The sequence below is a fragment of the Marinomonas sp. NPDC078689 genome, assembly GCF_044542435.1.
In the GTDB taxonomy this organism is placed as follows: Bacteria; Pseudomonadota; Gammaproteobacteria; order Pseudomonadales; family Marinomonadaceae; genus Marinomonas; species Marinomonas arenicola.
The window spans coordinates 1-115343 of record NZ_JBITUJ010000002.1; the positions used below are offsets into that span (position 1 = coordinate 1).

A 115343-nucleotide genomic window follows, 5' to 3' on the forward strand; every position below is an offset into this window, starting at 1 on the left:
CCCACTGTTTAGTAAGTGGTGGGTGTGGAGAGGTTCGAACTCCCGACATTCGCCTTGTAAGGGCGACGCTCTCCCAACTGAGCTACACACCCGACATAATTCAAATCGTTACCAAATTTATGGTGCCGCCACCAAGAGTCGAACTCGGGACCCTCTGATTACAAGTCAGATGCTCTACCAACTGAGCTATAGCGGCTTAACGCTGAATCAATTTTCTATACGACTCAATAAAGAGAAGTGGTGCCGCCACCAAGAGTCGAACTCGGGACCCTCTGATTACAAGTCAGATGCTCTACCAACTGAGCTATAGCGGCATAACCATTTACCACGACGCAGTTTACTTTTACTTTCATCTTCTATTAGAAGATGGTGCCGCCACCAAGAGTCGAACTCGGGACCCTCTGATTACAAGTCAGATGCTCTACCAACTGAGCTATAGCGGCTTTAATAAAAGCAAAATCTATTTTTTATTCATTCCCTCTAAAAGAAGAAAAGAACTTTGACCAAAATATGGTGCCGCCACCAAGAGTCGAACTCGGGACCCTCTGATTACAAGTCAGATGCTCTACCAACTGAGCTATAGCGGCATTTCTCAATTTTTGGTCGGGACGGCAGGATTTGAACCTGCGACCACTAGCACCCCATGCTAGTGCGCTACCAGGCTGCGCTACGCCCCGATGCAGGCAGCAACACTGTCGCTGTCAGCGGGTGCGTATATTACTATAACGAATTGAAAAGGGAAGGGTTTTATAAACTTTTTTTCAATTTAATCAAAACTATTGGTTACTGGCAAAATATTGCTTACCTATTGATCTAAATGTACTTATAACCAAAACCTTCAGCCAGCCATCAGGCAAAGCCACCTACCTTCTATTCACCATTATACACTGTCTGTTCGCTGACGCGTTCGCCAAGCCCATCCAGTGCGCTCATTGGAACTCCTCCCCTTCCCTACCAAGCAAGACACTAAAAACAAAAAAGCCACCCCGAGGGATGGCTTTTTGAAAGAACCAAGCAATGCTTTTATAAGTGCGATAACAAGAGCACTTACTCTTGCATGTAGTTCTCAACCTTCGACTTAAGCTTTTGCCCTGGTCGAAAGGTAACAACGGTTCGAGCAGTAATAGGAATCTCTTCACCCGTTTTAGGGTTACGACCTGGCCGTTGACTCTTCTCGCGAACTTCAAAGTTACCAAAACCTGATAACTTCACTTGCTGTCTCTCAACAAGAGATTCTCGGATCACATCAAAAAAACCTTCTACAAGATCTTTTGCGTCCTTTTTAGCAAGACCTACAGAATCTACTAAATTTTCGGCCAAATCCGCTTTTGTCAACGATGCCATAAGATTACCCCCTTACAACGGCCCCTAACTTCTCAGCTAATGCCGCAACAATTGTTTCGACAGAATTGTTTACTTCTTCATCACTAAGAGTGTGGGAAGGATGCTGCCACGTCAAGCCCAAAGCGACACTTTTTTTCGTCTCATCAATACCTTGGCCTTGATAGACGTCAAAAACAAGCACCTCTTTAAAGGCATCTCCCGCGAATTCAGAAATGACTTTTTCCAAGTCAGCAACCGGCACCGAACGATCTACCAGCAAGGCCAAATCACGGCGCACTTCAGGGAATTTTGAAATTGCCTTGTATTCTGGCAACTTCGCATCGATCACAGCCGCTAGCGCAATATCAAAGACATACAAAGGCTGATTGGCCCCTAATGTTTTTGATAGCTGAGGGTGCAACTCACCCAAGATACCGACAAACTCGCCATCTACAAATACATCAGCAGAACGACCAGGATGCAAGAACTCACACTGAGAACGCTCATACGTAGGCTGACGACCATCATTCAAGTCAAACAAAGCATCCACATGCGCCTTAAGGTCATAGAAATCGACCTTATCGCTATTATGGTACCAAGCTTCAGAATCACGACTACCGGCAATCAATCCTGAGATTTGTTGCTGCTGATCCAATTCATCCAAAGCATCGACCGTACCAATAAAACGGCGACCCGTTTCAAACAATCGCACGCGAGACTGCTGACGATTCTGGTTATGCAAGTACGCCTTCACCAAACCTGGGATCAAACTCGGACGCATCACACCCATGTCCGCAGAAATAGGATTAGCCAATGGCACCGGCTCGATGTCCGGCAAGAATTGCTTACTTAGCACAGGATCAATAAAGCTGTAAGTAATCGCCTCTTGATAGCCATGAGCAACCAACACAGAGCGCAACGCTTGAATAGGTGTTTTACTTTCAGATTGAGGTGTGAAATTCACCGCAGCCTGAGGCATAGAAGAAGGCAAATTGTCGTAGCCGTAGATACGCGCCACTTCTTCGATCAAATCCGCTTCGATGGCAATATCAAAACGATGGGACGGTGCTTTCGTTGTCCAAGCTTCATCCGTCACTTCAAGCATCTCAAGACCAAGACGGGTAAGGATATCCGTCACTAGGTCTTTGTCGATTGAAACAGCCAAGTATTGATCTAGCTTCTTACGACGCAAAGTAACCACAGCCGCTTCAGGCAAAGACGCTGGCGCCACTTCTCGAACAATAGGACCCACTTGTCCACCGGCAATTTCAAGCACTAACGCGGTAGCACGCTCAATCGCCTTCTCTTGCAATGTCGCATCGACACCACGTTCAAAACGATGAGAGGAATCAGTATGCAAGCCATAAGAACGCGCCTTACCAGCCAGCGCGATAGGCGCAAAGAAAGCACTCTCAAGGAAAACGTCTTGTGTATCGACATTCACCCCAGAACCTTCGCCACCCATTACGCCAGCAATGGCCAACGGCGCCTTGTCATCCGCAATAACCATAGTGTCTTCACGAAGAGACACTTCTTGGCCATCCAACAAGACTATTTTTTCGCCAGCCGTCGCCATACGAACAACAACCGATCCAGACAAGTTGGCCAAATCGAATGCGTGCATTGGCTGACCCAGCTCAAGCATCACATAGTTCGTAATATCAACAATAGGGTCGATTGAGCGAATTCCGCTACGACGCAGCTTCTCTGTCATCCATAAAGGGGTTTCTGCGCCAACATTAACGCCGCGAATAACACGCCCCAAATAACGAGGACAAGCGTCAACCGCTTCCACTCGAACAGGGAATGTGTCATCAATTGAAACGTCTGCAGCAGTAACAACCACTGGAGTAAGGTCCACTTTATTCAACACACCCACTTCACGAGCCAAGCCCGCTAAGCTCAAACAGTCACTGCGGTTTGGCGTTAGATCCACATCTATAATCTGATCATCTAACCCCAAGAAAGCACGAAAGTCTTCGCCGGTCGGAGCCGCAGATGGCAACTCCATAATGCCGTCATTGTCATCGCTCACACCCAATTCAGAGGCAGAGCACAACATACCAAAAGACTCAACTTGGCGAAGTTTGGCTTTCTTGATTTTAAAATCCGCACCTAAGACAGCGCCAATTTTCGCAAACGGAATCTTGATGCCTGCACGCGCGTTTGGCGCACCACAAACAACCTGAAACTGTTCAGCACCATCAGACACTTGACACACTTGCAGCTTATCCGCATTTGGGTGTGGTTCAGCACTGATAATTTCACCCACAACCACGCCTGAAAACTCAGCCGCAACAGGCAAAACCTCATCTACTTCAAGGCCAGCTAGGGTTATTTGAGCCACCAAATCATCGCTACTGATGCTTGGATTGACCCACTCTCTTAGCCAATTCTCACTAATTTTCATAAAAACATCCTAGGTCGACTGGTTACTTAAACTGCTTAAGGAAACGTAAATCGTTCTCAAAAAACATACGAAGGTCGTCTACTTTGTAGCGCAACATAGCAAAGCGCTCTACGCCCATGCCAAATGCAAACCCTGTGTATTTTTCGGAATCGATGCCCGACATCTCAAGCACTTTAGGGTGAACCATGCCACAACCCAATACTTCCAACCAAGACTCTTCGCCTTTGCTGTTGGTACGCATGATATCCACTTCAATCGAAGGTTCAGTAAATGGGAAGTAACTAGGACGAAAACGCACTTTAAGATCGTCTTCGAAGAAGACATTCAAAAACTGCTGCAAAATACCTTTCAAGTCGGCAAAGGAGATATTCTCATCAATCAACAAACCTTCGACCTGATGAAACATCGGCGTATGCGTCTGATCTGAATCACAACGATACACACGACCAGGACAAATAATACGAATTGGCGGCTGAGAGGTCTCCATGGTGCGCACTTGCACTGGAGAAGTATGCGTTCTCAATACCGTTGTCGGATTAAAATAGAAGGTATCCTGCATCGCTCGCGCCGGATGGTGCGCAGGAATATTTAACGCTTCAAAGTTGTGGTAATCGTCTTCAATTTCTGGCCCAGCGGCCACATCAAAGCCAATCCCACGGAAAAAGTTTTCAATACGCTCCATTGTGCGTGTTACTGGATGCAGACCACCAATTTCCTGGCCTTTCCCTGACAATGAGATATCGATTGTTTCGGTTGCTAATTTTGCATCCAGAGCCGCTTTGGCAAGCTTACTTTTGCGTTCAGTGATTTTTTCCTGAACCTGGCCTTTGGCTTCATTTACCAACTGCCCAAATTTTGGTCGATCTTCTGCAGAAACGTTACCTAACTGTTTCAGCAAAGCGGTCAAAGCCCCTTTCTTTCCTAGGTAATGCACACGCACATCATCCAAGGCGGACTCGGTTTCAGACGCTGCTACTGCGTTTAACGCATCAGCAAGAATCTGTTTTAGATTCTCCATTTACATACTCCAAAAAATAAAATAGGGGAAGAGCGTTAGCTCTTCCCCTATTAAAGACTGCATTGGGTCATTTTTTCTATTAAGACAGGATCTTTCAAGATCAAATCACCCTAAGGCTACGTCAGAAATTAAGCCAAGCTAGCTTTCGCTTTTTCAACGATTGCAGCAAAAACTTCTTTCTCGTACACAGCTAGATCAGCCAATACTTTACGGTCGATTTCGATTGCTGCTTTTTTCAAGCCAGCAATGAAACGGCTGTAAGACAAACCGTTGATACGTGCAGCGGCGTTAATACGAGCAATCCACAATGCGCGGAATTGACGCTTCCGTTGACGACGGTCACGGTATGCATATTGACCAGCTTTGATAACTGCTTGTTTAGCTACACGAAATACACGGCTACGTGCACCGTAGTAACCTTTAGCTTGCTTTAAAATCTTCTTGTGACGGCGACGAGCCTGAACACCACGTTTTACGCGAGGCATAATATAAACCCTTTACTAAAAAAATAAATTAACTTAAAAAAACTCTACAATTAAATGTAAGGCAACATGCGAACAATAAGAGCTTTATCGCTTTGTGCGATTTGGCTCAAAGCGCGCAGGTGACGTTTACGCTTAGTAGACTTTTTAGTCAAAATATGACTAGTGTGGGACTGCTTATGTTTAAAACCATTCGCGGTACGTTTGAAGCGCTTAGCTGCGCCACTGTGTGACTTAATTTTGGACATGATAAAACCACTCTCGCATTCGTTAATGTTATCGTAATTTCTTAATAACCTAAGTTATTTAAAATTACTTCTTCTTTTTGGGGCCTAGCACCATAGTCAATTGACGACCTTCCATTTTCGCAGCTTGTTCCACTACACCATAATCGTCTAAGTCTTGAGCGACTCGATTCATAAGTTGCATGCCAAGCTCCTGATGGGCCATTTCACGACCGCGGTATCGTAGTGATACTTTGGCCTTATCCCCGCCTTCAAGGAAACGTATCAGGTTGCGGAGTTTTACCTGATAATCCCCTTCCTCCGTCCCTGGACGGAATTTCATTTCTTTTACTTGAATCTGCTTCGCATTTTTCTTTTGAGCGGCTTTTGCTTTCTTCGCTTCAAAGATATGCTTACCGTAGTCCATGATTTTACAAACAATGGGATCTGAATCAGCAATTTGAACTAGATCAAGCGTTGCTTCTTGAGCCGCCTTTAGCGCCTCTTCAAGAGAGACCACGCCAACTTGTTCACCGTCAGCGGCGATTAAACGCACTTCAGTGGCTCGAATGTTTTCGTTGATTAGAGGACGCTGCTTGCTCGCATTACGTCCACGATTCATATTACCTTTTATAACTATTTCTCCATTTCTTGTTTACGGCTACGGTGAGCAACTTCTGTTTGAAGCAGATCTTCAAAATCAGAGATACTCATCACCCCAAGATCTTCGCCGGTACGAGTTCGGACAGCAACTTGTTGCTGCTCCACTTCTTTGTCCCCAACTACGATCATATAAGGCACGCGTTGAAGAGTATGCTCGCGAATTTTAAACCCGATCTTCTCGTTTCTCAAGTCAAGTTTTGCTCTAAAGCCGTTTGAATTTAATCTTTTTTCCAAATCAGAACAATAATCTGCCTGACGATCTGTAATATTCATGATAACAACTTGTTCAGGCGCAAGCCAGACCGGAAAGGCACCTTCTGTCTCTTCGATCAAAATACCGATAAATCGCTCCAACGAACCAACAATGGCACGGTGTAACATAACCGGTGTTTGGCGAGAACCATCCTCTGACACATATTGTGCGTTTAAACGAGTCGGCATCGAGAAATCGACCTGGATAGTACCACACTGCCAAACACGACCAATCGCATCTTTCAGAGAGAACTCAATCTTAGGACCATAGAAAGCCCCTTCACCAGGCAACTCTTCCCAATCCAACTCAGCAGCATTCAATGCGTCTGACAAGGCTTTTTCCGCTTTATCCCACACTTCATCAGAGCCAACACGCTGCTCAGGACGAGTAGATAAACGGTAAATAATCTGATCAAAACCAAAGTCTGCATACACTTCGTGCAACAGATCAATAAATTCGGATACTTCTTGCTGAATCTGACCTTCCGTAACAAAAATATGGCCATCATCTTGAACAAAGTTTCGCACTCGCATAATACCGTGCAATGCACCAGAAGGTTCATTACGGTGACAAGAGCCGAACTCAGCCATACGGAAAGGCAGGTCGCGATAACTCTTCAGGCCTTGATTATAAACCTGAATATGACACGGACAGTTCATTGGCTTCACAGCGTAATCACGGTTCTCTGAATGAGTCGTAAACATGTTTTCATGATACTTACCCCAATGCCCAGACTTCTCCCAAAGCACACGGTCAACAATCTGAGGGGTTTTAACCTCTTGATAATTGTTTTCACGCTGCTTGTTACGCATGTACTGCTCAACCGTTTGGTACAAGCTCCAGCCTTTTGGATGCCAGAACACCATACCTGGCGCTTCTTCTTGCACATGAAACAGATCCAGCTTTTTGCCCAACTTACGATGGTCACGCTTCTCTGCTTCTTCAATGCGCGTCAAGTACGCCTTCAATTCTTTTTTATCATTCCATGCTGTGCCATAAATACGCTGCAGCATTTCATTATTAGAATCACCACGCCAATAGGCACCTGCCAACTTCATTAATTTAAAGTGGCGTAATACGCGAGTATTCGGAACGTGAGGACCACGACACATATCGACGTATTCTTCATGGTAATACAAGCCAACACTTTCTACTGAGTCATCCAATCCATCAATCAAAGATGTTTTATAAGACTCACCACGCGCTTCAAATTCAGCACGCGCTTCTGCAATCGGCGTCATTTTCTTAACAACGTCATAATCGGTTTTTACCAACTCAGTCATGCGCTTTTCAATAGCAGCCATGTCTTCTGGGGTAAAGGAACGTTCGTATGCGATGTCGTAATAAAACCCTTCATCAATAACCGGGCCAATCGCCATTTTTGCCGTTGGGAACAATTGCTTTACAGCGTGCCCAACCAAATGCGCAAATGAGTGACGAATGATTTCGACCCCTTCAGGGTCCTTACCGGTTACGATGCTGATGTCTGAGTCGTCAGAGATCAGTTCGCAAGCGTCTACTAAAGTACCGTTAATACGGCCAGCAACGGTTGCTTTTGCAAGACCTGGCCCGATATCTTCAGCCACTTGCATGATAGTAACTGGGTTAGAAAAAGTACGTTGACTGCCGTCAGGCAAAGTAATTACAGGCATTTTTTTCTCCTATTGGAGTCAGTGGTGCTCCATACCAAAGAGCACATGTCAATTTAAGCCGCTTAAAATAGCATTTTTGCAAGTATCTTGCGAACGCTAATTTGACCATATCCCACGGCAAAAGCCGAAACAAAACCCAATAAAAGAGAATGCTGGAAAATCAAGGCTTTTTTCTTAGTTTTAGCCATAGACATTCTCCCTGTGCGAGGTAAAATTACCCTCCGTTTCGCAACACACTTTGATATCTGAAAGGCCTTATGGATCTTAACTATCTTGACGACTACTGCATTGAGACTACTCAATCAGAACCTGATCTTCTCATTGAATTGGTCGATAAAACCTATTCGGACATGGGATACCCAAATAAGTTGTCTGGTAAAATCATTGGCCGCACCTTGAAGATTCTTGCCACGATCAAGCAACCTAAACGCGTTTTAGAAATCGGTATGTTTACCGGTTACTCTGCTTTATCCATCGCTGAAGGCATGCCTGATGACGGCGAGATTATCTGCTGTGAAACCAACCCTAGAGCAATTGAATTTGCTCAATCCTTTTTCGATCGTAGCCCCCATGGACACAAAATCAAACCGATTTTTGGTCCTGCGCTGGAGACGATTCAAAACCTTGAAGGTCTTTTCGACCTCGTCTTTATCGACGCTGATAAACGCAATTACCTGAATTATTACCAAGCTGTTGTACCGCTAGTAAGTAAGGGTGGCTTAATCATCATTGACAACTCTTTATGGCAAGGACGAGTTCTTGATCCTAAAGAGAACAGCGATCTCGCTGTCAATGAGCTTAACCGTGTGATTGCACAAGACAGTCGAGTTGAGAATGTTCATCTCAATGTCCGCGACGGACTGAATCTCGTCGTAAAACACTAAACTCTATTTTTCTATAAACCCGATTTACTTTTGGGCAACCAGAAGTAAGTCGGGTTTATGTGCTATTCAAAAGATACTAAGTAAGAGGCAGCGATTTTGGTCGTTTTTAAAATCACAAATAATATCACTGGCAAACATTATATTGGCACTTCTTTCAATAGCGGTTTCCAACGCTTTGAGCAATACGTAGAAGCAGCAAATGAAGGTTTGGATTTTCCACTGTATGACGATATCCGAGAGCACGATTTAAGCGCCTTTGCGGTTGAAGAACTCTTCGAAACAGATGACAAACAAGAGCTTTACGAACTAGAAAAAGACTATGTTTCCATCTACAACGGAGAAAGCCTAAGAGGCTACAAGATAGGCCAAACAACGGCAAAAGCCGCTGGATTAAGCTTTGGCAAAAAGGCCATGTTTGACGCGAATGGCGTCTCTACTGCCGAGCAGCCGAAGAAAACTCGAAAGGCCGCCGCAAAAAAGTCAATTGAGCTACCAATTAAAAAAGAAGCTGCTCCGAAGCCGACGGCCAGCTCCTTTTTTGGTGAGCTCATTGGCGAAGATCGCTTAGACTCTCCTGCATCGACCGTGAAAGCAGCAGACCCAACAAAACCTTCCGACATCACGAAAGTCGAACGCCCGAAAAGCAAAGCCAGCATTCAACGAATGCTTCGCGAAGCAGAAAAAACGGCGAAAAAAGAACGTGAAGATAAGCTAAAAGCACAGCAACAAGCAGAAGCTGAAGAAATGGCGTTGATCATGGCGAAAATTGATATCACATCAAAAACCGCAACATCGTCTTTCCGTCGCCGTAAAGGCTAAGCTTGATCATCAGAGCACAACGACTCTGATACAAAAGATCGTTACACTAAAAAGCCCAGTGAATCTTCATTCACTGGGCTTTTTTATTGCGAAATGAACGCAAACAATAGACCGCCTCGATGTTAAGCGCGCGCTTTTTTCAAGGTGTCAGATATCATAAACGCCAATTCTAAAGACTGATCCGCATTTAGACGTGGGTCACAATGGGTATGGTAACGATCAGCCAGATCCGCTTCCGTCACTTGAAAAGCACCACCGACGCACTCAGTAACATTCTGACCTGTCATTTCAAAATGCACACCACCGGCATAACTACCTTCAGCGTTGTGCACTTGGAAAAACTGCTGAACTTCACGCAACACATGATCTACGTGGCGGGTTTTATAACCCGAACTCGCTTTCACTGTATTACCGTGCATTGGGTCACTGCTCCAAACCACTTGCTTGCCTTCTTTTTGAATGGCGCGAATCAGTTTAGGCATGCCCTCTTCAACCTTATCAGCCCCCATACGGACGATGATATTCAAACGGCCTGGGTCATTATTAGGGTTCAAGGCATCGCATAGGCGCAACAGATCTTCTGGGTCCATCGTAGGCCCCGCCTTCACACCGATTGGATTGTTTACGCCGCGTAAGAACTCGACATGTGCCCCATCCAACTGACGGGTACGATCACCAATCCACAACATGTGAGCAGAACAGTCATACCAGTCGCCCGTTAGACTGTCTTTACGCGTCAATGCTTGTTCGTAAGGCAATAACAAGGCTTCATGAGAAGTATAAAACTCCGTTTCCTGAAGCTGAGTCAGTCCACCACCGACACCGCACGCTTCCATAAACTGCATCGCATCGTCAATTTTGTCAGCAATGCCTTGAAAACGCTCGCCCGCTGGGCTGGCTTTCAAGAAATCTAGATTCCATTGATGCACTTGATTCAAGTCGGCAAAACCACCTTGAGAGAAGGCGCGCAATAGATTCATAGTTGCGGCACTTTGATTATACACTTGCACCAAACGCTCTGGGTCTGGCACACGCGCCGCTTCAGTGAACTCAATACCGTTAATAATATCGCCGCGGTAACTTGGCAACTCAACACCATTAATGGTTTCATTGCCGGCAGAACGGGGCTTAGCAAATTGCCCAGCCATTCTTCCCACTTTGACAATTGGGCATTTTCCGGCGTAGGTCAAAACCACCGCCATCTGCAACATCACTTTGAATGTGTCGCGAATATTATCAGCATGAAATTCAGCAAAACTTTCTGCGCAATCTCCGCCCTGCAATAAAAAAGACTCGCCTTTTGCCACTTTAGATAACGCGGATCTTAATTGACGCGCTTCACCAGCAAACACCAAAGGAGGCATTTTACCCAGCGCACCTTCGACACGAGCCAAGTGCTCTGCACTTGGGTAAACAGGCTGCTGCAACGCAGTTTTTTCTCTCCAGCTGGCTGGATTCCATTGATTCATAACTTCTAAAACCTTCTTATTAATCATTACTCTGGCGTCGATCTAACGCGCGACGACCCAGAGAATTTCTGCATCTTTACTAGACGTGGATACAACGGTGTGACCCATACTGGCATCATAATACACACTGTCTCCCTCTTTTAATTCAATTGGTTCATAGAGCTCAGAGAAAAAATTAATCTTCCCCTCTAGCACCAATAAAAATTCTTCCCCATCATGACGCACCCACTCCTTGAACTCATCAAAACTCCTTGCCCGTACCTTGGTTTTAAAAGGCACCATTTTCTTTCGGCTGATCGAGAAGTTTAACAATTCATGCTCGTAAGTCGCCGTCGGGTGAGGCTCCCCCTTACCCTTGCGAGTAATGTCACGGCGCCCCGCAATGGAGTGCTCGCTGGCCTCGACAAAAAGCTGCGGCAGATCCATCCCCAGCCCTTTAATCAATTTTTGAACGATGGTGAAACTTGGTGACACTTGATCGTTCTCAATTTTAGAAAGAGTTGAACGGGCTATCCCTGTCCTTTTACTGACTTCCTCTAACGTCCACCCTTTGGTTAAGCGAATTTCCTTTACCCGCTTACCCAATTCCAAGGGTTCAACAAAGCGATCAGGTTCTGATGCTGTAGCAGTTTCTAAAGACGGTCGACTTACCATAATTCACCTATCTCATTCTAAGTCCCAAAAGTTTACTAAAAGAAACTCCGTTAACCTATGGTCTACACAGCTTCTATTGCAATAAAAACGAAAAATGCCCGCTAATGACGGGCATTTTTTGATTTTTATCAGTCGACCTTTGTCTATTGGCGTTTTTTACTCTTGATAAACCACCTGATTACGACCAGCTCCTTTTGCCTCATACAAACAGACATCGGCTTTTTTATAGATGGATTCTCTGGAATCCGTCTTGATATCAAACGCGACACAACCGACACTAATCGAGGTCTTAATTTCTATACCGTTATAGATAAATGGCTTTTCTGCGATCAACTGTCGATACCTTTCGCAGGCATCTTTTGCCTTCTTACCAACGCAATTAAAAATAACCACACCAAACTCTTCACCACCCACTCGTCCCAAAGCATCATCAGAACGCAACCCTTGAGACACCCGTTTCACCACTTCAGCCAAGACAAAGTCACCGGCATCGTGTCCATAATTGTCATTAACTCGCTTAAAATGATCTAAATCGAACAAGGCAAAAGAAAAAACAGACTCAAACCTCTTCGAACGCGCCACTTCCCGGTCCAGTACAGCTTCAAGCGCTCTACGATTTAAGATCCCAGTCAGATGATCCGTAGATGCTTGCGCCTCCAGCACATTATTAGCCAAAATAAGACGATGCCGCATATCAGCAATACGTTGCATTGCCAGCATTTTGGCAGACAGTACCTTCTGGTGAATTGGCTTAATCAAATAGTCGTCGCCTCCAGCACGAATCCCTTCATCAATATCTTCCGCTTCCGCGCTGGCGCTTAAGAAAATAATAGGCACCCACTCAAGGTTTCGAGATTCTTGGATGCTGCGGATTTTGCTCACCGCTTCAAACCCGCCCATTTCAGGCATTTGCACATCCATGAGGATGAGATCAAGCTCATTGGCGTCTTTGATGTACTGGATAATGGCCTGTTCTCCATTCACAGCCTCAATAACATCGTGCTCTAATTTAGACAAATACATTTTCAGTAAAAGTCGATCCGTATTAGTGTCGTCAACAATGAGTATTTTCATAAAACCTTATCGTTCTTTATTGAGCGCCTCAGAAAATAGCGTGTACTCTTTGATTAATAGCGTGATTAACGCACACACTTCTTGAACCTCTTCTTGCTTAGCAGCCTTCTCTATACGTTCTGCAAGTGCTGAAAGGTCACGCCCACCCAAGTTTTGGGAAATGGATTTCATACTGTGCGCGGCTCTAGCGATCGCCGTTAAATCCACACTTTCTTCACTGGCATTTTTTAGTGTCTCTATAATGCCCTCGGCATCAGAAAAGAAAGCTTGGAACAGTATTTCTAAATCCGCCCCTAATACTAACTTTAACTCATCCAATACAGCTTGATCCAATACCACCTTATCAGTGCCTATACCTTCTTCATTCTTATCGCTTTCGTGACTCAATTTTACGTCTCTACTAGATTCTTGCTGATGGAAATATTGTTTAAATAGTCGTACTAGGTCGCCCTTTTTAAAGGGTTTCGCAATGAGCCCATCCCCACCAGCACGCTCGACATCCGCTAACCTTTCGGCGTGAGCATCCGCTGTCAGTGCAAAAATGGGCGTACTACGATTAAGAGGGTCATTTTTTTCTATATGACGAATCGCTCTCATGGCCGTCAATCCATCCATAACGGGCATGTGCAGGTCCATCAAAATCAAATCTGGACGATGCTTTTGCCATTGTTGAACAGCAATTTCACCGTTTACCGCTTCGAGAATCTCAAAACCCATTTTCTCAATGAGGCCTCGCGCAACGGCGATATTAGCCTGCATGTCTTCAACGATTAGCACGCAACCAGAAAATTGCGGAAAGTCTTTTTCAGTATACAATGACGCTCTTTCACTCGAGGAGAAATACGACACCGGCTTGGCCAACACCTGGCTATTCAGCGCTGCATCCACGCCCAGTGACAACGAATGACTGTCTACCGGCTTGGTTAAACAGACATTCACACCCGCTTTTTGCAAAGAATCTTGCTTCAAGCGTCCTGAGGAAGAGGCCATGATAATAGCTGGCGCATAATCATTACCGCTTTGCTCGCGAATAAGGGCGCTCAAGGCCAATCCGTCTAACTCTGGCATTTGGTAATCCAAGATAATCAGATCGTACGGTTGCTTCTTAGCAGCCGACATTATCCGTTTATATCCCTCAACTGAGCTTAGCTCCTGATCACATTGAATACCAAGCTCTGACAGCTGATTAGACAAAATCATCAGGTTAATTTCATTGTCATCCACAATCAGTGCTTTCGCATGCTGCCATTGTGACAAATCCACACTTTCCGAAGGCTGTTTTAAATAACTCTCCACCAACGTAAGAGACACAGTAAAGGAAGAACCAACCCCTTCTTCGCTTTGCAGCATAATACTACCACCCATCAACTCCACCAGTTGCTTAGTGATCGCCAACCCTAACCCAGTGCCGCCAAATTTGCGTGTTGTTGATGAGTCTTCTTGCGTAAACGCTTTAAATAATGACGCTTGAGCACCTTTAGCGATACCAACACCTGAATCCGTTACTTTGATCGATAGATTGGCACGCCCCAGCTCACCCAGCGCCGACGCCACCGCCACAACGACTTGCCCTGTGTGAGTAAATTTAATGGCATTGCTGACCAGATTGATCAGCACCTGCTTGATCCTAAACGCGTCCCCGATGAAGTTGGTAGGCGTATAACTTGGGTATTCCACCAACAGGTCTAAGCCTTTCTTTTCGGCACTAACCATCAACAGGCGCACCACATCATAAAGCGTTTTCTCTAGATCAAAATCAACCGACTCAATCGCCAGCTGACCGGCTTCTATTTTTGAGAAATCGAGTATTTCGTTGATCAGCTCAAGTAAGCTTTCTCCAGATTCTTGGAGGATACCCAATTGGGAGGCTTGTTCAGTACTTAACGGCGAGAGTGAAAGCAACTCAGCCATCCCCAAAACACCATTAAGCGGGGTTCGAATCTCATGGCTCATGGTGGCTAAAAAGTCACTTTTGGCTTTATTTGCTAACTCAGCTTCATTACTGGCCTTGCGCAGAATCGCCTCGGTTTCAATCTGGGAAGTAATGTCTAAATTCACACCGATTAATTTCGGTGAGTGCCCTTCTCGGCCACATTCCAATACTCCGTTTGCTTTCAAATGACGAACCTGTCCATCCAAACGAACAATGCGAAAATCCGTATCAAAGCGCTCGCCACCCTGAATAAAAGTCTCTATTTTGTCATTGAGCGCCGCCACATCATCTGGGTGAATGCACTTTTTCCAGACTTGGTATGGATCACTCACCTCTTCTTTTTCCACCCCAAAAAGGCGATACATCCAATCATCCCAAACCAGTTCATTGGTGCTCAAATCCCACTCCCACACCCCTATCGACGCGGCATCAGAAGCCATAGAAAAGCGCTGATTGGCTCTTTGTCTCTCTTTTTCATCTTGCAATCGGCTTGTTATATCCGTCATATGCCCGATGTAACCTTCAATTTCTCCTTGCTTACCTTTAATCATGCTGCCCGCGGTCTCGCAATAAAATACGCGCCCGCATTTATTTACATAAGCCACACGCTCTAGTGGGTTTACCTTGACATCCGTGTCACTGTAATAGGCGTCCCCGATGCGTGAATATTCCTCTTCACAGGCATATAACATGGCGGTATTTTGGCCGACTATCTCGTCTGCAGAATAACCAAATAACACACAAAAAGCGGGATTTACCATGACCACTTCGCGGTGTTTATTGACCAAGGCAATGGCCGAGGGAGCATCAACGAACAAGGATTCAAACAGCCTTTTCTGCTCTAGCATTTCTTGCTCAACAGCAAGCTGCTGGGTACGATCTTGAAAAGTGATCACCGCGCCCTGCACCAGACCATTAATATCTCTCATCGCCACGCAGTTATACTCAGCAATAAACAACCCATTTTTGCCCCATAAAGGCTCAGCCAAAGACTGACTGCTTTCGCCTGTCAGTACGGTTCTACTGACTGGACATTCTAACAAAGGATAAGGCGTACCATCTGCCTGAGAATGATGCAGCAAAGGATGATGATACTGACCTAATAATTCTTCCAATTGATAGCCTGTTATATGGCAAGCCGCTTGGTTGGCAAAAATAATCTGGCCATCTGAATTTATACCAAGAAAACCATCGTGCGCAGAATTAAGCAGCAAGTGTTGCTGCTGCTCTGACGCTTGCAGTTTTTCCAGTGTATTGTGTCGTGTTATTTCATTACCAACCCATTGAGCCAGCAATTTCATGAGCTCTATGTCGTCTTCACTAAAGCGCTCTTCTTTTGGGTGTGGACTGGAGAAATTGAGCGTCCCCCAACTTTCCCCATCAATCTTAATCAATGCGCCTATGTAGGCTTCTAAACCAAAATTTTGATAACAAGGGTGATCTTTAATAGTGCTTTTAGAGGTGTGGTGAAAATAGGTAGGCTCACCATTATTTAAGGTGTGCACACAATAGGTCTGTCCTAAGTCAAATGCCATACCAGGTGACAATTCATTATCAGGAGAAACACAGTACTTAACGGTATAAGTGTTGTCATGGATCTTACTAATAATCCCTAATGGCAAACCATACTGAGACACACCCACCGCCAAAATACTCTGCAGCTTATCTTCTAGCGCCGTTGTTGAATTTGCTGTGATCTGATGGAGATTGCGAAGAGTCTGCAAGGTTTTCTGCTGAGGCGTGACATTTTGCGCAACGACATACAAGCCAACCTGCCTTCCTTGGTGATGCTTTGGCGTACACACCACCTCGAGAATCTTTGCAACCTCACCATCGCGATGCCTTAAGGTCAGTAAAAAGGTTGTTTTTTGGCCATTTAAAGCTGAGACAAGGGACTCTTTAGAGGTTTCATAGACAGCTTCACCAATCACCTCAGGTACCCGTTTGCCAATGACTTCATCCTGACTTAACTTAAAATCCTCCAAACATTTATCATTGGCAAAAGCAAAGCGCAGGTCGTTGTCTACAATGGCAATCATGCTGGTGTTTTTATTAACAAACTCAAACATGTCGTCGTGGGGAATAAGACGGGAAATGGCTTCTGCGTCGATCTTTTGCGACACAAGATGTTTAAGTGCCGCCTCAGCAAAACACAAGGATTGGCGCTGTTGCTCGGAAAAATGTGTGAACTCATGTTCACCAAATAAAATCAAATACGCAGGTTGCGAGGTGTCGGCATCAAGCCGTCTAACGATTAGGTTGCCTGATACTAAAATACCCTGCCAAAAGCTATCCTTGCTATCAGCAGCGTGGGTAAGGCTGGAAACGGACACATTAGACGATAAAGGAGCGCGTCGAAAAGACTGAACCAAGTGTGCCATCTTTGTATTCTGATCATCAAGCAGCACGCTATGATCAGAAAAAACGACCGCGGCCGATGTCATTTCCAAGAGGCGTGTCGCACTCTTTAACGCTGAAATCAATTCTATCATGTCATTCTAGGTCCCATCCTGATAAACAAATAATAGATTGATTTCATTACGCAAACAGATAAATTGCGTTTAAAAATGTAAGCTCATTGTTTAGGGCAACAACTTATCCAGCAAAACGCAATCTTTCGTGTCATTTCGACTTGCTTTCACTTTATCCAAAATCTTCTGAGCGACTTCTTTTTGTCTTTCTGGCACATATTTAGACTCCACTGTTTCCTGAGTCGTCTTCAAGTAGACGTCCAATTTAGGCGTACAGTAATCGTCAAAAGCAAACACACTAGAAGAACTCAAAGCCAAAACACCGCTAAACGCAATAAAGCCAAATCTTAAGAACATAAAGAACCACCTTATAAAAATCGATACAGCGTCCAATGATAGCGAAATGCACACTATTTAGAAGCGGTTATTTAACGAAAACCAAGGACATCTTGTCTGGCGGTCACTTTTTCCACTCTCTCAACGCTTTTATGCCTAAAAATATTGTGATATTTTTCACAATCAAGACGCACCAAAAAAGCGCCCCCTTCTCCGCTCATCAAAGCCAAATAAAGACTAACTAACTCGAATTAAAAGAGAAAAAAACAAAAAAACTCACTCATCTTATTAGTGCACGTTCAAAAATAATTCACCAAAAATGCGCACCTTCTTTTTTTCAAAAATAGTGATTGTAATGAAGAAAAAACGATGTAACATCCACATTCAAGTCATATTCCTGACCAATTGGTCACATTGTGATCATATTTTACCTTTATCGTGGAGAGAACGATGCGCGAACTACTTTTAGGGCTAGGCATGGCGGCGGCAGCCTCTACTGCTTTGGCAGCAGACTATTCTGATGATATTCATAAGAACGATTACTCTTGGCGCCAATTCAATCTCATGTACGCATTTGATGAATTACCAGATACCAGTGGCAATGATCATGACTACCTAGAAATGGAGTTTGGCGGTCGCTCTGGCATCGTAGATTTATACGGATACATTGATGTCTTTAACTTAACGTCTAGTAAATCCAGCGATAAATACGGTAAAGACAAAATGTTCCTTAAGTTAGCGCCTCGCTTCTCTTTGGATGGCATGACAGGAAAAGACCTTTCTTTCGGACCTGTGAAAGAGCTTTACATTTCCACACTTTATAATGTTAATGGCGGCAGCAGTAACGATGTAAACAGCGCTTTTGTTGGTCTCGGTGCTGATGTAGAAGTTCCTTGGCTAGGCAAAGTCGGTATGAACCTTTACGGCTTGTACGATATGGCAGAACACAGACAAGATTGGAACGGCTATCAATTTTCGGCTAACTGGTTTAAACCCTTAACCACTTTTGAAAATGGTTCATTCCTAGCCTACCAAGGCTATATTGATTACCAATTCGGCCTAAGACCAGAGTACGCCTCGTCAAGCACTGGCCTTGCAAACTTTAACGGTCTTTACTGGCACTCTAAGCGTTACGCAGTAGGCTACGGTTTGAAATATTTCAATAATGTTTACGGCCTAGATAATGGCATATATAACCTAAAAACAACTGGCTTCGGACACTATGTCGCTGTGACATATAAGTTCTAAATATTGCCAGCGTTTTATCACCTCTTGCTGGCACAGCAAAAGTAAGAGGTGATAACCCCGTTTCTCGCTCGATATATACGCCATAAAAAAGCTTGCTAAGGCAGATCGCCCCAACAAGCTTTCTCATTTCATTTCACACGGCTACTTATTTATATAGCGCGCTCGTTATTATTCCTTAAACGCTCGTTCTCTAACTCGCTCTAAACGTTTTAGAATCGCATCCAAACGCTCAGGTTTCACCATAAACTCTTGGAAACCCTTCATGCCTTCTTGCGCCATACGCGGCGACGTATCACGGTCATAAAACTGTGCGGTTCCGGCGGCAGCATTCAGCATTTTCACACCATCATTTAAGAACACATTATCCGGTGCATGGGCTTTTTTGTTGGTTGGGATTTGCAACAGGGCAGCGTTCACTAACGTTTGATTATCAGCTCGCGCCATAAACTCTAGGAACTTACGAGCGTCTTTTTTGTTCGCGGCGCGAGCCGGAATGTGCACGGTATCCATTGGAGCGTCTTCTGCAACCGGTACCTTGGCATCAATAATGGGAAACTGGAAGAAACCAATTTTGCCATCCAGCTCTTTCGGGAAGTTCGGCGTAATAAAGTTGCCGATCAAATACATAGCCGCTTTACCGTTATACAAGAAAGGTTGCGCTTCTTGCCACGAATAAGACGCGTGATTTTTCAAGAAATATCCTGGCTTAACAAGCTGATCCCAATACTCAAACACTTTACGCACGCGCGCATCAGTATAAGGGATCTTACCGTCCATTAAATCCATATGAAATTTCAAACCATTGGTTCGTAAGTCTAAATAGTCGAACCAACCTGCGGCCGTCCATAAGTACTTTGTTCCTATGGTAATAGGCGTAATGTCATTCGCTTTTAGCTTTGCGTTCACCGCTAAGAACTCATCCCATGTTTTAGGTACTTGCAGATCTAACTTCGCAAAAATATCCTTACGGTAATACATGCCCCACTGATAATAGGTGTAAGGAATACCATACTGTTTATTATTAATCGTCATCGCGGACGTGGCAGAAGGCATCAATTCTTTTAGCCCTTCTTTTTCCCAGATGTCACTCACGTCTTCAAACATGCCACGATCAACAAAGGTTTTCATTCGATTGCCCGCATACCAGAAGACCACATCCGGTGGGCTGGTCGCTAGCCAATTACGAATCGCAGTTTTATAGCCTTCTTTATCGTAAAGATTATATTTCACCGAAATATCTGGATTCTCAGATTCGAATTTATGAATAATTTCCTCAAAGGCTTTTTTGGGCGCGGGATCAGCTTGATCGGAATTGATCACCAAGGTGCTAGCATGTGCGAGTGAAACCGCGGCACAAGCCAACGCCCCAATAAGTAACGACGGTAGTTTTTTCATTTGATAAGTCCTCTTTTTCTTTTTATTAATGACATCAACTGTCAATGATTAACTCTTAGCCGTCTGACGCTGCCAAATAGCAACGCTCGCGGATTGCAAGACATCATCCCCTAACACAAGCTCAGCATTATCAGGACGATAGAAAGCCGCCTGCGGCCCGTAATTGAAAACAAAAATCAGCTTGCCGCGCTCACGAATACGCACTCCAGCAGGCAAATATTCGGTGGCCAATCCGGCTTTTTCAGATAACTTTTCAAGGCACGTTTTTAACAAGGCCTTATCCAAGCAGGACGCTAGATAGAAATGCTTGTCAGCCCCCACTAAAACAGCCTTACCCGCTTCGTCTTTCAGCAAACAGGGTAATTGTGTCGAAATCTGCTCATGCCAATGGCGTAATTTGCCTTCTCCCCAACGGCCAAACACCGAGGGTTGAGTATGATCTGGCAAAGCATCCACTCGCTCTACCGTTAACGGCAATAGATGCGCTAATGGACCCGGTGCAAGATTCTCTGGAATTTGGTAACTGTCTGTTTTACTACCAGTACGAGGCCCTGCTAACAGCACCCCTTGATAGTTATTTAGTCGATCTTGCAGCGCATCAGAAATATGCGCTTGGGCAGGCAGCACTAATAGTTTATAAGTGTCTAAAGGGGCAGATGAAGAAACAATATCGACGGACAATCCCAACTCACGCAATGCTTCATACAGGCGATAACACCAGAAAAGATAACGATAAGCCCGGGATTGAGGCTGAATATCCAACGACCAACACGCATCGTAATCAAACATCAAAGCCACATGACCTGATTCTGGCAGCGCCATCAGTTCATCCGCGTCTAACCCTGTTACCAATGATAGTTGGCGTACTTCTTGAGCCACTTGAGCCGCTTCCGTGGCCGCTTCTGCTGCTTGTCCATCTGGGCGTAACAAGCCAGCATGCATTTGCTCCTGTCCAAAAGGCGCTTGACGCCAACGAAAATAGGAGACTAATTCAGCACCATGCGAAAACGCCTCCCATGTCCATAAACGCACCGCACCATCGGCAGGTGTTGGGTTATGTGGCGCCCAATTCACCGGACCTGGTTGTTGCTCCATGATCCACAAGCGCCCTTTTCCACAACCTCGATATAAATCATGATGAAATGCCCCAAAATCTGGGTGCCCCACGCGTAAATAGGTCTGCTTTTCTTCTTGTGAATAGATGGCTTCTTGATCTAAAAAGCCCAACGGATAAGTGTCCCAACTTGCCACATCCAGATCTTGACCAACTTTATGGTGATCAAAGGCGGTGAAAAAGCCCATGTAGTTGTGCACCAGATCTCGCCCTTTGGAATAGTGTCGAAGGATCTCTACCTGCAACTTATTAAACGCGACCACCTGATCAGAGCAACAACGTTGAAAATCCAAACGGTGGGAGGGATTGGCTTCTGTAACGGTTAAGTTTGGTAGCTCTATTTCGTCAAAAGAGCGATAGTCCATGCTCCAAAAGACATTCCCCCACGCCTGATTTAACGCATTAACTGAGCCATATTTGTCCTTTAGCCAAACACGAAATGCCGTCAAATCGGCCTCTGCGTAACTCAAAATGGTGTCGTGACAACCATATTCATTGTCTGTTTGCCAAGACGCGATCGCCGGATGCTGCCCATAACGCTGAGCCATTAAGGTCACAATACGGCGACACTCCTCACGATACTCAAGACTGGCAAAGGTGTAATGACGACGTGAGCCAAAATGACGAAAGCGCCCCTGCTCGTCTTTGGCCAACATAGATGGATGACGATCAACAAGCCATTTAGGGGGCGTCGCAGTCGGCGTGCCTAAAATGACTTTTAAACCCTGCGAGTGCAATATATCTAACGATTCATCCAGCCATTGCCAATGTAACTCGCCTGGCTCAGGCTCTATCGTACTCCAGCTAAATTCGCCAATACGGACATATTCAATGCCCATTTCTCGCATGGCCTGAGCGTCTTGCTGCCAGCGACTTTTAGGCCAATGCTCAGGGTAATAACACACACCTAACTTCATATAGCACTCCTGTGACTGACGTTTTGATCACCTCAGCCTCCTTGAAATATTGCTCAATCAGCGTAGAGACACCTTAGCCTTTTGTTGCCCCTAGTGTTAATCCCGCAATAAAATGTCGCTGCATCGCAAAAAACAGAATCACGGGCGGCAACGCAGCAATAATAGACCCTGCAGAAATCAACTGCCAAGACGCCATCCATTGGCCTTTCAAAGCACTGATCCCCGCGGTAATAGGACGCACTTCGTCACTTTGTACCAACACCAATGCCCAGAAATAATCGTTCCAGATAAAGGTGAAAATCAGCACCGCCAAGGCCGCTAAGGCCGGACGAACCAAAGGCAATACAATGTGTCGGAAAATTTGCCATTCACTGACCCCTTCAACCCGCGCCGCTTCGATTAGCTCATCAGGCAAACCAACAATAAAGTTACGCATAAATAAGGTACAGAATCCGGTTTGAAAAGCGATATGAAACAAAATCAAACCGCTCGCCGTATCGTATAACCCCATGTCTATGGTGAGGTTTCGCACCGGAATCATTAAGATTTGAAACGGCACAAAATTACCCGCAATAAAGGCGGCAAATAAACCAATACGCCCGCGGAATTTAAATTTTGCCAGCGCATAACCGGCTAGCGTTGAAAGCGACACCGCCCCAATTACTGCAGGCAAGGTTATGATCAAGGAGTTCAGCAAATACCGTAACATCGGTGTTTGAGTAAACACCAAGGTGTAGTTTTGCAAAAACATCCACTGCGTAGGGATGCCCCAATAGTTGCCTGCATTAAGGTCTGCTGTGGAGCGAGCTGAGGTCATCAATACCGCCAACAGCGGTAATAACCACAAAAACAAAGCAACCCAAATGGCGACGCGGTAACTGATGTTAAAAGGTAATGACTTTTTTTCTACTGGTGTTGGAAACATTAGGCTTTCTCACTCTTCAGCATGCGCCATAGGAAGTAGGCAATGTAAATATCCATAATCAAGAACAAGATGGTCGCAATGGCCGCGCCATACCCTGCCCGATAGTTGAAAATAGATTGCTCATACATGAAATACGCCAGCACACTGGAGCTACCAAATGGTCCACCTGAGGTCATGGTGGCCACCAAGTCGAAACTTCGTAATGCACCAATAACCGTCACGACAATGGCAATAAAGGTCGCTGGTTTTAATTGCGGAAGAATCACATGACGCAGCATTTTCCAGCCATGAGCACCGTCTAAGCGTGCGGCTTCAATCTGGTCTGGGCTCAAATTATTTAAGCCTGTGAGATACAAGATCATGCAGTAAGCTATTTGCGGCCACAACCCCGCCACAATGATGCCGAACGTTACCCAATGCTCGTCCGACAATACTGCAATCGGCTGAAAACCAAACAGCTCAATCGCCTTGTTAAATAAGCCAAAACTGGGGTCGTAGAACCAAGAAAAAACCAGACCAACGACCACTTGTGAGATAACAAAGGGGAAGAAAAACATGGCTTTAACAAAACGTATTCCCATCACTTTTTGGTTTAGGAACAACGCAAGTAATAAGCCAATAGGAGGGGCCAACATAAAGAAGATCAACCAATAAAGGTTATTGATTAATGCGGTCCAAAATTGTTCATCCGAAAACAACTCAAAATAATTACTTAATCCTACAAACGTCTTTTCACCTAATCCATCCCACTCAAAGAAACTTAACCAGATACTTTGAGCAATAGGGAAAATCACGTAGAGCGAAAACAAAATGACTGCCGGTGCGAGGAACAAAATTGGCATCCATTGTTGCTGTTTGCTATGCAATTTCTGCATCGCTAACCCACCTTTTTATTGTTATTAAATTACAGTTTGTCATACTTGACAGGCAAACATCCTCATAAAATAATGGAATAGCGTCATTATTTTTGCAACTGTTATTAAATAACAACGGTTTAGTATTTATAGTACAAAATGAACTTTACTCAGGCGAAGTTTACAAGCCATCATGATTAATATTAAGGTTGCCGCATTAGGGAAGCCTAATCATGAAAGTCTCCACCCGAATGGGGGCGATTGCCTCCGACAAGCATTAGGATAAATTTCATGGCAACAATAAAATTAAAAAACGTCATCAAACGCTTTAATGAGATTGAAACAATCCATGGCGTTAACCTAGAACTAGAAGACGGTGAATTTGTCGTTTTTGTTGGTCCTTCTGGCTGCGGTAAATCGACGCTATTGCGCTTAATTGCTGGCCTAGAAGACATCACAGACGGCACATTAGAGATCAATGGCCAAAACATGAACAGCGTCGCCCCCGCGGATCGTGGCGTGGCCATGGTGTTCCAGTCTTATGCGCTTTATCCGCATATGACGGTCGAAGAAAACATGAGTTTTGGCTTGCGTATGACCGGTGTGGACCCGGAAAAAATCAAAACTCAGGTGGCCAATGCGGCCAGCATTTTGCAATTAGAAAGTTTATTAGATCGCAAACCCAAACAACTCTCTGGTGGTCAGCGCCAACGTGTGGCCATCGGCCGCGCCATTGTGCGTCAACCAGACGTGTTTTTGTTTGATGAGCCATTGTCTAACCTTGACGCCGAACTTCGGGTTGATATGCGCATTCAAATCGCACAACTCCACAGTCGCTTAAAATCGTCAATGATCTACGTTACCCACGATCAAGTAGAAGCCATGACACTGGCGGACAAGATTGTCGTCTTACGCGCGGGCAATGTGGAACAAGTAGGCTCCCCATTAACGCTATACCACAACCCTGCCAATGAATTTGTCGCCGGCTTTATAGGCTCGCCTAGAATGAATTTTTTGGATGGCAAGGTACTGGCCATTGATGAAAAAAGCCTCGCGACCATCGATGTCGCAGGGCAACAAATTGCCCTCACCGTCGATGCCGACAAAGTCAGCGTCAATGAAAGCGTTAAACTGGGTTTACGCCCAGAACATGTGAAAGAAACCACAGAAAACAGCGATTTCTCTTTTACCGTTGAAGTGGATGTTGCTGAGCATTTAGGCGGCACCAGCTTCTTATATGGACAGTATAAAGGCCATAAATTAACCATAGAAGCCAGCGGCCAGAATCTCACACGAAACGGAGAATCCGTTACGGTCGGCGTTGCTAAAACAGATTGCTATTTATTCAATAGTAAAGGGGAAGCCTTAGTCAATCGCCCTATTCCGTCGCGCACTTAACGCCTAACTAGCAGCCATTGACTGATACAAAAATGCCCTCATTACGAGGGCATTTTTGCAGGTCATGTGTCATTCAACACACTGGGTAAGGCCTAAAATTCGCTTAAGAAGTTTTCCAAATAAGCATAACCTCGTTGCGCTACAACAGGGTTGTACAGGCTGCCGTGCTCTGGGTTATTCGCACTGGGCAGCATAAAAGAATGCACCGTGTTGCCAAAGTCCATAAATTGAAAATCAATGCCTAATCCTGTCCAGTACTGCTTGGCAGATTGAGCATCTGCATCGCTCACCATATGGTCATTATAGCCATTTAACACCATGATCTTCAGGTCACGATTAACCTGCTCTTCCGGCGCTCTATTAAAACTCATCAAACCATGGAAGCTCGCAGCGCCGACACTGTCTTTAAAGTACTGACCGGCTTCTAAGGCCAAACGACCACCCAAACAAAAGCCAATATGAACAATGGTTTTATTGCTCAGATTCGCCACTGACTCGTCTGTCAAAGTCCGTTGCAATTGATGAAGAGGTGTTTCATTTTCGAGTAACTTGCCCATTAAAGACAATTTATCTTCGGTGCTCTCTAAGACGCAATCTTGCCCATATAAATCCACAGCCGTCACTGAATAGCCAAATGACGCGACTTTGTCGGCAATCGATTTTTCGAAATCCGTCAAACCTGAAAACGTTGGCCAAATAACCACATGAATGGATTTACTTGCGGCATCCGTGGTGCCTACTTGGTAATGTTGGCGGCTAACATTGTCGATAAAAAGAGAGTGAAAAGTATCGCTCATAATAGGTCTCCTAACCTTAAATACCGTAGCTATTACGGCAATGTTCATTCTGTGAGCTTGAGTGTATCCAGCCAAGCAATTCAAAATCAACGTTGTTAGGCCGACTTTTGACAATGTCGCCTTTCTTGCTTATTTATCCAGACTATCGTCCATTTCTTTTAGGTTATTTTGCGCAATAGCACACTGCGCCACTGGACGCAGTGATGCTTTTAGTCATCCAACTTTTGATTGCTGCTGGAGTCGATCATCACAGCCAGCCACTTCATGCGCGGATTGGCTTCTAAGGCCAGTTTCACAATAATCGTCAGTGGTATCGACAACAACATCCCTACCGGACCAAACACCCACCCCCATAACAATAAGGATAAGAAAACCACCAGCGTTGAGAGTCCTAAGCCTTTGCCCATATAGCGCGGCTCAATCACATTGCCCACGAACAAATTGACCACCACAAAACCCAATGCGGTTAAACCAGCATAGAGGGGGCCGAGCTGAACAAATGCCAACAGCACGGCAGGCACGGCCGCAATAATAGAACCAATATTGGGTACGAAATTCAGCAAAAAGGCACACACGCCCCACAAGATGGGGAAATCCACACCTATGATCCATAACCACAATGCAATCACGACACCCGTTAGTAAGCTAACAGAGGTTTTGATCACCAAATAGCGGTTCACCGAATTAATAAAAGAACGGAAATGCTCTAACGACTGAGTCGCATCATTCAAGGCCAGCGACAGCTTCTTAGGCAGCTCAACCGCTTCAAATAAAATAAACACGACCGTCATAATCACCAACACGAAATTCGTCAATGCACTGCCTAACCCACTTAAGGCTTTTGCCACTAACTGCATCAAAGAAGACGGGTCCACATACCCTTTGATTTTGTCATAGGAAATATGAATGCCAATGTTGTTGAGGCTGGCCAGCAAACTGGACATTTCTTCCGCGAAACGCGATTTATAGGTCGGCAATTGCTTCGAAAGATCATCCAACGAGGACCCTACCAACGCGCCCATCATGCCTAGCCCAACCAACACCACCAACACCACCAGCACAATAGACAGCCAAGTGGGCACCTTTCTGCGGCGTAAACTGGCCATCAAGGGAGCGCATACGATGGCAATAAACACCGCCAGCATAAAAGGCACCACAATTTGGGAGGCGGCTTTCAACCCCGCGATAATAATCACAAACGCGGCTAAGCCAACTAACCAGTGCGTGCCTCTATGCTGTTCACTCATGTCAACTCCTTGATTAGTCTATCGGGTAGATGCTTTGTGCATAATCGGATAAATCTTGCAGCATTAGCTGTTTTGATGGAGGCAAATCTGGCGTTTGCGCAATGGCGTTCAAACGATCAAAGAAAGCCTCCATGTCAATCGAGCCACCACCGTCTTTGTCCAGCAATTTAAAGGCTCGGAATTCTTCCCATTCTTCACGCTGCTGCTCATTTAACTGATCCGGGTAATTACGCGCAATATAACGCATTAACATTTCCGGTAAACGACGATCATCAAATGACATTTCGAGTTCATTTAAGGCGGCAGGCGGCGTATTTCGAATGGTGTCCATCCGAGCTTTGTCTTCGCGCGAGAAGAAACCACCAGAATACAGCATCAAATCTGGGTCTTTAGGAATGCTGCGCTCTTCTTGCACAAACACCTGACTGATTTTTTCTGACAAGCCTGGGAAAGACTTTAACAAAGCGAGATTTTTCCGGCAGGCATCGCCATCCAATTCAAGACGCGCCACCACCTTTTCGTCTTTCAAGAAGGTTGCTGGTGCTACCGCTGGCGCCTTATTGTAATGAATGACTTTGAGCGGCAAGCGCGGAAGGTCACCCAATTCGTCTTGGCGAGTAAACACGCGGTGACGGATTTCCTCGACACTGAGGTCAATCAGAGGTTGTGCATCGCTCATTAGATCGAACACAATCACACCATTTTTATTGGTCGGATGCGGAGCAATAGGCGCAACAAACGCACTGTATTTTTTCACCTGACCGAACATGCCTGAGACATGCAAAAACGGCTTCATGCGAATCGGGTCGATAAATTGTTGTAACTCGTGTTTCTGACGCATTTTCAAATAATAATCGAACAACTTAGGGTGCGTCGTTTTAATCAGTTTGGCCACTTCGATGGTGCCGTACACATCGGACAAAGCATCGTGCGCTTGTTCATGGGCAATGTTATTGGCTTTGGTCAGTGCTTCGAGTTTCATCGATACCTGGCCGTCTTCGCCTATGGGCCATTCAATGCCTTCTGGGCGCATTGCGTAGGTCATGCGCACTAAATCAATAATGTCCCAGCGCGAGCAATTGTTTTGCCATTCACGAGCATAAGGATCGATAAAGTTACGATAAAAACCGTGACGTACAACTTCATCATCAAAACGAATGCTGTTGTACCCTAATGAACAGGTGCCAGGTAATGACAACTCTGCTTCTATGGCCGCCATAAACTCCGCTTCACAAAGCCCTTCTCGATTGGCTTCTTGCGGACTAATACCGGTTAATAGACACGCCTCTGGTTGCGGTAAAACATCCTCTGGAAGGCGGCAATAAAACATCATAGGTTCGCCGATCACGTTAAATTCAAGATCCGTGCGAATACCCGCAAACTGCATTGGCCTATCTCGTGCGGGGTCTGTTCCAGTGGTTTCAAAATCAAACCATAAAAATGAAGTGGGTCCCGATGAGGTCACAAATAATTCCTGTTAGCCATGAAAGAAACCCGTATTATACGCATCTTAATGACGATTTGGCGATGCGAGGAGCCGAACAATGGCAAACCAAATACCCTGCCCCTGTGGCACTGAAAAGAACTACCAAGACTGCTGCGCTGTCTATCACCAAAACCCAGGTTCAGCACCAACAGCTGAGGCCCTGATGCGCTCTCGTTTCAGCGCGTTTGCACGTAACGACATTGATTATATTCAACGCACCCAGCAGCTCGACAACGACACCAGTGAAGACGACACACAAGCGATACAAGAAGAAAACAGCACCACCTTGTGGACTCAATTAGACATTTTAGAAACCGAGCAAGGCCAAGCAAGCGACGACACTGGCAGCGTCACCTTTCGTGCCCGTTTTACAGAAGGTAAACACCAAGGGGAATTGACAGAAAAGTCACTCTTTAACAAAATAAATGGGCAATGGTTGTATGTTTCTGGCAGCCATGAAGTTCACTCAAGCCCGCAAAAAACCGCCCCCGTAGAAAGTCATAAAGTTGGCCGTAACGACCCTTGCTCTTGCGGCTCAGGTAAAAAATTCAAAAAATGTTGCGGATAAGTTTCGCCTAAGAAGGATTCGAAGAACGGGCAATTTCCATGAGAACTTGCCCGTTTTTTCTTTGCCAAAAGCAACGGCTGCCTTGGCAAAGCGCTGTTTGCTAAACACCTCTATTTACTAAAGACCACCAGATGATCCAGCTCAATATTGATGCCAATTTCTTGGCCAATCGCGTGATTATGATGGGAAGACGCGAAGCAATACACCACCAGTCCTGATGCCAATTTCACGCGATACAAGAAGTGTGAACCGCGAAACCACTTACTCATTACCAAGCCTTTAAATTCACTTGCGTCGTCGTGTATCACATCGTCTGGGCGAACCAATAAGTCGACCTGGGTGCCAATGGCGAGTTCGTCGCTCAAGACACCACGAATGCGACCAAGGTCTGAGTCTAAACAATCATGCCCACACACCACCGCAGAAAGAAAATCCCCTTGGCCGACAAATCTTGCAGTGAAACGGCTTTCAGGTCGATGGTAGATTTGATAAGGCGTGCCGTATTGGTGGATTTCGCCTGACTCCATTACCGCGATGGTATCGGCCATAGCAAAGGCTTCCATTTGATCATGGGTTACCAAAATCGCACTCATGCCTTCATGCTTGAGTATCTGGCGAATATCAGGCACCAGCTCTTCTCGTAATTTGGCATCCAAACCTGAAAACGGCTCATCCATTAATAGGAGCTTGGGCTTGGGAGCCATGGCTCTGGCGAGCGCCACACGCTGCTGCTGCCCACCCGACAAAGAATGTGGGTAGCGCATTTCGTAACCAACCAAACCAATCAGATCCAGCAGCTCAGCCACTCGATTGCTCACCACACGGCTGCTCATGCCCTTGAGGCCAAACGCAATGTTGTCAGCTATGGTAAGGTGCGGGAAAAGCGCAATGTCTTGAAACACCATGCCAATCTGACGCTGCTCTGGAGGCAGCAAATAGTCAACGCTGGAAATCACCTCGCCATTCAATGAAATGGCCCCAGACAAGACGGCTTCAAAGCCCGCAATAGCCCGTAACAAGGTGGATTTTCCGCAACCACTTGGCCCTAACAAACAGCCAATTTGTCCCGCGGTCAAATCAAACGACACATCATGCACTACCGCTTGCCCATGATACCCCACAGACAAGTCACGAATATTCAACTCTTGCAATGCTTTACCCGATGAAAAAGAACTCATGATGTTTCCTAAACTGCCCTTTCGCTAAGCTGGCTTTATAAAAAATACTCTAATTCAGTGTTTTCTTAATGATGTTTTGATATTGAACGATTTAACAACACCACCGGAATCAACCCCACCAAGACAATCATAATCGAGGCAGGAGCGGCGTCGACTAACCGCTCATCTGAGGCCAACTCGAATGCCCTGACGGCCAAGGTATTGAAATTAAAAGGCCGCAGAATTAACGTTGCTGGCAGCTCTTTTAACACATCAACAAACACAATTAATAACGCCGTCAACACAGACCCTTTAAGCAAAGGAAAATGCACACGTTTTAACACTTGCAGTGGGGTCAACCCCAATGAGCGCCCTGCCATGTCCATGCTGGGTTTGATTTTACCTAACCCACTTTGCACCGCACCAAGGGACACCGCCATGAAACGCACTGCGTAGGCAAACAATAAGGCGATAATGGTGCCAGAGAACACCAAGCCAATTTTATCGCCGCTGACGTCTTTCACAAGATTGATCAATCTATGGTCTAACCAAGCCAGAGGCACAATCACCCCAATCGCGATAATAGTGCCAGGCAAGGCATACCCTACGCCAGCACTGGCAACCGAGGTCGACACGCTCCGACTCGGGTGCAAACGCAAGGCATAAGACAACACCAACGCCAAGGCGACCACGATCAAGGCAGCCAAAAAGGCCAAGTAAAAAGAATGCCACGCCAATAGGAGAAAATCCCAGGTTAACGGCTCGGCCTCAAACACAGACCAGTAAAGCAACACGCCCGCGGGCAAGAGAAAACCAAACAACACAGGCAAACAGCAAAACACACAGGCCGCCACACCACGCCAGCCCGATAAAACAAGCTCTCGTTGGCTCGCTTTACGCAGACCGGACGCATGATAACGCAGCTTTCGCCGTGAATAGCGCTCAGTGAAAATCAGCACACACACAAACAGCAATAAAATGCCCGCCAGCTGAGACGCTCCCGCAAGATCACCAAAACCGTAAAACGTTCGCATGATGCCTGTCGTAAAGGTGGCCACGCCAAAATATTGCACCGTGCCATAATCAGCAAGCACTTCCATCATTGCCAAGGTCAAGCCTGCAATAATGGCGGGGCGCGCCAAGGGTAACGCCAAGCGAAAAAACGCCGAGACATTTGAATAGCCCAAGGTTCGACTCACCTCTAGCGTGTTGGCCGATTGCTCTAAGAACGCCGCCCGACTCATCAAATAGACATAGGGATAAAGCACCAGACTTAACATGATGACCGCACCACCTAGGGAGCGGATCTCAAAGAACCAGTACTCGCCGTACCCCAATCCACTTAAAGCGCGAATCGCCCCTTGCACAGGGCCGGCAAAATCCAGCAAACCAGTATAGGTGTAAGCAATGATGTAAGCCGGCATTGCTAACGGTAAGAGCAACGCCCAACCTAAAACAGAGGCGCCAGGAAAGCGGCACACACTGGTGAGCCATGCCACTGGTACACCAATGCACAGCACGCCAACCGCCACACCAATCATCAACAGTAAGGAGTTGCTGACATAATCAGCGAGTACCGTGTTCCATAAATGGGTCCACACACCACCACTACCAGCAAAGACATTGGCCACTACCACCAGCACGGGTAAGGCAAGAAGCAAGGCGATCCCTATGGCCGCCCACTTCAGCCACGCAAAAGGAGAATGCGAACGCACCACTCTCTGCTTAGACATCATAATCCGCTCACATCAAACCCACGGTAAAAAATTACTTCCAACCTGCTTCATCCATCAATTCAACAGCAAGACGGTTATTATCACCCAAAACGCTTAACGACAGTGCGTCTGCTTTAAAAGTGCCAAATGTCTGCAACACTTTAGGTGGCTCTATGCCCTTCACTACAGGGTATTCATTATTGACTTCTGCGTACCATTCTTGCGCTTCGTGGCCGCTTAAGAAGCGAATCAATTTTACCGCATTCTCTTTATGTTCCGCCGATGCTGTCACCCCAGCACCACTCACATTGACATGCGCACCACGCTGCCCTTGCGCTTGGTTAGGCCAGAAAATTGCCAGCGATTTAAACACCGCTTGATCTTTCGCTTTGTCGCTGTTGCCCATGCGCCCGAAATAATACGTATTGGCCAGCGTAATATCACACACACCGGCCGCAACGGCTTTAAGCAAATCCGTATCACCACCAAAAGGCGGTCGAGCGAAGTTCGCGACAAAGCCTTTTAGCCATTTTGACGTCGCTTCTTTGCCATCCGCATCTATCATAGACGCCACTAAAGATTGGTTATAAATATTGCTGGAAGAACGAGCACAAATCCGGCCTTTCCATTTTGCATCAGCCAGCCCTTCATAGGTTGAAAGTTCACTGGCATCGACTTTTTTCGGATTATAAAAAATCACTCGAGCACGTTGCGACAAACCAAACCAGTAATCGTCGCTGTCTTTCAAATTAGCGGGAATCGTTGCTTCTAACTCAGCGTCTTGGATAGGTTGCAACACGCCGGCTTGTTTCGCTCGATATAAGCGCCCAGCGTCCACTGTAATAAACAAATCCGCAGGGCTCGCTGACCCTTCCACCTGCAAACGACGCAATAACGCATCCGCAGAGCCAGTTACCAAGTTGACTTTAATGCCTGTGCCCGTGGTAAAACGCTCTAACATAGGTTTGATTAAGGCTTCTTTTCGAGCCGAGTAGACATTCACTTCTTCAGCAGCAGAAGCGACCATTGAACTGCCCAAAATCGAAGCCGCTAAGACCACATGAGACAAGCGAGCTTGCTGTGAAAAATATGAAACTTTAGACAATTGAAACGCCATATTTGACTCTCTTATTTTTTCTCAATAAATAAAACATTACCAACATACAGTCGATGACAAGGCACCGAAAGTCGATAATACTCAGATTAAAACTTACTTTGTCACGGCTCTATTGGCACAATTTATTCTGGTTTGGCCTGCGTTGTTTCTCTTACTTTCGCTTTACCTGCGTTAACCAAGGTGGTCTTAATTAAGCCTGCTTGTCGTCCATTAAGACCACGCCCTAAAAACAAGATGGGGGATAAATATTGGCCAAACACCCCCGCTTGATCGAGTGTCGATAAAGTACCATAACGCAGTTTTTGCTGATCACTACCAAATTGCAAACAACGAAACCAACGGTCCCACACCGCCAATACCACCCCAAAATTACAGTCATAATGTTCCACCGCAGCAGAATGATGTAACTGATGTTGAGCTGGGGAGATAAGCCAACGCTCTAGTGTTTTGCCATAACTGATCGGCACCGGAGAGTGTCTAAGGTTAGCGCCGCAAATATTGAACACATAGGTGGCAACAAAAACACCGCCTATCATTAATAAAGAAACCTGCCCTGGAAACAAGGTCACAAACAGCGCCACCAAACTTCCCTGCACCAACAAGGATCGACCGTAAAACAACATACCTTCCACTGGGTGCGTTCTTAATACCGTAAAGGGGGTTAACACCTTGGCACTGTGATGCACGCGATGAAAGGCCCACAGCCATGACCACCGATGCATTAACCAATGCAACCAAAAACGCGAGAAGTCATCCAATAAAAAATAACACAAGGAAAATAGCGCGATAACACTCCAATCCGGAATCGTCATCGCCAGCGGAGACAAGCCTACCTCTCGTAATTGAAACATCAGCCAAGTCACCACCCCAAGGGTAGTAATGACCTTAGGGAATAAGAGTGACAATATCAGTCGATTACCCAACCAAAGCGCATAATCCACTCGTGCCGACGGGTGCCACCAAAGCCGCCACGAAAACAAAGCGCTCAGTCGACGGGGTGCGCCCTTTCCATATCGAAATAGAAAGAGAACAAACGCAAAAAAGAGCGCCGATGCAAAATACAGAATCGACACTCTTTTACTCGGGTTGACTAAATCACTCACTGCCAACGACAGCTCATTGATCAGCCAACCACCATAGTCCACCGTCGTCATGACAAGACAGGCACTCTAACCATCATAGTGATCAGTCGTTTTCTGCACTAGGACCAGATTTTAGCTGTTCTAACACATCGTCCATACCGCCAGTACGATCATTCAATTTCGCAGTTAACGCAAAATGGCTGCTTAGCAGGTTTTGTACTTTCAGCATATTCAGTTTGTATTCTTGCATGGTCACAGATTCAGACTGAGTGAATTCCCCTTTGCTGTTGGCTGCAACAACTTGAGCGTTGCCAAATAACACTGGGCTAAAACCAATCAAACGATCCAATTGCGACTGGGTACGCCCTAGATCTCGGCCGGCAGCTTGCAGAGACAAAGCAAAGCCTTTTAGCTCGCCCCAATGTTTTACATAGTTACGGTACGCTTTTTTCACATCACCGTTCGACTCTTCAATAATGGCGATTTTTTCCAAATCCGCGTACACGCTACCAGCGTATTTGAAAGCGGCTTCAGCAATCACTTGCTGCCAAGCTACGCCGATGACTTTCGCATAGCCTTTTAACTCTTCACGTTGTGCCGCGCTAAGAACCTTGCCTTTGGCGTCTTGAATCACGCTTCGGCCATCGTAGAAGGCCTGCAAAATCGTATGGAAATAATCTGTCTTGCCACTGGCATCAATGCTGGCAGCATAGTAGGCATGCGCAAACGCCATTTCCGTTTTTAAGTCGACCACGCCATCTTTGTTAGCGTCCGCTTTAGCGAAATAGTCTGGGTTCAATTTTACAATCTGAACCACTTCTTTTGGGGTTAATTCTAAACCATTAATCGGCGCACCAAAGTACCCAAACGCTTCATCCCAAACATGCTCTTTGCCTGTATAAGGTGCGCCCTTGCTGTAAGGTTTATCGTTTGGTTTCACATCCGCTTCGAGTTTTTCATCAAGGTAATCGTTCACCGCTTTGTTATAAAACACCGCCCCCATGGCGAATTTAGAAATCAGCTGAGTGTAATCATAACCATTAACTGGGTCGTAGCCGCCCTTTGTGTTGGCCGCGTTAGTGACCATTTGCTGTAACACTTCTGGTCCAGTTAAATTGCCCGGCCAGCCTGTGATTGTGCCTGGGTAAGCGCTCGACTTAAGATCCTTGCCTTTTGATAACTCATCAATACTCGACTGCTTGATCGCAAAGCCTTTTTTACTGACCGGATCTAAAATGCTTAGGCCTTCTGCTTTACTTGAAAAATACGACTCCATTAGTGCCAAATCACCGCTTTTGGATGCTTTTTTAAGAGAGTTGTGCAAAGCATGACGTGCAATCTGGCCACCATAAGACACCGATGAGCTGGCGTCGCCTTGGTAATCAGGCAAAGACACAGCAAAGTCGTAAGTCTGTGCATGAAGCGACAATGCACTAGCGCCAATAAAAGCAGTGAGTAATGTTTTTTTCATAAGAGCTACCCTGTGATTTTAAAAAAGATAAGAACGGAATTTGTAATGCAAAAAACCAAAATCAATCGATATTCATTATCATTACCATTCTTTTACCCTCTTACTGACCTTACACTTTTCGATAAGTTCCAAAAAAGTGCAATTTTTTTGCATGGCTTGTACACATTCGATCAAAAGCGTTTAAAAAACGATGGGGATTTGAGACAAAAACAAAAAGGCCGCTTAAGTTATCCTTAAGCGGCCTTTCCTAGATAATGGGTATCGACCCTGTTATGGCACCGGGTGCCCCTGTGAGGCAATCCAAATTCTAAACCAATCATCGTCACTTAATAGCAACCTAGTGGCATCAACAGCGCGTTCAAGACGCTCTATTTTACCTGACCCCATCACAGGGCAAATACCCGAAGGGTGACGCAATAGCCAGGCAATCACCACCTGATCCATGGTCACATTACGGTTGTTCGCTATCGCTTGCAGCACACTTCTGATGCGCTCGGCTTTGTCGTCCTCGCCACTAAAGACAGCGCCGCCAGCAAACGGCGACCATGCCATTGGAGTAACGGCGTGTTGTTGCGCATGCTCTAACGTCCCATCTTTAAAGTGCTCTAGTGCCAGCGGCGAAAGCTCAACTTGGTTCACCACGAGAGGGGCATCAAGGCGCGACTGCAATAAATCAAACTGGGCCGCACTGAAGTTGGAAACACCAAAATGCTTTACTTTGCCAAGAGTGAAAAGGTGATCGAGCGTCTGCGCAACCTCATCGGCGTCCAACAAGGGGCTAGGACGATGCAATAATAAGGTATCAATATAGTCACATTGTAATGCCGCCAGTGACGCGTCGACACTTTCGATAATGTGCTTGCTGCGATAATCATAACGATGAAGGCCAATCTCTGGACGGCGTTCAGCCGGTAAAAGCACCCCACATTTGGTAACGATTTCCATCTTATCGCGCAACGCGGGCTTCAAGGCCAACGCCTCTCCAAACAGGCTTTCGCATTGATACTTACCATAAATGTCCGCATGATCGAATGTGGTCACGCCAAGGTCCAAGCAAGCTTCAATAAAGCCCAAGCGCTCGGCGGGTGACATACCCCATTCTAGACAACGCCAGAAGCCTTGAGCGATCCGAGATCCTTCAAATCCTAATGGGTGATATTGATGGCGCATAACAGGCTTTCCTTTCTTCTTATGGTGAACATCCTGCTATTCTAAGCCATCTCACTTTTACCGCAAATGATCTCCGCTTATTTACCAGTATCGATCACATACGACTGGCCGTCAGGGAATGGATATTCATCGCAATTCGGGGCACCACCAATGCGATCCACCACCAAAAAGTCCGATGTTTGCTCTAACGCCAATAGCGGATGATGCCAAGTACCTTGGTGATAATTCACCCCTTGCTGTCCACTTGCGTAGAATAATCGCAGCTGACTAAGGTCTGGCTTATCATTCTCTCCTGGAGGAGCAACCACGACAAAATAGGGACGCTCTTGTAACGGCATAAATGCTTGCGATCCTTTGGGGTGTCTTTCCAACATGGTAATCATCATAGGAAAGCGCCTAGCCTGGCCTCGAAACACACTGATGCCTGCGTGCACAGGACGGCTTCCCTGCGAGTCTTCTGCCTCTTCCATCATGGTCACCGTAGCCAGATCATGAAAACGCTGGGTCGTGCCCCCATTGATAAAAAAAGACGGCGCGGCATCGGTGGCTTCAATCACCTCGCCAAAAGGCGCAAACACTTGGGCATTTAATGGTTCAGGAATCAATCGCATCTCGCCCCCTTAGAGAACTGGCTTGCCAATCGCGCGGATACGACTGATGCCGCCATCCGGAAAGATATTAACGCGCAAATGAGTAATAGGCCCAACCTCCAACAACGCCTCTTTAAAAGAATGCTCTTGATCGGCTCCTAGCTTGGATTTTGGCAGCAACTCTTGCCAATACAAGCTTTGAGCCGCCAGAGTAGTGTCTGGCAAGTTACCCGCATCCGCGACTTGAATGGAGCAAGCGTCTGCAAAATTGCCTTTGAAAAAAGCCGTATCAATGATGATTTCTTCAATTTCACCACGATGCCCCAACGCCAATATTACCCAATCATTGCCAGGTTCTCGGCGACGACGCGTTTCCCAGCCATCCCCCATATTAATGCCTTTGCCTGGCAGATTCAGATTGTGCATAGAACCAAAATGTTCGTCGTTTGCGCAGATCGCATGACCACCGACTTCCATCGCTAAGAGGTCAAGTGATTGTGCGCCCAAGCCGCTCCACTCCACTTCTGGTTGACCGTATACTCGCAGCCGAGCCACACCACCATCAGGGTATATGTTGAGTCTAATATGGCTATACACCTGGTCACTCGCAATATCCACCAGCTGACGAGCATCCCCTTCTAACGCCACCGTATTGGTAATGGCCGTCCATTCTGTTGAGGCCGTTGGCACACCGTCACAATGACACGCTTCTAGCATAGCGGCAGGTGCGTAGTTGCCAGTAAAATGACGCGTGTCGATTTCTATTTTGTTTATGCGCCCTGGCACCGCCAATTGAACGACGCAATAATCGTAACCTTGTTCGCGTTTACGGCGAGTCTCCCAGCCGTCCATCCATTTCCCATTGTCATCGTATTTGCCTGCAATAAAAACAGGGTCACTGTCTTGTAGCATCCTTTCTTTTGGAGCAAAAAAATCGTCGTTTGCAAACAGGGCTTTGGCCCCTAATCGTTCTGAAGCCAGGTTAACCCCATACCAAACAGTGGCAGATTGAGACATGAACACTCCTTACAGTGGCACCTCAGAATGCAAATGCATCGTCGGCGAATCGTGGTTAAATCAATTTCTAGATAATACATTTGTTTCAGAATAATAAAAGATAAAACTTTTGACTCTTTTGAGCACGTAATCCGTGACTAACTTAGAGTAACCCCTTCCCTGTCGCCGCGTTTTCCTTCATTATTTGTCAATTCGCGAATTAAAATGACTCTAATAATGCAAGATCAATCGATAGAACAACGAATTAAGCTTATTTACGACCAGCTTTCGCCTACTCAGCAAAAGCTGGCGGCCTGCATTCTGAATCACCAAGGTGATATCGCAACGTATTCGGCCACCGAACTGGCTAAATTGGCTAACGTCTCTAAATCAGCGGTCACACGCTTGTTACAGCGTTTGGGATATAAGGATTTCACCGAGGTAAAAAAGCAGGTTCGTGCTGCTCGCCGTTGGGGAGCCCCAATAGCGGAAAAGCAGCCAGAAAACCGTCCTCTGTCGACACTTTTCCAAGACTATGTCACTTGTGATCAGAGCAATATTCGACGCACTTTAGAGTCCATCAATAGCCAAGACTATCAAACCGCCGTTCGTTGGATCAGCCGCGCTGAAAAAGTCTATATTATTGGCTATCGAAACAATCACGCATTGGGATTACACCTTCGCCAGCAACTTACCCAATGTCGTACTGGCGTACAGTTGTTGCCATTACCGGGTCAAACCTTGGGTGAAGAAGTCGCGGGATTTAGCAAGGACGACATCGTCATTATTATGGGCGTAAGACGACGCCCTTCTTGGTTGAAAAACCTAATGATTAGCCTGCGTAAAAAAGGCCAACGCTTGATTTACATCACCGATCATGCCGATGTAAATCCTCATGAAATTAGTGACTTACATTTTTCTTGCGTGGTTCGAGGCGTGTCCGCCTTTGATTCCTACGCCAGCGTCATGAACCTAATCAGCATGCTAGCCAGTAGTGTTTATCAAGACAGTTATGACAGCGCCAATGCGCGCATTCAAACCATCGAAGACACCTACCAAGCTCTTAATGAACTCGACATGGCCGCTCTCAATAATGGCGCCTTGATCGATGACTTTAGCGATAATGAATAAACAACGATGAGTCACTCGTCGTCATCAAACGAACATATGTAAACCTCTAACGGAATGTATAATGAACTCAATCACACTTGGCCCTCTTAAGCACGCCAATGGCGAAATCCAAATTCCAGGCTCAAAAAGCCTTTCAAATCGTATATTGTTGCTGGCAACACTTGCCAAAGGCACCACTAAAATCACCAACTTGCTAGACAGCGATGACATCAAACACATGCTAGCCAGCCTAAAACAATTAGGGGTGAAGTATTCTCTAGAAGACCAAGGCACTACTTGTATTTTGGAAGGTCTGGCTGGTCCTATCCAAGCCGATTTTGGCGATTTGTTTTTAGGCAATGCAGGCACCGCCATGCGCCCACTGACCGCTGCACTTTGCTTAGGACAAGGCGAATTTCACCTACACGGCGAACCTCGCATGCACGAGCGCCCTATTGGCGACCTAGTCGATGCACTACAAGCATTGGGTGTCGACATTCGCTATGAAGGTGAGAAAAACTACCCGCCACTTTGCATTAAAGCCTCTGGACTATCCGGTGGTGAAGTCTCTATTAAGGGCAACATTTCTAGCCAATTTTTGACCGCTATTTTGATGAGTGCACCACTCGCAAAAGGCGATTTGACGATTAATGTCGATGGCGAATTGGTGTCTAAACCTTACATCGACATCACCTTGCATGCGATGAAGCAGTTCGGCGTTGAAGTAGAAAACCAAAATTACCAAGCTTTCGTCGTAAAAGGCCAACAAACCTACCAAAGCCCTGGCGAAATCATGGTCGAAGGCGATGCCTCTTCGGCGTCATACTTCTTAGCGGCAGCGGCCATTGCAGGCGGAAAAATCAAGGTACACGGCGTGGGTTCAGACAGCGTTCAAGGGGATGTTAAATTTGCGGATGTACTCGCGCAAATGGGCGCAAAAATCACCTACGGCCCTACTTGGATTGAAGCAGAGCATCATGAGCTAAATGGCGTAGACTTAGACATGAACCACATTCCAGATGCGGCCATGACGATTGCCACTACCGCCTTGTTTGCTAAAGGCCCAACCACCATCCGTAACATTTATAACTGGCGAGTAAAAGAAACAGACCGTTTGTACGCCATGGCAACTGAACTGAAAAAGCTCGGCGCCGATGTGATCGAAGGGGAAGATTTTATTACAGTGACGCCTGTCGCTACCCTAAACCATGCGGCAATCGACACTTACAATGATCACCGCATTGCCATGTGTTTTTCACTGGTTGCGTTTTCCGACACGCCAGTCACCATCAATGACCCAGGTTGTACCTCAAAAACCTTCCCGACCTACTTTGAGTTATTCAACACAGTAGCCAGTTAACCGCAAGCCGCCCGCACCTTAGAAAGGCACGGGCGGCACGCTACTTTGGTTACAAGCAAGCAACGCCTACTTTTAGCTGTCTTAATTGGTTTCTGCTGCCGCTGCAATTTCATTGCGTAAGAAGGTCGCGGCTGGACCTATCGCTGTACTACGGCATTTTGCGATCACGGCGGCCACTCTGGGCATACGATCAGAAGAGTCCCAACGGGCCGGCTTTAGCTCAATTAATTCACCGCGCTCAATCTCGGCGGCCACCATCGGCCTTGGCATACTTCCCCAGCCAATACCCGCCATAATCAAGCTATAACGCAGGCGTGATTCATTTACGCGCCATTGATTCACTCCAACAATACCGAACGCAGGCGAGTCACGTGACGATTTAGGATTCGAAACAATAATCTGCAAATGGTCGCGCAATTCATCCCGTGGAATATTGGCTGGCAGCTGCGCTAATGGGTGCGTCGGAGCGACTACCGCAACCAGATCGATGTCTTTTATGACCTCATACTCTAACTCGGCTGGTAAGTTCTTATTGCCAAAAAACGCGCCTAAATCCGCTTCCCCATTGATTAACTGCTGCACCGCATCTTGAGCCCAAGCGGCGTTAATTCGTAACTGAACCTTTGGATAGGCGACTTTAAATTTCTCTAACGCAGGAGTCATCACAGACAGGGACAAAAAATTGTCCACCACCAAGGTAAGCTCAGCTTCTACACCTTGGGTCATGGTTTCCGTTTGCACTCGAAACTCGGCGAAATCTTCTAAAATTCGGCTAATTCTAGGCAACAATGCATAGCCAGCTTCCGTTAAAGAGACCCGATAGCTAGAACGATCAAAAAGCACCACGCCACTTTGCTCTTCTAATTTTTGCACCGTGTAAGTAATAGAAGACTGCACGCGATGTAGCTTTCGTGCCGCCGCCGCAAAGCTGCCCTCTTTCACCACTGTCATAAAAACAGAAAACTGATCCAATGTTATAGCGTTCATCTTATTCATATTAATTGAATGTCTTATTCGAAAATATCCGATTTTTTTAAATGTAACGCCTTCGTATACTAGCGCCCATTGATACCAACTGAACCCACTTTTAGAGAAAAAAACATGTCTAGTACAGCAATCACACCCAACAGGGTTTCAAAACCATTAAATGCCAGCATTTGGATCTTCCAATTATTGGGTGCCGGAGTCTTTATTATGGCCGGCGTCATGAAGACCATGACTCCTATCGACCAACTCTCGGCAATGATGCCTTGGACAGGACAATACCCTCTGGCATTTGTGCATTTTTTAGGTCTCGTTGATTTTGCCGGCGGCCTAGGACTGATATTGCCATCCCTTACGCGCATTGCGCCGCACCTCACCGTCATTGCTGCGGCCGCCTGCGTTCTGTTGCAATTGATCGCTATTTGTTTTCATTCATCGCGAGGAGAGTTCAACGTACTGCCGGTGAACGCCGTGTATATTTCATTGGCCTTGCTCGTGCTATGGGGACGAGGCAAAAAAGCGCCGATCACGCCGCGTAATGCATAACCATATTATGTTCAATAAAGGCTAAGGGATACAAGTGCTCTGCGCTCACTCTGTGATTTAGAACGTTTTGAGTGACGCGTAAGGCATGTTATCAGATTCAAAAACAGTAGAGCCAAGGGGCAGTTGGCTCTACTGTCTCTAAATACGCCATCTAGGCGTGTTTTTTAATCATGGTGCATGACATCAGGGTAATTGGCTTTTAAGCACTACTATGTGTTTCTGCAAGCCATCAATTTTATCCAACAACTCAAGGCTGAGCGCCACACCTGATAAGTTTAATTCAAGCTCATCCATGAGTCGCTGCGCACGCTGCAACCTTACCACCGCTTGCGTATTGAAGTACCAAACCGAGGCCGAAGCTTGTTCAACCGGCTCAACAATACCGTATTCGACCATTTCGACAACTATCTCTGTATGCGCACCACAACGTTCGCAAACCTCCTCTAAGCTAAACAATCTATGCTCGCTTGGCGAAGATTCAATTACCACTATCTCTGACTTAGACATAATCTACCTCTCGAAAACGTGGCGTGGGTTAAAGTCTGCTTCACACTCAGACAGTTTTAGATACAACGCCTCTGCTTCACTGCTGTGTGATGAAGGCAAACTGACTTGCAAGGTCACTATTTGATCACCCGCTTGCCCCCCTTCTTTACCAGCCAAGCCTTTGCCTTTAATGCGCAGCTTATTACCGCTGTTGGCGCCTTTGGGCACTTTCAATTTTACCTTGCCGCTTAGTGTAGGCACTTCAACGGACGAACCTAATGCCGCTTCCCAACAACTGACTGGTAACGTCAGCAGAATATTTCGGCCGTCTACTGCAAAATAAGGGTGAGGGGCAAATTCAATTTCCAGCAGCAAATCACCGGCTTTTCCTTCGCCAATGCCAGCTTCACCCTGCCCAGCCAAACGGATATGCTGACCTTGCATCACGCCAGCGGGAATTTTCACCTTTAAGGTTTTGTCGCGCGGCCTTAACACGCCGTTTGCATCAGGCTCAGTCACTCGCAACGATAACTGTCGCTGACACCCCTCAAAGGCCTCCTCTAGAAAAAGAGCGATTTTGTGGTGTATATCGCGCCCACGTTGATTCACCGAACGACGACTATTTGAATAATGGGTTGAGCCTCTGGCTTGTGCACCGAAAATTGAATCAAAAAAATCGCTAAAGTCACAACCAGCTTCTTGCCCAAAGCCTGCATGGTCACTACTCGCATTCTGCCAATCAGAGGACGCCCTAAACCCACCTTCGGCCTGATGTGTCGCCTGTTGACGCAACAGGTCATATTCAGCACGCTTTTCGCCGTCTTTTAATACCGTATAAGCTTCATTCACTTCTTTGAAATGCTGTTCAGCGTCTTTTTCTTTGCTGACATCGGGGTGATATTTTCTGGCCAGCTTACGGTAAGCGGCTTTGATGGCCGAAGCATCCGCTTGCTCAGATAAGCCTAAAACCTTGTAATAATCTTTAAACTCCATAACGTCTCACTTTCATCAAAAAGCACTCCTATTACGAACCTTAAGAAAGACATAAATTTGTCTAATCAAAACGCACTGATTAGCATACTCCTTTTCCATCGCCACACTGGCTAATATTCACACAAGTTTGATTTAAGTCGTCTTACTATGAAATCCAAGACCCCATACCTTTCTCTGTGAATAGCGAATGACAGTCACAGCAAAACACAAGCACCCAAGAATGCCGCTTATAAACAAAAAAAGCCTCAGTCTTTTACCTCTGAGGCTTTATTCTTATAGGCATCGTCTATCGGTGTTGAACCGCTTTTTACGCTAATAGCTAGCTTTCTTTCGGTGCTTTAGGTGCTTGCTTGCCATAATTTTCTAACGTGTCGATTTGCTTAGGCGTTAACAGTGCGTATAAATCAGCACGACTTTTAGCGTATTCAATGGTGAGTTTTTCGGTGATATTGCCACTTTCACTGGCCAATTTATCCACCTTTTTCATGTAGCCTTTATCATTGGGTGACAGGCTATTTAATTCATGGCGTTTTTCACTTAGCTTCATCTGCAACTGGCGAATGTCTTCACCGTCGGTCTTAAATAATTTGGCCACTTTCTTTTCTGTTGCGGCGTTCAAATGAAGTTTCTTTGCCATATCAGACGCCATGCTATCAGCAATCTGTTCGGTACTTGGTGCAGCGCTATGAGCTTTTGGTAATGGCGATTGTGTGTCTGCAAGAACGTTTGTCGCGGTAGCGGCCATAATCGCTGCACTTAAACCAATCACACTCAACATACCCACTTTTCTACGATTCATCATAATGCTTCCTTAAGCCCTTCTTTACTGATTTGTTGTCATCCATTATGGCGATAAATTCGCCAAACAATGCCAAAGAGCGAGGAATAAGATGCCAAACTTGTCATTAGACTGTAAATGAAAATCCGCAATAACTCGTCGCGTAGCCTTAATACCGACTGAGACTTGCTGATAGGCGAATACATACGCATTCAGATTCTGGCAAACAAATAGTCGAGTATCTTCTGCATCTGAATATGCACCGCATTTACTCGCTCCGTCATTTTTTGATCAATAGACGTTAGCAACGGCATATCAATCTCTGACATTTTTTGGATTTGTTGCGCTAGGGCATTAAGTTGATCTAATTCAGCCGCAATTCTCAGATAACTGTTTTGTGAGCGAAAATCAAACTCGTTATCACTGCCTGTGTAATACCAATCAGCAAATTGCGTTTGTTTAACATCCCTATTCAGCCCAGCAGAGTCACCTTTTAATACCGCTAACACATTCTCGGATTGCCATTGCGTCAGCTCAACAATCGCCGCTGATAAATGAGCAAATGCCATCGACTGATAAGCAGATTTTGTTAAGACAGACGTATCCTTGGCGGTATTAGAAAACGAGGTTGCCAATGCTGAACACGAATGATTGAGTGCTTGTGAGTTATGATGGAGGCCATTTATTTGTTGATAAACAAGATGAGTACGCTCGTCAATTCTCTGCACTAAAGAAGAAATGCTTTCACTAGATTGTCCTGCTTTATTGGCTAACGATCTGACCTCATCAGCCACTACGGCAAAACCTCGTCCATGTTCACCAGCCCGCGCGGCTTCAATCGCGGCATTCAGTGCCAGCAAATTGGTTTGTTCGAAGATGCCTTGAATCGTGTCTATAAAACCTTTTATCTCAATTGTAATGTCTTTTAAGGCACTCATCTCTTGTAAACTAAGTGCCGTTTTCGTCACCATATCGGACATATCTTGCGTAAGCTTGGCGATCTCCTGCTGATTCCTATTGATGTCCTCATTAGCACCCTCTGATGCACTCATGGGCTCAAATAAACGTCCGGTGATCTCATTGATAGCCACCAACACTGTCCCTAACGTGGCCTGTTTTTCACTGATAAAAGGAGAAAGATAAGCGCTCGCATGAGGCATTGCTCTCACTATTAATGCATTGTTTTCCAACTCATCTTTCAGTAATTTGTTTTGCACTTCCAATGCACTCTTCTCATTTTTCAGCGCCGTTAGTTCACCTTCCAATACCTGTAATCGTTTCTTTGAAAACAGCATAATCGTCCTTCTTTTCATGTGATGAGCAAAGACAAAGACACCAAAAGCCAGAGCAAACCACAGCCTCCTCTGACTTTTGGTTTGCACCTTTAAGTCATTTAGTCCATGTCGGCAGCAAATAAATCTCGCTTCATATAGAACTTCACCCAAAGTGCGGCAATTAAGCAAATTACACCCAACATGCCACCGGCAATGCTGTACACGGTTTGCGTCATTTCAGGGGATGGGGAATTATTTAAAGCCACATAGACCATGGCTGAAATGCCCACTATTTGAGGCAGTGGGTAAAACGGCGCTTTGTAAGGTCGCTGGTGTTTCGGCATGCGCATACGCAGTACGATCACGTCCACATGAGCAATAATATAAGCCAATAGATAACTGGTGGTTGCCGCAATCACTAAGACAATCAAGGAGTCGATGTCAAAAGCTAAGAAAGGAACACACGCCAGCAATGCCATCATGATGATCCCAACCCAAGGGGTATTAAAACGATTTGTGGCCTTTAACACAGGGAAAGCTTGCTTATCTTGTGCCATACCATGCAGCATCCGTGGCAGTGCAGCCAAGATAGTATTAATCGTACTGCACGTTGCTGCTAACCCCATGATGGTCGCAATAAATAACCCCGCCTTCCCAAATACCGCATTGGAGTAATCTAGATATGGAATGGGTGAGCCTAGCAACGTTTCAGTACTCAGATATAAGCTTGCGCCATAAATAAAAGTCGCAAAGATAGCAAAGATGGCAAACAACGACAGCTGCATGGCGCGTGGAATATTTGTTTGCGGTTTTTTTACATCTTTTATCATTGGACAAATATACTCAGCACCAACAAATAACCACATAGCCAAAGCAATCAGTCCAATAAAGCTGCCATCTGTGACCCCATCAAATCCCCAACTTACCTGAGTACCAGAAATCACCCCGTGAGGCTCATCCAATCCAGTAATGGCTACCAAGCCCAAAATAATCAGTGCACTCACCAAAATAAATGCCAGTACATTCTGCACCTTTGCAAACACATCAGCTCCGACCAGGTTCGTAATACTCAACACAACCAGAATCGCTAAAGGGATAACCTTTTCTGGAAACACGCCAGGCAGCAATTCACCGACCATGGCATCTACCAAGAACATTTCTACTGGTATTGCTAAACTTGCCACGACCACATAGCCAGCAAAAACAGCAACAATCGCAGGGAAATGCCCAATGGCCTTTTGCGTATAAGTAGCTAATGTTCCTTCTTGAGGAAACATCAGTGACAATTCAGCAAAGCTCATGGCGTTACACTGAGAAATAAGCAATGCGGCTAGCATAGCAAACAAGAAGGTCGTTCCACCTAACCCCACCCCCTGTAAACCAGAAATCATAGCCCCTTGAACAATCACCAAACCGATGCAGATGGACATCATGGTCAGTAGGCCTATTTTATTAGACTTAGCCGTTGCTAAAGCATGGCCATGGGGTAGGTTTACCGTTTGTGTCGCGCTAAGATCTCTCATAATAATGTTCCTCTTCAGTCAATAGACATTAACTATTTCAAAACCGATCAAATCGGTAAGGGGTTGGATCAATAAGTGGTGTTGCGTTTGAGACAATGTCCGCCGCGAGTTGCCCCGCTGCAGGCCCAGTGCCAAAGCCATGTCCTGAAAACCCTGTGGCGAGGGTGAGCCCAGGCAGTTGACTGACTCGATCAATAACCGGATTCGAATCCGGTGTTATGTCAATAAGACCTGCCCACGTTTCCGCTATCTCAGCCTGATTAAAGATGGGCCAAGCATTACGGAGATTGGTCATCGCTTCGTTATTAAGAGCTGGGTTAACCTTTGGGTCCATCGTACGAATCTGCTCAAACGGACTAATGCCATTGGCCTTCCAACGTCGTTTAAGAGATAGATCTTTAAAGAAGTAACGTCCTGCGGACACTCGTAAGAAGCTTCTTTGAGCGCGTAACTGCGCCAGGTAACGCCAACCAACCGTAAGATGGTCAAGCGTAATGGGGGCATCCAACGCGCCACGTTGAGTCACGATAAAACCGCCATCTTGATGTTTTCTAAAAGAGAAATCAGGCCCCCCTACGGCGATATCAGTAGGCCCTGTCATTGGCTTAGTTCGCATCACAGAACAAATAACAGGTAAAGTTGGCAGCGACACCCCGTGATTACCCAAAAAGCGGCGCGACCAAGCCCCACTGGCAAGCAACACTTGCTCGCAGCGTATTTCCCCTTTTTCAGTGATCACACCACTGACTTTCCCCGCGCTAGTCGACAACATACGAACCGCGCAATTCTGAACAATAATGGCGCCTTTCTCTATGGCCGCTTTGGCCATCATAGGCACGGCAATAGAAGGTTCCGCTCGGCCATCAGAGCCAGTGTAAATACCACCAACCCAGTTCCCTTTTCCGCCAGGCACACGCTGTTTAACTTGCTGAGAGCTCAACAAGGTGGAATCGAGATCAAACGATTGCACCGAATTGACCCAAGCTTCATGAAGCGCCATTTGCTCATCATCTTTTGCAAGAAACATAATCCCAGCTTGCTGGTAGCCCAAACTATGCCCTACACGTTGCGGCATCTCAGACCACAAACGATCTGCTGCCATGGCCAATGGAACATCCGCTGCATGGCGGCTAGTTTTGCGCACCCAACCTAAGTTTCTCGATGACTGCTCACCCGCTATATGCCCTTTCTCGATCAATACAACGGGGATATTTCGCTCTGCTAAAGTCAATGCTGCAGAGACACCTACAATGCCACCACCAATAATCACCACTTTCGTTTCCGTCGGCAGTTCATCCGTGGTGCTAAATCTATCAAGTGTTTTCGTCATACCCTTGTCCTGTCTAGCGCTGAAGTCTAAAGACCAAGCCGGTCCAACTTAACCTGATGTACGTGTACGATTAAGCCAACTGTATTTTTTCTATTGTCGCGGTTGCGGCACCACGGTAAGCGGTGACTTCTAATTCAACCTTATATTCGCTGGACCCTAATGGGGGTGAGGTAACCGTCGTCGCGGGATCAATTCCTCTGAATTTAGTGCCAATAAAGTCCATCACGGCCATGGTGTCCGCTGGGTTTTGGATAAACACTCGAGACATGACAACATCCGCTAGGCAAGAGCCCACAGCAGCTAAGGCTGTTTCAATGTTGTCAAACACTTGTTGAGTCTGTAACAGAAGGTCGTCTGCTATTTCTTTAGTATGAGGGTTTCGACCTGCGGTATTGGATACATAAATCCAATTATCGACCGCGACAATGCGGGAATAACTGGCCGCTTCTTCGAATTTAGATCCGGTTTTCACTTTCGTAATATGCGTCATTGGATTACCTGATTACACAGAAAAGAAACATGAAGAGCATAAGAATCAAGGCTTATGCCCTTCTGAGATTTGAGTGGACTAGCGAAGCTCTGGGGTATCCCAAAGATTCAGTTTCACGCCAATATTGTTCTCTACTGCATTACGGTAAATTTTAGTCGCCCAAGCCACGTCTTCCGTTGGTAATCCACCCACAGATAAAATAATAATTTCTTCTTCATTGTTACGGCCTGGGGCGGCACCTGCAGCAATGGCGCCTAGATCTTCTAGGCTATCCTTGTTCATCAGCCCTTCTTCAACCATGTCTAAAAAGCGGCAACCAATGATAGGAATGTACATATGGGAAGGCTTTGGAGCTTCTTCATACCATGCGTCGTATAACCCTGGATTATCCAGTACTTTGCGCACATCATCTTGTTCAAGCCCTGCGTCTAAACGGCAATAAGCTGGCATCGAAATGTACGCCCCTGTTTTAACCCATTCCCGTTTTACAATTGGGTAAGTCGATACATCCCCGGTTTCCCCTGAATTACAATAGGTCACGATATCAGAGTCCCGAACCACTTCTTCTAGGGTATCTACCACTTGAACATTGGTAATTTGTGGAAAGGTGACATTTACCCAAGTTAAAAAGTCATCCAAACTCTTCTGCCCACGCCCTTTCACTTTTAATGTATCAATCTGCGGACAAACCGCCATGAAGGCTGCTACAGAAGTTTTTCCCATCACTCCAGGGCCCAAAAGACCAATAACTTTTGAATCCTTACGTGCTAAATGACGCGCTCCCACTCCCGGTACGGCCCCAGTACGGTAAGCCGACAACAAATTAGCAGACATATGAGCTAACGGCGCACCAGTATCAACATCGTTTAGTGTCATCATTAAAATAGAACGTGGTAAACCTCTTTCACGATTCGCTATATTTGATCCGTACCATTTCACACCACAAGTTTGGTAGTCACCTCCTAGGTACGCAGGCATCGCCATCAAACGACGATCCGGAGTGTGATGTGGCATATTAGGAATGTCTGTTTTTTCAGGAAAAGTGACCATGGCGCCATGGGAATCATTGTTGGCACCCGCCATGCGATAATCCCCCTTATAAAGCAGCGCAAACATTTCCTCCATGGTATCAACACAAGTCGGCATGTCGGTTACGCCCGCCTTGATCATGTCTTGCTCGGAAAGATAAATGAAATCAATTTTTGTATTGTCAGACATAGCATCACCTAAATATAAGATTGAATTAAATTCTGCTAATTAAGAGTAATCTTTATAAAAACCTAATATTTAACAAAGAAACCCAGCAGGCATTTCGATATTAGTAATACGACTTTATTAGGTATTGTATTTTTGGGACATGCCTATTTATATTTTATAAAAATTATTTGGCACTTAATTTGCTAGGGTTCTTTATTGTTTTAAATAACGAGTGTGAGCCATGTCTACTCATTTATTGCTATCACATCTAAAAAGCATTCGCTCTAAACAGCCTTGGTTAGTGTTAAGTGCCGCTCAGAAGTTTTCATTGTGTCACTCGGACAATGCGTCTATTTCGCACTTTTATAGTTTTGAGGTTAGCGACCAAGAGGAATCGGTATTTGCCATACCAGATGGTTGCGTTGATATTCTGTTTGATTGCGACAGCAGCCACCCAAGTGCAGAAGTTTATGGCACTCCACTGGAAGCTACCTGTATCGATTTAGCCGCTGGGCATCGCTATTTTGGGGTGCGTTTTACAGCGGGTATGATGCCAGATTTTCTGGCCACTTCGGCGCAAGAACTGGTGAGCACAAAACAGACATTATTAGACATAAATCCTGATACAAATCAGTTATTTGAAGAAATAGTAAACACAGAAAACTTTGTTCAACAAGTCTCATACTTTGAGCAATTTTATGACTGTCAGATAGCAAGGAAATGCTCCGCAACCACCGCTCAGGTGATACAAAGTATTTATGCGAATAATGGCAATATAAAGATACAAGACATGGAAGCACTGACTGGCTATACAAGGCGCACAATACAGCGCTTGTTTGTTGATGATGTTGGTGTCACACCTAAGCTGTTTAGTCGCATCGTGCGCTGCCAATCCGCAGTCTACAATATCAATCACAGCGATAATATTGAGCTTTCCGATCTTGCTTTTAGCCTAGGTTTTAGTGACCAGTCACATTTCCAAAAAGAGTTTAAAAAGTTAGTTCATGCAACCCCTATGCTTTACCAAAGCAGCGTAAAACAAGAGAGCTACATTAATAGAATTCAATATATTTAACCAACAAATGTTCCAAAAAAGAGCACAAAAACAACAAAACACCAAAACAGTGCAGACGAAAACTTTTGAATTAAAATGATTTTCACAATCGGGTTTTGATTTTTTATATTATATAAACGCCATCTCTATTTTCTTTTTTATAAACCTCTTTCATACCTAATCATTTATTTTAAGCAAAAAAAAGCCCCAGCTTTTTACAACTGGGGCAACACTCAACGACTATCACAAAAGAACGCTTTACTCTTGCTTATCATCTAAAACCCGCATCATCTTCAGGTTTTAGACCATTACTCGTCATTCAACTTGCTCTAAGGGAGAGAACAAGCTTTCTGGGATGAGGTTATTATAAAACGCTTTTTTGTCAGTGTGTGTCAGAGGGTTGACACCTCTTAGTAAATCTTGTCAGGCCGCTGTCAGCAAAGTTTCTTTTTATTGCTTGAATCAGCACGGTTGGCCAATCAACAAAAAAGACCTGATGCGTTTTGCTCTAAAATGCAGCCATTAATACGACATTTCTAGCTCATAAATAGCATCGTTAAAGGTTTCCATTTTTTCTTGCATCACTTGCTGGGCATCTGCCAAGCCTTTGTTATAAAAGGTTGCTGCAAAATTATCTGTGATAAAGTCCAATAAGAACTCCGCCTCAAAGGCCCCAACTGACAGGTCGAACTCCTGCTCTAAATAGGCTTTTAGCTGGTCCGTCATTTTGACTTTATCGGCGCTATCTAACGTTAATTTGCTCATTATTCTTCTCCATTAAGCGTAATAACAAGCGAACGCTCGCCACCATAATCTCGATGTTCTCCCAAATAAACGCCTTGCCAGATTCCCATATTAAGAGCGCCGTTGCTGATTGGAATCTGTACACTGGCCCCGAGCAGACTAGTCTTTATGTGAGCGGGTAAATCGTCATCGCCTTCGTCATTGTGACGGTAATAGGACTCTCCTTCTCGCACGGTTCGGTTAAAATAATTTTCGAAGTCTTCGCGCACTGTGGCATCCGCGTTTTCATTGATGGTCAGCGAGGCCGAAGTATGCTGAATAAAGACATGACATACCCCTATTTTCATCCTTTTTAACTCTGGCATAGCGCGCACAATATCGTCCGTGATCAAATGAAAACCTCTTGGCTTGCTGGGCAGCCTAATTTCTTTTTGATACCACATAATTCCCCCATGATGACTCAAGACAAAAAAATAACCCCATAGGAATGTCGTCTGTGAGCATTCCGATGGGGTTATCTTATCTTCTCAAGTTTTCACGCCTCTTGCATGCCTCTGCTGGCATTAATTCCTTACGAGTGTGTATGACTAAGCGACGGGTCCCAGTCTTTCCAAATAACCTCACGTCCTTGTTGGCGAATCATTTTGGCAATCTCACCTACCGGGCGCTCATCACTGATTTCAAATTGCTCTAAGGCCTGTTGCGCGTCTTCGGCATACCCGCCAGGCTGCGTTTTGGATTCGGCACTCATCGTAGTGAAGCCCATCCGCACCGCATGATTTCGAAATTCAGCGGACTCACGCGTAGACAGGCTCATTTCTAAATCCGCATCAAACAAACGCCACGCCGCAATCAATTGCACCAGTTGACGATCAGAAATCACTGATTTAGGCACTATGCCGCCTTCGCAAGGACGAATGCGAGGAAACGCCACGCTAAAACGACTGCGCCAATAACGCTTTTGAAGGTGACGAAGATGCTTAGCCATCATGATGGAATCGGTACGCCAATCTTCTAAGCCCAGCAACACCCCTAAGCCGATTTTATGGATGCCGGCTTGTCCTATTCGATCTGGCGCGTCGAGACGATAATTAAAATCGGATTTATTGCCCCGTAGATGATGCTCTAAATACGTCTGCCGGCGATAAGTTTCCTGATAGACCAATACCGCATCCAAACCAATACCTTGCAGAGTTTTATACTCTTCAGCCTCTAATGGCTGAACCTCCATAGAAAGCTGACTAAAGTGCGGTTTAATCAATGGAATCATGCGTTCAAAGTAGGGCATGGATACCTTGTTCGTCTCGCCTGTGACCAACAAAATACTATCAAAGCCTTTGCCTTTTATGGCGGCGATTTCTTTTGCGAGCTGTCCTTCGTTTAAAGTCAGTCGCTTAATCGCATTGCTCATGGAAAAGCCACAATAAGTGCATTCGTTGGCACAGGTGTTAGACAAATACAAAGGAGCAAACAAACTCACCGTATTACCAAAACGCTGTTGTGTCAGCTGTTCTGACTTTGCCAGCATTTGCATCAAATAAGGCTCTGCGGCGGGGGAAATTAGCGCCGCAAAATCCTTGATATCGAGTCGTTTTTTGGCGAGTGCGGCTTTCACATCTTGCTCATTAATAGACTCATGCAATAACGCAGTTTGCTGCCACGATTGAGACGCCAGTACGGAACTAAATTGCCCTTCAACCTCGGGACTTTGTGGGCAGATATGAAGTCGTTTCACCGCGCTCATGACAAGCTACCAACAAAGTCCGTAAAAGGGCTCGACGCTTGCGCCTGCTGACGCTTTTCACCCAAGCCCGATTCATACGCCAAGCGCCCTGCCTCTACCGCCATTTTAAAGGCCAAACTCATTTGCGCCGGGTTCTGCGCCACCGCCATGGCCGTATTCACCAACACGGCATCGGCGCCCATTTCCAATGCCAACGCGGCATCCGATGGCGCGCCAATGCCCGCATCAACGATCACAGGTACCTGACTTTGCTCAATGATAATGTCCAGAAAAGGCTTACTCGCTAAGCCCATATTAGAGCCAATTGGCGACCCAAGTGGCATCACGCATTGACACCCCACTTCTTCCAATCGCTTGCACAACACAGGATCAGCGTGCACATAAGGCATCACCACAAAGCCTTGTTTCACAAGCTCTTCAGCCGCCGCCAATGTTTCTATCGCGTCCGGCATTAAATACCTTGGGTCAGGGTGAATTTCTAACTTGACCCAGTTTGTTTCCAGCGCTTCTCGTGCTAATTGTGCGGCAAACACCGCTTCTTTTGCCGTGCGAGCCCCTGAGGTATTAGGCAAAAGCTTAATACCATGCTGCTGTAACGGCTGCAGAATATTGTCACTTTGATGTTTCAAATCCATACGACGTAAAGACAAAGTCACCAGTTCACTACCACTGGCGTTAATCGACGCCATCATCGCATCGGCGCTGGCGTATTTGCCAGTGCCAGTAAATAAGCGCGATGAAAACTCATGACCTGCAATCATTAAAGATGACACATTAACCCCCTGCAATGGATTCAAAAATAAACACATTCATATCGCTTTCAAGCATGGTTGTTGCCCACACACTTTTAGGCACCACGGTTTGATCAATGGCCACTGCAATGCCTTGAGACGGCTTATCCAGTTGATGCAATAAATCCATTACCGTCTTTCCCAAAAAGGACAGTGGACTGTCGTTCACATAAAGCGTGATCTCGTTACTCATCAAAAGCCGCCTTTTCTGTTTGATACAAAGACAATAAGTCCCGTGTGGCTTGCACTGGGTTATCGGCTTTGGTGATCGCGGTCACCAAGGCCACACTGTCGACCCCTGTTTTTAACACGGGCGCCACACGTTCGGCATTAATGCCACCAATGGCCACCGTCGGATACACTCCTTTTAACAAGGAGGCATAGAAGCCTAAGCGTACAAGACCTTGCGGCTGCGACGGCATGTCCTTGGTTTGAGTAGGGAAAATATGACCCAAAGCAATGTAACTAGGGTGAATCTTCATCGCATTGGCAATTTCAAAATAACCATGAGTGCTGATGCCCAGCGCCAAGCCTGCTTGACTAATGGCACTCAAATCCGCCACCGCTAAGTCTTCTTGGCCAAGATGTATCCCAAAAGCGCCATGCTCAATGGCTTTTTGCCAGTAATCATTAATAAAGACCTGAGCCTGATAACGCTTACCCAGTGCCACAGCGCCTTTAATTTGGCTGTCTAACGTTGAAACGCTAGGGTCTTTGATTCGCAGCTGAGCTGTGGTCGCGCCATTTTCGAGCACCAATTCCAGCCAAGCGAGCGAATCTACCACCGGATACAAACCAAATTTCTGCATATCGATAGCAGTAAATGACAAATCACTCACGTCTGCGGACGCCACTGAACTGAGCGCTGTGATGCTGGGCAAATACTGAGTGTGTTTCGGCCAACCTGCACAGCCCTCGAGATCACTGGCCAAATAGGTCTGGCCCATAGTGATGGCATCCAAGGTGTCATAACCATGGGCTAAGAAGCAGGCCAACGAAAAGGTACGGGCGTCTTGTTGAGTTTGCGATAATTTCTGATGATGCGCCGCAAGGGAAAAACCGCACGATTTCTGGTTCGCTATCAAGCACAGCGCTCCGCTCTGCTCATCGCTCAAAAGCCAGCTGGCCTCAGAGACAGAAAGCCAAGGCTGCAACGCAGTGTTAATGTCCGTTACTGACCCTGTGTTAAGGCATTCTACCAAGCAATCAAGCTGACGCTTGGGCGCCACAATGAGATCTGTGTTGGTTATCAATTCCGTTAAAAAACGATGGCAATTCACATTGGCATTGACCTCAGCGTTCAACACCACACTAACCGACGGCAACAAAGCTTTGATTTGCTTAAGCCATTTAGCACAACACACCACCAACTCATTTGATGGTAATGAATGCAAATAAATAACATCTGGCATCGATTGATCAAGCAAGCTTTGCCATTGGTCATCAAACTGCGCAAACGAACAAGAGACGCTTGACGGCTCGGCTTGCCGATACGTGTCTATATGCTTTACAACACACTTTAAATGCTCAGCAACCGTGGCTGACAAGGCGCGCGAACAGGCCGTAGCCTGTCGCGCGCCAACTTGCCAAATAACCGGAAGTTGATTCATAGTCGTTCCTCGGCTTACGCCAATTTATCTGTCGTTAATTTATCTGTCGTTAAGTAAACATCACTGCCTAGTTCACGAAACTGTTCTGACATTTTTTGCATCCCTGTTTCTGCCTCATGCTCAGCCGCAACAGCCGCTTGATCTTCTAAGCCTTTTGCGTAATCACGCACTTCTTGAGTGATTTTCATTGAACAGAATTTCGGTCCGCACATCGAACAAAAATGCGCCACCTTGCCCGATGCCTGAGGCAAGGTTTCATCGTGATAAGCCCGCGCCGTGTCTGGGTCCAGAGCAAGGTTAAATTGATCTTCCCAGCGAAACTCAAAACGCGCCTTAGATAAGGCGTTGTCGCGCACTTGAGCACCTGGATGGCCTTTTGCTAAATCGGCTGCATGAGCCGCAATTTTGTAGGTGATCAAGCCTTCTTTGACGTCTTCTTTATTGGGCAAACCCAAATGTTCTTTTGGCGTCACGTAACACAGCATGGCACAGCCATACCAGCCAATTTGTGCGGCACCAATGCCCGACGTAATGTGATCATAGCCAGGGGCGATGTCTTGTGTCAGCGGACCTAAGGTATAAAATGGCGCCTCATGACAATGCTCTAATTGCTCCGTCATATTTTCTTTGATCAGTTGCATTGGCACATGCCCAGGGCCTTCGATCATCACTTGCACATCGTATTCCCAAGCCACTTTCGTCAACTCACCCAAAGTACGCAGTTCTGACATTTGGGCTTCATCGTTGGCGTCCATAATCGAGCCTGGGCGTAACCCATCGCCCAATGAAAGCGACACATCGTAGGCGGCACAAATTTCACAAATGTCGCGAAAACGTTCATACAAGAAGCTTTCTTGATGATGAGCCAAGCACCACTTCGCCATAATGGAGCCACCACGAGACACAATGCCCGTTAAGCGTTTGGCGGTCATTGGTACAAAACGCAACAGCACACCCGCGTGAATGGTGAAGTAATCCACCCCCTGCTCCGCTTGTTCGATCAAGGTGTCTTTGAATACTTCCCAATTTAGCGCTTCGGCAACGCCATTTACTTTTTCTAACGCTTGGTAAATCGGCACAGTACCGATCGGCACAGGCGAATTACGCAAGATCCACTCTCGGGTTTCATGAATGTTTTTACCGGTCGATAAATCCATCACGGTATCGGCGCCCCAACGGGTTGACCAGACCAATTTTTCGACTTCCTCTTCAATCGACGAGGTCACGGCTGAGTTACCAATGTTGGCGTTCACTTTCACCAAAAAGTTACGACCTATGATCATTGGCTCGCTTTCAGGGTGATTAATATTGGCGGGGATAATGGCGCGCCCAGCGGCGACTTCATCACGAACAAACTCAGGGGTAATGCGTGTTTGAATGTTTGCACCAAAACTTTGGCCGGGATGCTGCTTCAGCAACAATTCGCTTTTTATCGCGTCTAGATTTTGATTTTCACGCAGCGCAATGTATTCCATTTCTGGTGTCACAATGCCTTGTCTAGCGTAATGCATTTGAGTGACACACTTGCCTTTACGGGCTTTACGAACAGTTAGCAGGTTCTGAAAACGCAGGGACTCTAGAGCAATATCACTTAATCGTGCCTTAGCAAATTCTGACGACACCATGGGTAATTCATCCGTGTCGTCTCGACGTTCAATCCAAGGAGCGCGCATGGGAGCCAACCCTTGGTGGACATCAATATTGGCTTCAGGATCGGCGTAAGGGCCTGAGCAGTCATAAACGTAAATCGCTTCATTTGGCTCAAACGTTAAGTTGTCTGGGTCTGATCCGATCGGCGTATCTGTCAGATTGATTTTGCGCATAGGCACACGAATAGAGTCTTCTGAGCCGGTTAGGTAAATACGCTCAGAGGCAGGAAAAGGCCTTGCTTGCAATGACTCAATAAAAGATTTGGCGTCAAGGCGTGCTTGATCGCGTGTTTTTTTGGTGGTTTTTTGTGGTGTCGACATAAGCAGTTCCTACTAAGAAAAAAATAGAGAATTGCTTGTCTGGGGTGCTGTCTTACGAAACAAAAGCCCGTTATTTAGGCGTTTTATATCGCAAAAAAGATGAGTCCTGTGGATCTGTTTGAATGAGGAAAAATGACGCGACATCAATCGAACAAAATACACAGGAGTTCATTTGATGCAGATAAGAAAATGGAGACTTTCTTGTTTCCTACGCGGGTCTTAACCCGATCAGGTTCTGCGGATCCCGCACTAAATATGCGATCTCAGCCAAATGGCACTCCGACAAGTGCCAACGAGTATACTCAGTCTTAATCTAATGTAAACACTCAGTGCTCACATTAGATTCGACCAAACGATCAAGAAAAAATGCTACTCGCCTTGCATTTCCAAGGCCATTTTATAGAGGTGATTTTTCTTCTCTCCGGTTAATTTTGCCGCCATCGACGCGGCTTGTTTAACAGGTAAATCTTCCAAAAGAATGCCCAAGATACGCTTTGATTCGAGTTCTTTTTCGTCGCCGCTTTCTTGAATAAAGCTCAGCATGACAACAAACTCACCGCGCATCTGGTTTGCGTCGGCATCAAACATAGCAAGAATTTCTGCGGCTGTGCCCGACAAAAAGGTCTCGAACGTTTTGGTTACTTCACGGGCAAGGACCAATCTAGCATCATCCCCGTAAACATTTAAAACATCCTTAATTGAATCATAAATACGGTGCGTGGATTCATAAAAAACCACCGTACCAGTTTGTTTTTTCCATGACTCAAACAAGTCGCAGCGTGCTTTTGACTTTGCTGGGACAAACCCTGCAAAAAAGAACTGATCCGTTGGTAAGCCCGAAGCACACAAGGCAGAAATCAAAGCACAAGCACCAGGCACTGGTGTCACTGTTAAGCCGCGAGCACGCAAGAAACTGACAATGTGGTAACCCGGATCAGAAATAAGTGGCGTACCGGCATCCGATACTAGGGCAACATTCTTCCCCTCTTCCAACAAGCTAGCGACGTACTCAGACTTGTCTTTTTCATTATGATCGTGGATCGAAAAAAGTTTGGCTTCGATGCCAAAATGATTCAACAATCGACGGGTGTGACGAGTGTCTTCTGCCGCAATATAGTCTACATCGCGTAAAGTTTTTTCAGCTCTTATACTAAAATCATCAAGATTGCCTATTGGGGTTGCAACTATGTAGAGCGTCCCCCTCACATCATCTGAACTATGTGCTACCATATTGCCTCTTTTATCTGTCATTTTATGAGCTTATGAGCCTAATTAATCTTCGCATCATATCATTAACCGTCTGTACATTTCTGCTAAGTGCTTGTAGCTCGACGAATTTAAATAGATCGCAGGGCACTTTACCGCAATATACACCGCCAAGTAGTCAAGAAAGCACCGCGCCTGACAGCATCTACCATCCGTATCAAGCGCCAAAAGAATTGGTGACCGCGTACGACAACGCGCTGCAATTTTACAAAGACGGTGAGTATCAAAATGCTCACGATACCTTGGGTGAGAAAATACTCATTACGCCCTCTCGCATCCAATTTAAGGCGTCTTTATTAGCGTCTTTGATTGCCGCAAAACTGGACGATCCCATCAAGGCCATGGCGTTATTAACACAAGCCAGCCAACTGGATTCTGCCCAAGAGCCGAGCAATCAAATTCAGCTTAATGAAACCAAAGCCATCGTGTTGGAACACACAGGGCATTGGTCACAAGCCATTACACTCAGGCTTTCACTAGATGACTCTTTGACGGGTGATGACAAAGCGTATAACCAAGCCGCGTTGTGGGCCAGCATTCAAAACCTGACCGACACCCAAGTGCAAGGGCTCGAGCAAAGCTCGCAACCTAATCTAGAGGGTTGGCTCACGATCAGCAAAATATTGCGCAATCAAACCCTATCGATTGAACAACAACTCACTCAATTCCAACACTGGCAAGCACAATACCCAGAACACCCTGCGGCGCTTAATCCACCACTGGATTTTAAAGTGATCGCCAAGCTGGGTGAAATGGCGCCAAAGAAAATCGTCCTAATGTTGCCAATGAGCAACAAACTGGAACGTGCATCCCAAGCGATAATCGATGGTTTTTTCTCCGCCTATTACCATCAGAAAACCAAACGAGCTGATATTTCTATTATCGACACCGACAGCTACCCAAACATAGCTGATGCACTCGCGGCAGCAAACGCGCTGCATCCTGATGTGATTATTGGGCCTCTTAAAAAGAGCAAGGTCGCACGCCTTAGCCAATTAACATTGAGCCACCCTGTTATTGCGCTAAACCAACTGGGCACCAATGCTTATGTTAATAACCTCTTCCACTTCTCGTTAAGCTCCGAAGACGACATTCACGAACTGATCCATTTCGCGAAGCAAGCCGGAGCGAAAAAAGCCGCTATTTTGAGCACCCAAAGCACTTGGGCATTAAGACAAGCGGATGAATTTTTACAAGCGGCCAAGAAAGAAAACATTAGCGTTGCCGCTAACCTTTCTTATAAAAACGCCTCACGAGACCGTCAAAATACGGTACAAAAACTGTTACTGGTGAATGAGAGCAAGCGTCGCATCGCCCTCATTCAGCGCTGGACAGGGGAACAAGTGGACAGTGTTACAAGACCTAGGCAAGATTTAGACTATGTGTATTTTGTTGGCAAACTGAGCGATGCAAAACAAGTTCGCCCTTTGCTGGATTACTACTTTGCCAAAAGCATCCCTATGCTGGCCAGCAGTACGCTTAACGATACGCCACCAGAGCGCAATATAAATTTTAGCGACATTGAGCGCATCCTATTTACAGAAATCCCGGCCATCGCCCAAAAAAGCAGTCTACTTGATGAAGTCTCAACAGACCGAGATTCTAATATTCTGCGCCGTTTGTACGCGCTCGGAGCGGACGCCTATTTACTCGCTAACCGCTACCCTTTGTTTGTACAACTAAAAAGTACGCGACTTTCTGCTAATACAGGCATTATTACCATGGATAAAAATGGTATATTCCATAAACGACCTGAGATTATGACTTACCGAAAAGGAAATTTGGTTAATGCCGTCAGTACTCAATTTTTTCACAAGGAAGAAACGGAACTCCCCGAAGAATAACGGGGAGAAAGCCGAGCAAGCGGCTGAGCTTTATTTACAGCAGCAAGGATTGCGACTGATCGATAGGAATTTCCACAGTCGCATGGGAGAAATTGATCTCATTTTCCTAGACAATGATACCTATGTGTTCGTCGAGGTGCGCTTTCGCGCCAACGCATCGCATGGCAGCGCCGCAGAAAGTCTCAATCCGTCAAAGCTTAAAAAAGTCAGATTGACCGCGGACTACTGGTTACAACAAAACAATAAATCAACAAATGCCTGTCGTTTCGACGCCATATTGTTTGATCAAGAAATAGACACTCAACATTTAACTTGGCTTAAAGCAGTATTTTAACCATTATGGATTTTCAAGAAGCGATCTACACTCAATTTGCCCAAAGTTTTGAGGCTCAGCAACAAGCACTAGAAAGCTTGCCCCCTTATATAGAACACGCGGCTCGAGTCATTTTCTCAAGCGTCGCTTCTGGCGGTAAAGTAATTTGTGTGGGAAACAGCACAGGCTCACATTTGGCTCAGTATTTTAGTACTCTGATGTTAGATCGGATGGACAGAGAGCGCCCCGGCTTGCCAGCCATCAACCTAAGCGGCGATGGCGCCGCCCTACTCGCAATCACTCACAGCGACAGCTACCATGACGTTTTCTCTAAGCAGATAACCGCCATTGGCAACCCTGGTGATATTTTGTTTGTGATTGCCAATCGCGGTAACACCTCGCCCATCATTCAAGCCATCCAAGCGGCCCACGAGAGAAAAATGAACATTGTGGCGCTGACCAGCCCAGAAGCCAAAAACGTGTCTTCTTTGACCTCTCGTGACGACACAGAAATTAAAATCAACCTACTTGGCACCGCCCGTGTTCATGAATGCCAAATTACCGTTATCCACACCTTGATTGATTTACTCGAACGTCAACTGTTTGGTTACGACGAATAAATCACGCCTTTTTTTCAAACACAAAAACACCGCTAAAAAATACCAAAAAAAAGAGCCTCACGTGAAGCGCCCCATGTTGGTTATCCAACCACCAGGAGCGACTTCATGCGCAGGCTCTTCTTTTATCTGACATTGTCTTATTTCTGCGTTTAGTCGCGAATTCAGACTATTTGACCACTTTTAATGTGAACGCTTTCTTTTCAGGTTTCGGTGGCGTTGGCTCTGTTGGCCCTTCTGGAAACTCTTCGTCAGGAAACACAAAACCGTCGCCATTTTCTTTGGCGTAAAGGGCTAAGGCCGCCTTCATAGGAACATACACCTGCATAGGCTTACCACTAAAGCGCGCTTCAAAAGACACCGCGTCTTTGTCCATAATCAAATGACGCACGGCAGACATGCTGATATTCAATACAATCTGACCGTCTTGCACAAACTCTCTTGGTATTACAGCACCTTCGTGGTCTGCATCAACCAAAAGGTAAGGCGTCATATCATTGTCGGACACCCACTGATACGCCGCGTTCAGCAAATAAGATCTTTTAGGTAACATTACAACTCCCATGGTTCTCACCTTTATAAACAAGGCAAAACCGATATTCGATATTTTACTTTACGTCAAATTCGATCAGCGCCATAACAGTGCATAACCGATACTATCTTTTCGTTGTTCAGCAAACAATTTGTACAAAAAAGGAGCCATACAAGCTCCTTTTTCACATCAAATACCAGACAAATTAGTCTAGGCGCATTTCTTGTTCTGCTTCAGATAGGCTCTCTTTGAATGACTCACGAGAGAAAACCAAGTCCATATACTTATGCAGTGAAGCCGCTTGGTCTTTTGGAATGTCTACGCCCAACGCAGGCAAACGCCATAAGATAGGCGCAAGACAACAATCAACAATCGTAAACTCATCACTCATAAAGTAAGGTTTTTCTTCAAAAATTGGTGATACGCTGATTAAGCCTTCACGCAATTCTTTTTGTGCTTGCGCCACTGCTTCTTTGTCTTTACTAGAAAGAATCAAATCAACCAATTTCGCCCAGTCACGCTGAATGCGGTACATGTACAAACGGCTTTCTGCACGAGCAACAGGGTAAACAGGTAATAGAGGCGGATGAGGAAAACGCTCATCTAAATATTCCATCATTACGTTTGGCTCATAAAGAACCAAATCACGATCTACTAAGGCTGGCAATTCATTGTATGGATTCACATCAGCCAATTCATCTGGCTTATTGAATGGGTCCACATCAATGATGTCAACAGTAACGGCTTTTTCAGCCAGCACGATACGTACTCGATGACTGTAATGATCTTCGCCATCGGAGAAGAACGTCATTGAAGAGCGCTTAGCAATAACACCCATGTATAACCCCTATCTTAAAAACAACACAAGCCCAAAAGGGCAAACTAATAAAATGGCCAATCAACTCGTCTTGTTAAGACTCACTGACCAGTCGATAATTTTATGCAAGATCCCGCCAAAACTCTCGCTTTAGCAGATAAGCAAAAAGCACAAACAAACCAATAAAAAGCAGCACTTTCAATCCAAGAGACTCCCTGTCCGACCGCGAAGGGTCTGAAGTGTAAGCCAAAAAATTCGCGATATCATACGCCACTTTTTTAAACTCTTGATCTGTCAGTTGACCTTTTTTTATTCCATCAACAATACCACATTTTGAATCACTCAATAGAGTCGATAATGAATACTTGCCATTAAAGGCATTCGCTGCTTCCTCGCAGCGCAGCTGTCTCTCCCCCTGCAAATGTTCTAACACATTTGGCATCATGGAATCTGGAGAAACACTATTATTCACACCAAAAGGGCGCGTTTTATCCTGATAAAATCCCTGCAAGTAGCGATAAATCCAATCTGGACTATGGCGACTCGCGGCCAGCGATAAATCCGGCGGAACAACACCAAACCAAGCCTTAGCGTCCGATTTTGTCATTGTTGATGTAATTTGGTCGCCTATTCTAGCATATTTCGGCAATAAATTTTCGGCAAATAACGATTTAGGAATAGTTAAATCTTCTGCGACTCGACTATATCGTACATATTGCAATTGATGACAACCGGAACAATAGTTTGAATACAAAGCAAAACCGCGCTGTAAGGACGGGAGGTCACCGGCATCAGGGGTTATTTTATCCAAAGCCGCGGTTTCTGCTAGCGCCAAAGGCACACTTAATAAGAAACACAACGCTAAAATAACTTGTCGCCAGATAAGCTTCATTTACTGCACCCTTTCTGGAACAGGCAAGGTCGTTTCATAGCGAGAATACCAAGGCATTAACAAGAAGTAAGCAAAATACAGCACACTACACAACTGCGCGATGCCCGTCGAAAGCGCGCTAACAGGCAGACTCCCAACCAAACCCAAGAGCACAAAGCTGAGACAAAACAGCATCAAGAAAAGCTTACTTAATCGACCTTTATAACGAATGGATTTCACAGGGCTTTTGTCCAGCCATGGCAAAGCAAAAGGCACAACCACCGCAGACACCATAACCAAGGCCCCTAAAAATTTGGCATCTAAACCAAACAACGAAAAAGTCACTGCCCGCAACATGGCGTAAAAAGGAGTGAAATACCAGAGCGCAGCAATATGCTCAGGCGTCTGCAGCCGATTGGCAGGCTCCAAATTGGCCTTCTCTAAAAAGTAACCGCCCATAGTCGGAAAAAAGAACACCACAATACAAAACAAAAACAAGAACACACCGATGGCCAAAACCTCTTTGCTTACAAAGTACGGCGCAAAAGGAATCGTATCCAAAGGAACGCCGTTTTGGTCTCGGTGCTTCTTAATGTCTATGCCCGCAGGGTTATTGGACCCCACGTGTCGCAACATGGAAAGGTGCAAAAAAACCAACAACAAAAGCAACAACGGAAAGGCAATCACATGCAAAGCATAAAAACGCTTTAGCGTTACGCCAGAGACAAAATAATCCCCTCTGACCCACTCTTGCAAACTCGTGCCCACCACAGGAATACTGCCAAAAATAGAGGTAATCACTTGCGCGCCCCAATAAGACATTTGCCCCCATGGCAACAAATACCCCAGAAAACCCTCGATCATGATGACAAAATATAAAGTCATCCCGAACAACCAAACAAGCTCTCTCGGTTTTTGATAAGAGCCATACAACAAGCTGCGCAAAACATGAAAATACAACACAATAAACAGCGCTGAGGCGCCCGTGGTATGCAGGTAGCGAATCAACCAGCCATAAGGCAGGTCACGCATAATATATTGGATCGATGCAAACGCCTTCTCAGGTGAAGGCTCATAACTCATGGCCAACCAAATCCCAGTGAGCAACTGATTCGCCATCAAGACGAGAGCCAGCACCCCAAACACATACATAAGATTGAGGTTTTTAGGCACATGATATTCGGTGAAATGCTTCTTATACAAAGACTTAATAGGAAAGCGCTCGTCTAACCAATCCACCACACCACGCAATACCGCCATTAGGCCTTAACCTCACGGCTAACGCCAATTTCAATCACCGTGTCGGTTTTATAAAAATAAGGCGGCACTATTAAATTCGCTTGCGCAGGATAATGCTTGTACGCCCTTCCCGCCAAATCAAAACGAGAGCCATGACATGGACAAACAAAGCCGCCCTTCCACGATGCATCCAAATTTTTAGCGGCGCGGTCAGGGCGATACGTTGGTGAGCACCCTAGGTGCGTACAAATACCTATCAATACGGATATTTCAGGCTTGATCGAACGATAGGTATTTTGCGCATAGCTAGGTTGTTGATCTTTTTGCGAAGAGGGGTCCACCAGCTGAGCGGTTAAACTGGCTAAATCAGTGAGATTCTGCGGGGTTCGCTTCACGACCCAGACGGGCTGCCCTTGCCATTCAACGGTCATCTGCTGCCCTAACTCTAGCTTGCTAATATCCACTTGAAGCGGCGCCCCAGCGGCGCGACTCTGGCGACTGGGTTGCCAAGCCGCCACAAACGGCGTTGCAACGCCAACAGCACCCAGGGCACCTAGCGTACAGGTCGAGCCAATTAGAAACTGACGACGCCCTTTATTCACTTCATTTGCCACCAGCGCACTACTCCATCCTAAGCGAGAAACCGACCACATGCTAAGCAGTCCGTTTACTTACTCTTATAACAGGCCATTAAAAGCGGCTTTTTAATCGTTTTTTTCAGTCAAAAGCTCACAGAGTTAATCACATTCTATTCAATAAATGCGCTTAACTCTACGCCTTCTCATTTCTCTTTTTGATAAATTTAGAATAAAAAAAACGCCTGGTGCAAACACACCAAGCGTTTTGATAATCTGAAAACGAAAATTAACGTTTTGAGAACTGAGGACGACGACGTGCTTTGCGTAGACCCACTTTTTTACGTTCAACTTCACGAGAGTCACGAGTAACGAAACCGGCAGAACGTAGAGTGCGGCGTAGTGTTTCGTCGTATTGCATCAATGCGCGAGTGATACCATGGCGGATTGCACCAGCTTGACCAGAAATACCACCACCTTTAACAGTGATGTAAACGTCAAATTTTTCAGTAGCGTCAACAAGTTCAAGAGGCTGACGAACAACCATTTGAGCCGTTTCACGACCGAAGTACTGAGCAAGCGAGCGGTTGTTGATAACTAGGTTACCAGTACCGGCTTTAAGGAACACACGAGCGGTAGACGTTTTACGACGACCTGTACCGTAGTATTGAGTAGCTGACATAATGATCTTCCGTATTAAATGTTAAGGGCTTGAGGCTGTTGAGCAGCATGTGGATGCTCAGTACCAGCGTACACTTTCATTTTCTTGTGCATTGCGCGGCCCAAAGGACCTTTTGGCAACATACCTTTTACGGCGATTTCAAGAACGCGCTCAGGAGCGTGATCAATCAACTTCTCGAAATTCATAGAACGCAAGCCGCCTGGGTAACCAGTGTGGCGGTAGTATTGTTTCGCAGCTGCTTTGTTACCAGAAACGTGAACTTTCTCAGCATTGATAACAACGATGTAATCACCAGTGTCAACGTGCGGAGTGTATTCAGCTTTATGCTTACCGCGTAAACGGCGAGCAATTTCGGTAGCCAAACGGCCTAGAGTTTTGCCTTCAGCATCAACCACGAACCAGTCGCGGCGTACTTCAGCAGGTTTAGCTGTAAAAGTTTTCATCAAAAAACCCTTTCAATACGCGTGTTCAATGACACGCTATACCTATTATTATTGGTTATTAAAGCACTTTCGATTTTTAATAACGTACACTTACCTTCTAAAAAGGCGTGCGGAGTATATAACAGCACGCCTAAAGAATAAAGCCGTAAAGCACTTTTATGGGCGATGTTCTAGTGATAAATAGTCTTCAGATTGCATTTCCAGCAAACGGCTCACGGTACGATCGTACTCAAACGCCAAACGCGTACCAGTATAGATGTCTGGAATCGCAACGTCCGCAGTAATAATCACCTTCACATGACGGTCGTAAAACTCATCGATGAGGTTAATAAAACGGCGCGCCAAATCATCTCGACTGGCGTCCATCTGAGGCAAATTGGCGATCAAGACGGTCGTGTACAACTTAGCGATTTCGATGTAGTCCACCTGACTTCGAGGCCCGTCACATAAGGCCTTCACGTCAAACCACGCCATTGTTTCACAACTTTTCACGAAAGGAATTTGACGCCCTTCGATCTCCACAGCGCCGTTCTCTTCAATGTGCGAGGCATCTGAAATCAAACTCATAAAGCGAGCCGCCAGCACATCATCAGATTCAGCCGTCAGCGGGTAATGGTAAAGCTGAGCCTGCTTCAAGGTTCTCAAACGATAATCAACGCCACCGTCAACATTCAACACCTTGGTGTGCTTATTAACCAGGTCAATCGCAGGCAAGAAGCGCGCACGCTGCAAACCGTTTTTATACAAGCCATCTGGCTCAATATTGGACGTGGCCACCAAGGTGGTGCCATTTTTGAACAGCACTTCCAGCAGACCGGCCAAAATCATCGCATCGGTAATGTCCGTCACAAAAAACTCATCAAAACACAAGACTTGCGCCTTTTCAGAGATTTGCTTGCCCACTATTTCCAATGGATTCTTAACGTGCTCTAGCTTACGCATCTCCTGATGCACCATTTGCATAAAGCGGTGAAAGTGCAAACGCATTTTCTTCTCAGTCGGTAGACACTCAAAAAAAGTATCCATTAAATAGGTTTTACCGCGCCCTACTCCGCCCCAGAAGTACAAACCTGTTTCTACTTCAATCTCTTTCTTCTTACGAAAAAGACCAAACAACCCACCAGAAGGCACCTGATTTTGCTTCGCTACCAATCGATCAAACAAGTCCTGAAGTGCTTCTACTGCTTCTTCTTGCGCTGGGTCGTAATGAAAATCTTCTTTTTCTAAATCCTGTTTATATCGAGTAATAGGCGTCATCGTTGCTCTTTCGTCACAATTAAATTAATAAAGCGTATTCTATCAAATAGATACTTAAACAACACCTAGCAAGGTGTTATCGTGGAGAGGATTTCGGCTATAATAGCCTCTGATTTTTGGGAGCACATTATGAACTTGGAAGAATTCAACATTATTGTTTTTGTTACTGGCGCCATTGTCGGCTTCGCCATTGCCCTTGTATTAAGAAGCATTACCTCGAAAAGCACGGAGAAAGAATCTTCCTCTAGCTCGAATGCCATTACTATCAAGTCCCTGCAACAAGAACTGGATAAGAAACAAGTCATTATCGACAATTTCTTCTCAGACAGTAATGAACATTTATTAACGGCTGAAAAACGTCTAGCAGAGTTGAGAAAAAATCTATCTTCTGGTGCTAGCCAGTTAAGCCATATCGACATACCGGTTTCGATCAACCCTCAAAGCACGCCTGTAGCAGCAGAAGAGGACATCACTGAACCGCCTCGTGATTACGCTCTTAAAAACGACGCTGAGCAAGGCATGCTGAGTGAAGATTTTGGACTGAAGAACAAACCAGAGTCTCTCGAACCCACCAGAGCAATCTAACACACTACTCTCTATCCCACTAAAAAGAGGCTCATGATTAAGCCTCTTTTTTTTACTTTCTTTTCAGGCAACCCTAGGCTGGGTTATCGATATCAATGAATATCGCATCCATTCCGTATTCTTCTTGCAACAAGGTCGCTATTGCCTGCGCGCCAAAACGTTCCGTCGCATGATGCCCCGCTGCCACAAAATGTATGCCTAACTCGCGCGCTATGTGGATCGTTTGTTCAGACACTTCGCCGGTGATAAACACATCCGCACCCGCCAAATAAGCCTGCTCGATATAGCCTTGCGCACCACCAGTACACAGCGCTACCGTCTTAATCTCTTTGCTAGACACAGCCTCAAGCAAAACGTCTCGACCAACCGCCTTTTCCACCAACGCCTTAAAGGCTTGCGTTGTCATCGCTTGAGCCAGCTCACCGACAACCCCAATCGCCTCTTCCAACGGCAGACCCGCTTGCAATGAACGACGCTCGCCCTGCAACCCTAACGCGTCAGCCAACCCCGCATTGTTGCCATAAACAGGATGAGCATCCAGCGGCAAATGGTAGCCAAACAAGTTAATATCGTTTTTGATCAAAGCAGATAAACGACGGTACTTCATACCGGTAATTTCGGGCGCTTCGTTTTTCCAGAAATAGCCGTGATGAACAAAAATCGCATCCGCACCGTGCGCAACCGCCGCATCAATCAGCGCCTGACAAGCCGTCACTCCCGTCACCACACGCTCAATGTTACTTTTCCCTTCCACCTGAAGACCATTGGGCGCATAATCTTTAAATCTGTGCGGACTCAACGTACTATCTAATAACCGTTTAAATTCATTTCGCAGCAAAACAACCTCTATCTATGAATCAGAAAAATCAGTGGACACCACTTATTATCGCCATTCTTCTCGGCACTTGTATAGGGCTTGCAACCTTACTCATTCAAGAAAAAAAGAAAGTGGCAGAAAACAGTTACGCAGCCCCAGTTGAAAAAGCAGCACCCTCTGTCGTCAACATTTACACTCAAGTTTCACCCAAAAACACCCCACTGCAAGACAACCCACTCAACAACCCTACACACCCTCAAACCATCAATTTAGGTTCGGGTGTTATTGTCTCTGCAGATGGCTTTATTCTCACCAACCACCACGTCATTCAAAACGCTCAACGCATTGTGGTTGGCCTACATGATGATCGTCAAATTGAAGCGAAACTGATTGGCTCAGACCCATCGACAGATCTTGCCGTATTAAAAATAACCGTACCCAATCTGACGCCCATCAAGCTCGGCAGAAGCAGCTTAGTTTCCGTGGGCGATAAAACACTCGCCATCGGCAACCCCTTTGGCATAGGCCAAACGGTCACCTCTGGCATCATCAGTGCCAAAGGACGAAACAGCATTGGCCTTAACACCTATGAAAACTTTATCCAGACCGATGCCGCCATTAACCCAGGCAACTCCGGTGGCGCCCTGATCAACCTACAAGGTGAGCTTATCGGCATCAGCTCGGCCATCTACTCTAGCAGCGGCGGTTCTCAAGGAATTGGCTTTGCCACACCAGTTGATGATGCGGTTCAAGTGATGCGCGATTTGATAAAACGCGGTCGCGTTGTGCGCGCCTATTTGGGAATGGATGCGAAAAAAATCACCTCTACACTGGCTAAAAGCTTAGCTTTGCCGGTAGATCACGGATTAATTGTTAGCGAGATAACCAAGGAAAGCCCTGCCGACAAAGCAGGCATTCAGATCGGGGACATCATAGTCAAAATCAACAATGCGACGAGTGACAACCCATTTAAAACACGAAATTTAATTGCTTCAATGAAACCCGGAACGACCATCTCACTACTGGGATACAGAGGAAGACAATCGTACCAAGCCAACATAAAACTAGAAACTCAACCGACCATGCAAAGCATTGATTATTGAGCTAATTCCACTTTTTCTTTTAAACGCTGCAGGCTAATTTCAAAATTACGCCCCGCGATTTTATTTGCAAAAAAGGCCAAGTAAGGACTCAAAAAGCCCGTTCTTAACTGCCCTTCAATTTCCCAATCAACATTCGTTGTGGTGTCATCGCCGCTCACGTAAATCGTGTTATGAACAAGATCCACACCCGCTTTAGGCTTAACATCAAACGCAATGGTGTTTGTGGTAACCGTAGTAAAGGTCAAACTGCCTTTGTCTGCTGAATCATGGTAGGAAATCCCCACTTCATCACCCTGCTGAAAAAAACCCTTATGCAGGTTCACTTGACCACCACTAATAAACATCCAATCAGGTAACGAATCTCCACCCAACAAGGCATTAACAACCACATCGTGCGGCTTATTAACAATAATGCTGCGCTCTACTCGATAATCGGTCGGCAGAAAAAAGCCAAGCACAACAACCGCCAAGATCACTAAGGCCGAAACCCTAGTAATCTTCCGCAATTGGTACAAAGCCTTAGGGTGAGAAGACGACTTCTTACTCACCTTTTACCTCCGATGACTTTACTGCAGACGCATCCACATCGGCCAAAATACGATACTCTGCCGACATAGCGTGCGCTTCTAACGACTCACCACGCGCCAGAGGAGACGCTATTTTTGCCAGATCACTGGCACCTTGTGGCGAACAATTAATCAAGGAGCTGCGCTTTTGAAAATCATAAACACCCAGCGGAGAGGAGAAGCGCGCAGTGCCCGATGTCGGTAACACGTGGTTAGGCCCAGCACAATAATCACCCAATGCTTCTGGCGTATGACGCCCCATAAAAATGGCACCCGCATGGCGAATTTTTTCAGACCATTTCTCAGGTTCATCAATCGACAATTCAAGGTGCTCTGCCGCCACCACATTGGCAATGTCCATTGCCTCATCCAGGTCTTTTACATGGATGAAAGCCCCACGATTTTCTAAAGAGACTTTAATGATCGCTTGGCGACTCTGCGCTTCAATCAATCGCTCCATAGAGGCTTTAACGTCTTGAATGAATGCTTTATCTGGCGTAATCAAAATAGACTGTGCATCTTCATCGTGCTCAGCTTGCGAGAATAAATCCATCGCAATCCAATCCGGATCCGTCTTACCATCGCAAACCACTAGAATTTCCGATGGCCCTGCAATCATGTCGATACCAACCGCACCAAACACCATGCGCTTCGCCGTTGCCACAAAGATATTACCAGGCCCTACGATCTTATCGACCTTAGGCACAGTGTCCGTACCATAAGCCAACGCCGCGACCGCTTGCGCACCACCAATGGTAAACACGCGATCTACGCCTGCAATGTAAGCCGCCGCCAACACAATATCGTTCACCACACCATCAGGAGTAGGAACCACCATAATGATTTCACCCACGCCCGCGACTTTAGCCGGCATAACATTCATCAATACCGAAGACGGGTACGCGGCTTTACCACCAGGAACATACACACCCACACGATCCAAAGGCGTAACCTTCTGACCAAGCACAGTGCCGTCTGCTTCTTGATACTGCCAAGAAGGCTGCTTTTGGCGTTCATGATAGTCATGCACACGCTGAGCAGCCGCTTCAAGACTCGCCACCAGCTCATCACTCACTCTTAATTTGGCTTGCGCCATCTCTTCTCGTGAGATTTCTAACTCCGTTGCCGATTTAATCTCGCGACGATCAAAGCGATTGGTAAACTCAATAACCGCTTCATCGCCTCTTTTGCGCACCTGAGTCACTATGTTTGCAACACTTTCTTGCACAGCAACATCCGACACGGAGTCCCAAGCAAGCAAAGTCTCAAGTTCTGCTAAGAACCCTTCTGACTCTGTCGAAAACTCTCTAATATTTAATTTCAACTATTTGCCCTCGTTCTCTTCGACAGCCCCACGCAACATTTCGATGATGGGCTCAATTTGAGCATATTTAGTTTTGTAAGCCGCCTTGTTCACAACCAAACGCGTACTAATGTCTGCAATAAATTCTCTTGGCTCTAAGCCATTCGCTTTTAGCGTATTGCCAGTATCCACGATATCCACGATCAAATCTGCCAATCCCATGATAGGCGCCAATTCCATCGCACCGTACAGCTTGATGACATCGGCTTGGATACCCTGATCCGCAAAATAGGCTTTCGCCGTTTTGGTGAACTTAGACGCCACTTTCAAGCGACGCTTAGGAAGATCAGCCCCAACCACGCCCGCGGTCATCAATCGACATTTTGCGATTTTCAGATCCACCAATTCGTATAGGTTTTTTGTGGTCGCTTCCATTAATACGTCTTTACCAGCCACACCAAAGTCAGCCACACCATGCTCTACGTAGGTCGGTACATCCGTCGCTCGCAAAATCACTAGCTTTATGTGTTCATGGTTAGTATCAAAAATCAGCTTACGACTTTTATGAATGTCTTCCGCCGGAATAATATTGGCTTTTTCAAGCAGAGGTAATGTTTCACCTAAAATACGCCCTTTTGAAAGCGCAATTGTTAATGTGTTACTCATGCTAGTTTAATACCCGTGAAATTTTCGCACCTAACGCACCGAATTTTTCTTCGATACACTCATAACCACGGTCAATGTGGTAAATACGATCGATTTTAGTGTCACCATCAGCCACCAATGCTGAAAGCACCAAGCTTGCCGATGCACGAAGGTCCGTTGCCATCACAGGCGCACCTTTCAAAGATTCACAACCACGTACAATCGCCGTATTACCATTCACTTCAATGTCAGCGCCCATGCGCAACATTTCATCAACGTGCATAAAACGGTTTTCGAAAATGTTTTCAATCACTCGACCAACCCCTGTTGCCACCGAGTTCAGAGCAACAAATTGCGCTTGCATATCGGTTGGGAAAGCGGGGTAAGGCGCGGTACTGATGTTGACAGCAGTAGGACGACGGCCTTCCATGTCCACTTCAATCCAATCTTCACCACAAGTCACTTTGGCGCCCGCTTCTTCAAGCTTCGCCAGCACTGCTTCTAATGATTTAACGTCGGTATCAATAACTTTAACTTTGCCGCCAGTAATCGCCGCTGCCACCAAGAAAGTACCGGTTTCAATACGATCAGGCATCACAGGATAAGAGGTACCATGAAGTTCCTCGACACCTTCAATGGTAATTGTATCGGTACCATGACCTTCAATTTTGGCACCCATCGCAATCAAGCATTTTGCAAGGTCAACCACTTCAGGCTCTTTGGCCGCATTTTCAAGTACGGTTTGACCTTCAGCAAGCGTTGCAGCCATCAATAAATTTTCTGTGCCCGTAACCGTTACCTTGTCAAAGAAGATGCGCGCCCCTTTAAGGCGACCATCAACACTGGCAACAATATCACCACCCTCAACAGAAATAGTCGCGCCCATCGCTTCAAGGCCGCGCAGATGCAAATCAACAGGACGACTACCAATGGCACAACCACCAGGCAAAGACACAGTCGCTTTACCAAAATGGCTCACTAATGGGCCTAGCACTAGAATGGAAGCGCGCATGGTTTTCACCAAATCGTAAGGCGCCTCTGAGTTATTCAATGTAGACACATCCAATTGAACACTCATTTTCTCATCCACCACGACGCCACAACCCATTGAGCCAAGCAGCTCTAGCATGGTGGTAATATCATGAAGATGAGGTAAGTTTTTAATCGTAATTAACTCTTTCGTGAGCAAGGTCGCTGCTAAAATAGGCAGCGCCGCATTTTTTGCTCCTGAAGCACGCACAACACCCTGAAGTCTTGTACCACCGGTAATCAGTAGCTTATCCATATGTTTCGTCTCTTCTAATTTTTTATAGCGTGCTGAATTGTTCTGGGGTGTAGGTTTTCATTGTGACGGCATGAATCGCCCCGCTGGAAATCGCGTCTTGAAGATGTGAATAAACCAGTTGCTGCCTTTTAACAGTAGACATTCCTTCAAACTCGGAAGAAACAACAACGATTCGAAAATTACAGCCTTCACCTTCGGCAGTAACCTTGCAATCATTGATAGTAGATTCTAAAAGTGCTTTCACTTCACTCGCGTTCACAATCGCTCCAATATTAAATATTCATAGATTTCATTATTCTACCTTAGTCGAGTCAACTTCTTAACACCCATTCACTCAACTCACCGTAAAAAAAATGTCTGTTTTGTTATTCACGCCTCTTGTTTGCCACAATTCTGGCAAAAAAAATCCGAAGCGGATAAATCGGCTTCGGATTTCTGTACTTCAAACCCAATAATGGCTTAAGACTTTTTCTCTAAAGACTGTTTCCAAGCGTCGATCGCGGCATCAATTTTATTATGATTTTGCTGCATCATGACAGAAAATTGTTTTCTAAAAGTCAGCCCGAAGTTGATATTGTTAATCACTACGTTGCTTAGCTTCCAACTGTCATTGCCATAATCTTCCATAAAGAAACTAAGATTCAGCGGACTGCCATCGCCCATTTGAAAATCCACATCGACCTTCACTTCACGGCCTTCACGCTGTGGTCCCAATGGCAACACCTTGATTTTGTCAGGTTCCAACTCCAACAAAGAGCCACCGTAGGTTTTCAACAAGGTATCCTTGGTTACCGTCGCAAAACGCACACGCTGATCAGGGGTCGCTCTGCGGTAGTATTTCCCCATTACTTTTTTAGAAAAATCATCAAAATCAATGACTGGTGTTAAAATCTTATCGATTCTCTGAGCCAACAGTGGCGCGTTATTCGCCAACTCTGCTTTGTCTGCAATAATGTCTGTTCGGAACGAATCAACCACCCCTATCACAGTATCACGAGCCGCTTCTTGCCCCGCCCAAACAGAAGAGGAAATCAACGCCCCCACCATCATTATTACTTTCATTACTCTCGACATACTTGTTACCTTTATTTATCAGAACCACTTGTCTTATTAAATAGGAACTGACTAATCAGATTCTCTAATACAAGCGCGGATTGCGTATCGTGAATTTCATCGCCATTTTTCAGCATTTTATCATCAGCACCGATAGAAATGCCCAAGTACTTTTCGCCCAATAGACCACTGGTTAAAATGGCTATCGAACTGTCATCAGGAATATTATGCACATCGGACTCAATATTCATGGTGACTTTGGCCATGTATAGATTTTTGTCGTAAGTGATTGAGTCAACACTGCCCACAGTAACGCCCGCAATGGTGACTTTAGCGCGATCGCTCAAACCACCAATATCATCAAACCGAGCGACTACTTGATAAGTATCTTTCTTACTCGCAAACCCCAAACCACTCACTTGCACGGCAAGGTACACAAACGCCGCCAAGCCCAACACAATAAAACACCCAACTAATAATTCAGCGCGCTTACTTCTCATCCTAAAAATCTCCAAACATCGCAGCGGTTAACACAAAATCCAATGCCAAAACGGCCAATGAGCCCAACACGACCGTTCTCGTCGTCGCTTTACCAATGCCTTCCGATGTCGGAACACACTCATAGCCCTGATAAACAGCAATCCATGTAATGGCCACTGCAAACACCAACGCCTTTATCAAACCATTTACTATGTCCGTATCAAAATAAACAGACTGCTGCATCAGCGACCAAAAAGACCCGTCACTCACGCCCAGCCAACCAACAGACACCAACAAACCACCAATAATACCCGCAGCGGAAAACACCATGCTCAGCAAAGGAAGACACACCACACCCGCAATAAAACGTGGGGCAATAACGCGTCGTAATGGATCGACCCCCATCATTTCATAGCTAGACAATTGCTCGGTGGCTTTCATTAGACCAATTTCTGCTGTCAACGAAGAGCCAGCGCGCCCAGCAAATAAAAGCGCAGTCACAACCGGACCCAACTCCCTTAACAAAGACAAGGCAAGCAACTGCCCAACCGAATCCTCAGAGCCAAACTTGGCCAAAATACTGTAACCCTGAAGGGACAGCACCATGCCAATAAACGTGCCGGACACAATAATAATAACGAGCGACAACACACCCACTGAGTAAAGCTGGCGCACTAATAGATTGACCGCCTCACCAAATCGCACAGGAAGACGAAAGATACTTTGGAACAGAAAAATACCCGCTCGCCCTATCGCTTCTAGCCAATCAAAGAGCCAAGCTCCTAGAGAAATCAAACCTTTCATTGCGACACCCCTTGATCAGAACCAAGGTCCTCAGGATAATGAAATGGCACAGGCCCATCTGGCTCGCCATGCAAAAACTGCTTCACTTGCGCGTTATCTGACGCTCGAATTTCGTCCGGCGACCCTTCGGCAATGACAAAGCCACCCGCTAAAATACAAACATGATCTGCAATCGACAAAGACTCTTCCACATCATGAGACACCAATACAGACGTAATGCCGGTGGCATCATTTAACTTACGAATCAGCTCAACCAAAACACCTTTTGAAATAGGGTCTTGCCCTGCAAACGGCTCGTCAAACATCACCAACTCAGGGTCAAGCGCAATGGCCCGCGCCAAAGCCACCCTTCTTGCCATCCCTCCAGAAAGTTCAGAAGGCCTCAAGTAAGCGGCACCGCGCAAGCCCACACTATGCAGTTTTTCCAGTACGATTTTCTTTATTTCAACAGCACTAAGTTGCGTGTGCTCTTCCAGCGGAAACGCCACGTTTTCAAACACCGTCATATCACTAAACAAAGCGCCACTTTGGAACAGCATGCCTATTTTCTCTCGCACCTTATATAAAGCGGAGCGTGACAATGTGTGCACATCTTGGCCATCCACCATGATATTTCCACTATCCGGAGACAGTTGAGCGGCAATAAGTCGCAACAGGGTGGTTTTACCTGTTCCACTTGGCCCCATCACAGCCGTGATTTTTCCCCTAGGAATCGTTAAGGATACATCGTCATAGATCATCCTATTTCCTCTAGAGAAGCGAAGATTCTGCACTTTTATATACACATCTAGCACTGATTCACCTTCTAGTCCTTATTAAAGTATCGCCGGATAGTATCATCCGCCTTTCACAAAGAGAATCTTGACGCAGACAGATTCGAAATTGTTTCAAAGATCAAGTCTTGAATTTAACCCGTAAACCTCATTAAATGGGGGCTCATTTAATTTACGAGTAAATTCAAGGCTATGCTGCTGTTTTCCGCTGCTCTTATTGTGGGTTTGATCCTGCTAATCGTTAGTTCCGATAAATTCATCGAACACGCTGCACTTGTTGCTGAAAAACTGAACGTTAACCCAATGGTCATTGGTGTGACCTTAGTGGCTTTTGGCACTTCAGCCCCTGAAATGGTGGTGTCTGGCATTGCCGCTCTTGATAACGCACCAGAAATTGCCATTGGTAATGTGCTTGGCTCAAACATCGCCAACATTGCCCTCGTTTTTGGTGTCACATTACTCTTTTCCGCCATCCCAATCGCGAAGGGACTTGCCACCAAAGAAGTCCCCTTGGTCATCGCCATCACCTTACTCGCTGGCTGGCTTTTACATGACCACTATTTAAGCTTTTACGATGGCATTATTTTGCTGGTTGCGTTTGCGATTATGTTGTTTATTTTATTGCGCGGCAGCAAAAACCTAGAAGAACAATTAAAGGACGAATTACCCAGCGATGACGGCACCTCTACTGGGAAGTCACTGATCATCGCCTTGATCGGCTTGGCCGTCCTCATCGGCAGCTCAAAACTCTTGGTTTGGGGCGCAATCGGCATCGCGAAAGGGCTCGGCGTTAGCGAGCTAGTCATCGGGCTAACCATAGTTGCAGTTGGCACCAGCCTGCCAGAATTGGCGGCCTCCATTAGCAGTGTCCGTAAAGGCTTACACGACATAGCGATCGGCAACATCATCGGTTCCAATATTTTCAACCTAGCTACAGTACTGCCGCTGCCTGGCTTAATTGCCCCAGGCATGATCGATGCCAATGCCTCTGGCCGAGATTATTACTGGGTATTAGGCTTAACCCTTGCTTTGTCTTTGCTTATCTTTCTCTTTAGCAAATCCAAACACGTCAGCATCCCTCGCTGGGTAGGCTTCCCTCTCGTGGGGGCTTACGCTCTTTATTTAATTCTTGTTAGTACAGGAAGTGCCGCATAATGATTCAGTTAAACGCCAAAAACATCCTCATTGGCGCCGCTGTTATTGCACTGGTTTGTGGTGTTTTCTTTACCGACACACCACTCACTCGCTCACTTGTGCCGACTGAAAAGCTCAGCAGCACACCGGACTATTTCATCACCAATATCAACGCAAAAGAATACGATGAAACTGGCATGCTGCAAGAAACACTGACCGCCACACAGGCGCTACATTACAGTCAAAACTCTCGCACTTTACTAGACAATCCCACCGTAAGACGACACCAAAACGCTGGGCTCTGGCATGCCAAAGGAAAAAAAGGAATAATAGAGGATGGCAGTCATGATATCCTGTTAACCGATGACGCTGTTGCCGTTAAGCAGTCTGTAGATTCACCCGACATCATTCTTAACGCCGACAACATTCATTATTTAGACAGTAATCAGTCATTAACAAGCAGCGGTCACGCCACCTTGCATTCGACACAAGGCAAGACAACGGCAAAAACCATCGTTACTTACATTAATTCAGAAGAAGTCGTCATGACAGGATCCGTACGAGGACAGTATGAAACAACTCATTAATTTCAGCGCACTCTTGGCCAGCTTAATCATTAGCCAACAAGTCCTTGCTCTGCCTGATGACTTAAGTCAGCCACTAACAATACAGTCGAACGAAGCCTTTTTAGACCAAAAAACAGGTGAAGCGACCTACAAGGGCGATGTCTTTGTGAAACAGGGAACCATTGAGATACAAGCTCAATACCTGAAGGTCACAACCGACCCTAAAACTCGTAAATTCAGCAAACTGGTTGCCACAGGCGGACCGGCAAAATTCAGTCAGCAAATCGACTGGAGCGGCAATATGATGATCAGTCGAGGGGATAAAATAGACTATCAAGTCACCACGTCAAAATTGGAAATCTTTGGCAATGGCTACCTCAACAAGATGGACGACAAGATCACCGCCGATTACATCCTCTACCACATAGACACCGGCACCTTTAACGCCCAGAAAAAAGGCACAGGGCGCGTATCTATGACATTACAACCAGCAGACAACGAAAAAGAAGGCAAAAAGAAATAGATGGCCCTTTTAGAAGCAAAAAACCTGGCGAAGAGCTACAAAAAAAGACAAGTCGTTAAAGACGTCTCTCTTTCTGTAGAATCCGGTCAAGCCGTTGGCTTGCTCGGCCCAAATGGCGCAGGCAAAACGACCTGCTTCTATATGATAGTTGGCATGGTCGCGAATGACGCCGGCGGCATCTTCATCGACGGGCAAGACATCACCAAAAACGCCATGCATACGCGGGCGCAAAAAGGCATTGGCTACTTACCACAAGAAGCCTCTATTTTTAGAAAAATGTCCGTTGAAGACAATATTTACGCCATTTTAGAAACGCGCAAAGAGCTGTCAAAAGAACAAAAGAAAGAAAGACTAGAAGGCCTGTTAAACGAGTTTCATGTCACCCACATTCGCAGCAACTTAGGCATGGCACTCTCTGGCGGCGAACGTCGTCGCGTGGAAATAGCGCGTGCGCTTGCCATGAACCCCAAGTTCATCCTATTGGATGAACCTTTTGCTGGGGTTGACCCCATCTCGGTTGGCGACATTAAACTGATCATAAAACACCTGCAAGAAAGCGGCATTGGTGTTTTGATTACCGATCACAACGTACGCGAAACATTAGACATTTGCGACAAAGCCTATATCGTAGGCAATGGGAAAATAATCGCCTCAGGTGATGCTGATACCGTGATCAACAATGAGCAAGTAAAAAAGGTTTATTTAGGGGACGACTTCCGTCTATAGCCTCTTATCTTTGCAGCCGAAAGGGAGTAGTATGCATAACTCGTTCCAATTTCCTCTTATTAGAAGTGTTTCTTTATGAAGCAGTCTCTGCAATTAAAAATCGGTCAACAACTGACCATGACTCCCCAGCTGCAACAAGCCATTCGGTTGCTGCAGCTTTCTACGTTAGACCTGAAACAGGAAATCCATGAGTTTCTAGAATCCAATCCGCTTTTAGAAATTGATGATGAAGATTTTTCCCATTCAGAAGCGCCAACGAGAGAACAGGAAGAGGCAGCCAGTAAAAAAACCGAGGCGAACGCCAGTGAAGAAGCCCGCGTTGAGTCCGAGTGGACCGACAGTATTCCAGCAGAGCTCTCCATTGACAGCAATTGGGACGATACTTACCAAAATTCTGCCGCAGCAAGCGTCGGCTCCAGCAATAATTATGAAGGCGACAGTGACTACGAAAGTCGCAACGCCCCTGCTGAAAGCATTCAAGATCACTTGATCTGGCAACTTAACCTAACGCACATGTCAGATCGCGACATTGAAATCGCTTACGCCATCATTGAATGCGTGCAATCAGACGGCTATCTCAGTATTACGCCTGAAGATATTTGGGAATCGCTAACCAGCGAACTTGAAGATCTTGAGCTCGACGAAGTCATGGCAGTGCAACACAGACTACAACGCTTTGATCCTGCTGGCGCCTGTTCAACCGACTTACGCGATTGCCTATTAGTGCAATTAGAAGCCTTTCGCGACCACCCTCTTTATAAGAGTACCTACAACCTAGTCGATAACCATCTGGCTTTACTAGGCAACCGTGATTTTGCTCAATTAAGTCGCAAAACAAAGCTCAAAGAAGAGTCATTGAAGGAAGTGGTCGATCTGATTCAACAACTCAACCCACGACCAGGCTCTATTATTGATGCCGATGATACGGATTATGTTATTCCAGATGTCTCTGTCAAAAAGTGCAATGGGGTTTGGCAAGTTGAGCTAAATAACGACGCGTTACCGCCCGTCAAGATCAACGAAACTTATTCTGCGATGGCCGCAACAGCCTCCACCTCAGAAGACGTCACCTACATCAAAAACTCCTTGCAAGAAGCCAAGTGGTTTATGAAAAGCCTACAAAGCCGCAACGAGACCCTACTCAAAGTGGCCAGCTGTATCGTAAATCGCCAAATCGACTTCTTTGAACTTGGTGAAGAAGCCATGAAACCCATGGTACTTCACGATGTCGCGGAAGAAGTCGGCATGCACGAGTCCACCATTTCGCGTGTGACGACACAAAAGTACATGCACACACCAAAAGGTATTTTCGAGCTGAAGTACTTCTTCTCAAGCCACGTTAATACCGCTTCTGGTGGCGAATGCTCTTCGACAGCAATCAGAGCCATGATCAAAAAATTGGTGGTAGAAGAACCCGCCAAAAAGCCCTTGAGTGACAACAAGCTAGCCACTATTTTAGCGGACCAAGGCATACAAGTAGCACGACGAACTGTTGCAAAGTACCGTGAGGCAATGAACATTCCTCCTTCTAATGAACGAAAACGATTGATTTAATACGGACAACTACTTCTTATGCCATTAAAATCATTAATAAAAGCAGACCTTGTCTTTGCAAAACAAGACGTTGTGAGCAAAAAACGCATTCTTGAAAGCGTTGCCGATGTGGCTGCAAATCGTCTCCATTGTGACAAAGAAGCAATCTACGAAGCTTTACTTGGACGCGAAAAGCTAGGCAGCACCGGCATTGGTAATGGCATTGCCATTCCTCATTGTCGCCTAGAAAGCGCCAATCACACCGCTGTCGTTATTTTGTCGCTGCAATCTGCCATTGACTTTGATGCGGTCGACAGAAAACCAATCGATTTAGTTTTTGCGTTAATTGTGCCACCACAAGAATGTGACGCACACTTATCCACGCTGGCGGAAATTGCTGAACTGGCACAATCAGAAAAAGTGTTAAACACATTAAGAGAGGCCGAAACAAATGACGCCCTCTTTATTGCACTAGATTCATTACTATAAAGGAAAGAGTATGTTGGAAGAGTCTATCACCATCATTAACAAACTTGGCCTTCATGCGCGCGCAGCTGGCAAACTGGTAGAAACAACGTCTCGTTTCTCTTCTGACATCACCATTGAAAAAGATGGCCGCAACGTTGATGGTAAAAGCATCATGGCAATGATGATGTTGGCGGCTGGCAAAGGCACAGAGATCAAAATTAAAACCAACGGGGAAGATGAAGAGGAAGCCATCAAAGCGGTTATCACCTTGATCAATGATCGCTTCGGCGAAGACGAGTAAGGATCGCCATGCCAGAACAAACCACCTTAGCCCACCTTCAAACGGTCACCGACTCCCTTGAGTCCGGTGCCACCATGCAGATCCGTTATCTCCTTAACGGTGCACTACCTGCTCAAGATGTTGCCCGTTTACTGGAATCTTCCCCACCAAAAGAACGTAAATTACTTTGGGACCTAATCGATTCCAAAAATGAAGGGGATGTTCTTCAATACCTAAGCGAAGACATTGGCGTTCAATTCATGCGCAACATGAATACTGAGCGTCTCGTAGCCGTTTCCGAACACTTTGAAAGCGATGACCTTGCCGACCTTTTACAACACCTTCCAGAAACCGTTGTAAAAGAAGTACTGGCTTCCATGTCAAGCCAAGACAGGTTACGAGTAGAAGCCCTACTGAGCTACTCAGAAGACTCTGCTGGCGGCTTGATGAATACGGACACCATTACCATACGTCCGAACATCACAGTAGACATCGTTTTCCGCTACCTTCGTCGCCACAACAAACTTCCAGACATGACGGATAACCTACTGGTTGTTAGTCGCTCTGATCGACTGCTTGGCTCGCTGCCTCTCACCAAACTCTTGGTAGCCGATGTGAACGCCACCGTGCGCGACATCATGGAAACCGACAACACAGTGATAGACGCAGAAACGCCTGCCAGCGAAGTGGCACAACTGTTTGAAAAAATGGATCTGGTCTCGGCACCGGTTATTGACAGCAAAACCAGAAAATTATTAGGCCGCATCACCATTGATGACGTGGTCGATGTTATCCGCGATGAAGCGGAGCACTCCATGCTCAGCATGGCAGGCCTAGACGATGATGAAGACACCTTCTCCCCCATCTTAAAAACCACCAGACGACGCGCCGTTTGGCTAGGCATCAACCTAATTACCGCCTTCATTGCTTCCTATGTGATTGGGCTATTCCAGCACACACTTGATCAAGTGGTCGCGCTGGCCATTTTAATGCCCATCGTTGCCAGCATGGGCGGCATAGCAGGCTCTCAGGTACTTACCTTGGTTATTCGTGGTATCGCCTTAAATCAAATCGGTGCCACCAACACAAGATGGCTTTTAAACCGCGAATTGATCGTCGGTTTGCTAAATGGCATACTTTGGGCAACGGTTATTGCCGCTTTAACCGCACTTTGGTTTGACAACATAAAGATTGCCTATATCATTGCAAGCGCGACAATCATAAATCTCTTGTTTGCCGCCCTCACTGGCACGCTATTACCTATTTTCCTGAAGAAGCTAGGTATTGACCCTGCATTAGCCGCCAGTGTGATTTTGACAACTGTGACCGATGTTGTTGGCTTCTTAGCCTTCCTTGGTCTCGCCACTCTTTTTTTAGTATAGGTTCCCATGACAAACTTTGATCAATTTGATGACGACGAAGAAAACTTTAAAAGCAAAACGCAGATCAAGCGTGAAATGGAAGAACTCCAAGAGTTGGGCAAGAAATTATTAGGCCTCAGCAAAAATCAGCAAAAGAAAGTTGATATGTCTGAGACCCTACGAGATGCACTGGCCGAAGCGGATCGAATTAAACAGCGCGAAGCCATGAGAAGACACCTGCAATACATTGGCAAAGTCATGCGCACAGAAGATCATGAAGCCATTGCTCGTCGTGTTGCCCTGTTTGATACAACCTCTGCCGCTTACAACAAACTCTTCCATCAATTAGAGCTAAAACGCGATATCTTGATTGGAGAAAACAGCAAAGAAGCGCTGGCTGATTATTTACGCGAACACCCAGAAGTAGAAGACATACAGCAATTACGACAGCTGATTCGTCTATCTCAAAAAGAAGTGTCTCAGCAAGGTAACACCAGCAACAGAAAAAAACTGTTTCGCTTCTTGAGAGAAACAGAAGAGAGAAAATTAGGTTTAATGGAATAATATCCAGCCAAGAAATAACAACCTCATGCGCCTAACAGCCCATGAGGTTTTTTTTTGCCTTTTAAAGGCGACGATGCGACATGCAAGGCATTCTTTCTCGACACTCAATTAATGACGAATCATCAATCTCACAAACAAAATACCCTGGCGCTTCTTCTAAGTGAGATAAAGATTCACCGGTAGGAGAAAACAACACACTGTGACCATAAGTCTGTCGTGTTTCATTATGCCAACCACATTGGTTCACCCCTAACACAAAGCACTGGTTTTCTATCGCTCTGGCAGCCAACAGAGTATTCCAATGCGCCTTACCCGTTACATAAGTGAAGGCCGCAGGCACCAACAAGATCTCAGCGCCCGCCTTAGACAGAGCGCGATACAATTCCGGAAAACGAAGGTCGTAACAAATACTCAAACCCACTTTAAAGCCATCAACATCAATAATCTGTGTCTCGATATCACCAGGCTCAATAGACGCCGACTCCTTGTAAGCCCCAGCTTTGTCGTTGACCGCCACATCAAATAGATGAATTTTATCGTAGCGCTTTACCAATTCTCCATCAGGTGAAAACACCAAGCACGATTGACGCACTCGATTGTTCTCAACACAGTCACCATTCGGACGGCTGGCTGAGGGGTGTGAACCGACCACCAAATAAATGGAATTCTGAATAGCCAATTCTCGAACCGCGCTTAAAATCACCGCTTGCGCCTCAGAGTCGGCCAAACCACGCATGGCTTTTCCATCAAACAAAAAAACATTTTCCGGCAACACAACCAATCGAGCGCCATCTTGCGCGGCCAACCCAACCCATTTTTTCACCATTTCTAGGTTTGTAGACCAATCAGCCACACTGGTTAATTGGATAGCGGCAATACGAAGTGATTTCATTAGCGTTCCACTCTTTTCGCAGGTTTATGTTTAATTGGCGTAATAATCGGCTCATCGAAAGAACCCTGTACCTTATATTGAACACTGGTCACTTTTGAAATCTTGTCGCCAATCAGTTTATCCGTTAAGTACAAGATACCCGCCAGCTGAGGCGTTCCCCACAGTAAACCTGCCAATGGCAGAGAGCGAGTAATTGGTAAGGTCGCGGTCAACACCTCATCCAAGGTCTCATTTGCAATGTCTGCACTGCCTTCCACCGTCACTTCCGCGGTTGGCGACACTATGTGTAACGGTTTGGTTGTTTTCAATATTCCTTTGTTGATTTCGAAAGCCCCTTCAAAGCGGTCGTAGGTCAACCCTGGCTTATAGACATCTGAGAAATCGAGCGTCAAACGTCGTCTTAATGCCTCAACATTGAAAATACCAAATATTTTCATGAACCCCGGCAATTCATCAACCTGAGCAAAATTACCGTCTTTTGCATCAAAAACAATGCGCCCAGATAGAGACGGACGATCAAAATAAAATGGATTACCGTACCAATTCAGCGCAACATTGATTTTATAATTTTTCGATGTCACAAAGGCCTTATCGGAGAATTTACCCGTTAGCTCAGCCAAGTCTTTGCCGTTTACCGCCATGGTTAATGTCACGCTGGGGGCGTTTTTATCGTCGCGCCACACCAAATGACCATCAAATGTGCCTTTTTTCAAACCTGAAGAAAAAGGATCCACGCGCAGCTCATTGCCCTGCTGAATCACATTTAAGTTCCAATCACCGTATGGCGCTTGGTTAATATAAAGCTGATCAATGATCAAACGCATATTAGGGATTTGATTCGCATGAAACGGCGGCGCATCCGCCTCTTCTTTTGCTGAGGTCTTCTCTGTATTCCAATTCAAATAACCAAAATGGAAGCGCGGCTTACCCGCGTCATGGTCAAACTTAACGTTTAATTCATCCGAGCTGACCTGAAACTTCCCTTTTGCCTTATTAACGTCATAATTTAACTTAACATTGTGCAATGTATTCTGGTCATTGACCACCACCTGATCCACCAACAAATTCACTTGGCGCAACCAATCAGGCACTTTAAAACCCTCATTTGGCAGAGCATCCTTGGTCGTTTTGTTACTGACCGAAGTGCCTAACACCGCCTGCCACTGAGCCACATCAAAGGCGGCAAACTGCCCTTCAAAAGCCAAACCTGGCAGCATGTCTTTGGGCAATGCCTTATTGGAATTCAAATATAAGTCACCCCCATAAAGCGCCCCCGAACGAACCAACAAGCGCACTTTCGCTAAACCAGCAAGGCTGCCCTGCACAACGACATCCTGTTGATGCGCCATCACCTTTAAATCCAACGGCATGGCTTGCGTGGAGACCTTAGAAAAAGGCTTCGGAAAAGACGCCACCCCACCCTTGAGATCACTGTTAAGGTGCAAATCCACTTGCCCTTCTTGTGACTTATTAATCTCCAGCGTGCCTTGATAAGACACATCACCTGAGAGATTACTTAGCACCTGCTCAGGCCATTTCTGCCAGCTAGCCACCTGATGCAAATCAACGCCACCAGAAAGCTGCCCAAGTACACTAATGCGACCGTCGCTTTCTACCCCTGACGTGAGATCAAGATGGGAGTCTCCTGAAAAAGCGCGAACGTCAAAATGCGAATCCGTAATCCCTTTTTCGGTAGAGAAATGAAACTCTCCTTGCTTAACTTGTGTGTCTAGATTTACATCCCCAATGTAAATAGGGTTATCTTTAAACACCAAGGCCAATGTTGCTTTTGGTTGCAGCGTTTGATCATTCAATGGAACCGACACATCAAATTCAGCAGCGACATTGCCTTTGATGGTCCACGTTTTAAACGGCGCAAGAACACTGTCGTTCAATGGTGTAGTACGCAGCAAGTTCAAGGCTTCTGCTGCATCCCGATCGACTTTACCGGATACACTCAGCCAATCTGCCTTACCTTCTTTAATCGGCACGTTCACGGCAATATTAGACACCTTCACATCGGACAAAGAAGCAGAATGAACGTCAACATGCACTCCAGACTCATCCAGTAAAAACTGACCATTAAGCGACTTAGCAACAGGCCAGCCTTTGCTGTAATCTAATTGCGCATTACTGACATCCATTTTAAGACGCACGTCTGGAGTGGCCCCATCCGCCAATTCGGATTGAATAATAAGGTCAAGGTTATTCACTTCTCCTTGGTCAGAGAGCGCGCTGCCAATCCAATCCTTCAACTCTGTATTCAGTGCATTTTCTGGCAAATAGACAAGCCTATCTGCGATCGGGATATGCTGCCCTCGGATACTTAGAGACAACCAGTCTGGGGCATTTGGCCGAGACTCAAAACGAAATCCGCCATCGACATCCGCGCCATTTCGGTGAATTTTTAATCCGCGCCCACTCACCACCAAGGTGTTTTGAACCAACTGCCAATCCACCAACCCAGAAAGCCCGCTCACTTGCCACTTATCTGCATACAAGGTTGGAAACGCCAGCTCACCACGCTGTTGCTTAAACTGAATATAACCATCACCGTCAGTGAGGCTAAACACAGCGTTTAAATGATTAACCTCAGGTATGCCTTGATAACCCGCCACTGACGCCTGTTGTAAATTGCTTAAAAAGTGATAAGAAACAGCATCGCCTTTTTTACCTAAACGCAATGCCGCATTGGAGACCACCCCTTGTGGCGCCAACCCAGAAATCAACTTTGATACATGCCATTCTGGTTGCAAAAAATGCTTGGCAATGCGATGCGCTAAACCAAGATCCAATTGGTTAAACGACAGGTACGACTGATTCGAAGTCTTCAACCACTCATAAGAAAGATTGATTGGTGGGTAAACTTGACCCGCCTCATCTTTCAGCGCCAATTGATGAACATCGACAAATGCTCCGCCTCTTTTCTGGCTATATCGAACTCGAATAGACGGGGCGGATTCATAGGTTTCACCGTTATTGAAGCCCAACATCAAGCGCGATGCTTTCGCTTGCAGACTCAACCCATCTCCCACTCGATAATTTAGCCAAAGCTTGCCGGCAAAATCCGCATCAGACAAGCTTGCCGCCCAAGAAGAAGACTCTCCCCCAAAAGGAATAGAAATATTAGGCACATCTACGCTAGCGTCGACCTGATACGCGCCGAACACACCGAGCGACTGGTAAATTTTGGCATTAATATCAAATGGCGTGGCGTTACCATCGACATACACTGTCGACTTGATCCATGACGATTGCGTATGTTGAAAAATATAGGCGGAGGGAATCGAGACAGAATGATCACCATATTGCTGGCTGACCAGATCAACATTGGCATTTAACACAGAAAAACGTTGTTGCGCCGTTAGGTAGCCTAAAATACGCTCTACACCAATATCAGTCTTCACATCAGAGGAAGGCGCTGAGCCCTTTAAAGCCCATTGACCGGCACGCTCTTGCAAAGACAACGACGGCTTAACAAAACGCACATAAGTAAATTGAGGGGAGAAAGTAAGCAGGGATTTAATGGCGTCGATGCGCACTCGTATTTCAGCCACGCTCGCCGCAGGTGAGCCATTAACAGACATCACCAAGCCATTGATAGAGACAGTAGGGTCAACCCCTTCTAGGTGCCCGCCGATACTATCAAGCGTCACCTGATAGCCAGTTAAGTGACTTAAATTACTTTCTATTTGTGTGCGGTAATCATTCAAGCATGGCAACAGCAATTTAACAGACACAACCAGCACAGCAAGCAAGGCCGCCACACCGATAACGAACCAATATACGCCACAAACACATCCTTGCAGTTGCTTTTTCATCCTGAGCACCTACAACCTATTATCGAAGAACGACATCATATTGATCTTGTGTATAGATAGGGTCAACCTGAAAACGAATCGTCTTACCAATAAAGTCCTCCAATTCAGCCACTGCCACACTCTCTTCGTCCAAAAAGCGATCCACCACTGAACTGGCCGCCAATACCGTGTAAGTCTGAGAGTCATAAGCACGATCCGCTCTGAGTATTTCACGGAACACCTCATAACATACGGTTTCAGGCGTTTTGACCAAACCACTTCCCCGACAAGAACGACAAGGCTCACAAAGCGTTTGCCCCAAACTCTCTCGCGTTCGTTTTCGAGTCATTTCCACCAAACCAAGCTCGGACACTCCGGTAATCTTGGTTTTGGCATGGTCAGACTCTAAGGTTTTTTCGAGCATCCTCAGCACTTGGCGCTTATGCTCTTCGTCTTCCATGTCGATGAAGTCAATAATAATAATGCCACCCAGATTACGTAACCGTAACTGGCGACCAATTGAGGTCGCGGCCTCTAAATTGGTTTTATAGATGGTTTCTTCTAAATTACGACTGCCAACAAACGCCCCCGTATTCACATCGATGGTGGTCATGGATTCGGTCTGTTCGACAATAAGATAACCCCCCGATTTAAGCTGAACCTTACGATCTAGCGCCTTCTGAATTTCATCTTCGACACTGTATAAATCAAAGATTGGGCGTTCACCCGGATAGTATTCAATACGCTCCGTTAACTCAGGCATGAAATCTTCTGCAAAGGACCGCAATTTCGTAAAATTCTCGCGCGAATCTATGCGAATTTTCTCCGTCGTCAAACTCACCAAGTCACGCATGGTTCGTAAATGCAGAGGCAAATCTTCATAAATAACAGACGGCGCTTTGGCCACTTTAATGCGTCGTTTTACGGATTGCCACAGTCGTGTCAAAAACTTGATATCAGCCAATATCTCTTCTTCTCCAGCACGTTCAGCCGCTGTTCGAAGAATATACCCATTGGTTTCATCTGCGTCTTTTAACGCCTCAGAAATCAATGATTTCAAACGCTCACGCTCTTCTTCATTTTCTATTCTTTGGCTCACACCAACATGAGATTGATCTGGCATGTAAACAAGATAACGAGAAGGAATCGACAAATGGGTCGTTAAACGCGCGCCCTTAGTGCTAATGGGGTCTTTTGTCACCTGAACAACCAGCGACTGGCCTTCACGCAAATAATCGCCGATCTGGTCACTCGGATTGACCGCATCGCGATCGGCCACTTCAGAAACATGAATAAACGCCGCTCTTTCTAAGCCGATATCCACAAACGCCGCCTGCATACCGGGCAGCACTCGCACCACCTTACCCTGATAGATATTGCCTACGATGCCTTTTCGACTAGAGCGTTCGATATACACTTCTTGCAGCACGCCATTTTCGACAAGAGAAACTCGAATCTCCATCGGGGTGACATTGATTAATACATCTTCACTCATGGGACATTTCCTCTAGCGAATGAATACCAAATAAAGCAAGCAACTGAGAGGTCTCATAAAGCGGCAAACCAACAACAGCCGAATAAGAGCCTGAGACGGCGCGAACAAACACAGCGCCCAAGCCTTGAATAGCGTATGAGCCTGCTTTATCTTGAGGCTCGCCACTGCGCCAGTATTGAGCGATTTCAACGTCTGAGATGGCCCGAAAAGACACGTCACTCACGACATTCGTTAATTGCAAATGTTCACGCTTTGCATCATAAAGACAAACCGAGGTCATCACCTGATGATCGCGACCAGACAACAGCCTAAGCATCGCTTTTGACTCTTCAAAATCGGCCGGCTTACCGAGAATAACCCCGTCGACCACCACACTGGTGTCTGAAGCCAACACAATAAGAGACGACGTCGTCTTGTCTTGCGATAATTTGTCAGAAACCGCCAAGGCTTTTTCATGGGCCATGCGCTTTACATAAGCGGACGCATCCTCACCTTGGTAAGGCGTCTCATCAATGTCTGCTGGGCAAATGTCAAACTCTCTCACCAATTGCCCTAACAGTTCTTTTCTTCTTGGCGATGCCGAGGCCAAAACAAGCATAAATACGTCCTAATTAAACAATCTAACGAATAGCGTAAATACGACGCACACTACGCAATATTACAAATGACCAAGGCCATAGCAAGCCGGTCACAATCGCCGGCATAAAGATCATCAAGGTCGGCTCAGCATTCCCCAGGTAATGATCCACCCAGAAACCAACCAACTGATTGATACTGACGAGCAAACAAACAAAAATACCTTGCTGCCAACGGTGGTACATTCGTAAGCGCTTGTAAAAAATCGCACACGAGAAGGCAATCAGAACATAGGTTAAAGAATGCTGACCTATGATTCCACCTTGCAGCAAATCCACCATCAAACCTAAAAACCAAGCAACGCCCACACCAACACGAAATGGTAGCGCAATAACCCAGTATAAAATAACCAACAAAGCCCATTCAGGGCGATACCAAACCAAAGATTCAGGAAGCGGCATCGCCTCTAGCATTAGTGCGGCCAGCAAGGTCACAAAAAAGACAAAAAACGATTTCATTGACGCTCCGACTTAGGCTTTTCAATTAACATCACATGACGACTGCGCCCGAGCTGCGCAAGAGGCACCACATCCACGTCTGCGTAAGGTTTACCTGGCACATGTGTCACAGCGCGCACGACCCCTACAGGATAGCCGCTCGGAAACCGCTTACCTAAACCTGACGTAGTGAGAATATCGCCTTTTTTAATATCAGCAGAATGCGGCACACTCATCAGTTTCATATGTTTTAAATCCCCGACACCACGCAACACACTTCTAAAACCAGTACGAGACAACTGTACGGGTAAAAAGTGACTGGCGTCCGCAATCAATAACACACGACTGGTATAGGCTGAGGTTTCGACGACTTGACCAAGTACCCCAGTCGCATCCAAAACCGGTTGACCAACATAGGCGCCAGAAGAGAAGCCTTTATCAATTAGGATTTTATGGCTGTACGCATTCTGATCAAAACCAATAACCTCGGCCATTACAATCTTCTCATCGACTCGCTGAGAGGCGTCTAACAACTCTCGTAAGCGCACGTTTTCGGCTTGCAACGAATCCAGCTTTTGCAAGCGACTGCGTAAGATGAGTATTTCTTGGCTTAATGCCTGATTCTCATCCACCAAGCCTTCACGGCTCGCCAAATGATCACTGGTCCAATAGAGAATTTTTTGAGGGGTATTTACAACCACTTGTATCGGCGCAACAAGCCAGGTGAGATAAGGACGAATGGGGGCAAACAGAGAATAGCGGACATCCGCCACTATCATCGCGATTGATAAGATCACCAGCACAACAAAGCGTGTGCCGGATATCTTGCCATTAAAATAAAGCAAATTATTAATGGTGTAGCTCCTAGCTATTACTCATTTTCAGCAGTAAAAAGCTCTGAGGCATGTTTGTCCATCATTTCAAGCGCCATGCCGCCGCCTCGTGCAACACACGTCAACGGATCATCAGCAATAATCACAGGCAAACCTGTTTCTTCGCTAATCAAACGATCGATTTCACGAAGCAAAGCACCACCGCCAGTTAAGACGAGACCCGTTTCACCAATGTCAGCGGCTAATTCAGGTGGTGATTGCTCTAGCACCCCTTTAATGGCTTGCACTATTTGAGCCAGCGGCTCTTGCAAAGCGTCTAAAATTTCTGTGCTGCTTAACGTGAAAGAACGAGGAATACCCTCTGCTAAGTTGCGGCCGCGAACGTCTATCTGTAACTCTTCGCCAGTATGATACGCCATACCAATTTCTGTTTTAATTCGCTCCGCCGTCGCATCACCAATCAAACTGCCATATTGACGACGAACATAAGTTGTAATCGCCTCATCAAAACGGTCACCACCAACACGGATAGACTCAGAAGTCACAATACCGTTCAAAGAGATGATCGCAATTTCAGTTGTACCACCACCGATGTCAATCACCATAGAACCAGATGCTTCAGCAACCGGAAGACCCGCACCAATCGCTGCGGCCATTGGCTCTTCAATAATATACACTTCGCGAGCACCTGCACCCAAGGCAGACTCTTTAATAGCACGACGCTCTACTTGCGTTGACTTGCAAGGCACACATACTAGAACCCTAGGGCTTGGCTTAAGCATGCTATTTTCGTGAACTTTAGAAATAAAATACTGGAGCATTTTTTCGGTAACATGAAAGTCAGCGATAACACCGTCTTTCATTGGGCGAATTGCCGTTATATTACCAGGCGTACGCCCTAACATGCGCTTTGCATCCATGCCGACAGAAGCGACTGTTTTTTGATTGCCGTTATGACGAATAGCTACTACAGATGGCTCATCAAGAACGATACCACGGTCGCGAACGTAGATAAGGGTATTAGCTGTCCCTAGGTCAATCGACAAATCGCTAGAGAACATTCCCCTAATTTTTTTAAACATGTAATCCCACACCCTAATGAATACGATACGAACAGCGTCAAAATGTAACAATCGCTTACACATTCGGCAAGCCGATTCATCGCAAATATGCAAAAACTCTTTAGGTATTTCATTGTTTATACGAAAAATTTTGATTTCAACAAAAACGAAGGCCTTTTTCCCCCTAGCGCCTTTATAGCAAACTAACTAAGGGATACAATAGGAGCCATTTTCGACAATCAAGTATCAGGTGGAACATGTCCATAGACAAGCAAGACGTGCAAAAAATAGCACACTTGGCTCGCCTCGCCCTCACCGAGGAAGATGCCGTGCAGTACCAACATTCCCTATCCAGCGTATTATCACTGGTAGAGCAAATGCAATCGGTTGATACCGATGGCGTTGCCCCACTCTCTAATCCACTTGAAATGACACAGCGTTTACGCGAAGACGAAGTGACCGAGGTCAATCAACGCGATGCCTTTTTGGCCAACGCGCCACAAACAGAAGCCGGTCTTTTCCTAGTCCCACAAGTGATTGAATAACGAGAGCCAACCATGTTTGAACAAAGCATTGCCACCCTCGCGCAACAACTGCGCAACAAAGAGATTTCCAGCGTCGAATTGACTCGCCTATTTCTAGATCGCATTCAGGCACTCGACCCGCAATTGAACAGCTTTATCACCATCAGTGACGAACTTGCCCTACAACAAGCGAAAGCCGCTGACACCGCCATTGCAAACGGCAGTAGCAGCAGCCTTACCGGCATTCCGATTGCTCATAAAGATTTGTTTTGCACCCAAGGCGTTTTAACCACTTGTGGCTCCAAAATGCTGAACAACTTCATCCCACCTTACGAATCGACCGTCACCAGCCGCATTCAACAAGCGGGTGCTGTCATGCTAGGCAAAACCAACATGGACGAGTTCGCGATGGGCTCCTCTAATGAAAACAGCTTCTATGGCGCCGTTAAAAACCCATGGAACCTAAACAAGGTTCCTGGTGGCTCTTCTGGTGGCTCCGCCGCTGCGGTTGCTGCAGGCCTTGCCGTTGCGGCTACTGGCACAGACACTGGCGGCTCCATTCGCCAACCGGCTTCTTTTTGTGGCATCACTGGCCTTAAACCGACTTACGGTCGCGTTTCTCGCTTTGGCATGATCGCCTACGCCTCCAGCCTAGACCAAGGCGGCCCGATGGCAAAAAGCGCTGAAGATTGCGCCCACCTAATGCAAGCTATGGCGGGCTTTGACGACAAAGACTCAACCTCTTCTGAAACCCCTAAAGAAGACTACCTAGCCAACTTAAATGCGCCACTAGCGGGCCTTAAAATCGGCTTGCCAAAAGAATACTTTGGTGACGGCTTAGACGCCAAGGTCGCCGACACCATAATGGCCGCCGTAAAAGAATTCGAAAAGCTTGGCGCGACCGTGAAAGAAGTGTCCCTACCAAACCTTCAACTAAGCATTCCGTCTTACTACGTCATTGCGCCGTCTGAAGCGTCTTCCAACCTATCTCGCTTTGATGGCGTTCGCTTTGGCCATCGCTGTGACGATCCGAAAGACCTACTCGACATGTACACTCGCTCTCGCGCAGAAGGCTTTGGCACCGAAGTACAAAAACGCATCATGGTCGGTACCTATGCGCTTTCAGAAGGTTATTACGACGCTTACTACTTAAAAGCACAAAAAATCCGTCGCCTAATCAAAGAAGATTTCGTCAACGCACTCAATGAGGTTGATGTCATCATGGGACCTGTTGCACCGACTACCGCTTTCGATCTTGGCAGTAAAACAAACGACCCTGTGGCCATGTATCTGGAAGACATCTACACCCTTTCAGTGAACCTTGCCGGCATCCCTGCTATGTCTGTTCCAGCAGGCTTTGTCGACAACATGCCTGTTGGCCTACAAATCATGGGCAATTACTTTGCTGAAGCCAAGTTGCTGAACATAGCGCACCAGTATCAACAAAATACTGACTGGCACCTACAAACACCTACTATGGCAAAAGGAGCATAAGCATGAACTGGGAAGTTGTTATTGGCCTTGAGATTCATACTCAGCTCTCTACTAAATCAAAGTTATTTTCTGGTGCGGCAGTAGGGTTTGGCGCCGAGCCAAACACACAAACCACACTGGTTGACCTAGGCATGCCTGGCGCCTTACCTGTATTCAACAAAGAAGCGCTACGCATGGCCGTTATGTTTGGTCACGCAATCAATGCAGAAATCGGCATGACGTCCGTGTTTGCTCGCAAGAACTACTTCTACCCAGATTTGCCAAAAGGCTACCAAACTAGCCAAATGGACCATCCGATTGTTGGCAAGGGCTACCTAGACGTCACTCTAGAAGACGGCACCACAACCCGCGTGGGCATCACTCGCGCCCATCTTGAAGAAGACGCCGGCAAGTCTTTGCACGAAGACTTCCAAGGCATGACGGGCATCGATTTAAACCGCTCTAGCACACCGCTACTAGAGATCGTTTCAGAACCCGATATTCGCTCCGCAAAAGAAGCCGTTGCTTACGTTAAGATGATTCACTCCATCGTAACCTACCTTGGCATTTGTGACGGCAATATGGCGGAAGGCTCAATGCGCTGCGACATTAACCTATCGCTACGCCCAAAAGGTCAGGAAGAATACGGTACTCGCACCGAGATCAAAAACGTCAATTCTTTCCGCTTTATTGAAAAAGCCATCTACACCGAAATTGAACGTCAAGCAGACATTCTCGAAGATGGCGGCCGCATTATTCAGGAAACACGCCTTTACGATCCAGAGAAAAACGAAACTCGCAGCATGCGCTCTAAAGAAGACGCCAACGATTATCGCTACTTTCCCTGCCCTGACTTACTGCCTATCGTCTTGACCCAAGAGTACGTTGACCAGATAAAAGCCAACCTACCGGAACTACCAAGTCAAAAAGCAGAGCGCTTCCAGAGCGAGTACAACTTGAGCGACTATGACGCCCATGTTCTTTCCTCTTCACGCGCAATGGCGGATTACTTTGAAGCCGCCAACAAGGTCAACCAAGATCCTAAACTAACGGCCAACTGGGTGATGGGCGAGCTAAGCAAGCTACTCAACCAGTCCCAATTAGACATCGCCAATTCGCCAGTGGATGCCAACGCCTTTGGCGAGCTACTTGCTCGCATTAAAGACAACACTATTAACGGCAAAACAGCGAAAGACGTATTGCAAGCAATGTGGGACGGCGAAGGCTCTGCGGATGAGATTATCGATGCAAAAGGCCTGAAACAGGTAACTGACACTGGTGCAATCGAAAGCATGATCCAAACCATTTTGGACGCAAATGCCGCCCAAGTTGAACAGTATCGTGCCGCAGAACCCGACAAACAGAAGAAAATGATTGGCTTCTTTGTTGGCCAAGTCATGAAAGCCTCTCAAGGCAAGGCAAACCCAGGAATGGTCAACCCTATCCTTGCGAAAATGCTAAAAGGCTAACCCTGATAAGCACAAATAAAACGACCCTACATTCTCGTAGCGGTCGTTTTTTTTCATCCCTAGAAAACCCAAACAATCAGCAAGGCAAAAAAAAGCACCGTAATGACTTACGATGCTTTTTATACGCTTACTGCAGATCGCTAACAATTAACCTGCTAACAAAGCCTTCACAATGATCTGATTCGCTTCCGGAAAGTCATAATCAGCAAGCTCTGACACAGCAACCCAACACACTTCTTGACCTTCCTTCCCTGTCGCCTCACCCAAAAACTGAGACACGGTATAAAAAATCAATTCAACCTGCTTATCACCATAGTCATGAGCAACCGTTTGAAAGTGCTCCGCGTGCTGAACCTTGATACCACACTCTTCTAGCAACTCACGAGACAAAGCCTGCAAGGGAGTCTCATTCGGCTCACACTTGCCGCCTGGAAATTCCCATAAACCACCTTGATGCTGATCACGCTTACGCAAAGCAATAAACACCTGATCTTCCCGAAGGATAATCCCAGCCGCTACACGCACTAACATCAGGTTCGGTAATCCGCATTAATGGTCACGTATTCGTGAGAGAAATCCGTTGTCCACACCGTATCCGAAGAATCTCCGGCACCCAGATCAATTTGAATCTGAATTTCCTCTGGCGCCATGGCTTCTTGACCATGTTCTTCTAGATAATCTGGCGAACGACAGCCATCTCGCGCGATTTCAAAGCCGTTAATATGAAGCTGCACCTTATCAACATCCAATGCCTCAACACCAGCACGACCCACGACCGCTAAAATACGACCCCAATTTGGATCAGACGCGAACAACGCCGTTTTCACCAAAGGAGAGTGCGCCACTTCAAACGCCACTTTTGTCGCATCTGACTCAAGCTTAGCGCCCTGAACCTTAATAGTGACAAACTTGGTGGCACCTTCCCCATCACGCACGATGGCATGCGCCAACTCTTGCATAACTTCGGTAAAGGCCGCTAAAAAGGCTTGCGCCAAAGGCGAATTAATATCCGTAACGAGATCATTACCTGCCGCACCAGTCGCGACCGCAATACAAGAATCGTTAGTAGAAGTATCACTATCAACGGTAATACGGTTGAAGCTCTTATTCACCACAGACGATAACATCTGCTGAAGCAATGCTTTATCAAGGGCAATATCACTAAACACATAACCCAACATAGTCGCCATATTAGGGCGAATCATGCCAGCACCTTTAGAGATACCGGCAACCGTATAGCGACGTCCGTCAAACTCAAACGTCCTAACAGAACCTTTAGGCAAGGTGTCTGTCGTCATAATACCAAGACCCGCCGCCTTCCAATTACCCCCTTCAAGAGAAGACAAGGCTGTCGGCAGAGCCGCTAGGATTTTAGCAACAGGCAAAGGCTCACCAATGACACCGGTAGAAAAAGGCAAAACAGACTCTGCGGCCACACCAGCAGAGCGAGCAAGCTCCTGACACGTCAGCAAAGCATTTTCCATACCTTGCTTACCAGTACCCGCATTAGCGTTACCCGTATTTATTAACAAATATCGAATATCAGAGCCAAGCAAATGCTTTTGACAAACACGAACCGGCGCCGCACAAAAAGCATTTTGGGTGAAAACGCCTGCAACAACCGCCCCTTCACACAACTCAAAAACAACAAGGTCTTTTTTGTTTGGCTTTTTAATGCCCGCTTCAGCGAACCCAATCTTCACACCCTTAATTTCTGGGATATTGGGGAAATCCTGCAACCCTACCGCCATTTAACTACCCTCTACTAAACCAGACTGCCATGACATTGCTTGTATTTTTTACCAGACCCACAAGGACAAGGCTCATTACGCCCAACTTTAGGGTATTGTGCGCCATCTCCAGCAACACCATCATCAGAAAGTACCGATGTAGACTCGTGCTGCATGCTTAGCTGAGTTTTTTCTTCATGAAGTCGACGCGCTTCTTCGATTTTTTCAGATTCTTCAGGCGATTGAACCTTCACTCGCGTGACTATCTGGATCACTTCAAATTTGACCTGCTCCAGCAAATCTTGGAAAAGCTCAAACGCTTCTCGCTTATATTCTTGCTTTGGATTCTTCTGAGCATAACCACGTAAGTGAATACCCTGACGAAGCATGTCCATTGTTTGCAAATGCTCTTTCCAAAGCGTATCCAATACTTGCAGCAACACTTGCTTCTCAAAAGATCTAAGCGGCTCAGCACCGGCTGCAGACTCTTTCTCAGCATAATCACTAACAAAAGCATCAAGGATTTTTTGACGCAATGGCTCTTCGTACAATTTCGAATCTTCTTCTACCCATTGCGCAACAGGTAACTCAAGACCAAATTCATTACGAATTTTATCTTCTAGACCTTTTAGGTCCCATTGATCATAAACACTTTGCGGCGGAACAAATTCATCAATTAAATTCGTTACCACTTCTTCACGCATCGCAGAAATCGCTTCTGATAAATCTTCCGACACCATCATATCGAAACGCTGACGGTAGATAACCTGACGCTGATCATTCGCCACATCATCGTATTCAAGCAATTGCTTACGAATATCGAAGTTGCGCCCCTCTACTTTACGCTGGGCTTTTTCAATCGCATTTGAGACCATTTTATGTTCAATGGCTTCTCCCTTCTCCATACCCAACGCCATCATCATTTTCTTGATGCGATCAGACATGAAGATTCGCATTAAGCTATCTTCAAGAGACAAGTAAAAACGCGAAGAACCCACATCACCTTGACGACCCGCTCGGCCACGCAACTGATTATCTATACGACGCGATTCATGACGCTCCGTACCAATAATATGCAAACCACCTGCAGCCAATACCGCTTCGTTGCGCTGTTTCCAGTCCGCTTTCAAAGCATCAATTTCTTCTTGGGAAGCAGACTCACCAAGTTGATCAATCTCAACCTGTAAGTTACCACCCAACACAATATCCGTGCCTCGACCCGCCATGTTAGTCGCAATAGTAACAGCGCCCGGACGACCCGCTTCCGCAACAATTTGCGCTTCACGCTCATGCTGCTTGGCATTCAACACATTGTGTTTAATGTTTTTCTTATTGAGGTATTCAGACAACAACTCAGAATATTCTATCGACGCAGTACCCACGAGGATAGGACGCCCTTGAGCCACATTTTCTTCAATATCAACAACAATCGCCTCAAACTTATCTTCAGTAGACATGTAGATAAGGTCATTGAAATCTTTTCGCTGAACTTGTTTATTGGTCGGAATAACCACAACAGACAAGCCATAGATTTGCTGAAATTCGAACGCTTCAGTGTCCGCGGTCCCCGTCATACCAGACAAGTTCTCGTACAAGCGGAAGTAGTTCTGGAAGGTCGTCGATGCCAATGTCTGACTTTCAGCCTGAATGGTAACACCTTCTTTGGCTTCTACTGCCTGGTGAATACCTTCTGACCAACGTCGACCTTGCATCGTACGTCCGGTGTGCTCATCAACAATAACCACTTCATTGTTTTGAACCACATAATCAATGTTTTTACGAAAGATGACATGGGCTTTTAGACACGCATGAACATGATGCAACAACGACAAGTTACCCGCCGCATATAGACTGTCGCCTTCTTGCAGCATACCCTGCTCAACCAACCAACTTTCTACAAACTGGTGACCATTTTCAGTCAGCTCAATGCTCTTCTGAGACTCATCGAACACATAATGCCCGCTCGCCTCTTCCGTAGCTTCTTCAGCCTCTTGTCGCGTTAACAACGGCGGCAAGTGATTGATCTTTCGATACTGTTCTGAGCTGTCTTCTACCGCACCAGAAATAATTAACGGCGTTCTGGCTTCATCAATAAGGATAGAGTCAACCTCATCGACAACAGTAAAGTTAAGCTCACGCTGCACTCTATCTTCAAAACGAAAGACCATGTTATCGCGCAAATAATCGAAACCAAATTCGTTATTTGTGCCATAGGTAATGTCACTTAAATAAGCAGCTCGCTTGTCATCTCGGTCTTGGCCAGAAAACACAACACCGACACTCATGTCTAAAAACTCATAAAGCGGACGCATCCAATTGGCGTCACGCTTCGCGAGATAGTCATTCACGGTAACAACATGAACCCCTTTAGAGGAAATTGCATTCAAATATACAGCCAGCGTCGCTACAAGCGTTTTACCTTCACCGGTACGCATCTCTGCAATTTTACCTTCATGAAGGACCATGCCGCCGATCAGCTGCACATCAAAATGCCGCATTCCCATCACCCTGCGACTGCCTTCTCGAACCGTCGCAAAAGCTTCAGGCAATAAAGCGTCTAAGGATTCACCTTTTGATACTCGCTCGCGAAACTCATTTGTCTTAGCGGAAAGTTCGTCATCGGAGAGCTTGCTGAAAGATTCTTCAAGCTTATTAATTTGAGTAACGACTTTTTTAAATCGTTTCACTTCTCGGTCATTCTTTGTACCGATTACCTTTTTAATTACAGTTCCTAACATCTTGAATACAACGCAGCCAAATTAGTAATGAATAGAGTCTACCACGGTAATGTGGGACAAAACATGAAATATCAAGGCACTAAACACAAAAAAGCCAGACATTTAGTCTGGCTTTTTGGCGATTTTTAGCAATTCGATCAATTATTAAGCGCCAGCGAAGGCAGGCTCAACATACGAAATAGGTTTTGCTTGAGCTTCGTCTTCGAAGACAACATATTCCCAAGCTTCTTGCTGCTCAAGTAGTGCCAACAAAAGCTTATTATTCAAAGCATGTCCAGATTTAAAAGCCTTGTATTCCCCGATCAAACTATGACCAAGAAGATACAAATCACCAATTGCATCCAGCACTTTATGTCTGACTAACTCATCGCGGTAGCGCAAGCCTTCGTCATTCAGTACACGGAAATCATCAAGTACGATGGCATTTTCCATGTTAGCACCGCGTGCTAGATTGTTGTTTTTGAAGTACTCAAGGTCCTTCATAAAACCAAATGTTCGAGCTCGACTGATTTCTTTAACGAAGGTCGTTGTAGAGAAATCAAAAGAAGTATGCTGAACATCTTCACCAATCGCTGGATGCTGAAAATCAATAGTGAATGACAAGCGAAAACCAGTATGAGGCTCTAAAGTTGCGTATTTGTCACCGTCTTCAACTCGAATCGGCTTCTTAATACGAATAAACTTCTTAGGCGCACTTTGCGCTTCCAAGCCTGCAGACTGAAGAAGAAACACAAATGGGCTGGCACTGCCATCCATTAATGGAACTTCACTAGCGCTCACTTCGACATAGGCGTTATCCACACCCAAGCCAGCCATAGCAGAGAGTAGATGTTCTACGGTACTAACCTTCACATCTCCTTTGCATAAAGCCGTAGCGAAATTTGTTGAGCCAACTGCGCGTGCATCACCAGGAATTTCCACTACTGGATCCAAGTCTGTACGGACAAAAACTATCCCTGTGTTTACAGGAGCCGGCTTTAATGTCAAATACACCTTCTCACCTGAGTGAAGACCTACACCGGTAGCTCGAATAATGTTTTTTAATGTGTGTTGACGTACCATTAGATTCCTACACTTACATGACAAGATATATTTTCAATTAAGAAATAATATCAATAACACAATTTTTATACAATTCAACGCCTTATGCTTGCATCTTTTTTACGCAAACTAATCAGCTTGCCGACGCAAAAAAGCGGGAATGTCCAAGTATGACAATTTATCACCACTCGCTGATGAAGCAGATTCGTTCAAATCGCCCCCTTCAGAGTCCGAGCTTTTCTCAACCGCTTCTTCTCGCTTAACCGCAGAGGAAGCAGCAACAGGTCTAGACGCTGATCGCTGTTGAGGCGCAACAACTTGCTTTTCTTCAACAACACGTTCAACACTTGCCTGCACTGGTTGAGAAACAACTGACTCTCCTACAGCGGACTGCATTTCTGCAGAGGAATGCCCTTCTAAACCAGTCGCAACCACTGTAACTCGCATCTCGTCTCCAACACTTGGATCGATTGCACAACCAATTACAACAGTCGCATCTTCTGATGCGTATTCTTCAATAATCCCACCAACCTCAGTAAACTCTGACAAACCAACTTCTTCGTTAGCTGTGATGTTTACTAGGACACCACGGGCGCCTCTAAGGTTAATGTCTTCCAACAATGGGTTGTGAATAGCCGCTTCCGCCGCCACTCTTGCTCGGTCATCACCAGAAGCCGAACCTGTTCCCATCATCGCCATGCCCATTTCAGACATCACTGTTCTTACGTCTGCAAAGTCAACGTTGATCAAGCCAGGGCGCATAATCAAATCGGTAATACCCTGAACCGCATTAAACAAAACATTGTTGGCTTCACCAAACGCTTTCAGTAGAGAAATATTTTTTCCCAATACTGGTAATAAGCGCTCATTTGGAACAGTAATTAATGAATCGACATTTTCACGCAATTCTTTAACACCTTCTTCTGCCACTCTTGCGCGACGACGTCCTTCGAAAGGAAACGGTTTAGTCACCACAGCAACCGTCAGAATACCAAGTTCACGGGCCACTTTAGCAATTACTGGCGCAGCACCTGTACCTGTACCACCGCCCATGCCTGCGGTGATAAACACCATATCGGCACCGGTTAACAATTGTGTAATTTTTTCTTGATCTTCAAGCGCCGAATCACGACCAACTTCTGGGTTCGCACCCGCTCCAAGACCTTTTGTAATCGTTGTGCCTAACTGTAAAGATACTCCAGTATCAAAACCCGTTAGTGCTTTGGAGTCAGTGTTGGCGCAGATAAATTCAACCCCCTCCAACTGACTTTCAAGCATGTGACGAACAGCGTTACCGCCACCACCACCAACACCGATAACCTTAATAACAGCGTTATCAGATAAATTTTCATCGGCTAAATCAAAGACGTTCATGGGCTTATAGCTCCTTAATTAATTCGTTCTCAACGCTAACTACATGTAGCTCTGAAACCAGTGTTTTACATTGTGCCACACCTTCGCTGCACTGAAGGACGACCCGGTTTCTTTTGCTGCTAGCAATGATGTATCTCGTTTATTTTGCGTCTTAGACATAACTTGCTTAGAGGGCTCAGCAGTCTCAGCCTCCTTACTTCCATAAGCCAATAATCCAACACTTGTTGAATATATCGGGTTATCGACAATGTCCGACATTCCTTTAGCACAATCTGGTACCGATAAGCGAACTGGCATATCAAATACTCTTTCTGCTAACTCAGCAGCCCCCTCCATAAGAGAGGTACCGCCAGTAATTACAATACCTGCAGGGATGCGCTCGGCGTATCCGCTGCGTCTTAATTCATCTTGAATTAAACTGTAAATTTCTTCATACCTTGCTTCAACCACCTCTGCTAGAGCATGGCGAGAAATTGTTCTTGGCTGTCTGTCCCCGACACTTGGCACCTGAATAGCCTGGTCGACTGTGGCGAGCGAGGACATAGCGCAAGCGTATTTCACTTTAATTTCTTCCGCATGCTGAGTCGGAGTACGCAACGCCATAGAAATGTCGTTCGTCACTTGATCCCCTGCTACTGGTACCACCGCAGTATGATGCAACGCACCATCAAGCCAAACCGCGATATCCGATGTACCCGCACCAATGTCCACCAAGCAAACGCCTAACTCTTTCTCATCTTCGCTCAAGGAAGACTCACTGGACGCCAGTTGCGATAAAATCACACCATCGACACCCAGACCACAACGTTTAATGCATTTTTCAACATTCATCACCGCATTCGCGGCGCCTGAAATCATATGCACATTGGCTTCTAAGCGAACCCCAGACATGCCTAAAGGATCTTTAATGCCTTCTTGCGAGTCAATGTGATATTCCTGCGGGAGAATATGCAGAACACGTTGATCAGAAGAAATCGGTACCGCTTGCGCTGCATCAATCACTCGATCTACATCTTCTTTTTGCACTTCACCATTTTTGACCGCAACAATACCATGGGAATTCAAGCTTCGAATATGACTTCCCGCAACACTCACGTAAACAGAATGAATATTACACCCTGCCATTAATTCAGCTTCTTCTACAGCTCTCTGTATAGATTGAACGGTCGATTCAATATTAATAACAACACCGCGCTTCATTCCCTTAGAGCTGTGAGAGCCAATACCGACAATTTCCAAACTACCGTCAGCCAGAACTTCTCCGACTAAGCAAATAACTTTTGATGTGCCTACATCCAAACCGACTATCATTTAACCTTCCCGGCATTTTAGTGCTGTTAGAACCGCCCTCTACCTTGTTTAAAAAAGCAACAAACAGGCCAAGTTTATTTTGTTTCTTTCCAGGCAACGGCAACCCCATGAGGGTAACGCGCGTCGATGGAGCTAATTTGATCTATTCTACCCGATAAATCACTTTTATACACCGCTATAAAGCGTTGTAATCTCTCTAAAATTTCCTCTCTTCCTAACTTTACCTTCACACCATTGGTGAAAGTAATATTCCACGCTCCTCGCAGCTCTAAACTGAGTTTTTCAATGCGCAGTGACGTCGAAGACAGTACCTGACTAATCAATCCAAACTGTTCTAGTACCAGATCGCTGGTATCTTCAGGTCCGTACAACTTAGGAAGCGGCAAATCTGGTAGTGCTCGCGGCGATATTACTACCGCTCCTGTGGAAATTATTTGCCTATCTCCCCAGTATGCGAGAGGTTTATACTCTCGAACAAGTATCTGCAGCGTATTCGGCCAAACTTTACGTACCTCTACACTTTCCACCCATTGCGGCGACAGAGCAATAGACTTTATTGACACTAGCGATGTCGTCAATAAGTTTTTTCCCAGCAAAGACTGATAGTCTTTTTGCAGCGCCGTGGCAGAGGCATACTTCAACTCACCCTTCACATCTATCTTCTTGATCGCAAACCAACTATCAGGAGAATCATCCCCTTGAAATAAAGCCACTACGATCAACAATACAGCCCCAATAAGCGCGGCGAGCCTCATAATTTAATCACGCTGCGCACCATGCCATGCATTCAGTGCTATCTTTTCAACCAACCCATTGTAACTTAACCCTACATGGTTAGCCGCCATAGGAACCAAGCTATGGGAGGTCATTCCGGGCGACGTATTCACCTCTAACACCCAAAACACACCCTGCTGATCACGCATCACATCAACACGCCCCCAACCAGTACAACCTAGCGACTGATAAGCCTCTAAGGCCAAGGACTGAAGTTCAGCTTCATCATCCTCGCTCAAGCCACACGGCAACAAATATTGAGTATCTTCTGCCAAATATTTGGCATCGTAGTCATACAACTCATGGGTGGATGATGCTTTAAGACCAATAGCGGGATACACCACATCATCAATAATGGCCACCGTGTATTCAGGCCCATCCACAAACTCTTCGACTAAAATATCCGAATCAAACTCAAGCGCATTGGTTAACGCAGACAAGAGCTCAGAACGATCATTCGCTTTATTAATACCAATCGTCGACCCTTCTCGAGACGGCTTAATAATCAGCGGATAAGACATGGACTCTTCAATCACCGCAGGATCTGGCTGCCCCTCAAATGACAAGTAGGCAGGCGTTGCAATACCAATCCCCTTCCAAAAGCGCTTAGTCATGACCTTATCCATCGCAAAACCACAAGCGAAAGGAGAGCTTCCGGTATAAGGCTTACCCATCATGTCTAACAACGCTTGGATGCGCCCATCTTCCCCTTCGCCACCGTGAAGGGCAATAAAAGCCAGATCAAACTCAATCGACTGCAGCTGCTTCACTGGATCCAGCCCTTCAGCACCATATAAGTCAATGGCCACCACTTGATAACCAGAGGCACGCAACCCCTCAACAACCAATGGCCCACTTTGCAAGGACACGTCCCGCTCAGCGGAACGCCCACCATAAATCACGGCAATAACGGATTCTTTTAAACTTGATGACATTTACTGTATCCCACTGGTTGCTAAATTTTTAGAAATCAAACCAATATCGCCAGCGCCTTGAGTAATCAATAAATCGTCTTTCTTAAGCACATTGCTCAAGATAGAACGTAAATCCGTCACACTGCCTACGTGCACAGGGTCTACCGTACCCCGTTGGCGAATACTGCCACATAAAGATCGGCTGTCAGCGCCATTAATCGGCGTCTCTCCTGCTGAGTAAACGTCCAGCAACAAGAGCACATCCACTTGCGACAAGACACGCACAAAATCTTCATACAAGTCACGCGTTCGAGAGAATCGATGAGGCTGATAAATCATCACCAAACGCTTTTCTGGCCAGCCCGCTCGAATCGCTTTGATGGTAGCAAGCACTTCACTTGGATGATGGCCATAATCGTCCACAAACATCACTTCGGAACCATCCGACAAAGCCAATGGCGTTTGCTCTTGGAAGCGGCGACCCACCCCTTCAAACCCCATTAAACCAGCCTGAATAGCCGCCGCATCAACACCCAAATCCGTCGCAACCGCAATCGTTGATAAAGCGTTTAATACGTTGTGCATTCCCGGCATTGGCAAACGAATTTTTAACGGCTCGCCTTCAGGGCGGTGAGCGGTAAATTCACAAAAACGCCCAGTTTGAACTATGTCTGTCGCATAAAAGTCAGCTTCATGCTCGATCCCGTAGGTCAGCACTGGACGACTCAATGACGGCAAAATCTCTCTGACATTCGCATCATCCACACACAGCACAGCCAAACCATAAAACGGCAAGTTGTGCACAAACTCGATAAAGGTGTGCTTCACTTTTTCGAAGTCACCACCATAAGTATCCATATGATCTTCATCGATATTAGTGATAATGACGGTCTGCGGCTGCAGATGTAGGAAAGAAGCGTCACTCTCATCCGCCTCAGCAACCAAATAAGAGCTACTTCCTAATTGCGCATTCGCGCCCGCACTGGTTAAACGCCCACCAATAACAAACGTCGGCGCTTCGCCTGTGGCCGCCAATACCGACGCCATAAGGCTGGTCGTCGTCGTTTTACCATGAGTACCCGCCACAGCGATACCGTGACGATAGCGCATCAACTCTGCCAACATTTCCGCTCGGCGAACAATAGGAATGCGATTGTCTTTACCCCAAATAATCTCAGGGTTTTGTTCATTAACCGCCGTTGAAACGACAATAACATGAGCATCAAAGACATTTTCAGCCTGATGCCCAACATAGACCTTAATGCCCATTTCAGACAATCTGTCCGTTGTCGCCGACGCTTTCAAGTCAGAACCTGATACCGAATACCCTTGGTTATGCAACACTTCTGCAATGCCACACATCCCCACCCCACCAATACCTATAAAGTGGATGTTTTGAATGCGACGCATAGTCGGAATATCGTATTGAAATTTATTTACTATCATTTTATTAACCTTAAACAATGCGCAACCACATCTTGTGTTGCGGTAGGGTGCGCTATTTTCTTTGCTTGCTCACCCATTTTTTGTAAAGTCGACTCACTCTCAAGTAAGCCCATTAGAATAGACACCACTTTTTGACTTGTTAACTCTGTCTGAGGCAATAAATAGGCTGCCCCAACCGCATCAAGGTGTCGAGCGTTTGCGGTTTGATGATCATCAATAGCGTGTGGCAAAGGCACTAAAATAGACGGCAAGCCTGCTATCGCCAATTCACTCACTGTCATTGCTCCAGCACGGCAGAGCACCACATCCGCCCAATAATAGGCCTGCTCCATGCCGTCCAAATAAGGTTCTACTCTCGCTTTAACACCCACCTCATCGTATAACGCTGACACGGCTTCAAAATTGCGCTTACCCGTTTGATGCCATACATCCAAACGTTGCGAGCCATCCCATTGCGCCAACACATTTGGCACAATGTCATTAATCGCTTTCGCCCCAAGACTCCCTCCCACCACGAGCAACTTAAGTGGTCGACCTTGGCCGCTTCTCGGCGGACGCACCGTCTGAGATAAAATATCAGCGCGAATTGGGTTTCCCACTGTGATGGCGTTTGGCAATGCGTTATCAAATGCTTGCAGACGAGTATTCGCCACTTTTGCCAATATTCGATTCGTAGTGCCCGCTATCGCATTTTGCTCATGAATCACCAAAGGGATGCCAAGCAATTTAGCGGCAATGGCCCCAGGTCCGGCCACAAAGCCTCCCATACCTAACACCACAGAAGGTTTGATTTTTTGCAGAAAAGCCACCGCTTGGCCAATCGCATGCAAGATTCGAAAAGGCGCAGACAACAGTCCCAAAACGCCCTTTCCTCGCACCCCTTTTATCGACAAGGTATGAATCGCAATATCGTGCTGTGGAACCAGCGACTCTTCCATGCCACCTTTCGAACCCAGCCAGAAGACCTCCATGCCTTTTTCTTTAAATTGCTGAGCACTGGCCAAGGCTGGGTATATGTGCCCACCCGTTCCGCCAGCCATAATGACAACACGTTTAGAATCACTCATCTTTTTTCTCTACTGTTCCACTCTTTTGACCAGAGTCTCTGGCTTGCGCTTCATATCGCCTATTTTCTATGTCCACTCGCGCAATAACGAACAAACTACCTAGGGTAATAATCAAGCTACTACCACCATAACTAATCAAGGGCAAAGTCAGTCCTTTTGTCGGCAGAAATCCAGTATTCACCCCAATATTGATAATCACCTGGGCCAGAATAAGAATCGAAAAACCAAAACACATATAACCTGAAAAAGGACGCGAGAGATCCATCGCTTTATGCCCTATTTTAAAGGCTCGACTGACCATAATGCCAAACAAGGCAATCAGAAACAGGCCACCTAGCAGACCGGTTTCTTCAACCCAAACAGAAAACACAAAATCCGTGTGCGCTTCTGGTAAATAGGAGAGTTTTTGCACGCTATTACCCAGCCCCAAACCAAACCACTCACCTCGCCCGTAGGCAATGAGTGCCTGACTCAGCTGGTAGCCCTCATTAAAGGGGTCCGCCCATGGATCAATAAAGTTCATTAGGCGCTTCATCCGATAACTTTCAGAAACCGCCACTACCCCCAACATACAAACAGCCGCAACCAACAAGAGTAAGAATTGGTACAAGGGAGCGCCACCTAAAAACAACAGCGCCATAACGGTACCCAGTAAGACCACTGAGGCACCAAAATCCGGTTCAAACAACAAAAACAAAAGAAAAATACTGCACAGGCACAAGGGCAAGAAAAAGCCCACCCAACCTTCTCGCACTCGATCGGCACGGCGTACCAAATAACCAGACACGTACACCACCATACAGACCTTGGCCACTTCGGACGCCTGTAAGTTAAACACCACCAAATTGATCCAGCGACGACTGCCGTTTACGCTCTTCCCAATCCCTGGCACCAACACCAACACCAGCAACAGAAACGACAAGCCCATCAGCAGAATCCCCCACTGTTGCAACTTATCAGTAGGTAACGAGATCATCACCCAACCGAAAACCAGCCCGATTAATAAATAGAGCATCTGGCGACCCATAAAGAAATAAGGGTGGCCATGCATGTTTTCAGAAATGGAAATCGATGCGCTCGACACCATAACAATCCCTAACGCTAAGATTGACACCACAGAAACAATAAAAATAGAATCAACCTGGCTAAACTCTCGCCATGTCACACGATCAAAGAACTTCAACCAGGTCATAAAGCACGAACCAGATCGATGAAATGCTGCCCACGTTGTTCATAGTTTTTGTACATATCCAAACTGGCGCAAGCGGGCGAAAAGAGCACAATATCACCCGGCGTCACTTCGCCTGCCAACGCAGCCACCACCTCGTCCAAGGTCGCAAAAAATTCGACATCAGACGATGCCGACAAGGCCTTAGCAATGACGCTCGCATCCTTACCAAATAAATACGTTTTTTGCACCAAGTCAGAAACAGGTTTCGCTAAGGGTGAAAAATCAGCCCCTTTCCCCTCACCACCGGCAATCAAATGTATGTGTTTCTGAGAGGCGTTTCCTAAACCTTCCAACGCGGCCAGCGTGGCGCCCACGTTCGTGCCTTTCGAATCATTAATATAAACAACACCATTATGGGTACGTACCGTTTCACAACGATGTGGCAAGCCACCAAATTCACGTAACACTTGAGCAACACCGTCCGCGCGAACATCCTGCCCTAACAGCTCAATCATCGCCAACGCCGCCAACACATTGGCATAATTATGCGCCCCCTGCAGGGCAATATTTGACGTGTGGTAAAGTCGCTCAACCCCTTTACAAAGCCAAGCACCGTCGTCATCCGGCAACATTCCGTATTCTTTTAAATCAGGACTCTTGGTGGTGAACGCACGCACAGGAACACCCTCAGCAAGTAAGGGCGCGGTTAATATATCTTGTTTATTGCACACCGCCGCCTTACAGCCTCGATATACTTTTTGTTTGACTCGCTGGTATTCATACAGGTCTTTATAACGATCCATATGATCTTCAGACACATTCAGCAAACAGGCCAAATCCGCTTGCAATGCATGGGTCGTTTCCAGCTGAAAACTGGACAACTCAAGCACATAAAAATCCACACCCGCGCTCAGCAAGTCCAACGCAGGCAAGCCAAGATTACCGCCCGCTACGGCGTTATTGCCACACGCTTCTAGAAGCTTAGCAACCAAGGTGGTGACGGTACTTTTTGCATTAGACCCGGTAATCGCCACAAAAGGCGCATTTACATAATCACAGAAAAGATCAATGTCCCCACGCATGGCCACGCCTTTTTCAGCAAGCGCCGCCAGCACAGGGTTTTTTAATGGAATACCGGGGCTAACATAAAGCTCATTGACGCCTAAACGCGCCAGCACAGCCAAATCGCCGGTAAAAATTCGATCCGCAGGGCAAAGCGCTTTAGCCTGCTCTAACCCTGGAGGGTTGTCGCGGGAATCCACGACAAAAAAATCAATATTCTGACTTGCCAAAAAGCGCACACAAGAGAGACCTGTCGCCCCCAAGCCAACGACGGCTCTTATCCGATCTGACCCGATCAACGACATAAAACGCTCCTAACGCACTTTTAGAGTGGCAAAACCAACCAATACAAGACACACAGTAATAATCCAAAACCGCACAATAACCTTGGGCTCTGCCCAGCCTTTCAGCTCAAAATGATGATGTATCGGCGCCATTCTAAAAATACGCCGCTTGGTCAGTTTGTAAGACGCCACCTGCAAAATAACGGACACCGTTTCCATTACAAAAACACCGCCCATGATAAACAACACCAATTCTTGGCGAACAATCACCGCAATAGTGCCCAAGGCAGCCCCCATCGCTAAGGAACCCACGTCCCCCATGAAAATTTGCGCTGGGTAGGTGTTAAACCATAAAAACCCTAAACCGGCACCAATCAGAGCCGAGCAAAACACCAGCAACTCACCTGAGCCATGAACATAAGGAATCAACAAATAATCCGCGAAACGAACGTTACCAGTAAGATACGCAAATACCCCTAACGCCCCGCCGACCAGAACCGTTGGCACAATCGCCAGACCATCAAGACCATCGGTTAAATTTACCGCATTACTGGTGCCAACAATCACAAAATACGTCAACACGACAAAGAAGATACCTAAAGGCAAGGCCACATTTTTAAACAGCGGCACCAACAAGGCCGTTTCGGCGGGCGTGGTCGCGGTAAAGTACAAAAAGAAAGCGGCCGCTAGACCAAACACACTTTGCCAAAAATACTTCCACTTAGCAGGCAATCCTTTTGAGTTTTTCGCAACCACTTTACGGTAGTCATCCACCCAACCAATCACGCCAAACGCCCACATAACCGCTAATACAAGCCAAACGTACTTATTAGAGAGATCTCCCCATAACAAGGTACTGATGGAAATTGAAAAAATAATCAACGCGCCGCCCATGGTTGGCGTGCCCGCTTTACTCAGGTGTGACTGAGGGCCATCGCTTCGTATTGCCTGTCCAATCTGCAAACGTTGCAACAATAAAATGACACGATTCCCGATCAACAAAGAAATCGCCAGCGCCGTTAGCACACCCAAAATGGCGCGCAATGACAAATAATTAAAAACGGTAAAAAAAGTGTGGTGCTCGCTCAAATAAGCCGTCAGCAGGAGTAGCATGAGTTAATAGCATCCTAAAGTGTTAAAATATTCACCACATTTTCCATTTTAGAAGAGCGAGACCCTTTCACTAAAATGGCATGTGCCTTATTAAGCGCCTGAACAACAGACGCCGCTTCGTTGTGTGTCTGGCAAAAAATCGCCTCGCCGCCATTGGCGCGAAACGCTTGAGCCGCCAATCCAGCAATCGGACCGACACTGATCAAACAGGAAATGCCTTTTTGTTGAGCATATTCCCCAAGTGCTTTATGTATCTCATCTTGTTGCGCACCCAACTCACCTAATGCACCAAGAACAAGCCAAGTTTTCTCGACTTTTTGCATGGCTAATACATCAATGGCCGCCTCAACAGACGTAGGGCTGGCATTGTAACAATCATTGATTAACAGAGCCTTATTTTTTGTCAACAAGCGCTCCATTCTACCGGGCACTTGAACAGGTTGCGCTAACTTAGCAACAGCGTCTTTCAAGCTCATGCCCAGCGCCATCAACGCCAATACCACAGCCATGCCATTCGCCACCAAATGTCGCCCAGCGCCAGACACATAAACCGCCACACTCTCCCCTTGATAAGTAAAAGTAGCACGACTCGATTCTGCTTCTAACACCAGATCGTGAACACACAAATCGGCGGATTCAGTAAACCCGAAGGAGCAAACACGACGCCGATTGGCCAGCGTTTTCCAATAATCAAAATAAGCGTCATCGGCATTTAAAATAATGGTCGCTGTCGCTCTAGCGGCTGAAATCAGCTCACCTTTTTCAACCGCGATCCCT

110 protein-coding genes, 6 tRNA genes and 1 riboswitch (1 of these 117 running past the window's edge) are annotated in these 115343 nt (G+C 46.1%); of the genes, 26 read left to right on the plus strand and 90 right to left on the minus strand.

What is annotated here, in order from left to right; translation table 11 throughout:
- Positions 1-16: 16 nt before the first annotated feature.
- The 14 genes from ACIGBN_RS03105 to ACIGBN_RS03170 form a co-directional block, all read right to left on the minus strand.
- Positions 17-92 (minus strand) — tRNA-Val (locus ACIGBN_RS03105).
- 28 nt (positions 93-120) lie between these two features.
- A tRNA-Thr gene (locus ACIGBN_RS03110) sits at positions 121-196 on the minus strand.
- 42 nt (positions 197-238) lie between these two features.
- Positions 239-314, minus strand: a tRNA-Thr gene (locus ACIGBN_RS03115).
- 53 nt (positions 315-367) lie between these two features.
- Positions 368-443, minus strand: a tRNA-Thr gene (locus ACIGBN_RS03120).
- Positions 444-511: 68 nt separating this feature from the next.
- A tRNA-Thr gene (locus ACIGBN_RS03125) sits at positions 512-587 on the minus strand.
- 13 nt (positions 588-600) lie between these two features.
- A tRNA-Pro gene (locus tag ACIGBN_RS03130) sits at positions 601-677 on the minus strand.
- 370 nt (positions 678-1047) lie between these two features.
- The gene (locus ACIGBN_RS03135) at positions 1048-1344 is read right to left on the minus strand and encodes an integration host factor subunit alpha (RefSeq protein ID WP_115898710.1); all 297 of its coding nucleotides are present in this window, start codon (positions 1342-1344) and stop codon (positions 1048-1050) included.
- A gap of 4 nt (positions 1345-1348) precedes the next feature.
- Entirely contained in the window at positions 1349-3733 is a 2385-nt protein-coding gene (pheT, locus tag ACIGBN_RS03140; RefSeq protein WP_396663605.1) for a phenylalanine--tRNA ligase subunit beta, read from the minus strand.
- Positions 3734-3755: 22 nt separating this feature from the next.
- Positions 3756-4751, minus strand: coding sequence for a phenylalanine--tRNA ligase subunit alpha (pheS, locus tag ACIGBN_RS03145; RefSeq protein ID WP_133003323.1), 996 nt, complete (start codon positions 4749-4751; stop codon positions 3756-3758).
- A gap of 128 nt (positions 4752-4879) precedes the next feature.
- Complete coding sequence (rplT, locus tag ACIGBN_RS03150) at positions 4880-5236, minus strand: 50S ribosomal protein L20 (RefSeq protein ID WP_115898707.1); 357 nt, start codon at positions 5234-5236, stop codon at positions 4880-4882.
- 50 nt (positions 5237-5286) lie between these two features.
- Positions 5287-5481 carry a 50S ribosomal protein L35 gene (gene rpmI / locus ACIGBN_RS03155; RefSeq protein ID WP_115898706.1) on the minus strand — a complete coding sequence of 65 codons (195 nt, stop codon included), beginning with the start codon at positions 5479-5481 and terminating at the stop codon, positions 5287-5289.
- Between the two features lie 64 nt (positions 5482-5545).
- Positions 5546-6079: a translation initiation factor IF-3 gene (gene infC / locus ACIGBN_RS03160; protein ID WP_115898705.1), complete on the minus strand. Its 534-nt coding sequence runs from the start codon at positions 6077-6079 to the stop codon at positions 5546-5548.
- A 14-nt stretch (positions 6080-6093) separates the two neighbouring features.
- The gene (gene thrS, locus ACIGBN_RS03165; protein ID WP_133003322.1) at positions 6094-8025 is read right to left on the minus strand and encodes a threonine--tRNA ligase; all 1932 of its coding nucleotides are present in this window, start codon (positions 8023-8025) and stop codon (positions 6094-6096) included.
- Positions 8026-8087: 62 nt separating this feature from the next.
- Positions 8088-8213: a hypothetical protein gene (locus ACIGBN_RS03170; RefSeq protein ID WP_396663609.1), complete on the minus strand. Its 126-nt coding sequence runs from the start codon at positions 8211-8213 to the stop codon at positions 8088-8090.
- Positions 8214-8282: 69 nt separating this feature from the next.
- On the opposite strand from ACIGBN_RS03170, the gene ACIGBN_RS03175 reads away from it, so the two are divergent.
- A complete protein-coding gene (locus ACIGBN_RS03175) occupies positions 8283-8909 on the plus strand; it encodes an O-methyltransferase (RefSeq protein WP_133003321.1) in 627 nt (208 codons plus the stop codon).
- 96 nt (positions 8910-9005) lie between these two features.
- Complete coding sequence (locus ACIGBN_RS03180; protein ID WP_133003320.1) at positions 9006-9728, plus strand: GIY-YIG nuclease family protein; 723 nt, start codon at positions 9006-9008, stop codon at positions 9726-9728.
- A 122-nt stretch (positions 9729-9850) separates the two neighbouring features.
- Here ACIGBN_RS03180 and ACIGBN_RS03185 read toward each other — a convergent pair whose 3' ends face one another.
- From ACIGBN_RS03185 to ACIGBN_RS03205, 5 genes are all read right to left on the minus strand, one after another.
- Complete coding sequence (locus ACIGBN_RS03185) at positions 9851-11197, minus strand: class II 3-deoxy-7-phosphoheptulonate synthase (RefSeq protein ID WP_133003319.1); 1347 nt, start codon at positions 11195-11197, stop codon at positions 9851-9853.
- 42 nt (positions 11198-11239) lie between these two features.
- Positions 11240-11851 (minus strand): helix-turn-helix domain-containing protein, encoded by a 612-nt coding sequence (locus ACIGBN_RS03190; protein WP_133003318.1) that lies wholly within the window; start codon positions 11849-11851, stop codon positions 11240-11242.
- Positions 11852-12007: 156 nt separating this feature from the next.
- Positions 12008-12925, minus strand: a complete 918-nt coding sequence (locus ACIGBN_RS03195; protein ID WP_133003317.1) for a diguanylate cyclase — start codon at positions 12923-12925, stop codon at positions 12008-12010.
- Positions 12926-12931: 6 nt separating this feature from the next.
- The gene (locus ACIGBN_RS03200; protein ID WP_396663613.1) at positions 12932-17350 is read right to left on the minus strand and encodes a PAS domain S-box protein; all 4419 of its coding nucleotides are present in this window, start codon (positions 17348-17350) and stop codon (positions 12932-12934) included.
- Between the two features lie 90 nt (positions 17351-17440).
- A complete protein-coding gene (locus tag ACIGBN_RS03205) occupies positions 17441-17686 on the minus strand; it encodes a hypothetical protein (RefSeq protein WP_133003315.1) in 246 nt (81 codons plus the stop codon).
- A gap of 429 nt (positions 17687-18115) precedes the next feature.
- Here ACIGBN_RS03205 and ACIGBN_RS03210 point away from each other — a divergent pair, with 429 nt between their 5' ends.
- Positions 18116-18913: an outer membrane protein OmpK gene (locus tag ACIGBN_RS03210; protein WP_396663615.1), complete on the plus strand. Its 798-nt coding sequence runs from the start codon at positions 18116-18118 to the stop codon at positions 18911-18913.
- 168 nt (positions 18914-19081) lie between these two features.
- Here the strand turns inward: ACIGBN_RS03210 and ACIGBN_RS03215 are convergent, their stop codons facing one another.
- The 4 genes from ACIGBN_RS03215 to ACIGBN_RS03230 all read right to left on the minus strand — a co-directional run bounded on the left by ACIGBN_RS03215 (position 19082) and on the right by ACIGBN_RS03230 (position 24139).
- A complete protein-coding gene (locus tag ACIGBN_RS03215; RefSeq protein ID WP_396663617.1) occupies positions 19082-20308 on the minus strand; it encodes an ABC transporter substrate-binding protein in 1227 nt (408 codons plus the stop codon).
- A 48-nt stretch (positions 20309-20356) separates the two neighbouring features.
- Positions 20357-22339 (minus strand): beta-galactosidase, encoded by a 1983-nt coding sequence (locus tag ACIGBN_RS03220; RefSeq protein ID WP_396663619.1) that lies wholly within the window; start codon positions 22337-22339, stop codon positions 20357-20359.
- A 73-nt stretch (positions 22340-22412) separates the two neighbouring features.
- On the minus strand, positions 22413-23264 hold the full coding sequence (locus ACIGBN_RS03225; protein ID WP_133003308.1) for a carbohydrate ABC transporter permease: 852 nt from the start codon (positions 23262-23264) through the stop codon (positions 22413-22415).
- Complete coding sequence (locus tag ACIGBN_RS03230; RefSeq protein WP_133003307.1) at positions 23264-24139, minus strand: carbohydrate ABC transporter permease; 876 nt, start codon at positions 24137-24139, stop codon at positions 23264-23266. The genes ACIGBN_RS03225 and ACIGBN_RS03230 overlap by 1 nt, the downstream gene beginning before the upstream one ends.
- Positions 24140-24409: 270 nt before the next feature.
- Between ACIGBN_RS03230 and ACIGBN_RS03235 the strand changes: the two genes are divergently transcribed.
- Positions 24410-25516, plus strand: a complete 1107-nt coding sequence (locus ACIGBN_RS03235; RefSeq protein ID WP_341563695.1) for a sn-glycerol-3-phosphate ABC transporter ATP-binding protein UgpC — start codon at positions 24410-24412, stop codon at positions 25514-25516.
- Between the two features lie 92 nt (positions 25517-25608).
- Here the strand turns inward: ACIGBN_RS03235 and ACIGBN_RS03240 are convergent, their stop codons facing one another.
- The 3 genes from ACIGBN_RS03240 to sbcB all read right to left on the minus strand — a co-directional run bounded on the left by ACIGBN_RS03240 (position 25609) and on the right by sbcB (position 29025).
- Entirely contained in the window at positions 25609-26313 is a 705-nt protein-coding gene (locus ACIGBN_RS03240) for a dienelactone hydrolase family protein (protein ID WP_133003304.1), read from the minus strand.
- Positions 26314-26522: 209 nt separating this feature from the next.
- Positions 26523-27560 carry an AI-2E family transporter gene (locus ACIGBN_RS03245; protein WP_133003303.1) on the minus strand — a complete coding sequence of 346 codons (1038 nt, stop codon included), beginning with the start codon at positions 27558-27560 and terminating at the stop codon, positions 26523-26525.
- A gap of 13 nt (positions 27561-27573) precedes the next feature.
- On the minus strand, positions 27574-29025 hold the full coding sequence (sbcB, locus tag ACIGBN_RS03250; RefSeq protein WP_396663623.1) for an exodeoxyribonuclease I: 1452 nt from the start codon (positions 29023-29025) through the stop codon (positions 27574-27576).
- A gap of 79 nt (positions 29026-29104) precedes the next feature.
- Between sbcB and ACIGBN_RS03255 the strand changes: the two genes are divergently transcribed.
- A complete protein-coding gene (locus ACIGBN_RS03255; protein WP_133003301.1) occupies positions 29105-29614 on the plus strand; it encodes a YchJ family protein in 510 nt (169 codons plus the stop codon).
- Positions 29615-29724: 110 nt separating this feature from the next.
- On the opposite strand, the gene ACIGBN_RS03260 is transcribed toward ACIGBN_RS03255, so the two are convergent.
- From ACIGBN_RS03260 to alc, 8 genes are all read right to left on the minus strand, one after another.
- Positions 29725-30792 carry an ABC transporter ATP-binding protein gene (locus ACIGBN_RS03260; RefSeq protein WP_133003300.1) on the minus strand — a complete coding sequence of 356 codons (1068 nt, stop codon included), beginning with the start codon at positions 30790-30792 and terminating at the stop codon, positions 29725-29727.
- Between the two features lie 65 nt (positions 30793-30857).
- Positions 30858-32507 (minus strand): ABC transporter permease, encoded by a 1650-nt coding sequence (locus ACIGBN_RS03265; RefSeq protein ID WP_396663626.1) that lies wholly within the window; start codon positions 32505-32507, stop codon positions 30858-30860.
- 31 nt (positions 32508-32538) lie between these two features.
- On the minus strand, positions 32539-33591 hold the full coding sequence (locus tag ACIGBN_RS03270; RefSeq protein ID WP_396663628.1) for a Fe(3+) ABC transporter substrate-binding protein: 1053 nt from the start codon (positions 33589-33591) through the stop codon (positions 32539-32541).
- Between the two features lie 134 nt (positions 33592-33725).
- Positions 33726-34757: a sterol desaturase family protein gene (locus ACIGBN_RS03275; protein WP_396663630.1), complete on the minus strand. Its 1032-nt coding sequence runs from the start codon at positions 34755-34757 to the stop codon at positions 33726-33728.
- 31 nt (positions 34758-34788) lie between these two features.
- Positions 34789-36156, minus strand: a complete 1368-nt coding sequence (locus ACIGBN_RS03280; RefSeq protein ID WP_396663632.1) for a DUF4856 domain-containing protein — start codon at positions 36154-36156, stop codon at positions 34789-34791.
- 270 nt (positions 36157-36426) lie between these two features.
- Complete coding sequence (locus ACIGBN_RS03285; RefSeq protein WP_133003295.1) at positions 36427-37326, minus strand: aldo/keto reductase family oxidoreductase; 900 nt, start codon at positions 37324-37326, stop codon at positions 36427-36429.
- A 77-nt stretch (positions 37327-37403) separates the two neighbouring features.
- On the minus strand, positions 37404-37937 hold the full coding sequence (locus ACIGBN_RS03290; RefSeq protein WP_396663634.1) for an ureidoglycolate lyase: 534 nt from the start codon (positions 37935-37937) through the stop codon (positions 37404-37406).
- Between the two features lie 9 nt (positions 37938-37946).
- Positions 37947-38933, minus strand: coding sequence for an allantoicase (alc, locus tag ACIGBN_RS03295; protein ID WP_133003293.1), 987 nt, complete (start codon positions 38931-38933; stop codon positions 37947-37949).
- Positions 38934-39149: 216 nt separating this feature from the next.
- Here alc and ACIGBN_RS03300 point away from each other — a divergent pair, with 216 nt between their 5' ends.
- Entirely contained in the window at positions 39150-40043 is an 894-nt protein-coding gene (locus tag ACIGBN_RS03300) for a MurR/RpiR family transcriptional regulator (RefSeq protein WP_396663636.1), read from the plus strand.
- 61 nt (positions 40044-40104) lie between these two features.
- The gene (aroA, locus tag ACIGBN_RS03305; RefSeq protein ID WP_133003291.1) at positions 40105-41382 is read left to right on the plus strand and encodes a 3-phosphoshikimate 1-carboxyvinyltransferase; all 1278 of its coding nucleotides are present in this window, start codon (positions 40105-40107) and stop codon (positions 41380-41382) included.
- A gap of 81 nt (positions 41383-41463) precedes the next feature.
- On the opposite strand, the gene ACIGBN_RS03310 is transcribed toward aroA, so the two are convergent.
- Positions 41464-42369: a LysR family transcriptional regulator gene (locus ACIGBN_RS03310; RefSeq protein WP_343772760.1), complete on the minus strand. Its 906-nt coding sequence runs from the start codon at positions 42367-42369 to the stop codon at positions 41464-41466.
- 114 nt (positions 42370-42483) lie between these two features.
- Here ACIGBN_RS03310 and ACIGBN_RS03315 point away from each other — a divergent pair, with 114 nt between their 5' ends.
- On the plus strand, positions 42484-42912 hold the full coding sequence (locus ACIGBN_RS03315; protein WP_396663639.1) for a DoxX family protein: 429 nt from the start codon (positions 42484-42486) through the stop codon (positions 42910-42912).
- Between the two features lie 183 nt (positions 42913-43095).
- Here the strand turns inward: ACIGBN_RS03315 and ACIGBN_RS03320 are convergent, their stop codons facing one another.
- The 8 genes from ACIGBN_RS03320 to ACIGBN_RS03355 form a co-directional block, all read right to left on the minus strand.
- The gene (locus ACIGBN_RS03320; RefSeq protein ID WP_133003288.1) at positions 43096-43419 is read right to left on the minus strand and encodes a chaperone modulator CbpM; all 324 of its coding nucleotides are present in this window, start codon (positions 43417-43419) and stop codon (positions 43096-43098) included.
- Positions 43420-43422: 3 nt separating this feature from the next.
- Positions 43423-44391, minus strand: a complete 969-nt coding sequence (locus tag ACIGBN_RS03325) for a DnaJ C-terminal domain-containing protein (RefSeq protein ID WP_396663641.1) — start codon at positions 44389-44391, stop codon at positions 43423-43425.
- Between the two features lie 319 nt (positions 44392-44710).
- On the minus strand, positions 44711-45193 hold the full coding sequence (locus ACIGBN_RS03330) for a Spy/CpxP family protein refolding chaperone (RefSeq protein WP_396663643.1): 483 nt from the start codon (positions 45191-45193) through the stop codon (positions 44711-44713).
- 188 nt (positions 45194-45381) lie between these two features.
- Positions 45382-46464 carry a methyl-accepting chemotaxis protein gene (locus tag ACIGBN_RS03335; protein WP_396663645.1) on the minus strand — a complete coding sequence of 361 codons (1083 nt, stop codon included), beginning with the start codon at positions 46462-46464 and terminating at the stop codon, positions 45382-45384.
- A gap of 98 nt (positions 46465-46562) precedes the next feature.
- Positions 46563-47966 carry an APC family permease gene (locus tag ACIGBN_RS03340; RefSeq protein ID WP_396663647.1) on the minus strand — a complete coding sequence of 468 codons (1404 nt, stop codon included), beginning with the start codon at positions 47964-47966 and terminating at the stop codon, positions 46563-46565.
- Positions 47967-48003: 37 nt separating this feature from the next.
- Positions 48004-49296: an FAD-binding oxidoreductase gene (locus ACIGBN_RS03345; RefSeq protein ID WP_133003283.1), complete on the minus strand. Its 1293-nt coding sequence runs from the start codon at positions 49294-49296 to the stop codon at positions 48004-48006.
- 70 nt (positions 49297-49366) lie between these two features.
- The gene (locus tag ACIGBN_RS03350; RefSeq protein WP_133003282.1) at positions 49367-49786 is read right to left on the minus strand and encodes a Rid family hydrolase; all 420 of its coding nucleotides are present in this window, start codon (positions 49784-49786) and stop codon (positions 49367-49369) included.
- Positions 49787-49864: 78 nt separating this feature from the next.
- Positions 49865-51004, minus strand: coding sequence for a tyramine oxidase subunit B (locus ACIGBN_RS03355; RefSeq protein WP_133003281.1), 1140 nt, complete (start codon positions 51002-51004; stop codon positions 49865-49867).
- A 220-nt stretch (positions 51005-51224) separates the two neighbouring features.
- Between ACIGBN_RS03355 and ACIGBN_RS03360 the strand changes: the two genes are divergently transcribed.
- The gene (locus tag ACIGBN_RS03360; RefSeq protein ID WP_133003280.1) at positions 51225-52058 is read left to right on the plus strand and encodes a helix-turn-helix domain-containing protein; all 834 of its coding nucleotides are present in this window, start codon (positions 51225-51227) and stop codon (positions 52056-52058) included.
- 501 nt (positions 52059-52559) lie between these two features.
- Here the strand turns inward: ACIGBN_RS03360 and ACIGBN_RS03365 are convergent.
- The 8 genes from ACIGBN_RS03365 to rsmI all read right to left on the minus strand — a co-directional run bounded on the left by ACIGBN_RS03365 (position 52560) and on the right by rsmI (position 60126).
- Positions 52560-52802: a DUF2164 domain-containing protein gene (locus ACIGBN_RS03365; protein WP_133003279.1), complete on the minus strand. Its 243-nt coding sequence runs from the start codon at positions 52800-52802 to the stop codon at positions 52560-52562.
- On the minus strand, positions 52802-53224 hold the full coding sequence (locus ACIGBN_RS03370; RefSeq protein ID WP_396663651.1) for a secondary thiamine-phosphate synthase enzyme YjbQ: 423 nt from the start codon (positions 53222-53224) through the stop codon (positions 52802-52804). The genes ACIGBN_RS03365 and ACIGBN_RS03370 overlap by 1 nt, the downstream gene beginning before the upstream one ends.
- A gap of 128 nt (positions 53225-53352) precedes the next feature.
- On the minus strand, positions 53353-54525 hold the full coding sequence (thiH, locus tag ACIGBN_RS03375; protein ID WP_396663653.1) for a 2-iminoacetate synthase ThiH: 1173 nt from the start codon (positions 54523-54525) through the stop codon (positions 53353-53355).
- On the minus strand, positions 54522-55298 hold the full coding sequence (locus ACIGBN_RS03380) for a thiazole synthase (protein WP_279433441.1): 777 nt from the start codon (positions 55296-55298) through the stop codon (positions 54522-54524). The genes thiH and ACIGBN_RS03380 overlap by 4 nt, the downstream gene beginning before the upstream one ends.
- 1 nt (position 55299) lies before the next feature.
- Complete coding sequence (gene thiS, locus ACIGBN_RS03385; protein WP_243712019.1) at positions 55300-55509, minus strand: sulfur carrier protein ThiS; 210 nt, start codon at positions 55507-55509, stop codon at positions 55300-55302.
- Positions 55502-56926, minus strand: a complete 1425-nt coding sequence (gene thiE / locus ACIGBN_RS03390) for a thiamine phosphate synthase (RefSeq protein WP_396663656.1) — start codon at positions 56924-56926, stop codon at positions 55502-55504. Before thiE ends, thiS begins: the two co-directional genes overlap by 8 nt.
- A 14-nt stretch (positions 56927-56940) precedes the next feature.
- Entirely contained in the window at positions 56941-58896 is a 1956-nt protein-coding gene (thiC, locus tag ACIGBN_RS03395) for a phosphomethylpyrimidine synthase ThiC (protein ID WP_133003276.1), read from the minus strand.
- A 188-nt stretch (positions 58897-59084) separates the two neighbouring features.
- Positions 59085-59188: riboswitch (TPP riboswitch) on the minus strand.
- A gap of 77 nt (positions 59189-59265) precedes the next feature.
- Positions 59266-60126 carry a 16S rRNA (cytidine(1402)-2'-O)-methyltransferase gene (rsmI, locus tag ACIGBN_RS03400; protein ID WP_207923366.1) on the minus strand — a complete coding sequence of 287 codons (861 nt, stop codon included), beginning with the start codon at positions 60124-60126 and terminating at the stop codon, positions 59266-59268.
- Positions 60127-60158: 32 nt separating this feature from the next.
- Here rsmI and ACIGBN_RS03405 point away from each other — a divergent pair, with 32 nt between their 5' ends.
- From ACIGBN_RS03405 to ACIGBN_RS03415, 3 genes are read left to right on the plus strand one after another with little or no spacing between them, the layout of a single operon-like run.
- Entirely contained in the window at positions 60159-62006 is a 1848-nt protein-coding gene (locus tag ACIGBN_RS03405; protein ID WP_133003274.1) for a penicillin-binding protein activator, read from the plus strand.
- Positions 61951-62340: a YraN family protein gene (locus ACIGBN_RS03410; protein WP_133003273.1), complete on the plus strand. Its 390-nt coding sequence runs from the start codon at positions 61951-61953 to the stop codon at positions 62338-62340. Before ACIGBN_RS03405 ends, ACIGBN_RS03410 begins: the two co-directional genes overlap by 56 nt.
- A gap of 5 nt (positions 62341-62345) precedes the next feature.
- Complete coding sequence (locus ACIGBN_RS03415) at positions 62346-62939, plus strand: SIS domain-containing protein (protein ID WP_133003272.1); 594 nt, start codon at positions 62346-62348, stop codon at positions 62937-62939.
- Between the two features lie 166 nt (positions 62940-63105).
- Here ACIGBN_RS03415 and ACIGBN_RS03420 read toward each other — a convergent pair whose 3' ends face one another.
- The 8 genes from ACIGBN_RS03420 to zapE form a co-directional block, all read right to left on the minus strand.
- On the minus strand, positions 63106-63489 hold the full coding sequence (locus ACIGBN_RS03420; RefSeq protein WP_133003271.1) for a ClpXP protease specificity-enhancing factor: 384 nt from the start codon (positions 63487-63489) through the stop codon (positions 63106-63108).
- A 184-nt stretch (positions 63490-63673) separates the two neighbouring features.
- Positions 63674-64306, minus strand: coding sequence for a glutathione S-transferase N-terminal domain-containing protein (locus tag ACIGBN_RS03425; protein WP_133003270.1), 633 nt, complete (start codon positions 64304-64306; stop codon positions 63674-63676).
- A gap of 100 nt (positions 64307-64406) precedes the next feature.
- Entirely contained in the window at positions 64407-65177 is a 771-nt protein-coding gene (locus ACIGBN_RS03430; protein ID WP_396663660.1) for a cytochrome c1, read from the minus strand.
- Complete coding sequence (locus ACIGBN_RS03435) at positions 65178-66416, minus strand: cytochrome bc complex cytochrome b subunit (protein ID WP_396663662.1); 1239 nt, start codon at positions 66414-66416, stop codon at positions 65178-65180.
- The gene (petA, locus tag ACIGBN_RS03440; RefSeq protein ID WP_396663664.1) at positions 66416-67048 is read right to left on the minus strand and encodes a ubiquinol-cytochrome c reductase iron-sulfur subunit; all 633 of its coding nucleotides are present in this window, start codon (positions 67046-67048) and stop codon (positions 66416-66418) included. The genes ACIGBN_RS03435 and petA overlap by 1 nt, the downstream gene beginning before the upstream one ends.
- A 211-nt stretch (positions 67049-67259) precedes the next feature.
- Positions 67260-67652: a 30S ribosomal protein S9 gene (rpsI, locus tag ACIGBN_RS03445; RefSeq protein ID WP_133003268.1), complete on the minus strand. Its 393-nt coding sequence runs from the start codon at positions 67650-67652 to the stop codon at positions 67260-67262.
- Positions 67653-67666: 14 nt separating this feature from the next.
- Complete coding sequence (gene rplM, locus ACIGBN_RS03450; RefSeq protein WP_115898655.1) at positions 67667-68095, minus strand: 50S ribosomal protein L13; 429 nt, start codon at positions 68093-68095, stop codon at positions 67667-67669.
- A 156-nt stretch (positions 68096-68251) separates the two neighbouring features.
- Positions 68252-69352, minus strand: a complete 1101-nt coding sequence (zapE, locus tag ACIGBN_RS03455; protein WP_396663666.1) for a cell division protein ZapE — start codon at positions 69350-69352, stop codon at positions 68252-68254.
- A 129-nt stretch (positions 69353-69481) separates the two neighbouring features.
- Between zapE and ACIGBN_RS03460 the strand changes: the two genes are divergently transcribed.
- The gene (locus ACIGBN_RS03460; RefSeq protein WP_133003266.1) at positions 69482-69937 is read left to right on the plus strand and encodes a ZapG family protein; all 456 of its coding nucleotides are present in this window, start codon (positions 69482-69484) and stop codon (positions 69935-69937) included.
- Positions 69938-70010: 73 nt separating this feature from the next.
- Here ACIGBN_RS03460 and ACIGBN_RS03465 read toward each other — a convergent pair whose 3' ends face one another.
- Positions 70011-70775, minus strand: a complete 765-nt coding sequence (locus ACIGBN_RS03465; RefSeq protein WP_396663668.1) for a Nif3-like dinuclear metal center hexameric protein — start codon at positions 70773-70775, stop codon at positions 70011-70013.
- 14 nt (positions 70776-70789) lie between these two features.
- On the opposite strand from ACIGBN_RS03465, the gene ACIGBN_RS03470 reads away from it, so the two are divergent.
- On the plus strand, positions 70790-71857 hold the full coding sequence (locus tag ACIGBN_RS03470; protein WP_133003264.1) for a S1C family serine protease: 1068 nt from the start codon (positions 70790-70792) through the stop codon (positions 71855-71857).
- Here the strand turns inward: ACIGBN_RS03470 and ACIGBN_RS03475 are convergent.
- The 9 genes from ACIGBN_RS03475 to ACIGBN_RS03515 form a co-directional block, all read right to left on the minus strand.
- Positions 71851-72405, minus strand: a complete 555-nt coding sequence (locus ACIGBN_RS03475; protein ID WP_396663670.1) for a polyketide cyclase — start codon at positions 72403-72405, stop codon at positions 71851-71853. The two genes, ACIGBN_RS03470 and ACIGBN_RS03475, sit on opposite strands and share 7 nt — an antisense overlap.
- Positions 72398-73747 (minus strand): histidinol dehydrogenase, encoded by a 1350-nt coding sequence (hisD, locus tag ACIGBN_RS03480; protein ID WP_396663672.1) that lies wholly within the window; start codon positions 73745-73747, stop codon positions 72398-72400. The genes ACIGBN_RS03475 and hisD overlap by 8 nt, the downstream gene beginning before the upstream one ends.
- Positions 73748-74392, minus strand: a complete 645-nt coding sequence (gene hisG, locus ACIGBN_RS03485; RefSeq protein ID WP_133003261.1) for an ATP phosphoribosyltransferase — start codon at positions 74390-74392, stop codon at positions 73748-73750.
- A gap of 1 nt (position 74393) precedes the next feature.
- Positions 74394-75656, minus strand: coding sequence for a UDP-N-acetylglucosamine 1-carboxyvinyltransferase (murA, locus tag ACIGBN_RS03490; RefSeq protein WP_133003260.1), 1263 nt, complete (start codon positions 75654-75656; stop codon positions 74394-74396).
- Between the two features lie 22 nt (positions 75657-75678).
- Positions 75679-75915: a BolA family protein gene (locus ACIGBN_RS03495; protein WP_133003259.1), complete on the minus strand. Its 237-nt coding sequence runs from the start codon at positions 75913-75915 to the stop codon at positions 75679-75681.
- Positions 75916-76115: 200 nt separating this feature from the next.
- The gene (locus tag ACIGBN_RS03500) at positions 76116-76730 is read right to left on the minus strand and encodes a phospholipid-binding protein MlaC (protein ID WP_396663675.1); all 615 of its coding nucleotides are present in this window, start codon (positions 76728-76730) and stop codon (positions 76116-76118) included.
- An 11-nt stretch (positions 76731-76741) separates the two neighbouring features.
- On the minus strand, positions 76742-77209 hold the full coding sequence (mlaD, locus tag ACIGBN_RS03505; protein ID WP_133003257.1) for an outer membrane lipid asymmetry maintenance protein MlaD: 468 nt from the start codon (positions 77207-77209) through the stop codon (positions 76742-76744).
- 1 nt (position 77210) lies between these two features.
- On the minus strand, positions 77211-77993 hold the full coding sequence (gene mlaE / locus ACIGBN_RS03510) for a lipid asymmetry maintenance ABC transporter permease subunit MlaE (protein ID WP_133003256.1): 783 nt from the start codon (positions 77991-77993) through the stop codon (positions 77211-77213).
- Entirely contained in the window at positions 77990-78733 is a 744-nt protein-coding gene (locus tag ACIGBN_RS03515) for an ABC transporter ATP-binding protein (RefSeq protein ID WP_133003255.1), read from the minus strand. The genes mlaE and ACIGBN_RS03515 overlap by 4 nt, the downstream gene beginning before the upstream one ends.
- Positions 78734-78958: 225 nt before the next feature.
- Here ACIGBN_RS03515 and ACIGBN_RS03520 point away from each other — a divergent pair, with 225 nt between their 5' ends.
- From ACIGBN_RS03520 to yjgA, 9 genes are all read left to right on the plus strand, one after another.
- Positions 78959-79921, plus strand: a complete 963-nt coding sequence (locus tag ACIGBN_RS03520) for a calcium/sodium antiporter (RefSeq protein WP_396663678.1) — start codon at positions 78959-78961, stop codon at positions 79919-79921.
- Positions 79921-80487 (plus strand): LPS export ABC transporter periplasmic protein LptC, encoded by a 567-nt coding sequence (gene lptC, locus ACIGBN_RS03525; protein ID WP_133003253.1) that lies wholly within the window; start codon positions 79921-79923, stop codon positions 80485-80487. The genes ACIGBN_RS03520 and lptC overlap by 1 nt, the downstream gene beginning before the upstream one ends.
- Positions 80471-80989, plus strand: coding sequence for a lipopolysaccharide transport periplasmic protein LptA (gene lptA / locus ACIGBN_RS03530; protein ID WP_133003252.1), 519 nt, complete (start codon positions 80471-80473; stop codon positions 80987-80989). Before lptC ends, lptA begins: the two co-directional genes overlap by 17 nt.
- Positions 80990-81715 carry an LPS export ABC transporter ATP-binding protein gene (gene lptB / locus ACIGBN_RS03535; protein WP_133003251.1) on the plus strand — a complete coding sequence of 242 codons (726 nt, stop codon included), beginning with the start codon at positions 80990-80992 and terminating at the stop codon, positions 81713-81715. It abuts the gene before it with no gap.
- A 75-nt stretch (positions 81716-81790) separates the two neighbouring features.
- Positions 81791-83269 (plus strand): RNA polymerase factor sigma-54, encoded by a 1479-nt coding sequence (locus tag ACIGBN_RS03540; protein ID WP_396663681.1) that lies wholly within the window; start codon positions 81791-81793, stop codon positions 83267-83269.
- 18 nt (positions 83270-83287) lie between these two features.
- On the plus strand, positions 83288-83737 hold the full coding sequence (locus ACIGBN_RS03545) for a PTS sugar transporter subunit IIA (RefSeq protein WP_133003249.1): 450 nt from the start codon (positions 83288-83290) through the stop codon (positions 83735-83737).
- A gap of 10 nt (positions 83738-83747) precedes the next feature.
- Entirely contained in the window at positions 83748-84017 is a 270-nt protein-coding gene (locus ACIGBN_RS03550) for an HPr family phosphocarrier protein (protein WP_133003248.1), read from the plus strand.
- 8 nt (positions 84018-84025) lie between these two features.
- Positions 84026-85378, plus strand: coding sequence for a magnesium transporter (gene mgtE / locus ACIGBN_RS03555; RefSeq protein WP_133003247.1), 1353 nt, complete (start codon positions 84026-84028; stop codon positions 85376-85378).
- A gap of 6 nt (positions 85379-85384) precedes the next feature.
- Entirely contained in the window at positions 85385-85921 is a 537-nt protein-coding gene (gene yjgA, locus ACIGBN_RS03560; protein WP_133003246.1) for a ribosome biogenesis factor YjgA, read from the plus strand.
- 61 nt (positions 85922-85982) lie between these two features.
- Here the strand turns inward: yjgA and ACIGBN_RS03565 are convergent, their stop codons facing one another.
- The 7 genes from ACIGBN_RS03565 to ACIGBN_RS03595 form a co-directional block, all read right to left on the minus strand.
- A complete protein-coding gene (locus ACIGBN_RS03565; RefSeq protein ID WP_396663684.1) occupies positions 85983-86813 on the minus strand; it encodes a carbon-nitrogen hydrolase family protein in 831 nt (276 codons plus the stop codon).
- Entirely contained in the window at positions 86813-90634 is a 3822-nt protein-coding gene (locus ACIGBN_RS03570; protein WP_396663686.1) for a YhdP family protein, read from the minus strand. The genes ACIGBN_RS03565 and ACIGBN_RS03570 overlap by 1 nt, the downstream gene beginning before the upstream one ends.
- 19 nt (positions 90635-90653) lie before the next feature.
- Positions 90654-92108 (minus strand): ribonuclease G, encoded by a 1455-nt coding sequence (gene rng / locus ACIGBN_RS03575; protein WP_133003243.1) that lies wholly within the window; start codon positions 92106-92108, stop codon positions 90654-90656.
- Positions 92101-92706: a nucleoside triphosphate pyrophosphatase gene (locus ACIGBN_RS03580; RefSeq protein ID WP_133003242.1), complete on the minus strand. Its 606-nt coding sequence runs from the start codon at positions 92704-92706 to the stop codon at positions 92101-92103. The genes rng and ACIGBN_RS03580 overlap by 8 nt, the downstream gene beginning before the upstream one ends.
- 22 nt (positions 92707-92728) lie before the next feature.
- A complete protein-coding gene (mreD, locus tag ACIGBN_RS03585) occupies positions 92729-93202 on the minus strand; it encodes a rod shape-determining protein MreD (protein ID WP_133003241.1) in 474 nt (157 codons plus the stop codon).
- Entirely contained in the window at positions 93199-93984 is a 786-nt protein-coding gene (mreC, locus tag ACIGBN_RS03590; protein ID WP_343772731.1) for a rod shape-determining protein MreC, read from the minus strand. Before mreC ends, mreD begins: the two co-directional genes overlap by 4 nt.
- A gap of 68 nt (positions 93985-94052) precedes the next feature.
- The gene (locus tag ACIGBN_RS03595; RefSeq protein ID WP_133003240.1) at positions 94053-95096 is read right to left on the minus strand and encodes a rod shape-determining protein; all 1044 of its coding nucleotides are present in this window, start codon (positions 95094-95096) and stop codon (positions 94053-94055) included.
- A gap of 236 nt (positions 95097-95332) precedes the next feature.
- On the opposite strand from ACIGBN_RS03595, the gene gatC reads away from it, so the two are divergent.
- The 3 genes from gatC to gatB are packed head-to-tail and all read left to right on the plus strand — an operon-like array spanning position 95333 to position 98541.
- Positions 95333-95620, plus strand: a complete 288-nt coding sequence (gatC, locus tag ACIGBN_RS03600; protein WP_133003239.1) for an Asp-tRNA(Asn)/Glu-tRNA(Gln) amidotransferase subunit GatC — start codon at positions 95333-95335, stop codon at positions 95618-95620.
- Between the two features lie 12 nt (positions 95621-95632).
- A complete protein-coding gene (gene gatA / locus ACIGBN_RS03605) occupies positions 95633-97093 on the plus strand; it encodes an Asp-tRNA(Asn)/Glu-tRNA(Gln) amidotransferase subunit GatA (RefSeq protein ID WP_396663690.1) in 1461 nt (486 codons plus the stop codon).
- A 2-nt stretch (positions 97094-97095) separates the two neighbouring features.
- A complete protein-coding gene (gene gatB / locus ACIGBN_RS03610; RefSeq protein WP_133003237.1) occupies positions 97096-98541 on the plus strand; it encodes an Asp-tRNA(Asn)/Glu-tRNA(Gln) amidotransferase subunit GatB in 1446 nt (481 codons plus the stop codon).
- 147 nt (positions 98542-98688) lie between these two features.
- Here the strand turns inward: gatB and mutT are convergent, their stop codons facing one another.
- The 14 genes from mutT to murF form a co-directional block, all read right to left on the minus strand.
- A complete protein-coding gene (mutT, locus tag ACIGBN_RS03615) occupies positions 98689-99072 on the minus strand; it encodes an 8-oxo-dGTP diphosphatase MutT (protein ID WP_396663692.1) in 384 nt (127 codons plus the stop codon).
- Complete coding sequence (gene argJ / locus ACIGBN_RS03620) at positions 99072-100292, minus strand: bifunctional glutamate N-acetyltransferase/amino-acid acetyltransferase ArgJ (protein ID WP_396663694.1); 1221 nt, start codon at positions 100290-100292, stop codon at positions 99072-99074. Before argJ ends, mutT begins: the two co-directional genes overlap by 1 nt.
- Positions 100293-100306: 14 nt before the next feature.
- Entirely contained in the window at positions 100307-103009 is a 2703-nt protein-coding gene (gene secA, locus ACIGBN_RS03625) for a preprotein translocase subunit SecA (protein ID WP_396663696.1), read from the minus strand.
- A 144-nt stretch (positions 103010-103153) separates the two neighbouring features.
- Positions 103154-104071 (minus strand): UDP-3-O-acyl-N-acetylglucosamine deacetylase, encoded by a 918-nt coding sequence (gene lpxC, locus ACIGBN_RS03630; RefSeq protein ID WP_133003233.1) that lies wholly within the window; start codon positions 104069-104071, stop codon positions 103154-103156.
- A 108-nt stretch (positions 104072-104179) separates the two neighbouring features.
- Positions 104180-105424 (minus strand): cell division protein FtsZ, encoded by a 1245-nt coding sequence (ftsZ, locus tag ACIGBN_RS03635; RefSeq protein WP_133003232.1) that lies wholly within the window; start codon positions 105422-105424, stop codon positions 104180-104182.
- A 39-nt stretch (positions 105425-105463) separates the two neighbouring features.
- Positions 105464-106735, minus strand: coding sequence for a cell division protein FtsA (gene ftsA, locus ACIGBN_RS03640; protein WP_133003231.1), 1272 nt, complete (start codon positions 106733-106735; stop codon positions 105464-105466).
- A gap of 74 nt (positions 106736-106809) precedes the next feature.
- The gene (locus tag ACIGBN_RS03645; RefSeq protein WP_243712015.1) at positions 106810-107460 is read right to left on the minus strand and encodes a cell division protein FtsQ/DivIB; all 651 of its coding nucleotides are present in this window, start codon (positions 107458-107460) and stop codon (positions 106810-106812) included.
- A 33-nt stretch (positions 107461-107493) separates the two neighbouring features.
- Positions 107494-108444 carry a D-alanine--D-alanine ligase gene (locus ACIGBN_RS03650; protein ID WP_396663699.1) on the minus strand — a complete coding sequence of 317 codons (951 nt, stop codon included), beginning with the start codon at positions 108442-108444 and terminating at the stop codon, positions 107494-107496.
- Complete coding sequence (murC, locus tag ACIGBN_RS03655; protein ID WP_396663701.1) at positions 108445-109869, minus strand: UDP-N-acetylmuramate--L-alanine ligase; 1425 nt, start codon at positions 109867-109869, stop codon at positions 108445-108447.
- A complete protein-coding gene (gene murG, locus ACIGBN_RS03660; RefSeq protein WP_396663703.1) occupies positions 109866-110936 on the minus strand; it encodes an undecaprenyldiphospho-muramoylpentapeptide beta-N-acetylglucosaminyltransferase in 1071 nt (356 codons plus the stop codon). The genes murC and murG overlap by 4 nt, the downstream gene beginning before the upstream one ends.
- A complete protein-coding gene (gene ftsW, locus ACIGBN_RS03665; RefSeq protein ID WP_341567158.1) occupies positions 110929-112128 on the minus strand; it encodes a putative lipid II flippase FtsW in 1200 nt (399 codons plus the stop codon). Before ftsW ends, murG begins: the two co-directional genes overlap by 8 nt.
- A complete protein-coding gene (gene murD / locus ACIGBN_RS03670; RefSeq protein WP_396663705.1) occupies positions 112125-113474 on the minus strand; it encodes a UDP-N-acetylmuramoyl-L-alanine--D-glutamate ligase in 1350 nt (449 codons plus the stop codon). The genes ftsW and murD overlap by 4 nt, the downstream gene beginning before the upstream one ends.
- Positions 113475-113483: 9 nt before the next feature.
- Positions 113484-114566 carry a phospho-N-acetylmuramoyl-pentapeptide-transferase gene (mraY, locus tag ACIGBN_RS03675; protein WP_396663707.1) on the minus strand — a complete coding sequence of 361 codons (1083 nt, stop codon included), beginning with the start codon at positions 114564-114566 and terminating at the stop codon, positions 113484-113486.
- Between the two features lie 14 nt (positions 114567-114580).
- Positions 114581-115343 carry the 3' portion of a UDP-N-acetylmuramoyl-tripeptide--D-alanyl-D-alanine ligase gene (murF, locus tag ACIGBN_RS03680; RefSeq protein ID WP_396663709.1) on the minus strand. It continues 584 nt past the right edge of the window, so 763 of the gene's 1347 nt are visible here — the last part of the coding sequence; the start codon falls outside the window, past its right edge — the gene reads right to left on this strand; its stop codon occupies positions 114581-114583.

What these genes read in the sequence shown, in the direction of transcription:
- ACIGBN_RS03290 (WP_396663634.1), bottom strand. Translation starts at nt 37,937, where the DNA reads ATGCGATTGATTCCTGAACCATTAAATGCCCAAGTGTTTGCGCCTTTT.
- lptA (WP_133003252.1), top strand. Translation starts at nt 80,471, where the DNA reads ATGAAACAACTCATTAATTTCAGCGCACTCTTGGCCAGCTTAATCATT.
- murG (WP_396663703.1), bottom strand. Translation starts at nt 110,936, where the DNA reads ATGAGTGATTCTAAACGTGTTGTCATTATGGCTGGCGGAACGGGTGGG.
- ACIGBN_RS03420 (WP_133003271.1), bottom strand. Translation starts at nt 63,489, where the DNA reads ATGTTACCTAAAAGATCTTATTTGCTGAACGCGGCGTATCAGTGGGTG.
- ACIGBN_RS03550 (WP_133003248.1), top strand. Translation starts at nt 83,748, where the DNA reads ATGTTGGAAGAGTCTATCACCATCATTAACAAACTTGGCCTTCATGCG.
- ACIGBN_RS03205 (WP_133003315.1), bottom strand. Translation starts at nt 17,686, where the DNA reads ATGTTCTTAAGATTTGGCTTTATTGCGTTTAGCGGTGTTTTGGCTTTG.
- gatC (WP_133003239.1), top strand. Translation starts at nt 95,333, where the DNA reads ATGTCCATAGACAAGCAAGACGTGCAAAAAATAGCACACTTGGCTCGC.
- thrS (WP_133003322.1), bottom strand. Translation starts at nt 8,025, where the DNA reads ATGCCTGTAATTACTTTGCCTGACGGCAGTCAACGTACTTTTTCTAAC.
- mreD (WP_133003241.1), bottom strand. Translation starts at nt 93,202, where the DNA reads ATGAAATCGTTTTTTGTCTTTTTTGTGACCTTGCTGGCCGCACTAATG.
- ACIGBN_RS03210 (WP_396663615.1), top strand. Translation starts at nt 18,116, where the DNA reads ATGCGCGAACTACTTTTAGGGCTAGGCATGGCGGCGGCAGCCTCTACT.
- argJ (WP_396663694.1), bottom strand. Translation starts at nt 100,292, where the DNA reads ATGGCGGTAGGGTTGCAGGATTTCCCCAATATCCCAGAAATTAAGGGT.
- ACIGBN_RS03340 (WP_396663647.1), bottom strand. Translation starts at nt 47,966, where the DNA reads ATGAGAGATCTTAGCGCGACACAAACGGTAAACCTACCCCATGGCCAT.
- thiC (WP_133003276.1), bottom strand. Translation starts at nt 58,896, where the DNA reads ATGTCGACACCACAAAAAACCACCAAAAAAACACGCGATCAAGCACGC.
- rplT (WP_115898707.1), bottom strand. Translation starts at nt 5,236, where the DNA reads ATGCCTCGCGTAAAACGTGGTGTTCAGGCTCGTCGCCGTCACAAGAAG.
- ACIGBN_RS03545 (WP_133003249.1), top strand. Translation starts at nt 83,288, where the DNA reads ATGCCATTAAAATCATTAATAAAAGCAGACCTTGTCTTTGCAAAACAA.
- lptC (WP_133003253.1), top strand. Translation starts at nt 79,921, where the DNA reads ATGATTCAGTTAAACGCCAAAAACATCCTCATTGGCGCCGCTGTTATT.
- pheT (WP_396663605.1), bottom strand. Translation starts at nt 3,733, where the DNA reads ATGAAAATTAGTGAGAATTGGCTAAGAGAGTGGGTCAATCCAAGCATC.
- murA (WP_133003260.1), bottom strand. Translation starts at nt 75,656, where the DNA reads ATGGATAAGCTACTGATTACCGGTGGTACAAGACTTCAGGGTGTTGTG.
- ACIGBN_RS03330 (WP_396663643.1), bottom strand. Translation starts at nt 45,193, where the DNA reads ATGATGAATCGTAGAAAAGTGGGTATGTTGAGTGTGATTGGTTTAAGT.
- hisG (WP_133003261.1), bottom strand. Translation starts at nt 74,392, where the DNA reads ATGAGTAACACATTAACAATTGCGCTTTCAAAAGGGCGTATTTTAGGT.
- ACIGBN_RS03320 (WP_133003288.1), bottom strand. Translation starts at nt 43,419, where the DNA reads ATGTCTAAGTCAGAGATAGTGGTAATTGAATCTTCGCCAAGCGAGCAT.
- ACIGBN_RS03650 (WP_396663699.1), bottom strand. Translation starts at nt 108,444, where the DNA reads ATGTCATCAAGTTTAAAAGAATCCGTTATTGCCGTGATTTATGGTGGG.
- ACIGBN_RS03235 (WP_341563695.1), top strand. Translation starts at nt 24,410, where the DNA reads ATGGCAACAATAAAATTAAAAAACGTCATCAAACGCTTTAATGAGATT.
- alc (WP_133003293.1), bottom strand. Translation starts at nt 38,933, where the DNA reads ATGTCTCAATCTGCCACTGTTTGGTATGGGGTTAACCTGGCTTCAGAA.
- zapE (WP_396663666.1), bottom strand. Translation starts at nt 69,352, where the DNA reads ATGACGCCTATTACTCGATATAAACAGGATTTAGAAAAAGAAGATTTT.
- secA (WP_396663696.1), bottom strand. Translation starts at nt 103,009, where the DNA reads ATGTTAGGAACTGTAATTAAAAAGGTAATCGGTACAAAGAATGACCGA.
- ACIGBN_RS03195 (WP_133003317.1), bottom strand. Translation starts at nt 12,925, where the DNA reads ATGAAAATACTCATTGTTGACGACACTAATACGGATCGACTTTTACTG.
- ACIGBN_RS03425 (WP_133003270.1), bottom strand. Translation starts at nt 64,306, where the DNA reads ATGGGTGTTATTGCTAAGCGCTCTTCAATGACGTTCTTCTCCGATGGC.
- ACIGBN_RS03275 (WP_396663630.1), bottom strand. Translation starts at nt 34,757, where the DNA reads ATGACGACGGTGGACTATGGTGGTTGGCTGATCAATGAGCTGTCGTTG.
- mlaE (WP_133003256.1), bottom strand. Translation starts at nt 77,993, where the DNA reads ATGAAAGGTTTGATTTCTCTAGGAGCTTGGCTCTTTGATTGGCTAGAA.
- ACIGBN_RS03520 (WP_396663678.1), top strand. Translation starts at nt 78,959, where the DNA reads ATGCTGCTGTTTTCCGCTGCTCTTATTGTGGGTTTGATCCTGCTAATC.
- rplM (WP_115898655.1), bottom strand. Translation starts at nt 68,095, where the DNA reads ATGAAAACTTTTACAGCTAAACCTGCTGAAGTACGCCGCGACTGGTTC.
- ACIGBN_RS03315 (WP_396663639.1), top strand. Translation starts at nt 42,484, where the DNA reads ATGTCTAGTACAGCAATCACACCCAACAGGGTTTCAAAACCATTAAAT.
- ACIGBN_RS03310 (WP_343772760.1), bottom strand. Translation starts at nt 42,369, where the DNA reads ATGAACGCTATAACATTGGATCAGTTTTCTGTTTTTATGACAGTGGTG.
- rsmI (WP_207923366.1), bottom strand. Translation starts at nt 60,126, where the DNA reads ATGGTAGCACATAGTTCAGATGATGTGAGGGGGACGCTCTACATAGTT.
- ACIGBN_RS03215 (WP_396663617.1), bottom strand. Translation starts at nt 20,308, where the DNA reads ATGAAAAAACTACCGTCGTTACTTATTGGGGCGTTGGCTTGTGCCGCG.
- ACIGBN_RS03500 (WP_396663675.1), bottom strand. Translation starts at nt 76,730, where the DNA reads ATGTCGAGAGTAATGAAAGTAATAATGATGGTGGGGGCGTTGATTTCC.
- lptB (WP_133003251.1), top strand. Translation starts at nt 80,990, where the DNA reads ATGGCCCTTTTAGAAGCAAAAAACCTGGCGAAGAGCTACAAAAAAAGA.
- ACIGBN_RS03355 (WP_133003281.1), bottom strand. Translation starts at nt 51,004, where the DNA reads ATGTCTGACAATACAAAAATTGATTTCATTTATCTTTCCGAGCAAGAC.
- ACIGBN_RS03565 (WP_396663684.1), bottom strand. Translation starts at nt 86,813, where the DNA reads ATGAAATCACTTCGTATTGCCGCTATCCAATTAACCAGTGTGGCTGAT.
- ftsW (WP_341567158.1), bottom strand. Translation starts at nt 112,128, where the DNA reads ATGACCTGGTTGAAGTTCTTTGATCGTGTGACATGGCGAGAGTTTAGC.
- ACIGBN_RS03280 (WP_396663632.1), bottom strand. Translation starts at nt 36,156, where the DNA reads ATGAAAAAAACATTACTCACTGCTTTTATTGGCGCTAGTGCATTGTCG.
- thiS (WP_243712019.1), bottom strand. Translation starts at nt 55,509, where the DNA reads ATGAGTAACGAGATCACGCTTTATGTGAACGACAGTCCACTGTCCTTT.
- ACIGBN_RS03190 (WP_133003318.1), bottom strand. Translation starts at nt 11,851, where the DNA reads ATGGTAAGTCGACCGTCTTTAGAAACTGCTACAGCATCAGAACCTGAT.
- gatA (WP_396663690.1), top strand. Translation starts at nt 95,633, where the DNA reads ATGTTTGAACAAAGCATTGCCACCCTCGCGCAACAACTGCGCAACAAA.
- ACIGBN_RS03285 (WP_133003295.1), bottom strand. Translation starts at nt 37,326, where the DNA reads ATGCGCCATCAATATCACCCATTAGGATTTGAAGGATCTCGGATCGCT.
- ACIGBN_RS03595 (WP_133003240.1), bottom strand. Translation starts at nt 95,096, where the DNA reads ATGTTTAAAAAAATTAGGGGAATGTTCTCTAGCGATTTGTCGATTGAC.
- ACIGBN_RS03245 (WP_133003303.1), bottom strand. Translation starts at nt 27,560, where the DNA reads ATGAGTGAACAGCATAGAGGCACGCACTGGTTAGTTGGCTTAGCCGCG.
- ACIGBN_RS03265 (WP_396663626.1), bottom strand. Translation starts at nt 32,507, where the DNA reads ATGATGTCTAAGCAGAGAGTGGTGCGTTCGCATTCTCCTTTTGCGTGG.
- ACIGBN_RS03360 (WP_133003280.1), top strand. Translation starts at nt 51,225, where the DNA reads ATGTCTACTCATTTATTGCTATCACATCTAAAAAGCATTCGCTCTAAA.
- ACIGBN_RS03230 (WP_133003307.1), bottom strand. Translation starts at nt 24,139, where the DNA reads ATGCAGAAATTGCATAGCAAACAGCAACAATGGATGCCAATTTTGTTC.
- aroA (WP_133003291.1), top strand. Translation starts at nt 40,105, where the DNA reads ATGAACTCAATCACACTTGGCCCTCTTAAGCACGCCAATGGCGAAATC.
- murC (WP_396663701.1), bottom strand. Translation starts at nt 109,869, where the DNA reads ATGATAGTAAATAAATTTCAATACGATATTCCGACTATGCGTCGCATT.
- ACIGBN_RS03255 (WP_133003301.1), top strand. Translation starts at nt 29,105, where the DNA reads ATGGCAAACCAAATACCCTGCCCCTGTGGCACTGAAAAGAACTACCAA.
- ACIGBN_RS03225 (WP_133003308.1), bottom strand. Translation starts at nt 23,264, where the DNA reads ATGTTTCCAACACCAGTAGAAAAAAAGTCATTACCTTTTAACATCAGT.
- murD (WP_396663705.1), bottom strand. Translation starts at nt 113,474, where the DNA reads ATGTCGTTGATCGGGTCAGATCGGATAAGAGCCGTCGTTGGCTTGGGG.
- ACIGBN_RS03415 (WP_133003272.1), top strand. Translation starts at nt 62,346, where the DNA reads ATGGATTTTCAAGAAGCGATCTACACTCAATTTGCCCAAAGTTTTGAG.
- ACIGBN_RS03370 (WP_396663651.1), bottom strand. Translation starts at nt 53,224, where the DNA reads ATGTGGTATCAAAAAGAAATTAGGCTGCCCAGCAAGCCAAGAGGTTTT.
- ACIGBN_RS03260 (WP_133003300.1), bottom strand. Translation starts at nt 30,792, where the DNA reads ATGAGTTCTTTTTCATCGGGTAAAGCATTGCAAGAGTTGAATATTCGT.
- mraY (WP_396663707.1), bottom strand. Translation starts at nt 114,566, where the DNA reads ATGCTACTCCTGCTGACGGCTTATTTGAGCGAGCACCACACTTTTTTT.
- rng (WP_133003243.1), bottom strand. Translation starts at nt 92,108, where the DNA reads ATGAGTGAAGATGTATTAATCAATGTCACCCCGATGGAGATTCGAGTT.
- ftsZ (WP_133003232.1), bottom strand. Translation starts at nt 105,424, where the DNA reads ATGAACGTCTTTGATTTAGCCGATGAAAATTTATCTGATAACGCTGTT.
- gatB (WP_133003237.1), top strand. Translation starts at nt 97,096, where the DNA reads ATGAACTGGGAAGTTGTTATTGGCCTTGAGATTCATACTCAGCTCTCT.
- ACIGBN_RS03515 (WP_133003255.1), bottom strand. Translation starts at nt 78,733, where the DNA reads ATGATCTATGACGATGTATCCTTAACGATTCCTAGGGGAAAAATCACG.
- ACIGBN_RS03345 (WP_133003283.1), bottom strand. Translation starts at nt 49,296, where the DNA reads ATGACGAAAACACTTGATAGATTTAGCACCACGGATGAACTGCCGACG.
- pheS (WP_133003323.1), bottom strand. Translation starts at nt 4,751, where the DNA reads ATGGAGAATCTAAAACAGATTCTTGCTGATGCGTTAAACGCAGTAGCA.
- ACIGBN_RS03170 (WP_396663609.1), bottom strand. Translation starts at nt 8,213, where the DNA reads ATGGCTAAAACTAAGAAAAAAGCCTTGATTTTCCAGCATTCTCTTTTA.
- ACIGBN_RS03240 (WP_133003304.1), bottom strand. Translation starts at nt 26,313, where the DNA reads ATGAGCGATACTTTTCACTCTCTTTTTATCGACAATGTTAGCCGCCAA.
- ACIGBN_RS03135 (WP_115898710.1), bottom strand. Translation starts at nt 1,344, where the DNA reads ATGGCATCGTTGACAAAAGCGGATTTGGCCGAAAATTTAGTAGATTCT.
- yjgA (WP_133003246.1), top strand. Translation starts at nt 85,385, where the DNA reads ATGACAAACTTTGATCAATTTGATGACGACGAAGAAAACTTTAAAAGC.
- ACIGBN_RS03460 (WP_133003266.1), top strand. Translation starts at nt 69,482, where the DNA reads ATGAACTTGGAAGAATTCAACATTATTGTTTTTGTTACTGGCGCCATT.
- ftsA (WP_133003231.1), bottom strand. Translation starts at nt 106,735, where the DNA reads ATGATAGTCGGTTTGGATGTAGGCACATCAAAAGTTATTTGCTTAGTC.
- ACIGBN_RS03325 (WP_396663641.1), bottom strand. Translation starts at nt 44,391, where the DNA reads ATGGAGTTTAAAGATTATTACAAGGTTTTAGGCTTATCTGAGCAAGCG.
- ACIGBN_RS03580 (WP_133003242.1), bottom strand. Translation starts at nt 92,706, where the DNA reads ATGCTTGTTTTGGCCTCGGCATCGCCAAGAAGAAAAGAACTGTTAGGG.
- thiH (WP_396663653.1), bottom strand. Translation starts at nt 54,525, where the DNA reads ATGAGCGCGGTGAAACGACTTCATATCTGCCCACAAAGTCCCGAGGTT.
- ACIGBN_RS03405 (WP_133003274.1), top strand. Translation starts at nt 60,159, where the DNA reads ATGAGCCTAATTAATCTTCGCATCATATCATTAACCGTCTGTACATTT.
- rpsI (WP_133003268.1), bottom strand. Translation starts at nt 67,652, where the DNA reads ATGTCAGCTACTCAATACTACGGTACAGGTCGTCGTAAAACGTCTACC.
- ACIGBN_RS03350 (WP_133003282.1), bottom strand. Translation starts at nt 49,786, where the DNA reads ATGACGCATATTACGAAAGTGAAAACCGGATCTAAATTCGAAGAAGCG.
- ACIGBN_RS03430 (WP_396663660.1), bottom strand. Translation starts at nt 65,177, where the DNA reads ATGAAGCTTATCTGGCGACAAGTTATTTTAGCGTTGTGTTTCTTATTA.
- thiE (WP_396663656.1), bottom strand. Translation starts at nt 56,926, where the DNA reads ATGAATCAACTTCCGGTTATTTGGCAAGTTGGCGCGCGACAGGCTACG.
- ACIGBN_RS03470 (WP_133003264.1), top strand. Translation starts at nt 70,790, where the DNA reads ATGAATCAGAAAAATCAGTGGACACCACTTATTATCGCCATTCTTCTC.
- ACIGBN_RS03220 (WP_396663619.1), bottom strand. Translation starts at nt 22,339, where the DNA reads ATGAAGTTAGGTGTGTGTTATTACCCTGAGCATTGGCCTAAAAGTCGC.
- ACIGBN_RS03435 (WP_396663662.1), bottom strand. Translation starts at nt 66,416, where the DNA reads ATGGCGGTATTGCGTGGTGTGGTGGATTGGTTAGACGAGCGCTTTCCT.
- ACIGBN_RS03175 (WP_133003321.1), top strand. Translation starts at nt 8,283, where the DNA reads ATGGATCTTAACTATCTTGACGACTACTGCATTGAGACTACTCAATCA.
- mgtE (WP_133003247.1), top strand. Translation starts at nt 84,026, where the DNA reads ATGCCAGAACAAACCACCTTAGCCCACCTTCAAACGGTCACCGACTCC.
- ACIGBN_RS03570 (WP_396663686.1), bottom strand. Translation starts at nt 90,634, where the DNA reads ATGAAAAAGCAACTGCAAGGATGTGTTTGTGGCGTATATTGGTTCGTT.
- mlaD (WP_133003257.1), bottom strand. Translation starts at nt 77,209, where the DNA reads ATGAGAAGTAAGCGCGCTGAATTATTAGTTGGGTGTTTTATTGTGTTG.
- ACIGBN_RS03185 (WP_133003319.1), bottom strand. Translation starts at nt 11,197, where the DNA reads ATGAATCAATGGAATCCAGCCAGCTGGAGAGAAAAAACTGCGTTGCAG.
- rpmI (WP_115898706.1), bottom strand. Translation starts at nt 5,481, where the DNA reads ATGTCCAAAATTAAGTCACACAGTGGCGCAGCTAAGCGCTTCAAACGT.
- mutT (WP_396663692.1), bottom strand. Translation starts at nt 99,072, where the DNA reads ATGTTAGTGCGTGTAGCGGCTGGGATTATCCTTCGGGAAGATCAGGTG.
- petA (WP_396663664.1), bottom strand. Translation starts at nt 67,048, where the DNA reads ATGTGGTCGGTTTCTCGCTTAGGATGGAGTAGTGCGCTGGTGGCAAAT.
- ACIGBN_RS03300 (WP_396663636.1), top strand. Translation starts at nt 39,150, where the DNA reads ATGCAAGATCAATCGATAGAACAACGAATTAAGCTTATTTACGACCAG.
- ACIGBN_RS03365 (WP_133003279.1), bottom strand. Translation starts at nt 52,802, where the DNA reads ATGAGCAAATTAACGTTAGATAGCGCCGATAAAGTCAAAATGACGGAC.
- ACIGBN_RS03335 (WP_396663645.1), bottom strand. Translation starts at nt 46,464, where the DNA reads ATGCTGTTTTCAAAGAAACGATTACAGGTATTGGAAGGTGAACTAACG.
- ACIGBN_RS03200 (WP_396663613.1), bottom strand. Translation starts at nt 17,350, where the DNA reads ATGATAGAATTGATTTCAGCGTTAAAGAGTGCGACACGCCTCTTGGAA.
- ACIGBN_RS03410 (WP_133003273.1), top strand. Translation starts at nt 61,951, where the DNA reads ATGCCGTCAGTACTCAATTTTTTCACAAGGAAGAAACGGAACTCCCCG.
- ACIGBN_RS03540 (WP_396663681.1), top strand. Translation starts at nt 81,791, where the DNA reads ATGAAGCAGTCTCTGCAATTAAAAATCGGTCAACAACTGACCATGACT.
- lpxC (WP_133003233.1), bottom strand. Translation starts at nt 104,071, where the DNA reads ATGGTACGTCAACACACATTAAAAAACATTATTCGAGCTACCGGTGTA.
- infC (WP_115898705.1), bottom strand. Translation starts at nt 6,079, where the DNA reads ATGAATCGTGGACGTAATGCGAGCAAGCAGCGTCCTCTAATCAACGAA.